The organism is Rhodococcus sp. JS3073, assembly GCF_026810085.1.
Lineage (GTDB): Bacteria > Actinomycetota > Actinomycetes > Mycobacteriales > Mycobacteriaceae > Rhodococcus_F > Rhodococcus_F wratislaviensis.
In genome coordinates, this window is record NZ_CP113952.1 from 461,371 (window position 1) to 576,713 (window position 115,343).

The following is a 115,343-nucleotide window of genomic DNA, read 5'->3' on the forward strand; positions in this document are numbered from 1 at the left end:
CCGTCGATCTTCGAGAACGCCCTGCGGTCGGGTGAGGCCGCCTACGGTGAGCAGATCGTCGACCTGGCGGTCGCGGGGGCGAATGCCGCCGAGGCCGTACGAGCGTTGACCACCACCGACGTTCGCTGGGCCTGCGAGATTCTGCAGGAGACATACGAACGATCCGGCGGTGCCGACGGATATGTCTCGATCGAGGTGGACCCCTACCTGTCGCGCAACGTGCCGGGCACCGTCGCCGAGGCCCGCGACCTCTTTCGATCGATCGGCCGCCGCAACGTCCTGATCAAGATTCCGGCGACGGCCGAGTGCCTTCCCGCCATCACACAGACGCTCGCGGCCGGCATCGGCGTCAACGTGACGCTGATCTTCTCTCTCGAACGTTACGAAGGCGTCCAGGACGCGTTCATGGCCGGTCTCGAGCAGGCCCGCGCGAACGGCCACGACCTGTCCCACATCCAGTCGGTGGCATCATTTTTCATCTCCCGCGTAGACACTGAAGTAGACCGCCGCCTCGGCGAGGACACTCGCGACTACCTGCGCGGGGCAGCAGCGATAGCAAACGCCAGGCTCGCCTACGAGAAGTTCGAGACGATGCTGCGCACTCCTCGATGGCGCGCGCTCGAGGCCGACGGCGCCCACCCGCAGCGCCTCCTGTGGGCATCCACCGGTGTCAAGAACCCCGCGTACTTCGACACCCGGTACGTCACCGAGTTGATCGCCGCCCGAACAGTGAACACGATGCCGGAGGAGACGCTGCACGCGGTGGCCGAGCACGGGGTCGTGGACGGCGACAGCATCTCCGGAGCATACGACACCTCACGCACGGTCCTCGACAAGCTCACGCTCGCCGGAGTCGATTACGACGACGTCGTCCGTGCACTCGAAGCGGAGGGACTGCAGAAGTTCGAGGTCGCCTGGAACGAACTCACCTCGACCGTCGCGTTGCTTCTCGACGACGCCCGCGCGCAGATCGACCGGTCCCGTAACACAGCACAGAAACCACCGCCGTTCCCTGTCACGGCGGTCCAGGCTCGAGAAGTGTGAGGCGATGATGGAATTCCTTCAGACCCCGGTCGATCAGCGGCCGCAGTGGGCCGCGCTCGAGAAACAACGAGCACGCCTCAACGGAGTATCGCTTCGCCGACTCTTCACCGAAAATCCCGGTCGCGCTGCCGAGTTCACCCTCTGTGTCGACGGACTGCTACTCGATTACTCGAAGAACCTCGTCGACGACGAGGTGATCGGCGCGTTGGTCGACCTCGCCTACGCCGCCGGGGTGGACCGGCGGATCGAGGCGATGTTCGCGGGGAAACGAATCAATACGACCGAAGATCGCGCCGTGGCACACGTGGCATTGCGCTCCGCACGCGGTGAGCGAATGGTGATCGACGGAGGTGACGTCGTCCCGGGGGTGCACCAGGTACTCGACGACATGGCGGCCTTCGCGACCCGGATCCGGTCGGGAGCGTGGCTGGGATACACGGGTAAGGCCATCAAGAACGTGGTGAACATCGGGATCGGCGGGTCGGATCTCGGCCCCGTGATGGCCGCCGAGGCGTTGTCGGCCTACTCGGATCCAGGACTGAACGTCCGTTTCGTCTCCAATGTCGACGGCTCGGACATCGTGTCGGCGGTCCAGGATCTCGACCAGAGCGAAACCCTGTACGTCGTCGTGTCCAAGACGTTCACCACTGTCGAGACACTGACCAATGCGCGCACCGCGCGCCGGCTCCTGGTGGACGCGCTCGGCAACGAGGATGCGGTCCGCAGGCACTTCGTCGCCGTCTCCACCAACGCGGAACAGGTGCGTCGCTTCGGGATCGATACCGAGAACATGTTCGGCTTCTGGGACTGGGTCGGCGGTAGGTACTCCGTCGAGTCGGCGGTCGGACTGTCGTTGATGATCGCGATCGGGCCGGAGAACTTCGCCTTGATGACCGACGGCTTCCGTGCGATGGACACTCATTTCCGCGAGGCGCCGTTCGCCCGCAACATGCCGGTGCTCCTCGCACTGATCGGACTCTGGTACAACAATTTTCACGACGCTCAGACTCATGCCGTCCTGCCGTACAGCAAGTACCTCGCACGCTTTCCGGCGTACTTGCAGCAGCTCGACATGGAGAGCAACGGCAAATCGGTGGACACCGAGGGACGGCCGGTCCGGGTCCGTACCGGCCCGGTCGTGTGGGGCGAACCCGGCACGAACGGCCAGCATGCCTTTTATCAGCTGCTGCACCAGGGCACCCATCTCGTCCCCTGCGACTTCATCGGCTTTCTTCGTCCCGTCGACGGTCCTGACGAACACCACGATCTATTGATGGCGAACTTCTTCGCTCAGACCGAGGCGCTCGCCTTCGGTCGCAGCGCGGAGGAAGTGGCGGCTGGCGGGGTGCGGGCCGACCTCGTCGCGCACCGAAGTTTCGCGGGGAACAGACCGACGAACACGCTGCTGGCGGGCAGGCTGGACCCGTTCGTGCTCGGTCAGCTGGTGGCTCTGTACGAGCACAAGGTGTTCACCCAGGGGGTTCTGTGGGGGATCAACTCGTTCGATCAATGGGGTGTGGAGCTGGGCAAAGTACTCGCCCACCGCATCGTCGACGAGCTCTCTCAGGACGAGCCGCCCACGCTCGGTCACGATGAATCGACCAACTCCCTGGTCTCGCTGTACCGGAAGGCCGCGGCCCGGCGAGTGTAGTCACGGACCGGTGGAGACCGAAAGGTTGCCGCCGTGCGCCGAGGGAACAGGGCTGTCCACGGTGCGGTATGTGCAGGTCCCGGGCCTGACGATGGCGTCCGCGACAGGCACGCGAGAATCCTCCAGAACACTTGACGCTCCATAACCGCTCTTGTAGATTAGAAACGAATCCAGTCGGCATTGCAACAGGTAAAATGCCAGATTAGATCTCCAAAGTGGAAACGTTTCACACCGGCGAGCAATCCCGGTGGTCGTCGCGGGAATCACCCGAAGATCCAGCACGAGCCAACCGCGCTCAGTCTGCCCGGCCACCATTGTGGATGCCGTCGGAAACCGACTCGAAATGAAGGGAAGACCCGGATGGCCGACTTCGATCCGTCAGCGCCGAACGCGCGACGTTACCCGCGGGTGATCACCGAAGACGAGATCAGCAGCATGCCGCGCCTACAGTTCAACACCGGCATCGACACCGCGATCTTCCTGTCACGGGAGCGCGACGACGCACGCTACTTCCGCCAGGGCTACTGCTACCAGGAGCCCGACCACGCCCCCTACAACTGGGAGCAGCCGAACTTCGACGAGACGCACTACTGCCTCGAGGGGCACATCAAGCTGCGGGTCAAGGATGCGAACGACCGAGAGGTCGTGCTCGAAGCCGGTCCGGGAGAGCACATCTACCTGCCGGCCGGATACACCTACACCCTCGAGAACACCGGTGTGCGGACCGTCTTCTTCTGGACCAGCGGACCGTCTCCCCGCGTGGGACTCGTCGAGGTGCCGGATTACCACAAGACCCTCCAAGAACTGAGGAAGTGAGAGAGCAATGGCCGTGACCGCAAGCCAGACCGCCCCGCTGCGGGGCGACAAGAGGTGGGGTTACCTCGACAGGGCCAAGAGCATCCGTGTGGCGAGCGTGAATGCCGACGGGAGCATCTACCTGACTCCCCTGTGGTTCGTCGTCGACGAGAAGCGGATCTTCCTCCCGATCGACGCCGGTAGCCGCCACGGTGCGAACTCGCAGGCGGGCCGGAAGATTGCCGCGCTGGTCGATTCGGGCGACGAGTACGCCACCGTCAGCGGTGTACGCATCCTGGGAACGCTGGTCGAAGCCACCGACGAGGTTCTCGTGAAGAAGCTCCAGGACAAGGTGTTCGAGAAGTACTTCGGCACGGGTCACCCCTACGCCGAGCAGTACTTCGAGTTCGGTGAATTCGCCGACCGCCGCTACCTGGAATTGGTGCCGGACAAGATGATCGGCTGGGATTCACGCGAGACGACGATGCCGCAGGTTCCGGAAGCTCGCGTGCTGCCGGACTTTGTAGGAGACCGGCCGCTCCCCAAGAGCTGACCGATCCTTTCATCGCCGCAGATCACGGCGGACCGGCATCGCCTCGTTCACTGACGGGGACGCCGGTCCGCCGCTTCCGACAACGACGACCGCGGGCGACGGCTCGAGTTGCACACACACATTCTTTGAAATTTGGAGTAGGTATGACTTCGACTAAGGACGGCGCCACCCGGGTGCTTGTGGTCGGCGAATCGTGGATCAAGCACACGGTGCACATCAAGGGCTTCGACGAGTTCCGCACAGTCGAGTACGAGGAAGGCGGCGGCGTCTTCCTGGACTCGCTGGAGGCTTCCGGGCTCGACGTGACGTACATGCGCGCCCACGAGATCTCGGGGCGGTTCCCGAAGACGCTGGAACAGTTGCAGCAGTTCGACGTCGTGGTCCTCAGCGACATCGGAGCGAACTCCTTCCTGCTGGCCGACGAGACGTTCCTGCGATCCGAACGCAGCGTCAACCGCTTGTCGCTGCTCGCGGACTTCACCGAAGCCGGCGGAGGCCTGATCATGGTGGGCGGCTACATGTCGTTCACCGGGATCGACGGCAAGGCCCGCTACGGGATGAGCCCGCTGGCACCGGTGCTTCCGGTCACTATGCTCGACTACGACGACCGCATCGAAGTCCCCGAAGGCCTCGACGCCACGTTCGACGCGCCGAATCACGAGATCCTCGGCGGGACCCCCGCGGAATGGCCGATGCTTCTCGGCTACAACCGGGTCATCGCCAAGTCCGACGCGACGGTTGTCGCGCGCTTCGGCGAAGACCCGCTGCTGGTCGTCGGTACCGCCGGCGTCGGCCGCACGGTGGCCTTCGCGTCCGATCTGGCCCCACATTGGGCGCCGCCGGAATTCGTGCAGTGGCAGCACTATCAGGCGCTGTGGACTTCGATCGTGAACTGGGCTGCGGGCGTCGACACGAGCCTTCCGTCGCCGGTGCACGCAGTTGCTGCGGTAGATTGAGAATTTTATGAGCAATGGTCAGCCCCCGACGATGAAAGACGTGGCCCGGCACGCGGGCGTGTCCGTGAGCACGGTCAGCTACGTCTTGAACGACAGCGGACCGGTTGCGCCCGCACGTCGAGCCCGTGTGCTCGACGCTGTGCGGGTCCTCAACTACGCACCCAACGAGGCTGCGCGGGGGTTGAAGAGACGTTCGGCGCCCACGATCGGACTCGTGGTCCCCGAACTGTCGAACCAGTTCTTCGCGCTCCTCGTGGAAGGCGTCGAACAGGCCGCAGCTGCTCGTGGAGTGCTCGTCGTGTTGTGTGCCCCTGAAGCCACCGACGGAGGAGAGTCGCTCAACGGGCGTCTACTCCGAAGTCAGAGGCTGAACGGGATCATCTATCTGTCGGGGGCGTCGACGTCACCGACGTCGCTTCTCGAACTCACGCGGCTCGGTCCGATCGTTCTGGTGGACGAGCAGGTCCCCGGATTCGACCTGCCGGCGATCGTGTCGGACAACCGCCGCGGCGCCCGGGAAGTCGCTCAACATGTACTCGGAGCAGGCCATCGCAAGATCGCCGTCATCGGCGGTCCCGAGGGTCTGTGGACGGCCCAACAGCGACTCGCCGGTTATCGGGAAGCGTTGGCAGCCGCCGGAATCGAACCCGATACCGTTCCGGTCTTCGGTGGAAGCTACCGGCAGGAGTCGGGTACGGAACTCGCGGCGAAGGCATTGGCCGGGCCGCCGTCGGAGCGCCCGACAGCGTTGTTGTGCGCGAACGACCTGATGGCCATCGGCGTGCTCGAGTACTGCCGATCCGAGGGCATCCGAGTGCCCGAAGAACTCAGCGTCGTCGGCTTCGACGACCTACCTCTGGTCTCGCTCCTCACGCCGAGATTGACCACAGTCCGCCAACCGGCTCGGGACATGGGCGAGCGAGCCGCGAACCTGCTGTTCGAACTCATCGACGACAAGGTTGACGTTCCCGCGCCCGAGCCGTTCCCGACCTTGCTACAGATAAGAGATTCCGTGGCCACACCCTTAGGTAGTTCATGAGTACGTCGCTGGACGCGGGCACCACCCGGGGGCGAGTGTTCGTCGTCGGAGCGATCAACGTCGACCTGGTCGTCGCCGCTGAGAGACTGCCCGGTCCGGGCGAGACCGTCGTGGGAACCCGCGTCGAACGGTACGGCGGCGGCAAAGGCGCCAACGCCGCGGTGGCGGCCGCGCGGGCAGGCGCGGAAGTGCATCTCGTCGGAGCGGTAGGCGCGGACGCCAACGGCACCGAAGCGCTGGACGAACTCACCGCCGAGGGCATCTGGGTGGACGGTGTCACCGTCCTCGAGCACGAAGCCACCGGGGTCGCGTTGATCGTCGTCGACCCGGGCGCCGAGAACCAGATCGCCGTCGGCGCGGGCGCCAATGCCGCACTGAGCGCCGAACACGTGACCCGGGCCCTCACCTCCGACCTGAGACCCTCGGATTCAGTGCTGGTCAGCACGGAAATACCCGACGCCGCGGTGGAGGCTGCGGTGGTAGCGGCCGCCTCGGCGGGTGCACGCTGTGTCCTGAATCCGGCCCCTCCCATCCCCGGGGTTGCCGCTCTCCTCGGGTACGGGCCGATCCTGACGCCCAATGCCGGTGAGTGTCTCGAACTCGCCAAGATGCTGGGTGACGAGCACACTCACGCCCGCAAGGCCGCCGCCGCGATCATGGCACGCACCAGAGCCCCGGTCGTCGTCACCCTGGGAGGTGACGGTGCCCTGGTACTCACGCCCGACGGGAACGTCGACCACGTTCGGCCACGGCCGACCGTGGCGCGCGATACCACCGGCGCAGGCGATACCTTCAATGGCGTTCTGATCACCCGGCTAGCGGCGGGAGACGACCTCGACGGCGCCGTCCGTGCCGCGAATGTTGCTGCCGCGCTGTCTGTTGTCCGCGTCGGGGCCCGCGCAGGGATGCCTCGCGCCACGGAGATCGAGGTCGGCAGTCGGGCGTAACCACCCCTCGAGGCCCCTGTGCGGCGATCATCAGCGCACCCGGAGGCTTCCCGAACCGGAGCATATGGAGCAACCATGACTATTGACGACCGTGCAACGTTGATCGACCAGTTCGTCTACGCCTGGAACATCAAGGACGTCGATGCACTGATGAACCTGATGACCGACAATTGCACCTTCCACTCTTCGGTCGGCCCTGATCCGGGAGTCCGGTTCGAAGGTCATGCCGATGTTCGTCGCGGATTCGAGATGTACCTTCGGCCAAGCGGTTCGGCGACTGAAACCGTGATGGAGAAGCCGCTTGTAAGTATGAATTTTGCTGTGACCCGGTGGACTACATTCCAGAGGCAAGGGGACGGCACCGTTCTGGAAACACTTGCGTGCGACGTGTTCGAGTTCGAAGGCGACCGTATCAGGCGTAAGGACACCTACCGCAAGATTTCCACTCCCGTTGCTGCTTCCTAGAAGTAACAACGCAGAGGAATAACTGAATGTTGTGGGGTGGGGTTACGGTCGGATCGCAACACGATCACTCTGACGCCACTGACAAGTCTCGGAGTGTAGACCCGCCCGGGGTTAAGGTAGACAGGGCGACCGTCCCGCAATGAGCGGGAGAACGGCATGGTCGCTTCGTCGAGTCGGTACCGACCGGTCGCCTCGCCGTCCCGGCGCCTGGCCACGGCGGCCTCGACTCCGGCTGCGAGAATACGGTCATTCACTCGTGTGGATGGCCGTATTCGTCTGTCCAGGTGACTGTTTCATTGCCGGTCCCAGTCCGTCACGCGGCCGGTCGGCGGGGTGTCCGCGAGTAGCTCGGGCCTCGGCGACCAGAGTAGAACCCTTTCTAGTTTCTGGTCGTTCTACCGGGTTTCCGGGTTCGGCAGCGCCGGGAGACGGAGCGCGGAAGCGAGATGCGGCCGGCTGATCGTTCACGGAGGATTGTCCAGGCCAGCCGTGGCGCGAGCCGGTTTCCTGAGCAATGTGCGCGAGCTGAGAATTGATCTCCGCGAACCTCTTGACTGCGGGACTATAAACGTTAATAGTAAGTGTGATGCAGCGCACTGAGAGAGCGAACCTGCTGTATGTCGCCCGCGTGACGGGTACCTGCTCGCTAGACGTAATGGACCGAAACATGATGGTAACCAACGTCATACAGGATCGAGTGCCAGATCGAACGCAGCACCTCGGAGAAGAAGGTTCGGGCCGCATTCGCGGCAACTCTCCTGGACTTGGAAAAATCCAGACAGCAGAGAAGTAGCAACGAGCACACCACGAGAAAAGGCGAAATTGCGATGGCTTTGAGTCGGAGTTACGACAACATCATCATCAACACCGATAGCTACAAGCATTGTCACTACCCGTTGTATCCGGCGGGGACGGAGTATGTGTCCAGTTACATCGAGTCGCGGGGTGGGGAGTTCCCGGTGACGATGTTCGTGGGGTTGCAGGCCTTCATTCGGGAGTATCTGCTGCATCCGATCACGCTCGAGGACATCGATCAGGCGGAGAGCATCACCCGTGAACAGGGGATGCACTTCAATCGGGAGAATTGGCTGGGGATCCTCAACGATCACGGTGGGTTCTTGCCGGTGGAGATCGAGGCGGTGCCCGAGGGCCTGGTGATGCCGACCCGCAACGTGCTGGTGCAGATCATCAACACCGACCCGAAGTACTTCTGGGTGACGAGCTTCTTCGAGACCGCCCTGCTGCGTGGGGTGTGGTACCCGACCACGGTCGGCACCATCAGCTGGCTGGCCAAGCAGGTCATCAGGGAGGCGTTGGCCCGGACCTCCGATCACCCCGAAATTCTGCGGCACTGTCTGCACGACTACGGCGCCCGCGGGGTGAGCTCGCAGCAGTCGGCCGCGCTCGGTGGGTTGGCGCACCTGGTCAACTTTAACCAGAGTGACACCGTGCCAGGCATCTTGGCGGCGAAGGAGTACTACAACGCGGTGGCGCCGTCGAATTCCGGCCCGAACTCCGAGCACGCCAGTTTCTGCGCGTGGGGTCGGGAGAACGAGGCCGCGGCGATGCGGAACATGCTCGAGGTGCACGCACCGAGCGGGGTGGTGTTGCTGCTGACCGACACCTATGACCACGAGAATGCGGTCAAGAACATCATCGGCCGCGAGCTTGCCGACGTTGTCCGTAACTTCCCCGGACTGGTCGGGGTGCGCCCGGACTCGGGTGATGTGGTGCAGGTGACCGCGGAGACGACCGAGTGGTTGATGGATAGCTTCGGGTTCACCACCAACAGCAAGGGTTTCAAGGTGCTGCCCGACTATGTGCGGGTGGTGCAGGGGGACGGGGTCAACCGTGACAGTCTCCCGCGGGTGTACGCCGAGCTCGAACGCCGCGGTTTCTCGGCGGAGAACGCGATCTTCGGGATGGGGGGCGGGCTGTTGCAGCACTGCAATCGGGACACGATGAACTTTGGGCAGAAGGCGTCCGCGGTGTGTGTCAATGGTGAGTGGCGGGGCATCGCGAAGGCGCCGACCGGGGATGCGATGAAGGCGTCTAAGCGTGGCCGCCTCGGGTTGCGACTGTCGCAGGGTGGGTATCAGACGGTGCCGCGGGAGTCGATCTCGCCGGAGGAGAACATTCTGCAGCCGGTGTTCCGTAACGGCAAGTTGCTGCGGAAGTGGGATTTCTCCGAGCTGATCGAGCGTAGTGAGCGGGAGGTGCCGGAGAGCTATTACGCCGACGCCATCGCACCCCTGCACAACGACGCTGAACTCGCACTCTCCTGAGAGCTGCCGGCGACTGGGCGCAACCTTCACAATGCCCTGGTCGTCGGCCCCCGAGCAGGCTTGTTACTCGTTCCACACACAGTTAGGTTCACAGCACGATGACTAAGCTGCACGTCTTCGACATGGACGGCACCCTCCTGCAGTCCACTGCTTCGATCGAAATCTCGAGAGCGGTCGGAGAACTCGCTGCGGGCGAGCTGATCGAGCAATCCTGGTTCAAGGGCGAGATCAGCGATGTGCGTTTCTGGGAACTCTGCCTTCCACTGTGGGAAGGGCTCAGCGAGGCGGACATCGATGACGCGTTCGCCGCCTCCCCGTGGATCGGCGGCGTGGTCGAAGTCTTCGCCGATATCCGCAACCGTGGCGAATACAGCACCGTCATCTCTCAGTCACCCCAGTTCTTCGTGGAACGTCTGACCGGTTGGGGCGCCGATTCGGCGTTCGGCGCGCAGGTGGCCTTGAGGAGCGAGGTCGGCCCTGAGAGTCTCCTCAGCGCCGAGGACAAGGTCTCGATCGTCAGCAAGCTACTCGCGGAGTATGGGCTCGCCGAAGGGGACTGCGTCGTGTACGGCGACTCCACGTCCGACATCCCGCTGTTCGGAAAGCTTCCGAACACGGTGGCCGTCAATGCGAGCGCCCGGGTCCGTGAGCTTGCGACGATCGAGTACGAGGGGTCCGATCTCCGCGGTGCATACGTCCTCGGCCGAGGACTGCTCTGACCGGCGCCGCCGCACGTCGAAGACCAGGCACGCCAGTACTACCTTCCACCAATAAGACAGTGAGGTCCTTGAACGGTGGCCGCCTTGAGAAGCATCCCGACAAGTAGTGGTGCGGACAGCGCTACGTCCGTGGGTTCCGCAACGAGCATGCCGATGAATTACGGCAAGCGGTTGAAACTGTTTTCCGGTCGAGCCAACCCCGACATCGCGAAAGCGATCGGTGCCGAGCTGGGCGTGGGGCTGAGTCCGGTTGTGCTGAAGACCTTCTCGAACGGGGAGGTGTACTGCCGGTTCGAGGAGTCGATCCGCGACGCCGACGTCTTCATCGTTCAGCCGACATGTACCAATGCTGATACCGAGGTCACCACCAATGACGCACTGATGGAGCTGATGGTGATGATCGACGCCGCGGTGGCTGCCAGTGCACACCGCGTCATCGCCGTCACGCCGTGGTACGGGTACTCGCGGCAGGACAAGCAGAGCGCCCCGCGTGAGCCGATTTCCGCGCGTATGGTCGCCCGGATGCTCGAATCGGCGGGAGCAGACCGACTCCTGGCGATGGATCTGCATGCCGGACAGCTCCAGGGCATGTTCAAGATCCCGGTGGACCACATGACGGCGATGAGGTTGCTCGCTCAGTATTTCATCGACCTCGAGATGGAGGACCTCGTGGTGGTGGCACCCGACGCCGGCCGGGTGAAGCTGAACAAGAGTTTCGCCAAGTGCGTCGGCGCCGATCTCGCGATTCTCGACAAGGAACGCCCAAGGCATCAGGTTGCCGAGATAGGTCACGTGATCGGAGATGTTCGGGGCAAGACCGCGATCATCGTCGACGACATGATCGATACCGCCGGCACGCTCCGTGCTGCGGGGGAGATGGTGATGAGGGCAGGAGCGTCGAGGGTGTTTGCCGCAGCCACCCACCCGGTGTTCAGCGGCCAGGCCTACGACAACCTCGCCGCATCACCGTTCGAAGAGATCGTCGTGACCGACACGATCGCGCTGTCGCCCCGGGCACCGGCCAACGTGCGCGTACTGTCCTGCGCCGGCGTCCTCGCCGACTCGATCAGCCAGGTCTTCCGAGGCGGATCCGTCAGCGAAGTGTTCGGCAGTGAGTACCAGTTGTTCTGATCTATAGAAGTGGGAGCCGCCGAGCCGCGCTCGGAGGTTTTCATCACACCGGTAGAGGCGTAGAGAGCATCCCACCATGAGTCTCGATATAGGTACGAAGTCAACAATCCACCGGCTCGGCACCACGAACGTACCGTCGGTCGATGACGCGACCGTCCTCACCCTTCCTCTTCCGGAGCTGATGGAACGGGCAGCCGCACTACGCGATGCGCTCTTCGGCACGAGGGTGACGTACTCGCCGAAGGTCTTCATCCCGTTGACCACACTGTGCCGCGACGGGTGTGGCTACTGCACATTCTCCCGCTCACCCGCACGCGCGGAGGCGCCCTACCTCACGCCCGATCAGGTGCTCGCGATCGCCATGCGGGGAGCGCAGGCGGGATGTCACGAGGCGCTGTTCACGCTGGGGGAACAGCCCGAAGACCGATACGACGTCGCGGCCAAATGGCTGGCCGATCACGGCTACGGCTCCACCGTCGAGTACCTAGCCGCAATGTGCCGGCTAGTGACCACGGAGACGGGTTTGCTGGCGCACTCCAACGCCGGAGCCCTTGCACCGGATGCTCTGTCGCTGCTGCGGACTGTCAGCCCCGGCCAGGGCATGATGATCGAGTCGTTGAACCCGACGCTGATGGCCCACCGCGGTGCGCCCGACAAGACACCGGAACGACGGCTGGCCACGCTGGAAGCCGCGGGTGAACTCGCGATTCCCTTCACGACCGGGATCCTCGTCGGCATCGGAGAGTCTGCGCAGGACCGTGTCACGGCGCTGCGGGCCATCGCTGACCTGCACAGACGTTACGGGCACGTTCAAGAAGTGATCGTGCAGAACTTCATGCCCAAACCGGACACCGTGATGCGCAACGAACCAGCCTGCCCGCAGGACGAGTTCCTCCGGACGATCGCGATAGCGCGGTTGATCTTGCCGCTGGATGTGCACCTGCAGGCCCCCCCGAATCTGTCGGAAGACTTCGGTCCGCTGCTCGACGCGGGGATCGACGACTTCGGTGGTGTGTCCCCGGTGACGGTCGACCACGTCAACCCGGAACGGCCCTGGCCCTCGCTCGACCGGCTCCGGGAGGTGACCGAAGGTCACGGCAAATTCCTCACACCCCGCCTCACCGTGTACCCCGAGTTCGCGCGCCGCCCTGACCAATGGATCGACCCCGGTCTGCGCTTCGCGATCATGGACCGGTCGGACGCCGAGTCGCTCGGCCGCGACGACCCGGGTGCGATGTTCCCCGAGAGCCACACCGATGCGAAGAACGTCGGCACCGGGGCGGAAGTCGTCCAGATCGGTCGACGCTCGACAGTGTGGAGCTCCGGGTCGGAGTTCGCGCCCACCGATCTGGTGCCGAGCCGCAAGCGAGGGTTCGGCGGGCCCGTCACGGACGTCCTCGAAGGTATCGCCTCGGGGCAGGAACCGGGAGTGGACGAGATCGTCACCCTGTTCGGAGCTCGTGGGGGAGAGGTCGCCGAGGTCGCCGAGTTCGCCGATCACCTCCGCTCCAGGGCGGTCGGTGACGACGTGACATTCGTGCGGAACCGAAACATCAACTACACCAATGTCTGCACCTTCAAGTGCACCTTCTGCGGGTTCTCCAAGGGACCGTTGTCGCTGAACCTGCGAGGCAAGCCGTACCTGCTGACCCTTCAGGAAGTCGCCGCCCGTGTCCGGGAGGCGTGGGATCTCGGGTGCACCGAGGTCTGCCTGCAGGGCGGCATCCATCCGTCCTTCGACGGCGACTACTACATCGACGTCTGCCGCGCGGCTAAGGAAGCAGCGCCCGATATCCACGTGCACGGCTTCACAGCCCTCGAGGTCACCGAAGGAGCCAAGCGGCTCGGGGAGCCGCTCGAGAAGTACCTACAGCGATTGGTCGACGCAGGACTGAAGTCGCTCCCGGGCACCGCCGCGGAAATCCTCGACGACGACGTCCGGGCGATCCTCTGCCCGGACAAGATCGACACCGAGGAGTGGCTCGAATGTCACCGCGTCGCCCACTCGATGGGCCTGACGTCGAACGTGACGATGATGTTCGGAACCGTCGAGGAGCCCGTGCACTGGGCGCGCCACTTCCTCCGCACCCGAGAACTTCAGCGTGAGACCGGCGGGTTCACCGAGTTCGTCGGTCTTCCGTTCGTACACATGGCGGCTCCGATCTACCTCAAGCGAGGTGCGCGCCGTGGTCCGACCTGGCGAGAAGTAGTGCTGGTCCACGCGATTGCGCGAATCGTCTACGACGGGCTGATCGACAACGTGCAGGCGTCGTGGGTCAAGCTCGGACTCGACGGGGTTCGTCAACTGCTCCAAGCGGGTGTGAACGACGTCGGCGGGACGTTGATGGACGAGAACATCAGCCGCGCCGCCGGCGCCGCCCACGGCCAGCAACTCGACGAGACAGACCTGGACGCGGTGGTGCAGGGAATCGGCCGGCGCCTGCGACGGCGCACGACGAACTACCTGACGCCTCCCACCCACCAGCTCGATCTGCGCGGTGGACCGACACATTCACCAGAGGTGATCCTCAGATGACAACAACAAGAACCACTTCCGCTCCCTCGAAGCCGATCCCCTATATCTACGACGACGGCGAACAGCTAGCCGGTGAGGTCGCGTCGAGGTTGCTTTCGACTCTTGCCCAGGCGCAGAAAGAGCGCGCCTACGCGTCATTGGTGCTCACCGGAGGACGAACCGGGACAGCGGTGCTCGAGCGACTACGCACCGCCCCGAATCGTGACATCGTGAACTGGCATCGAGTGAACTTCTTCTGGGGCGACGAGCGCTTCGTGGCCCGACACCACCCCGACCGTAACGAGAAGCAGGCGCGCGAGGCCCTGCTGGACCACCTGCCCGTGGACCCGAGCCGTGTGCACGTCATGGCGCCCTCCGACGGCGGCTTCGGCAACGACGCCACCGCAGTGGCAAACGCCTACCAGGCGCTACTGTGCGCGTACGGTCGCCTGGACAGGACGCCTCTGTTCGACATCTGCCTCCTCGGGATGGGCGAGGAAGGTCACGTCGCCTCGATCTTCCCGGACTCACCGGCAGTGCTGGAGAAGCAACGTGAAGTGGTGGCGGTGTACAACTGCCCGAAGCCGCCGAGCACCCGGATTTCGCTGACCCTCTCGGCGATAACGCGCTCCCGCGAAGTATGGCTGATGACCACCGGCGACGCCAAGGCGTCTGCAGTCGCGATGCTGATGGAGCAGGGGCTGACCCCCCAGCAGCTACCAGCAGCGGGGGCGCTGGGTTCGCACGCGACCCGAGTGTTCCTGGACGCGGCCGCAGCGAGCCTGCTCTCCAGCTGCGAAGACCTCCCCGCCTCGGCGCGGTAACCGACGATGTGAAAGACCCACCCGAGAATCCGAGTCTTGTAATGACGAATCCGAATCCTATCGACCTGATCATTCCGGTCAAGTCACTCTCCGAGTCGAAAACACGACTCCGGGGTGCGGCTGACGGCGGTACCGGAAAGATGAACGCGCACAAGAGGCTGGTCCTGGCGATCGTGCTCGACACGGTTTGCGCTGCGCTGCGGGCACGAGCGGTCGACTCGGTGCTCGTCGTCACGCCGGACCCGGTCGTGGCGCGCAGCGTCGAACGGCTCGGTGCACGCGTACTGGGAAACGAGCCAGCCGGCGGGGTGAATGCGGCATTGAACCACGGCGCGGCCCTGTTGGAGCGGGAACGCCCGGGCCGAGTGGTGGGGGCGTTGCCCGCCGATCTTCCAGCGCTTCGGCATCGCGAATTGTCTGCATTCATCTCGGCTGCCGATGGCAGGCGTGCGTTCTGCGCCGACCGGGATGGGAAGGGCACCACGTTGCTGCTATCGGCGGCGGGCGAAGGACTGTTCCCGGCCTTCGGCATCGGTTCGGCGCTCGCCCATCAGGCGTCGGGAGCCATAGCTCTCGAGGGTGAATGGCCTTCGCTGAGGTCAGATGTGGACACCGCCTCCGACTTGCGCACGGTCCGGGGGTTGGGGTTCGGCTCCCGCATGGCTGCTCTGGGGTCGGCGCGCGAGTTCGCGTTCTTGGACAAACACGAGGCTGCGATGATTGACTTTGCTCGCCGCTGGCAGCCCTTCGGTGGCGGAAGCGCGGATGACATATTCACTACCTTCGGGGTGCCTCCGCGTCCGTATTTCAAGAAATTGACCGCACTGTTGTCGTCGAACGTGACTCCTGAACTCGCGGAGAGCCAGCGGGAAAAACTGCTGCGACAGGCGAAGTTGCGATTTGTAGAAGAGGATCGGACTATCCGACCTCGATTGCAGAACCAGCGATGAAGTCGGCCGCTCAGACTTCGGGTGCCCCGAACGTCCCCGACCACGGCTCTGTCAGTGGACTCCATGTGTTTCCGGTGACAGGTCTTCCGGAGTTCCGGCCGGGAGACGATGTGGCCGAACAGATCGCTCAACAGGCGCCTTGGTTGGTTGACGACGACATCGTCGTGATCACGAGCAAGATTGTGTCCAAGGCGGAGGGACGAATCGTCGATGCGCCGACAGGAGCTCAGGATCGTGAGGCGTTCCGGGCGCTTCTGGTCGAGCAGGAGGCCGTTCGTGTCGTTGCCCGCAGGGGGTCAACCGTCATCACCGAGAACCGTCTGGGGATCGTGCAGGCAGCTTCGGGGATCGATGGGTCTAACGTCTTCTCGCACGAATTGGCACTATTACCAGAGAACCCCGATGAGAGCGCGCAGTCGATTCGGTCAGGGTTGAAGCATCTGCTCGGTGTCAGCGTGGCGGTGATCATCACGGACACGATGGGCCGCGCGTGGCGACGGGGGCAAACCGACGCGGCGATCGGCAGCGCAGGTATCGCGGTTCTCCATGGCTACGCCGGAACCAGGGACGCGCAGGGCAACGTGCTGGAGGTAACTGAGGTGGCGATAGCCGACGAGCTCGCGGCCGCCGCCGATCTGGTGAAAGGCAAGGTGGCGGGAATCCCTGTCGCTGTAGTTCGGGGACTGAATGCATACGACGACGGGTCAGGTGCGTCCGATCTGCTGCGTTCCGGCCAAGAGGACTTGTTCTGGCTCGGCACCGCTGAGGCGCTGGCACAGGGCCGCCGTGAGGCTCAGTTGCTGCGGCATTCGGTTCGCGCTTTCAGCGACAGGCCGGTTGACCCAGAGCTCATCATGCAGGCGGTTGCCGAATCCCTGACCGCACCAGCCCCGCACCACACACATCCTGTGCGATTTGTATGGTTGCGGTCGCACGAGGTACGCGCGCGACTCCTCGCCGCCATGCGCGAGCAGTGGCGGATCGATCTGACCGCTGACGGCTTGCCCCAGGGGCGGGTGGAGCGGCGGATCGCCCGCGGCGGCATTCTGTTCGATGCTCCGGAAGTTATCGTCCCGTTCTGTGTGCCGGACGGCGCCCACGACTACCCGGACGCGCACCGTCGGCGCGCCGAGTCGACGATGTTCACTGTGGCGGTCGGCGCGGCGGTACAAGGACTCCTGGTTTCCCTCGCCGCAAGGGAAGTGGGCAGTTGTTGGGTCGGATCCACCATCTTTGCGCCGGAGATCGTGCGCACGGAGTTGGGTGTGCCGTCGGACTGGAAGCCGCTCGGCGCCGTGGCGATCGGTTACCCCACACGACCTCGGCACGTCCGTCTGCCCGCCGATGTGGCGGGGGCGCTCGTAGAAGTGTGAGTTCGCACGAACGCCTGGCCCAACGGCAGCCTTGTGCAGTGTCCGCTACGCGCCGTCGTTCGGCCTCTTCATGCCGGTGCCACAGCGAGACCGGCGACGCGGGTGAGCACGAGGGCACGGAATCGGTCGACATCCAGATCGACCGCCAAACGGGTACCCGGGGTCGCACTCCCTCCGGAGGTGGTGAAGGAGCCCGACAGCGTGCACACCGTCTGTCCGCGACCGACACCGACACCGGTCTCGACTTCGACTGTCGCGGTCTGCAATCGAACGATCGCAGGGTCGACAATCGCTGCGATCACCAACGCGTCATGCATGGGCCAGCCGTCCGCCTGAATGTCGCCGTAGCCTCGGATCATCGTTGCGAGGAGTGACCCGGTATGTGACCGCGCCTCGAGCATTGCGAGCGCTGTCTCGTCCAGGGTCGAACGTCGCGTGACATCGAGTCCCAGGAGCCAGGTTTCGAGATGCGAACATGCGAAGACACGTTGCGCCGCCTCAGGGTCGGACCAGATGTTGAACTCTGCAACCGGCGTGATGTTGCCCCGGCCGGTGCTCCCTCCCATGATCACCAGCTTGTCGATCCGGTCGATCAACTCGGGGTGCATGGCGACGAGCAGGGCGATGTTGGTCAACGGACCGATCGCCGCGATCGTCACGGACCGCGGTGCGGCCTCACGGAGCACCGACGCGAGGAGTCCGACGGCGTGTTCCTCGGACAACGAACGGGTCGGCGCAGGAAGTTCGACGCCGCCCAGCCCGTTCTCGCCGTGCGGTGAGGGCTGGTTGTGCATTCCGATGCGGACGAGCGCGCGGTTTGCGCCCGCCGCGACCGGAACGTCGTCCCGCCCGAGTGCACGCAAAAGCCGCAGTGCGTTGTCGGTCGCGTCCTCGACCGGAGCGTTTCCAGCGACCGTGGTGACGGCAAGCAGATCGACCTCTGGGCTCGCCACCGCCAGAGCCAGCGCCAACGCATCGTCAATTCCTGGATCTGTATCGATGATCAATCGCGCAGGCGCAGCCACTGTCGGTTCTCCTTAGGCTTCTCGGGGTCGGCAGAATGCGACCTTGTAGAAACGATACAAGGTTGCCCGGCGATCTGCCGCAGAATCCAAATCACCACCTATGCGCTAGATCTGATTGTCGGTTCTCCCAAAGTTGCGCATTGTTCTTCACTCGACATAAGCGTTTCCACTGAAAGAGTGCCGCAGAGTATCCGAGAAGCTCAGACTGCTGGAGTCCGGAATGTGATCGTTCCGGTTGTCGCGCAGATGGGGATTCGTGATCGTTCAAGACGGGCCGACAAATATTCTGGGGTTCGGCTGCGGGGGTTGTTCTTGTGTCGAGATTCCAGGTCTGTCGGGGGAATTGATTCGGGAGTTTCTACCGGTGCTCGGATCGCTAAGTAAGGTTTGCTGCTTGCCACACCATCATTCCTTGCACGCCCTCGGAACCGCCTCGTCTGTTTTTCCCGGCTTCCTCCGGCACCGCAACGACTACGACAAATACCCATCGCCTGGGATTAACGACCTACCCCAGCTTCGTGACAAGCTACGGCACGGGGATGGCGAACTGCACGCATTTCTTACTTGTGGTTCGTGGAGTTTGCTCTCGGGTCTGGTCCCGGCGCGGCGGGCCCCACGCCCCCGAGAGCGGTTATCACGCTTGCGACACTCAGCCTCGGGGTGACCACAGATTCCCGACCGGACCCGACCCACGGAGAAGTCGCCAAATGAGGTGCACGGGTGGCGAAGCCGTCTACGTGGAAGTCGGTGACAATTGCTCCTGGCCCGCGGCTTCGTCGTTGTCGGACAGATCTTGCCGGTACGTCTCCCGCATGGCGATCACACAGACGACGGAGATGGCGCACATTGCGACCATGAACAGCGCGACGGCGACGTAGGAGCCGGTGCGATCCAGCAGGTACGTGGCGACGATCGGCGCGGGAGCGCTCGAGGCAAGGGTGCCGATCGTGTACCCGAAGGAGATTCCGGTGTAGCGGATGCGGGTGTCGAAAGCTTCGGCGAAGAAGGCTGCGAGCGGGCCGTAGGAGGTCGAGAAGGCGAGACAGAACGCCACGAACCCGACCATCGCCAGCAGGAAGGATCCGCTGTTCACCAGCCAGAACCACGGAAAGGTGAACAGCAGCATTGCGACGACTCCTGCCAGGAACACCGGCTTCCTGCCGTAGGAGTCCGACAGTTTGCCGAAGAACGGCAGCGCGACGAACGTGACCGCCATGGCGACGAGGACGAGTGTCAGCATCTGGTTCCGCGTGTAGCCGACCTGCGCGACGCCGTAGCTGAGACCGAATACCGTGGTGCCGTAGAAGGTGACCCCGATGGCGAAGTAAGCACCACAGGTCAGGAGGACCTGCTTGGGGTAGTGGCGAAGGACCACCCCGATGGGCAGCTTCTCCAACTTTGCGTTCTTCTTGACGCGATCGAAGTTCGGGCTTTCGCCGAGGTGCAGTCGGACGAAGAGGCCGATCGCGACGAACGCACCCCCGATCAGGAAGGGAATTCGCCAACCCCAGGATTCGAACGCTTCGGGAGAAAGCCCGGCCATCAACAGGAAGACCGTGTTGCCCAACATCAATCCCGCCGGCACCCCCATCTGCACCCAGCTGCCGTAGTAGCCGCGTTTGCCAGCAGGCGCGTGTTCGACGGCCATGAGAATCGCCCCGCCGATCTCGCCACCGAGCGCGAGGCCCTGCACGAAGCGCAGGGTCACGAGAAGGATCGGCGCGGCGACGCCGATGGACTCGTAGCTCGGGAGCAGCCCGACTCCGAGGGTGGTGAAGCCCATGATGGTCAGGGTGATGACGAGCATCGACTTCCGTCCGATCCGGTCACCGAAGTGGCCGAACACCACTCCGCCGATCGGACGCGCAACGAAGGCGGCGGAGAACGTGGCGAAGGCGAGCAAAGTGCCGATCAGGGAGTCGAACTCGGGGAAGAAGATCTTGTTGAACACGAGTCCTGCCGCGGTGCCGTAGATGAAGAAGTCGTACCATTCGACTGTCGTACCGACACCGCTGGCAAATCCGACTTTCGAGGTTTGGGACATTGTGAACATGTATGGCCTCCGTTGCCACGATTGCGGAATTATTCCTGTGGCTCGAATGTATGGGTGATCCAGGACACACAACATCTCCAGGTGGAGAGGTGGAGATTGTTGCCTGGTGAACGGATTGTGTTCAGAGCAAGCGAAGTTCGTGGGCACGCGCAATGGCTTCGACGCGATTGCGCGCGTTCAGTTTCTGCATGGCGCTCTGCAAATAGGTTTTTACGGTGTTCCGCGCAAGGGAAAGTTCCTGAGCGATTTCGGGGTTGCTGTTACCCATTGCCGCGAAACGCAGCACCTCGTACTCGCGCCGAGTCAGGCCGGCACGGTACAGAGCCTCGGATGTCACGACTCTTCGCGATCCGGCCAGTCTCGGGTCGACAACCCGGATTCCGCCGGACACGCGGTGAATGGCCGTGGCGAAGTCCTGTCCGCTGATGTCCTTGACGAGGCATCCGTCCGCACCCGCCTCCATCAACAGATCGATGGCGCCGTGATCGGCGAACGCGGTGAACAGCAGTATCCGTGCGTGGGGCGCGACCCGCCGTAGTCGCGGAATGAGTTCGGGTGCAGGGATATCGGGAAGTCGAAGATCGAGGAGGATGACGTCGACGGGGAGGGTGCGGGCCAGCTCGACCGCCGCGGCGCCGGTCAGTGCACCTCCTACGACTTCGAGGTTCACGTCCTCCCGCGCGAGAAGTTCCACCCCCCCGCGCACGATCGGATGATCGTCGACGACGAGGATGCGGATCATCTTCGACGGCTCGGTCATGCACCCGACCCGTCGATTGTGTCTACCCAGCCGCGCACGGTGGTGCCGTTTTCGTCGTCGCTGACTACGGACATGCCGCCACCGAGCCGCTCGAGCCGTCCTGCGGCCAGCCCGAGCCCCAATTGGCTTCCTCGCACCGGGTCGTCTGCCCCGTCCACGCCCCGGCCGTCGTCACTGATGACGACCGTCACTCTGCCCGACCGAACCGACAAGCTGACCACCACTGTGGATGCGTCGGCGTGCTTTTCGACGTTGACGAGCGCCTCCCGAACCAGTCGCTGGAGGGCCTCGATGCGGCTCACATCGAGATCCGGAGATTCGGTCAGCGGTACGAAACGGGCGGGGATACCGGTCCGAAGCGCGAACGACTGGCAGTCCTCCTCGATGCCGACTGGGAGTTCCCGCTCGGGGGGTCGCGCGCTGAGGTCAGTCAGCGACCTGCGAATAGACGCATTGACGGCGTGTACCTGATCAGTGATCTCCTGCAGCCGATCGTGGATCGCCTGAGCGTCGCCCAGTGCACGCAGACTCTGCAGTTCGGCACCGATCCGGAAGAGGACCGGGCTCACGGAATCGTGCAGGGATTCGGCAAGCCGATTCCGTTCGGCCTCGATCGCGAGCTCCGTCTGAGCTGCGGCCCTCTGTGCGCTGACGAGAGTGACGGCGGCTGTCGCGGCGGTCGATTGAATCTCCGCGATGACTCGATCACCGAATGACGAATACTCGCGGGTGCCGACGTACACGGCACCGAGGACACGACCTTCGTACACCATGGGCACTGCGAGCATTCCTCGCAGTGACTCCTGCGCCACGAGCGCGTCGAAGTCGTGAGTGATCCCGGCGTCGGACAGGTAGTCCCGGACCCAGACAGGTTTCTGCAGCATGATGCTCTTTCCGCCGAGTCCGACCCCCTCCGGCACCACCAGTCGGTGCAGAGCGTTGCTCTTCGTCCCCTGCCAACTGCGGTGAACCATCGCGCCGTCGACCTCGATGCGCCCGACGAGCGACATGTCGAAGTCGCCGATTTCCCGGATGCGCTGACCTGCCGTGGTCATAGCCGACGCTTCGTCGGTCAGGACGAGCAGTTCGGCACGCGAGAGCGCGAGGTCGTCGAGGATGGACGTCCTGACGTCCGAGTGCTTGAACTCGTGAGCTGCGGTATGCGTACTTTCCGACACCGGCTTTCCTCGATCTTTCTTCCCCCCGGCATTGGGCAACCCGTTCATGTCGGCTGGGTCACAGTGTCAGAGTATCGGACCGGCCGTCCAGGCTGATCAGGCACTCGAGCAGGAAGTAATCGCCCCAGATCAGCTCGTTCCGGGTAGCGAAGTCCCGGCGCTTGTCGAAGCAACCGTCCAAGAGGATCCCTGCCGGTCTGCCGTCGTGCGGTCCGGTCGGGGTGAGGTGGTCGAGGAGCGCATCCACATGGGCGACGGCCCTGTCCCGGAAGTCGGTCCGGTCGGGAACCAGTCGGGCGAGCTTGAGCAGCGCGGCAGCGGCGATCGCAGTGGCGGACGTGTCGATCGGAACGTGCGGCCCGGTGCCGGCGTCGAAGTCCCATGACACGATTCCGGCAGTCGGCGTGCGGTCCAGCCACCAGTCGGCCAGCCGGACGGCGGTCGGCAGGAAGGACGGCGACGCCCACTGCGCGGCCTGGGCGTACGCCACCATCGCCCACGCCTGCGCCCGACCCCAGGTGCTGTCGTCGTTCATACCCTTGTGGGTGTAGCGGTCCAGAAGCGCACCGTTGGACGTGTCGAACAGCGCCGACTGACAGACCGAACCATCCGCCCGGATGCAGAGCTCGATGTGCCGCTCCGCGTGACGGATCGCGGCGTCGAGGAACCGCGGGTCGCCGGTCTGCGCCGACGCCCACGACAGCAGCGCGACGGTGCCCGGGACGGCGTCGATGTTCGCGGCGCCCTCGCCGACCGCTTCCGCTTCTTCCGCTTCCGCGCCGAGCGGGATCACGCCCGCTCGATCGTTGAAGCTGGCGAACAGCCCGCGGGCACCCGCCAGTGCGATCTCGGATGCGCTCGCGCTTCCGGTGACGAGGTGGTTGACCGCCGCGCCGTACCAGAAGAGGAAGCCGCGGAAGGCGGTATCGGAGCTCTCCCTGGGCAGGACCTGCTCGGTGATCTCGTCGGCGAGTCGCGACAGGCGGTCCTCACCGGACGCCACGAAGCCGAGTGCGGCCAGTCCGCCCCAGAATCCGCCCGTCCAGTTTCCGTCGGCGGTGGTGGTCCATTCGCCGGATTCAGGGTCACCGTAATGCGGGAAGTTGCCGCTGGTCTGCTTGGCTGTCGAGTCGATACGGTCGAGCATCGAGTCGATGGCGGCGGTGTACCGGGAGCCGGTCACGACTGACCTCCGGTCACCAGAACCGACTTGAGCGTGCGCCCGTCCCGCATGTCGCCCATGGCCTCATCCGCCTTTCCGAGTGGGTACTCGGTGACCATCGAGGCGAGGTCGAACCGTGCTGCCAGCCGAGGTAGCGATTCGACGTATTCGAGGTGGTTGTGCGGGGAGAACGCCCAGCTTCCCAGCACCTGCAGCTGCTTCTTCGTGATGTAGTGGGGGTTGATCGGAGTGGTGCCGTGGTCCGTGTACTGGCCGACGACGAGGTACTTGCCGCCGCGCCGGGCGATGTCGATGCCCTCGGACACCGCCGTCGGTACACCGGCGGCCTCGATGACGACGTCGGCACCGCGCCCGCCCGTCGTTTCCGCGAGAATTCGGTCCAAGCGGGCCGCTCGATCCGTCTCAGCGAAGATGTCGATGTGGACGTCGCCAATGCCGGCCGTCCGCGCGACCTCCAGACGGTTGGCCGGTCCGCCGACGATGATCACCTTCGCCGCCCCGGCGAGCGTGGCGTACATGGCGCACGCCAGTCCGACCGGTCCGCTGCCCTGTACCACGACGACATCGCCTGCGTCAGGCTTGGCGATACCGTTCACCGCGTGGACGGCAGTCGGTCCGGCGCAACCGAGCGCGATCACCTGCTGCGGTGTCACCGAGGACGGGATGCGGACGATCGTCGAGCCGGGCTGGAGGTAGATCTGCTCGGACCACCCACCCGACAGGTGGGGCCAGTCGGCCGAAGACTGATTGATGCCGTACACCTTGCGGGTCTCGCACAGTGACGGTTCCTGCTGATCCTCGCAGTAGTAGCAGTGCCCGCACGGGATGTTGGATGCCCACGACACCGCATCCCCGACGCGAAGCTCCTCGCCGCGCGCGTCCGTTGTGACACCCTCGCCGAGGGCGTGCACTCGACCGACCGCTTCGTGCCCCAGGATGACCGGCACCGGTATGGGCAGGCGACCCTGCTGCAGGTGAATGTCCGTTCCACAGATTCCCGCGTGCGTCACGTCGACGACGACCGCGCCGGAGTCGGGATCCACGCGTGGGAACGTCCTCGGCGCCATGGCCTGCCCGAACTCTTCGAGCACCATCGCTGTGGCCGTGCTGGTGGCCGTGCCGGTGGTCGGGCTCGCCGGGTCCGTCTGCATCGCATTACTCATCGGATCACTTCCTTGCTGCGCAATGTCTGGACACGTGACTCGGATACTCCGAGCTCGTGCAGGATTTCGTCGGAATGTTCACCCACCGCGGGCACCCCTCGGCGTACTTGTGCGGGCGTACGGGACAAAGTGACGGGACTGCCGATCAGACGGGTCGTCCGCACACCCTCGACATCGACGTCGACGAGTGTGCCGTTGTGGCGGGCCTGGGGATGATCGAGCGCCTCCTGCAGGGTGAGCAGCGGTGCGCACAGCAGGTCGACCCCGTCGAACAGTTCCGCCGCCTCGGTGGTGCTCAGCCGTGCGATCAGTGGACGCAGGACAGCGTTGGCGGCCTCCTTGTTCTCGGCCTGGAGCTGTGGCGACGTGAAGGATGGCTGGACGGACAGATCGTCGATGCCGAGTGCTTTGCACGCCAGCTGCAGGGGGTTGTCGCGGAACAGGCCGAGCACCAGCAGCAGACCGTCCGTCGTCTCGAAGATGCCGCTGTACCAATCCGTCACCCAGTTGGTCTCACGCTGGTCCATGAGCAGCGTGGCACTTTCGAGGGTCTGCAGCGACAGTGCCGTATCGAAGAGGTTGACGCTGACCTTCTGGCCACGGCCGGAACGCTCGCGTTCGAACAGTGCGGCCAGAATCCCCTGCGCCAGGGCCATGCCCGATGCATAGTCGACCGTCGGCACCGGGTGCACGTACGCCGAGATCGACGGGTCGCCGCACGACCTCGCCATCCCGCTGAGCGCCTGCGCGAGCATGTCCTGGCCGGCCTTGTGGGCATACGGCCCGGTTTCCCCGAATCCGGTCGCGGTACCGTAGACAAGCCTGGGGTAACGCTCCTGCAGGTCGTCGTATGTCAACCCGAGCCGTTCGACCGCCGCGGTCCGGTAGCTGTGGATGAGAACATCCGTCGTCGCGAGCAGCTGATGCAGAATGTCCTTTCCCTCAGCAGATTTCAGATTGAGTGCGATGCTGCGCTTGTTACGGTTGACCGCGGCGAAGTAGGCGCCGGGGCGACCTGCCTCAAGTGAATCGCGATCCAGGCCCCGCAGCATGTCTCCATTGACACCTCGCTCGACCTTGATCACTTCGGCGCCGAGGTCGCCGAGGACCTGCGCCGCAACGGGGGCCTGCATGATCTCGCCGAGATCGAGTACCCGGATGCCGCTCAGCGCTTGCTGTTGAATGTGTTGCACGACGCCCTACTTTCCGTAAACCGATTTGGCGATGAGAAGTCGCTGAATCTGATTGGTGCCCTCATAGATCTGAGTGATCTTGGCGTCGCGCATCATCCGCTCCACCGGATAGTCACGCACATAGCCGTAACCGCCATGCAGTTGTAGCGCATCGGTGGTCACCGACATGGCATTGTCGCTGCACAGCAGCTTCGCCATGGCCACCTTTGCACGCGCCGCCGGATCCCCGTCCTGAATGAGTTGGACCGCGTCGTAAAGCAGCGAACGAGCCGACTCGATCTTGACGGCCATATCGGCGACCATGCCCCGCAGAAGCTGGAAGCGCGAAATGGGCTGGCCGAACTGGTCGCGGTTCGTCGTGTACGAGACGGCGGCGTCGAAAGCGCCCTGCGCAATTCCGAGGGCCTGCGCCGCGATGAGTGCGCGGCTGACGTTCAGTTCCGAGGAGATGTATTGGAACCCCTTATTGGGATCATTGACGACACGAACAGCGGGAAGCCGACAGCCGTCGAGGACGATATCGGCCGTCGGACTGCCGCGCATTCCCATCTTCTTCTCGGGCGCACCGAAGCTGACGCCGGCGTCGTCCTTGTGCACGATGAAGACACCGAGTGACTTGTCGCCGGTCTTCGCCAGGACCGCGTACCAGTCGGCCCACGGCGCATTACTGATAAATCGCTTCTGCCCATTCAGAATCCAGTCGGATCCATCCTGTATTGCGGTCGTCGCGATGGCCGACAGGTCCGATCCCACGCGCGGCTCGGTCATGCACCACGCAGCGCCTGCGGAGCCCGACGCGACACCTGGTACTACCAGTTGCTTCAACTCGTCGGAGCCCTGACTCAGCACTGTGGACGTGCCCGCCCAGTTGACCAGCATCACCAGCGCCGAGCTTGCGCAGGATGCTGCGACTTCCTCCACTGCGATGATCTGGGAGAGGAGATCGGCTCCACTCCCACCGAGGCTCTCGGGATGCGCAAGTCCGGGCAGGTCGTTGCTGCACAGGGCCGCCCACGATTCGGACGGGAATCGCTCCTTGTCATCCACGTCGGCGGCATGCGGTGCGATCTTGGTCTGCGCGAGTTTGCGGACGCTCGCGCGGAACTCGAGGTGTTCGATACTCATGAATTGCTCCTGGTGTCTGCGGGGAATGTGATGATTCGGGAGTCGACGGTCACAGCGGTGGCCAGGTCAGACCCGTCACGGAGGGTGGGACGCCGTCCGCGGCGGCACGGCCGGCGACATCTTCGGGAAGTCCGGCGCGGCGCAGGACTTCATCGGTCTTGACGCGGGTGTCGGTGACGCGCCGTTTCGGTCCGCCGGAGAACATGGGGACCACCGGGACCGAATCCAGTGCAAATTCCGGATCCCTGGCCACGATCTGGTCGAACGTGGACAGCTCGTGCGGTTCGAGCACCGGTGTCACGCACGCATCCACGTCGGCGAACACCGCGGTCCACTCCACCATCGTCTTCTTCTCGAACTCGGTGGTCAGCGATTTCTCGATGAGGTCCCAGGTGGACTCGTCGAAATGATTCGGTACGGCTCCGAGGTCGAGGGTGGTCCACATCCGCTCGAAAAATGCCACCTCCAGGGCACCCACCGCGACGTATCGACCGTCGGAACAGCGATAGCACCGATAGAACGGCATCGACCCGACCAGTACGCCACATCCGCGGCCGGGCAGCGTCGGCGTCTGCCAATCGACGAAGTTCATTCCCATCATCGACAGGACGCCGTCGACCATGGCGGAGTCGATATACCGGCCCCTTCCTGTTCGAGTCCTGTCGTACAACGCGCCCAGAATGCCGAAGGCCGACAGCAACCCACCTCCCGCGAAGTCGGCGACCAGGTTCAAAGGCGGGACCGGCGGCTGATCCGATGGGCCGAAGGCCCCGAGGGCACCCCCGATCGCGAGGTAGTTGATGTCGTGACCGGCGCGTTGCGCCATCGGTCCGTCCTGGCCGTAGCCCGTCACGCTGCAGTAGACGAGTCCCGGATTGAGGGCAGACAATTCCGCGTAGCCGGCGCCCAGCCTGGCCGCGACACCGGGCCGGAATCCCTCCATGAAAACGTCAGCTTCCGAGACGAGCGTTCGCAGGGCCTGGCGGCCGTCCTCGGTCTTGAGATCCAGCGATATGAATTCCTTGCCTCGAGACAGTGCCGGCACCGGAAGCCCGGAACGACCACCACCGATCGCGATCACGTCTGCACCGAGATCCGCGAGCAGCATGCTCGCGTATGGTCCGGGTGCCAGACGTGTCATGTCCAGTACCCGAACCCCCGCAAGTGGGCCCGTCGTTGCGGTCATCGTCGTCCTCCAGAGTCAGTCGGTACCTCGTGTGATGCCAATCCTGGCGTGGTGACTGCACTCACACCATCTCCATGTGGAGGTATGGCGTCACACCCGTTCTCCCTCACACTGAGGCGCACATCCTCAGCACGGGACGCTCCGAACTCGACAGGAATAGCAATGGAAACCACTGCGATAGAGACCCTTCCAGACACCACCACAGGGGATTACGAGCGGATTCTCTCTGCCGCGGAGACCGCCGCGACGTCACTCGCCCGAACGGACCCGAGCCGACGGGCACAGATTCTGCGGTCGATGGCCGAAGCACTCGACGCAAACGGAGCGGAATTGGTGCCGCTGGCGGCCGCCGACAGTTCGCTCCCCGAGGCGCGCCTCCGCGGCGAAGTCTCGCGAACCACGATGCAGCTTCGAATGTTCGCCGATGTCGTCGAAGAGGGCTCCTGGCTGGAGGCCATCATCGACACAGCAGATCCGGACGCGCATCCCGCTCCGCGCCCCGACCTGCGGCGGATGCTTGTACCCACCGGACCCGCCGCGGTGTTCGGTGCGAGTAACTTTCCGTTCGCGTTCGGGCTCGGCGGCGGAGATACCGCTTCCGCATTGGCCGCCGGCTGTCCCGTCGTCGCCAAAGCACATCCCGCTCAGCCGCGATTGACCGCCGCCTACGCGCGGGCGATCGACGAGGGACTTCGTGCGGGCGGCGCCCCGGACGGCACGTTCGGGGTGGTGCAGGGCGCCGACGTCGGACGTCTGCTCGTTCAGGATCCCCGCATCACGGCCGTCGGATTCACCGGTTCGACATCGGGTGGCCGGGCTCTTGCAGATTTGGTAGCCAGTCGGCCGTACCCCATCCCGTTCTACGGCGAGCTCGGCAGTATCAACCCGGTGTTCGTGACACCTGCCGCGGCTGCGGAACGGTCGGGAAAGATTGCGGGCCAATTCCTCGAATCATTACTCCTCGGCGCCGGTCAGTTCTGTACCAAACCGGGGATTCTGTTCGTCCCCGACCAGAGTTCGATCGAGTGGCTCGTCCGAACCGCGGTCGCGGACGATTCTTTCCGTCTGCTGCACAGCGGAATTCGCCAATCGTTCCTCGACGTGTCCCGGGAGATCCTCGAGCACCCGGACGTCCGGCCGGTGTCATCGCCCGAGCAGAGCGATCTGGACGATCTGTCGGTCCGCCCGGTGATCGGCGTGACCGACGCTCGGGCGTTGCATCGAAACTCACATGCCCTGATCAAAGAGTGCTTCGGTCCATTCGGATTGATCGTGACCTACACATCGGTCGCGGAACTTTACGCGACGGTGGCTGTCCTGCCGGGCACGCTGACGGCGACCGTCCACGGCACCGACGATGACCACGATGCCGCAGCACTGCTCGACGCACTTGCGCGCTACGCGGGGCGCGTCATCTGGAATGGATGGCCCACCGGTGTCGCCGTCAGTTGGGCCCAGCACCACGGTGGTCCGTACCCGGCCACCAACTCCGTTCACACGTCAGTCGGCGCTACCGCGATTCGGAGGTTCCTGCGGCCGGTCGCATACCAATCGGTGCACGAAGCGCATCTGCCTCCCGCACTCGTCGACGCGAACCCGTGGGGTATCCCACGCCGGGTGAACGGCCACCTGTCGTAGGGCCCACGGCCCGCGCACTTTCTGGGTGCACCAAGCTGCCCCCAGAAGAGAGCTCTGCCGGTTCACCGCTGCCATCTGACGGCCCGGCCACGGCGAGGAAGCCCCTTGCGGAATGCGAGGATGCGGCGGCGGGCGGTCAGGTCCGGGCGCGATGTCGGTGAGCCGCTGCTGGGGGACATGTCGTTCCCACTGCTCAACACGGGTAATGGTTGCAGTAGTTCAGAGATTCCAGAGTTGGAGCAGTGCGGCGCGCAGCTGGCGGAGACGATTTCGTGATCGTGGTCAGTCGGGGATTGGGGTGCCCGAGGCCGGCGAGCTGGTGCTCGGCGTCCGCAACGAAATCGGCTGTACGTCTGTTCGAGTCAGCCGGAGGTGGCCGGAACTCCGAAGACAGCGGTCGTCCGGGACAAGGGGAGTCATGGTCCGCAACAACGCCGACGAGGGATATGACTACCGGGTCCGCACCCTGGATTTCGCGAGCTTGGACACACCGTTGCGACGAGTCCCGGGAACTTGCCGCCGCGCCGGCTAACGACGATCACGCCCGAGTGCGCTGCAACCAACGACACGACGGACTCCCTCGGGAGTCCGTCGTGTCGTTGGGAAGTGGGTATCAGTGTGTGGTGGTGTCGGGAGGTTCCGGTGCCGGGTCGGCGACCGTGATCATTCCGCCGTCCTCGTCGACGAAGTACAGGACGACTGCGCCGATCATCGGTCCGACGGCGAGGGTGGAGAACGCCGCTAGGAACGAGCCGGTGGCGGAGAAGACCGCGCCGATCGCGAGAGGGACGAGAGTGCTGGCGATCTGCCAGAAGGCGTTGGAGGCGCCGGCGGCGGTACCGGTGACCTCGCTCGAAACCAGACGCGGAATCATCGCGACGATCAGTGGCAGGTATCCGTATCCGACCAGGCCGAGGACGGGTGCCGCAATCAGGAGCGCCGGGACGTTGTCCAGGGTGCCGAAGAAGATCAGGATGGCGGCGAACAGTGCGAGGATGACGATCGCGGGCTTTCGGGCGCTGCCGACTTTGTCGCCGAGCATTCCGATGAGGGGCTTGCTGAACACCGCCACGCCCGCGAAGATGGCCACGATGAATCCGGCGGTGGTGCTGGAGACTCCATGTCCTTTGATGAGGAGGGCGTTAGACCAGGTGACGAATCCGTATGTGCCCCAGAAGCCGCCGAACCCGGCGAGTGAGAGCAGCATCAGGTCGCGGTTGGTGGTCAGTGTCTTCCAGGCGGAAGGGCGTTTGCCGTCACGGTTCGTGGCGCGCTGGTTGACGACCGGTCCCGGCCGAATGATTACGTAGCAGGCGACTGCGGTCACGACCGAGATGGCACCGAAAAGATGGTAGGAGGCGTGCCAGCTGTAGTGGTTGATCATCCATGGGACGACGGTGTTGGCGATGACGGTGCCGAGTGAGGTGGCGGAGGTGAACAGTCCCATGACTTTGCCGAGTTCTTTGGGCTTGAACCAGCTTGCAAGGAGTTTGACGCCTGCGGCGTAATCCGCGCCGGCGAAGAAACCGACGACTGCCTGCACACCGATGCCGATCGCCGCAGAGGTGGTTGATCCGAAGACCATCATGAAGACACCTGCGCCAACAAGCGACGCGGTGACCACCTCGCGGCCACCGAATCGGTCGGACAGCACCCCCGTGAGGGCGTTGGAGCAGACGTATCCGATGTAGTACGCGGTGGCGAACACGCCGAGGCTGGCGAGTGGCACGCCGAGATCCTCGCCGACGAAGACCGATGCCGGACCCCAAGTGGAGCGATCGACGGAGGTCATGGTGAAGGCGAGCCAGCAGAGTACGAGTACTACCCACCGATAGCGGTTGCGTACCTGCTGATCAGGGGATGCTGAAATTGTCTGCACGAGGTAGTTCCTGTCTGGTCTCGGCGCGATTGCTCAGGGTCTCGGGTTGGGCTGCAACCCGGATCTCATCGGAGAAGATCGTTGCCGTTTAGTGGAATAGCGTTGGCGCAGTCGAGGTGTGGAAGTGGGCGGTGAACGTCACGAGTAGGCACGTCGCTGTAAAGCTGAGGTTGAATCACCTTGGACCGGTCGAGCGCTACACCTGTTCTATCAAGGTGATCGTGTTCACACAATAGGTGCGTCCGTTTATGGATCAATTGCACGCTATGCGGACGTAATCTGCCTGTATCGGCTCAGCCATCGGATGCCACGCGGACCGGCCTGGTAGTCGCCACGCGATACTTCAGTCGCGCGGCGTGCAGCTCGCCGTTCCAGAACGGCGCGACTGCCGACAAGGCTTCAGATTTCCGCCAGCTCCTTGCGGATCTGCTCGGCGGCTTTCTGGAGTGCGGTGAGGATTGATCCCCTCATGTGGTCGAGTGAGACACGCGATGACTGGGCGGAGACGTTGAGGGCTGCGACTGCGTGGCCTTCAGCGTCGCGGACGGGCACGGCGATCGAACGAACCCCCTCGGTGAGTTCTTGGTCCGCCAGCGACCACCCCTCGTCGCGGGCGTCGATGATCTTCGCGCGCAATTCGGTGGCGTCGATCGTGGTGGCCTCGGTGTAACTGTGGGTGTTCACGGTCGCTAGATAGGCGTCGAGTTCGGTATCCGTGCGGTCCGACAGGAGCACCCGACCGGTGGCGACGGCGTAGGCCGGCAGACTCGTCCCGACCACGATTTCGACCGTGAGGACCCGGTCGGCCTGGACCCGGTCGACGTAGAAGATCTTGTCGTGGTGCAGCACGGTGAGGGACGCCGTCTCCTGTGTCTGCTCGGCGAGGCGCTCGAGGTAGGGCCGGACGATATCGGGAAGGCCGCTGCTCAGGACGTAGGCATCACCGATCTCGAGTACCGCGGGGCGGACGGTGTAGGCGGTGCCGTCGTAGGACAGGTAGCCCATGTACTCCAGTGTCAGCACGAAACGCCGGGCGGCGGTGCGGGTGATGCCGGCGAGGGTCGCGACCTCGGTGACCGACAGGGGGCGGCGTTCTCGCCCGAACAGTTTGAGTACCTCGAGCCCCCGGCCGAGAGCTTGAACGTGGTCGCGGTTCTGTTCCTGGGGCATCGTGGTCGCTTCGTTCTCGCTCACAGGCTCAACCTATCTACTTCGCGGGGTGCTGCCGACTGGGTGTGTGCATCGGTACCGCGGATCCCCCAGAGGCTGAGGACGATGCATACCGTGTACAGCGCCACAGCGGCTGACCAGCCGGTCGCGAATCCGCCGGTGTGGTCGGTCAGCAGGCCCATCAGCGCGGGCCCGCAGGCGAATCCGAGGTACATCCCGACCGCGATGGCGCTCGAGGCGCGGCCCACGGTGCTGGTCTGAACCACGCGGAGCGCGCCGGCCATCAAGACCACGTTGGCCGCGAGCGCGGTCGCGCCGTGGATGCCGACGCCGAGCCACAGTAGGGGAAGCCATCCCAGAAGTTGGGCGCCGAGTAGGGCGAGTGCGCCGAGCGTGGAGCCCGATGCGAGGATCAGCAGCAGGACGAAGGGGCCGGTTTTCCCGGCAAGCGCCCGGCCCCAGCCGATCCGCGCGGTGACACCGATCAGGCCGGCAGCCGCTGCGGTGAGCCCGGCCACGGTCAGGTTCAAACCCATCTCGTCGTGCGCGAACAGCGGAAGATAGACGTTGGTGGCTTGAAGGGCGGCGCCGGAGAACAAGGCGTAGGCGGCGAATAGCCAGATTGCCGGGGGCAGCGATCGGTGCTCGGTACGGCCGGAGGAAGGTGGACCGACCCCGAGCGCGCTCGCCGACCGACGCGACCGAGCGCGAGACGGTGCGAAACGCCAGGCCAGGATGGCCGAGATGCCCGCGACGGCGGCGCCGACCCACAGCGGGCCTCGCCATCCCCAGGCAAGCGCCAGTGTGGGGCATCCGATGCCGGCGGCGAGTTGACTGGCCTGCACCCCCGACTGCTTCACTCCGATCCAGGGTGACCGCTTGGCCGGTGGGGCGTGGTCGCTGATCACGCGATTGGTGACCGGGTTCGACAGAGCCTGCGCTGCCCCGGACAAAGCCATGGCTGCCAGCAACCACAGGTAGTTCGTCGACAGCGCCGCGACGACGAACGAGAGTGCGGCGCCCGCGAATACCGTGACGAGCAGGGCGCGAGCGGGGAAGCGATCACTGAACCGGCTGAAGGCCAGGGACAGGGCAGCCGCTGTCAGGAAGGTGAGCGTGGCAAGCATCCCGAACTGCACCGCGGTGATACCGAGCGAGTCGATGACCAGCGCACTCGTCGAACTCAGCCCGTAGGTCAGCAGCGGCCCGATAGCCATGGCAGCAGTCAACAGCGGCAGCAGTCCTCGGAAATCGCGGTTGTTCACTGCAGGTACTCCATCGACAGTCCTATTGCCGCGCGACGATGCGCACGGTCGCCTCATCAGGCGTCCGCATAGCGTTCAAGCATTCTATCTTCGGACGCCAGTGTCGCAGTCTCTGGGGGGGTGTTGCCTACTGTTGCCGCCCTAGGATGCTTCGTGCGCCGCCAAAGTGTCGCAACGGATAGCGGGGATGCCGATGGAACAAACCGTGATCACTCGGCGACTGGGCGGACGTTCGCGTGCCCCCGCAGCAGGCCGTGCAATCAGATTTCGATTCCGGCGCGCAGTTCCAGGGAGATCCGGCCGGCGGTTTCGAGGAGCGGGGGAAGGTACCGCGGAATTAGGGTGCGCGCAGGTTCGTGTGTTTGGTACATCGACACCGTGAGCGCGCCGACGTCGCGGCCGGTTCGGGAGCGAAGCGGCACGGCCAACGCTTGCACGCCGACGTCGAGAACCTGGTCGGCGAAGGCCCAGCCCTGACGGCGGATGATGTCCAACTCGCGCTCGAGTCGATTGCGCTCGTCCTTTGCGAGCGCGGGGCGAGAGTCCTGGGTAGCCGTGACATCGAGATGCCGATCCAGCTCGGACTCGGGAAGTGCGGCCAGCAGCACCTGTCCAGCCGCGGTCCGGCGGGCAGGCATCCGGCTACCCGCCTTCAAGGACACCGACATGCCGGACGCGACGTCCACCCTGCTGACATACCGGATGTCCGGGCCTTCGAGCACGGTCACGGACGCGGAGGTTCCCAGGTTTTGCGCAAGTGCCGCGAGGTGCGGCTGGCACACGTCGGCCAGGGTGAACCTCGACAGATTGGCATAGCCCAGCTCGAGTACCTGCGGCGTCAGGGTGAACTTGCGGCCGGAGACCTCGACGAATCCGAGTTCGACGAGCGTGTGCAGGAATCGCCGCGCCGCGGAGCGGGGAAGTCGGCACCGATCTGCTACCTCGGTCAGCGTGAGGTCGCGATGCTCGCGGTCGAAGGTGGTCAGCACCGCGATGGCGCGTTCGAGTGATTGGACCGCGTCCTTCGGCCGGGCTGGCCGCACGGGCGTCGACGACGGTATGCCGTCGGCCGCGCTCCTGGCTCGCGTCATCTGCTCCCTCTCCGGTGGCTGCACTCGCTGAGCGGCTCCATTGGATCCCACTACCAAGAGTCTAGTGAAGTTCGCTCTGCGCGCATATGCGCGTGCTGTCCGGTGGCCTCGTCGTTGGGGTTGCGCGCGATGAGGTCGGCAGGGTTCGACGCATCCGGTGCCTGAAATGGCGAGGACCTGGGGCCTTGGGTCCGAGAGGTAAGGCCGTCCATGGTTGACGCTACGAAGCGGTTTGTGTCAAAGTTCTCGCACCGGTCAAATTTCGCGCAACTGCGCGCTATGCGGATGTCAATACCGCGGAAGATCGAAAGGACTCCCATGCTGACGCAAGACCAAAACACCCTGCTGGTACAGACGGACCCCGATACGCCGATGGGCCGGCTCTTTCGCCGATACTGGATCCCGGCGTTGCTGGCGGAGGAGTTGCCTGAGCCGGATTGCGCTCCGGTCCGGGTCAAGTTGCTCGGCGAGCAACTGATCGCATTCCGCGACACCCAGGGCCGGCTCGGTCTGCTCGACGAGTTCTGCAGTCACCGCACCGCCTCGCTGTACTTCGGCCGCAATGAGGACTGCGGACTGCGCTGCGCGTACCACGGCTGGAAGTACGACGTCGAAGGCAACTGCATCGACATGCCATCCGAGCCGGAGGACTCGAAGTTCAAGTCCCGGATCAAGCAGAAGGCGTACCCGTGTGTCGAGCGCGGCGGCGTGATCTGGACCTACATGGGCCCACCCGAGCTGAAACCCGAACTGCCCGAACTCGAGTGGGCGATGCTCGGCGAGGGCCACCGATTTATCTCGAAGCGCCTGCAGGAGACGAACTACCTGCAGGCGATGGAGGGCGGGATCGACTCGAGTCACGTCTCGTTCGCCCACCGGTTCAACCTCGACGACGATCCGATGCACTCGGGAACCGAGGGCAACAAGTACCTCAAGGCCGACACCCGACCGAAGTTCGAGGTCGCCGAGAGCGACGGCGGTCTGGTCATCGGGGCCCGCCGCAACGCCAACGACGAGGAGTACTACTGGCGGATCACGCAGTGGATCATGCCCTGGTACACCATCATTCCGCCGTTCGGAACGCACAACCCGCTCGGCGGGCACGCGTGGGTGCCGATCGACGACGAGACGTGCTGGGCGTGGAGCATCAACTACCACCCCACCCGGGAACTGCGCGACGACGAACTCGCGTCGATGCGCAACGGCGACGGAATCCACGCCAAGTACATCCCCGGGACCTACCGGACGCTGGCCAACAAGGACAACGACTACCTGATGGACCGTGAGGCCCAGCGGCGGAAGAAGACGTTCTCAGGCATCGAGGGCATTGCCGCGCAGGACTTCTCCCTGCAGGAGTCGATGGGTGAGATCTGCGATCGCACGAAGGAACGGCTCGGTACCTCGGACGCGGGCATCATCTTGGCTCGGCGTCGGCTGCTGGCCGCGCTCGAAGAGCTCGAGGCGGGGGCCCTGCCCGGGATGAAGCCCGAACATCAGCGTGTGCGGTCGACCTCGGTCCTGCTGCCGAAGGCGACGCCCTTCAAGGAGGGTGCCGAGGATGCGCTCCGCATGGTCGAGGGCGAAGACTTCGTCTCCATCTGACCACCCAGGCAACGAGAACAAGGAGTCCGTCGTGACCAACAGCGCCGACATCGACATCGCACCGACGCGCTCGGTAGCCGGCCCGCCGAGGCTGGTCCGCGCCGCGGTGTCGATGCCCGACATGACGACGACCGTCCGTCAACTCGACACCGACGCGGCGGTCGGTGCGGTGGGCTGGCTCGAAGTCGAATCCTCCGCGGTGTGCGGAACCGATGTCGGACTGTATCGGGCCGGACTGGACTCGCCCACCGTGCTCGGCCATCACGTCGTTGGGACCGTCGTCTCACTCGACGAGACACAGTCGACCGCGTGGCGCGTGCGGCCCGGCGACCGGGTCGCATTGGAGGAATACCTGCCGTGCCTGCGGGCGGACTGCCCGGCGTGCCGCATCGGGGACTACCGCATGTGCCCACACACCGATCTGTTCGCGGGAAAACAGCGAGTGGGCCTTCTCTCGGCGGACGACGGGGCGGGCCTGCACGGCGGCAACGCCGAATACATGCAGCTCAGCGCGAACAGTCTCGTGTACCGGCTACCGGCGGATCTCGATGCGGATCTCGCGGCATGGACGCAGCCCTTCGCCAACGCGCTCGACTGGACGGTCGACGCCGGCGGGGCCAAGGAAGGCTCCACCGTCGTCGTGATCGGCCCCGGCTACCACGGCATCGCCGCGGTAGCCGCTGCCCGAGCCGTCGGCGCCGCCCGCATCGTCGTCATCGGGGTGCCGCAGTCGGCTGGCCGCCTCGAGATCGCCGAATCGCTCGGTGCGGTACCGGTGATCAACAACAACCACAGCCTCCCCGAGCTGATCCTGCGAGCAACCGGCGCCGAGGGAGCCGATGTACTACTCGACACCGTCGGACTCGGGGGAGAGGCCGTTGCCGCCGCCGCCCGCGTGCTGCGCAAGCGGGGTCGGCTCGTCATCGGCGGACTGGGCTCGACCCCGGTCTGCGAACTCGATCTCAAATCCCTGGTACGCGGCGCCAACACCATCGTCGGTGTCCGCGGCCGCTCCCCCGATGCGGTCGCACGCAGCATCGAACTCCTCGCCGACGGGCGATCAGGCTTGGAGATCGTGCCCTCCGTCGACGTCGATCTGGATCAGGTCGACGACATGCTGGGACGGATGGCCACCGGACTGGGGCCGGTGAGTCCGCACGTCGTCATCCGCCCGCAGCTGCGCCGCCCGACCGATCAGAAACGAGGAACGTTGTCATGAGCGAGATGACACCACGCCGACTGTCCTATGTGGCACGAATTGTACTGGTGCCTTTAGGGGAATCGGGTCACAGAGTCGTCGAGCAGATGGCTGCGGCCGGGCTGACCGAGGTGCAGGTGGTCACCGAGCGCGCGCCGAACGAGGCAGCCGTGCGCGACATCAGCGCCGACACCACCACCATGCGCCGTATCGACGAGTTGGTTACCGAATCGGACATGGTCATTCTCATCGGCTCGGTGCTGCCCCAAGTCCCCGTCGGTTTCGCCACCGCGATGGCCGAAGCGGCCCGCCAGTCGGGCAACCTGCTCGCCGGTGTCCTGGTCGATCAGCAGGACTGGGACAGCCCGCAAGGCGCCGAAGCGATGGCAGTACTGAGGATGGAACTCGACATGCTGGTGTCCATCACCCAGGTCTCTCTCGCCACCGCCTTCGTCGATGTCCTCAAGGGGGGATACCGCACCGCGGGTGCATACGCGCCAGTTCTCTCGACCCCAAGGATCTGAAAATGACACAAGAGACCAACCACCTCCTGGTCCGGCAACAACGACTCGAATCCGATGGCGTGTTGTCGCTGACCCTGGAACGACCGGACGGCGCCGCCCTGGCTGAGTGGGAGCCCGGAGCACACATCGACATCGTGCTGCCCTCCGGGACCGTTCGGCAGTACAGCCTGTGTGGTGACCCCACCTACAAGGCCGCCTACCGGATCGCCGTCCTGAAAGAAGACGAGGGACGTGGTGGGTCGAAGGAAATCCATGACAGTGTCCGGGTGGGGGATCTCCTGGCGGTGCGTGGCCCCCGCAACCACTTCGCCCTCGAGCCCGCACCCCACTACCTCCTGATCGCCGGAGGAATCGGGGTCACTCCCATTCTTCCGATGGCACGACAGCTGTCGCGGGAGAACGCCAGCTGGTCCGCACTCTACGGTGGCCGAAGCCGCGCGACGATGGCATTCGTGGAGGAGTTTCGCGGTCTCGGTGAGGTGAACGTCTCTCCCTCGGACGAATCCGGAAACCTCGACCTGGCAGCCGCCCTGGCCGACGTTCCGGCCGGTACCGCGGTGTACTGCTGCGGCCCCGAAGGCCTACTGCAGGCGGTGAAGTCGGTGTGCGGTCCGGTGCTCGGTGACGAGGCGATTCATTTCGAGCGGTTCGGCGCTCCCGTCGTGGGGGCGGACCCTGCCGCGGCAGCGGGAGCCTCGGACGGGCAGTCGCCCACCGAATTCGACGTCGAACTGCGTCGTACCGGCTGCACGTTGAAGGTGCCCGCCGACCGCACTCTGCTCGAAGTCGTCCTCGAAGCGAACCCGGACATCCTGTACTCCTGCGAGGATGGCTTCTGCGGGTCCTGCGAAACCCGCGTGCTCGACGGAGTTCCCGAACATCACGATTCGATCCTCTCTCAGGCAGATCGTGAGAAGGGCGAGACGATGATGATCTGCGTCGGACGTTCCCGCACACCCACTCTGGTACTCGACGCTTGACGTCAAAGGAAGCTGTGGGGAGCCGGGCGTCATTGTTCCGACGGTAGAAGCGGCCACGCCTCATCCCTGAAGCCGGGTGAACCACGCCGCCTGGGCATCTGGTGATGGTCACTGTCCGCGAACCGCGATGAGATGAGTCACGCCGCAAATAGGGCGCGGAGCCCGTGAGTTCCTAACTGTGCGGCCCTCATACCTCAACCACCAACTAGCCAGACGGACGGGCGGTGAGGCCACGACTGCGAGTCGACCGCCGTTTCCGGTATGGCGATCTGGGACTGTCCAAATCAGCCGATCAATCCCGCCACGGAAAAGCACCGGGCCCGAGTCTGGAAGCCTTCGCCAGGTGGAAGTCGATGCCAGTATTCGCACACCCCCTTTCGACACTGGGCCTACGCACATGATCGATGGTCGTACCCTTCCGATACGTGGGAGGGAGTGCTGCGCGACATCGTGCAGTCAGGTGGGCGAGTCTCCCGTCGTGGTCTGCGCGCACGCTCACTCCAAGGCGGTAGCACGCACTGTTGCGGTTCAGGTGGGGGAGAGGATGGCGCTGTGGTCGGCGATGATGTGGGCGGCGAGGTCGCGGCCGGGGCCGTGGTCGAGTGGCAGGGGTGGGGTCGAGGGTCAGGTCGGGGTGGGGTGTGATGGCGGGGCTGGTGGAGAGGATCCAGGCGAGGGTGTCCTCGTTGTGCCGGGGCCGGTAGGCGAGGCCGTCGATGTCGGGGTCGGCGTCGGCGGCGCGGACGGCGTGGGCCCAGCGGCGGGTGGTGACGTAGTGCCGGGCTTCGTATTTGGTGAGCCAGAGGTCTTGTCCCTGAGGTTGCGCCGACCTACGACGAGGTGGCGATTTGTATCCGGATCCGGATACGGCTCGACGCCGACTTGGCGTTTTGTGTCTCATTCGCCATAGCGCCTGCTCGCGGGGTGTGAGTGGTTTGCTCATGGTTTCAGGGTGCGTCCGGTACGCATGTTGGGGGTAGGGCGAGTGATGCATGGTGCATCACCTCGGGCGTTCTTGCGGACCCAACCGCGGGAACTGGCGGCGGGCCACACCGGACGTCGAGTCCGTCGCCAGGATTGCGAGACCAGTGCGCTGCGCGGTGGGCGAGGGAATCGGTCAGGCGAGTGTTACGCGGTGATTCGTTCTTGTAAACAACGGGCGTTTCGGCTCTGCAGGGCTGGACGGCGCTGCTGGATCCAGTGTATACAGTGAATATGTCGCCTACATCACAAGAGTTCGGGTCTCCAGAAGGGGACCTGACGTCCCGGCTCCGGACCTCGATCGTCGAGGGCATTTACCCCCCTGGGCATCGACTGGTGCAGGAGGAACTGGCCGATCGGTTCGGAGTGTCCCGGATCCCGCTGCGCGAGGCTATCCGAACCCTCGCGGGGGAGGGTCTGCTGCGGTCGGTCCCCGGCCGCGGCACGTTCGTCACCGCGCTCGATCTCGATGAGATCGACGAAATCTACGACCTTCGCCGGCTCGTCGAGCCGAGCTTCGCCGAGCACGTCACCGAGCGGGTGTCACGGAGAGACATCAGCCGATTCGAGGCGATGGCCGAACAGATGGATCAGGTGGCCGAGACCGGGGCCGATGTGTGGTCGCGCACGAATCTGGTGTTCCACCTTGACATGTACCGGCTGTCGCGCCTGCCGATGCGCTACGAGATCATCGCGCAGATGTATCACCGGCTCGAGCCGTATTCCCGCTACTACGTTCACGGGACGTGTGCCTACGACCGGGTGCAGGACGAGCACAAGGCCATGGTGCAAGCCCTCGCCGACGGCAATTCCGAAGAACTGGCGCGCCAGATCGTCTTGCACATCGACGGCGGGCAGACCGGTCTGCACCGCGCGTGGGAAAACTCGGCCGAGGACATGCGTACCTACTGGGCGGAGCGCACCTGATGAGACGTCGGACGGTCTCGATCAATACCGATATCGGCGAGGGATTCGGGGTGTGGGGGGTCGGCGACGAGGCGCCACTGATGGACCAGGTCACCGCCGCGAACATCGCGTGCGGGTTCCACGCGGGCGATCCTGACATCCTGCGCCGGACCTGTGAAATGGCTGCTGCACGCGGCGTTTCGGTGGGTGCGCAGGTGTCGTATCGAGATCTGGTCGGTTTCGGTCGTCGCTTCATCGATGTCCCCACACCCACCCTGGTCAACGACATCGTCTACCAGATCGGTGCCCTGCAGGCTTTCGCCCGGATCGCCGGGACATTCGTGTCTTACGTCAAGGCGCACGGCGCGCTCTACAACACCGCTGCACGGCATCAGGGACAGGCAAGCGCGATCGTGGAAGCGATCGGCCTGCTCGATGCGGGACTTCCCGTTCTCTGCCAGTACGACACGGTGCTGTGGAAAACCGCCCTCGATGCCGGATTAACGCCTCATGCCGAGGTTTTCATCGATCGGTCGTACACCGATGACGGTCTGCTCGTGTCGCGGTCGCATCCGGATGCGCTCATCGTCGACCCCTCGGAGGCTGCGACACGTGCCGTGCACATGGTCGAGACCGGGTCGGTGGGCTCGGTAGCTGCCCGGTCCGTCACGGTGGTTCCAGACGATGCCGCGACGATTGCGATGTGTATCCACAGTGACACCCCGGGTGCGGTCGACATCGCTCGGCAGACCCGGTCGATGCTCGAGCAGAATGGCCAGACGCTGGTTCCGATCGGTGGTGGGCGTCATGGTTGAGGCCAGCAACCTTCTCCGGGCCGGCGATCGCGCCTGGATCGTCGACATCGCCCCAGACCGCATCGCCGCACTCGTCGCCGCCGCGCGGGCGCAGACGTGGTCGGCACTGGTGGAGGACGTCGTTCCCGCCGCACGCTCCATCATGTTCCGCGCCCACACATCGTCCGATATGGGACTTCTCGCCGACAACGTTCGCGATCTGCTTGCAACGACCGATACCGAAGCATCGGCTGCATCCCCCGAGCGGGCACCGCTGGTCATTCCGGTGCGATACGACGGGGACGACCTCGCGGAGGTGGCTCGCACGCTGGGGATGACCGTGGAGGCAGTCGTCGAGGCGCACACCTCCGCCGTGCATCGCGTCGGCTTTTTCGGCTTCGCACCGGGTTTCGCGTACATCGACGGCCTGCCCGAGTTGCTCAAGTTGGCCCGGCGAACCTCGCCGCGCCCTCGCGTCGGGGCCGGCCTCGTCGCGATCGCGGGCACGCAGACCGTCGTCTATCCGGGTGGAACCCCGGGCGGGTGGCACCTGATCGGATCGACATCCGAGGTGCTGTGGGACATCAACGCGGCAACTCCCAGCCGACTGTCCGTGGGGGACCGGGTGCGCTTCGAGGCGGTGGAATAGATGACGATCACGCTCGTCGACCCTGTCCGTCTCCTCTCAGACACAGTGGATCCCGCACGGGTGACCGTTCTCGACGCGGGTCTGAGCACGACGCTTCAGGATCTGGGCCGGCCCGGATTCGCCCACCTCGGGGTCACCGTGTCCGGTGCCGTTGACCGCACGAGCCTTACGCTGGCGAACCGCCTCGTCGGCAATGCGGACGGCGCAACCGCGTTCGAGAACACGTTCGGTGGGCTCGCAATCACGGTGTCCACCGATCGGTATGTGGCTGTCACCGGCGCCACCGTCGACATCCACATCGACGGCCGCGCCCCGACCGAAGGGCGGCGGACACTGCTGCGGGCAGGGCAGGTTCTGACCCTGGGCCGGCCTGTCACAGGGCTGCGTGCGTACCTTGCGGTCGAAGGTGGAATCGAGACCGAGAAAGTGTTCGGCTCCGCGGCAACCGACTGCCTGTCCGGACTCGGCCCCGTGAGAGTACGAACCGGGTCTGAATTCGCGCTTGGAACAGCAATTCACATACCGCCCCATAATGTTCCGCTCGAACTGACGCCGCCGCGCCTTCCCGTCGGAGCAGTCGAAGTATCCTTCCGCTGGGGTCCACGCGAAACCATCTTCACCGCGCGAGATCGGGCAGCACTGACCGCCACACCCTGGACCGTGAGCGCGGACTGCGACCGCGTCGGCGCGCGGCTGACAGGTCCACCCCTGAGCATCGGGTCGGTGGATCTCCCGTCCGAGGGTATGGCCCTCGGAGCAATCCAGATCCCACCCTCCGGTGAACCGATCGTGTTCCTCGCCGACCATCCCGTGACCGGCGGATACCCGGTCATCGGGGTGGTCACCGAACGCGATGTCGACCTCCTGGCTCAGGCAGCGCCCGGCATCCGGATCCGATTCACACCGCTCCGAAACGAAGATCACTGACCCACACCGGCAAGTCCGACCCCCGTCCCGAGTTCACAAATAGAAAGAAGGAAGACACCCATGACCGCCCAGCTGACCACCCTCGTTCCGTTCCACCTCGCCATCCCCGTCGACGACATCGACGCCGCCCGCAACTTCTACGGCGGCGTGCTCGGTTTCAGCGAAGGACGGTCCGACACCAAATGGATCGACTGGAACTTCCGGGGGCACCAGGTCGTCACCCATCAGGTCGGCGACGGACCCAGCACGAAACCCCGCGACGGGGTCGCAGGGACCAACCCGGTCGACGGCCACGACGTCCCGGTGCCCCACTTCGGCCTGGTTCTACCGGTCGACGAGTTCAAGGTCCTCGCCGACAAGCTCACCTCCGTCGGCACCAAGTTCGTGATCGAACCCTACGTCCGATTCGAGGGCGAACCGGGCGAACAGTGGACCATGTTCTTCCTCGACCCCGCGGGAAACGCGCTCGAGTTCAAGGCATTCGCTGATTTGAACCAGCTGTTCGCGGTCTGAACCCGCGAACACGGTCATCGGCAGGACGGCCATCCTGCCGATGACCACTTCGGCACCCCAGCGCCGCGGTGCCACGTTCTCCGACCCTCGATCGAGGGTCCTCCTCGCAGCACCTCAGTCACCTCTTCGTTGGAGTCGCCATGACCACCGTACCTGCCTCCATGCCCCACACGGGCGATCACGTACCCGCGCCACCTCGTATGCAACCTCGCCGGGCGGCCGTCGCCGCCGCGGCCGGCACTGCCGTCGAGTACTACGAGTTCGGCGTGTACGGCTATCTCGCCGTCATCATCGGCCCGCTGTTCTTCCCCAACGACAACCCGACGGCCTCACTCCTCGCCACCCTGGCAGTTTTCGGTAGCGCCTTCATCATGCGACCGCTCGGTGGCATCGTCCTCGGACGCCTCGGTGACCGGATCGGACGCAAACCGGTACTCGTCACCACCATCGTCGGCATGGGAACGGCGACCGCGGCGGTCGGCCTCCTACCCACCGCCGGTTCGATCGGCATCGCCGCCCCCATCGCACTGCTTCTCGTACGACTGGCGCAGGGCTTCTTCGCCGGCGGTGAAGTCACAGGATCGGCGACCTACCTGTCAGAGTCCGCCCCGGTCGGCCGCCGCGGCTTCTTCGGCGCCTTCACCCCGGTCGGTGTCGCCCTCGGAGGAGGAACCGCTGCTCTGGTAGCAGGCATCACCACCACAGCACTTACCGACGATCAACTCCGCGACTTCGGTTGGCGCATACCGTTTCTTCTGGCACTGCCCCTGATCGCCGTCACGTTGATTGCGCGCAGCAAACTCGAGGACTCGCACGCCTTCGTCGCCGCAACCCAGCAGCACGCTCCCGCGAAGTCCCCGCTCGTCGAGGTTCTCACCGAACACACCGCCGCAGTATTCAAGGTCATCTTCCTCTCGATCGGATCCAACGCCGGTTACTGGGTCGGCCTGATTTTCATGAACATCTACCTGACCACCTACCTCGGGTACCCGAAGTCGAACACCTTCTGGATCATGGGCGCCATCAGCTTCTTTGTCGCCACCCTGATGCCCTTCTTCGGTGGACTCTCCGACCGGGTCGGCCGCAAGAAGGTCATCACGATCGGATTCCTCGGCTACGCGATCTTGGTGCTACCCACCATGATCGTGATGGACAAGGGCAGCTTCGCCCTCGCGGTCGGTGCGATGGTGGTGCTCGCACTGCCGATGCCGATCGTGCAATCGGTGACCTACCCGACCTACGCCGAACTGTTCCCCACCCGAGTCCGCTACACCGGGCTGTCGATCGCCTTCAACATCGGAACCATCATCGGCGGTGGTCTCACCCCATACCTGGCCACCTACCTCATCTCCCGCACCGACAACCTCCTGGCTCCCGGATTCCTGCTGATGGGCGCCGCCGTCCTCGCACTGGTCACACTTCGCACCGTGCGCGAATCGTCGAAGGAGACACTGCAATGACGGTGCCGGCACCAGCTCATCCGAGGGACCTGCGCCGACTCGTCGCAGCGGGGGAGTGGACCGCACCGACGGCCGGCGTCCTCGACGATTACCAGCAGGCCAATCTCCTCGTCGTACCGTCCGCCGCCGCCGACGACTTCGCGGAATACTGCCGCCGCAACCCCGACGTCTGCCCCCTCCTCGCACGGACGGATCCGGGCAACCCGGAACTGACCTACGACAACTGCACAGTCGACATCCGCACCATGCTCCCGCGGTACCGCGTCTGGCAGCACGACACACTCGTGGCCGAACCCACCGACCTGATCGCATATTGGCGGGACGACGCGGTCGCGTTTGCGTTGGGCTGCAGCCACACCTTCGACGCACCGCTCCGCCGAGCCGGAATCCCGGTCAGTCATGCTCCACCGCCCGTCTACGTCACCGATCGAGGTACCCTGCCCGCAGGAGTCTTTGCGGGTCCCCTCGCAGTCAGCATGCGCCCGGTCCCCACTTCACTGGTCGACACGGCAATCGAGGTCACCGGCCGCTATCCGACCGGACACGGCGTACCCATTCATGTCGGCGATCCCGCCGCGCTGGGTATCACCGACCTCACGCGCCCCGAATTCGGGAGCTACCCCGGGGTGCCTGCTGGTTCCACTCCGGTGTTCTGGGCATGTGGCGTGACACCACAGATGGCCATACCCGCAGCACACCTGGATTATGCGATAACCCATCTCGCCGGTCACATGCTCGTTTTCGACACGCTGCTCGACGCCGTCACCCCCTCCGTCAGGACTTCCCGATGACAACCGTCCAGACCGCGAACTCCCACGGAATCCACCAACCGCATCGAACGCGACCTACTCGGCGATCTCGAGGTCCTCGCCGACGCCAACTACGGAATCCATCCCCAACCCGCGGTGCACAATTTCCCGATCAGCGGCACTCTCACCGCCCGCCACGTTGAACGTGTGGGATCGATGGCATCCGTCAAAGCGGCAGCACTCAGGAGTGGTCCACCCAGCCCGCCATGACCTGACCGCACGCGAGAATGCGTGGTGAGAGAATGGCCAGCGCCGAGCTCCGTGTCTAGGTGTGGGCGGGCAGGGCCCCGATGCCGCTGACGAACGCGGACAGCAGCAGCTCGGGCTCGCCGACCGCGCAGATGCCGGGGTGCGCGGTGAGCAGTTCTTCGAGCATCACCCGCAGTTCCGCGCGTGCGAGATTGACCCCGAGGCAGTGGTGGATGTCCTTGGCTCCGAACCCGAGGTGTTTGCCGGCGTTCGGGCGGGTGATGTCGAACCGGCCCGGATCGGCGAAAACACTCTCGTCGTGGTTGGCGGACAGGTACCACATCACCACCTTGTCCCCTGTCCTGATGTGGGCGCCGCCGAGGTCGGTGTCGACGGTGGCGGTGCGGCGCATGTAGGGCACCGGGGAGGCGTACCGGATGACCTCGTCGATCGTGCCCTCGATGTGGCCGGCGAAATCGGTTTGCAGCAGCTGCATCTGGTCGGGGTGTGCACTGAGCAGGTGCAGCGCCCACGCCAAAGCCTGCCTCGTGGTTTCGAATCCTGCGGTGATCAGCAGGATGACGAACGAGCCGAACTCGGCCGGGGTGAGCGACCGGCCGTCCACGGTGGCCGTCAGCCGCGACGTGAGGTCGTCGCCCGGGTCGGCCTTGCGCCTTTCTCCTAGTTCCATGGCATATCCGTAGATCTGCCCCAGCCCGGCCGCGCCCCCGGGAGCGGTGGCGAACTCCTGCCCGCCGCCGGAGATCACATCGCCCGCCAAGTGCACGATCGTCGACCGGTCGGATTCCGGGATCCCGAGCAGCTCGCAGATCACCTGCACCGGCAGCCGGTTCGCGACCTGGGAGACGAAGTCGAACACCGCGTTCTGCGGGACGTCGGCGGCGATCTGCGCGGCGTCCCGGCGTATCCGGTCGGTAACACCGCGGACCGAGGCCGCGGTGAACGCCGACTGCACCAGCGAGCGCAGCTCCCGGTGGCGGGGGTTGTCCATCGCGATCATCGACATGGCGAACTCGAGAATTTCGACCGGGACGTCGTCGATGGTGAAGCCCTTTGCCGAGGAAAACACCTCGGGGTTGCGACTGACCGCCACCACGTGGTCGTAGCCAACCACAGACCAGAAACCCGGGCCCGCGGCTTCGGTGTGGAACACGATCGCCGGCCGCGCCCGCAGCCCCTCGAACAGGGCCAGTCGGCCAATGTGACTGCGTTCCCAGAAGGCGCGTGTTCCAGGCGAGATCATCGCGGAATTCGACACCGGACCCCCTTGTTTCGGTTCACTCTTGACCCTACTGCGGCAACATGCGGCAAGCCTGGCGCCGCTCGGGGGCCGGCTCCTCGAATGATGCGGGGCCGCGGTCGCGGTCGCGGAACACTTTCTCGCGCCTCGCCGCGTTATGATACAACGATCCGCGCCGTTGCGGCGGTGATGCTTTGGGAGGGATGTGTTCGGGAGACCATGCGCGACAACGCCAACGTGCGCGGAATCCTCGACCACACCGGGCGCGCGTTCCCCGACTTACCTTCGATTCAGTCGCCGGCCCTGCGCGTGGTGAGCGGCGGTCCACGAGCCGCCAACCGGTGGAAGGCGACCGCCCAAACAGGGCCCGATCGACCCGCGCTGCAACCCGGCCACCGCCAAACGGGTCGGATGCGTACCAACTCACGTAGAGGGCCACAAGCCGCCTGACTCTGTCAACGGTGCGAGGTCCACCCCGGGACATCACGGAGCGAGACTATGCCGATGGCACCGTTCGACCCCATCACCGCGATCTACACGCCGGCGCACGCCTGGATGTACGAGACCATCGTGGCACCGGCCGTCTACCGCTCACGCCACGTCATCGACGAGTACTTTCTGCCGCATCTCCCACCGAACGCCCGCATTCTGGACGTCGGATCGGGCGGGGCGCTGTTCACGAACTACATCGCCGACCAGCGCCCGGACGTGCACATTCTCAGTCTCGATCTGTCGGAGGCCCAGATCAAGCGCGCCACCAAACGCATGCGTCACTACGGCGACCGGGTCCGGTTCGACGTCGGCGACGCCACGCGGCTCGATTTCGCCGACCAGTCCTTCGACGGCGTGATCAGCTACGGCTCCATCAAGCACTGGTCGTCGCGCGAGGCAGGGCTCGCCGAGTGCGTGCGCGTCCTCAAACCGGGCGGCCCGCTGCTGATCACCGATGCGGACCGCAGCACGAGTTTCGAGGACGCCGAAAAGTTCGTCGAGAACTACAAGGCGCCGCGGCTTCTCGGCAGCATCAACCTCGCGATCTTCCACACCTGGATCGCCGGTCGCTCCATCAGGGACACGAGACATTGCTGAATCACCGTCGTGGGCCTGTCTCCCGCGATCCTCCAATGGCTGTGCGGTATCCGATCAGATATGTGATAGTCGGACCTTTGTCAGCGTGGAGTTGGCCGGTCTCCCAGACGTAGTCCGGCGAGCGGTAGTCGTGGACGAGCTCGTCCAGCTCCTCCGGCTGGTATGTACGCAGGTTCGAGACGATTCCATCCCAAATCACCGCGCAGGGTACAACGGGTAGGAGGTACGTAAGGAGAAACCGGCTAAGGTGGCGCGGCCGTAGCGAGGGGGTCGTAAATGCAAGAAATAGCAGCGCGAGCGGAGGTAGAGACAGCACGGTCTTCCATCGTCGCTCCGTGAACTCAAAGATGCAGATCGCGGACCGCTGACGGAAGGCGTCACCGAGTATTCGCTTCGCCGGCAGCGGCGAGAAGTGATGGAAGCTGGTGAACAGGGTGCGCACGCCGTCCAACTCGTCCGGCACTTCTGTGGCGTCAACGGACTCTGAGAGGAAATGAACTGTTGTCCCGAGCCGATCGCACAGGCCCTGAAACGCCGGGAAATTGGGGTGCTTGTCAGTCAATGTCAGATCCGTTGATCCAAGGGCCTCATCCAGGGCGGGTTTCAGCTCGGCCCAGGGTCCTGTTGCGCCCGAGCACAGATCAACGATCTTGTTGGTCTCCTGCGCCTGAAGCACCTTTGTGATCAGCGGCAATGTTGGGCGATAGACGCTCATGCGAAGCATGAGACTCTGTTGAAGAAAGTCGGTCGTCATGTTGCGAAGCGGGGACGGAAACCATCGCTGATCTTCGAATTCGAATAGATGACGGCGTCTCATCGCGAAGGTGACCTCCCGAATTGGCATCATCTCAATCACGTTGCCAGGGGGTTCCCTGCGAGTCGCGCGAGGGTCCGCATGGCTCCCGCAGCATACCCGCAAACAGCCAGGCAAGGGCAGTGTTTCGCTCAGAGGGTTGATGCCCCACAGGGTCCGACGATGATCGCAATAGAATTGGCTACCAGCATGGCGTTGAAGCGTGCCCAGGCCAACTCGCCAGTCGCCGCGATACTCAGCGCTGAAGAATGCGAGTCGAACTGAGTCCTGATCTGGATTCGGGGAATTACCGGGCGGGGCTCTGGTCAACGTTTCAACTACACCGCCCCGGCTACCACGCTCAACGACGAGAACATCATCGTGCTCGGGGATTTGGAGGAAACCGATCCGGAGGCCGAGGAGGGGCAGCGGCGGATCGCCGGTTATGCCCTGCAGGAGATCGACCGCATCATTGCCGACTTGGCGGAGCCGATCCCGCCGTCGCCGCCTCCACCATGACCGCACGCCGGATCTGCGAGTGAAGCGCAATCCTGGTCGGGATTCGGACGGCCCGTGCGGAATGGCACTGGTACTCACTCCTGCAGGGCGCTGGAGATCGGTACCGCGATGTCGGGATCGGCGAGATAGTCCTCGATGGCGTGTGGACCGGTGGGGTTGTGGGTCCGCTCGTCGATTAGCTGTCCAGGAACAGACTCCTCGAACATTCCCGCCAACGGATGCACGAGGGCCACGATGTCGAGGACGTCGTAGGCGTTCAGCCAGGCGGCCGGCCTGGTCGGCACTTTCGCTGGTACTGCCGGTTTGCGCCCTGGCTGCTTGCCCAGAAGGTTCTTCTGCACGATCGGGAACCCCAAGGGGCTGCCGGCGGTGACGAGCATCCGGACTTTCTGTGATGGGGGAAGCCGGGTGAGCAGGTCGTAGGCGACGATGCTGCCCAGGCTGTGTCCGACGACGACGATGTCGCCCCCGGTCGGCAACGTCTCTCGCAGATCGCGCTCGACGACGCTGAGGACCTTATCGCGCATGTCCTCCAGTTCCAGGTAGTAGGCCACGTCGTCGAGGAATCGTTCGATGATCAACGCCGGCGTTCCCGTCTTGCGGCTCAGGAACTGCAACGCACCACGCACGATTGGCAGCTTGAGGGCATCTCCGAAGCCGATCTCCTGTTCTACATCGCGCGGGGTGAGCCCGACGCCGGGATCGGTGTAGCTGAGTTCCTTGACGGGGTCGTAGCCGATGGCATCCGCGGCGTCGAGCAGCGCCGCGACCTTCGTTCGGACCAGTTTGGCTTCCTCCGCCTCAGCATCGGTGCTGAGCATTTCCAACTCTGGGCGCCGGCCTCCGTTGGCTTCGAAGTCCTTGATCGCGTCGGCGAAGGTGTTCCCATAGAACGGGAACACCACCTGTGATTCATCCAGGGCGGAGCGGCCGGCGGCGATCAGTCCTTTGGAAAGGCCGGCGAGCCATTTCCGCTTCTTCGCCAGGACGTAGGCCGCGAGCCGCTCGGGGTCGCGCGCGATCTCGTCGTCGCTCGCCTGGCTACGACCATGAACGAACAGCACGGCAGTCGGCATGGAACTTCTCCCTACTCCGGTGGTAGAACGGCGGCGAGCAAGGTCGCTTGTTCCTGGGCCAAGTCCAGGGTCTGCAGGTGCGCGACGATCTTGGAGACGCGGATGCCGGAATTGGCGATCCAGTGCCGCAAATGATCAGGGGTCCGGTCGGTGACGGGGTTGCCGTTGAGATCGATCCGCCGACCCTGCGAATCTTGGGCTTGTTCGGCCCGGTGGTGCAGCGCCACCAGTTCCCACTCATCGTTGAAGACCGGCGATCCGGACGACCCGGGCATTGTGTCGGTTTGGTAGATCAGGCGGGTGGGGTCATCCACGCTGACCAGTAGATTGTTGCGGAAAGCCAATTTGCGGGGATTCCCGCCCGGGTGCTGGACGATGTTCAGAGGTTGCCCGAGGAGCACCTTTCCGATTGCCGGGTTCAATCGGATTCGACCGAACTTGGTTCCGGCGGGCCTGCCGCTGGGCAACGGGGCGACGGCCACCAACGCGAAGTCCAGTTCCCTGTTGCCGGTGATGAAGAACCGGCCCGCATCCGCTCTCAGACTCACCGATGAGCGGATCTGACCGTTCTCGTTCTCTTCGAACCGGAATACGATCCTCACTCGTGGGTCCTGCGCCGACTCCAATGTCTTGAATACGTGCCAATTGGTCATCAGAAGATCGTCCGAGACGAGGAATCCGGTCGCCGGCCCGGCTGGTGTTTTGATCAACGCCACCGTGTCGGCGGCGGCGGTCGCCAGCTTGAGCCAAAGGCCGGGGACCATGTCGTCGGCGTCCATCAGCTGTTCGAGCTGGGCGTCGACCATCTCGTCGTCGGACTCGTCGGAGATTGCGAGGCCACGCAAACTCGCCGCCGCCACCTTGCGGGCAGCGGGCTCCGTCCGCCAAGCACTGGGCGGGTCGGACAACACCGAGTAAATCTGGCCGACGTTGCTCGAGTTCAGAATCGGACCGTTATCGGTCGGCCTCAACGGATCGATCAGGTCGAGCGAACTGACCTCGATACCGTCGGCCGCGACGCGTGCGTTTCCCATCTCATGCCCCCCGACTGTTGGCAGCTATGACATACACCGGCATGTCGAGCCGCGTTCCGCGGTAACAGGATCCGACACCCACGGTACGTCGGTGCGGGCTGGAAATGATCCGAACACGGATTCCTTGTGGAGCTGGTCGGTGTCATCGTCGGTTCCTCCACCGTATCGCGGAAGGGGAGAACTTTCCTCGACGGTATCCGGCCGTGTCGGTGCCGACACGAGTAGTCGGCTACTCGTTTCGGCACAGCGATCCCGCACGGGTTTACGCGGCGCGGCGTCGGTACGGTCAGGGTACATGTTGAGGGTGACTTCGACGGCGGGCCCGGACTCCAGTTTTGTGACCCCGGTGGTGCGGATAGCGGAGTCGATTACACGGCGATACTTGCGTAAACCGCTCACCAGCGCGGCTTCCGGCAGGCGTATGCGCCAGATCAACGGCTGTCGCGGGTGGTGGTGGTGGTGGGGATCGGGTCCATGTCCGAATCCAACGCGAACTCGAGATGAGCGGTGACCTTCGAAGGGGGGTGTCAGCTGCTGGTTTCGGTAGAACGTGTGCAGCGCCCGTCCCAGTTCTCCCTGTTTAGCGAGTCATGGGACCATGCATAGAATTGGTTTCAATCTGTATTCAGGAAGCGGTATTACGCCCCGCCTGTATGGCCTCCGGCATGCTCTGGTCTAGTCGGGCCACAGGCCATCAGTGTAGAGATGTGGTCGCGGTCGTCGAAGGGGGTTTAGTGGTGTCGTCCGGAACCGTCCGCTCCGGGGGTCGTGGGTCTGCTGGGAGGTAGACCAGGCGGCTGTTCGCAGCCTCCGCGGATTCTCATGCGGGGTGTTTTCCGGGTCGACAGGGCTCGGGAATAGTGCCGGCCTCGGTGATTACGGCACCAGCCTGCCCGGATGGTGTGCTGAGCGAGTCCGGATGAGTATCGGTGAGGAAACGAGTAGGGCGGTACTCGCAAGATATTTTGCTTCGAGGGTCACACTGAGGTTCGGGAGCAGTCGGCGGGACGTGCGTGTGTCAGTGGGTCGTCGTATGGTCCGGGACGTATCACGCAAGTCCGCGGCTCCGGACGTGGCGGTCACGCCACGGGGCGGTGACGAACGAGGGTGAGAGCGCTATGGGATTTCGAAGCTATAAGGGGAACACAATCTCCGAGAACGGCTGGCGCATTTGCGATACCGGCGAGATCGTCAAGCCGCTCGTGCCCGGCACGGACAACGTGCGGCCGGAGGTGCGCCGGGGCGCAGCGGCGACGATCCTGGTTGCCTGGGCGGCGGTCTGGCATCGGCGGATCTGGCGGATCGACAGTTACCGGCCCCGCGACTACTGGGGATTCAGCTGGGACAACGATATTGCCAACAGTAACCATCTGAGCGGAACGGCCGTGGATCTCAATGCCACCCGTTTGCCCTGGAAGGTGCGGGCGTCGGTGAACATGCCGGCCGACAAGATCGCGGCGGTCCGCCAGATGCTCACCGAGTTCGAGGGCACGGTGTTTTGGGGTGAGGACTGGGCCACCAAGGACCCGATGCACACCCAGATCAACCTCCCCGAGGGTGACACCCGCCTGGACGCCTTCGCCACCCGGCTCGAAAACGGCTACCTCTGGGTGTACGGGCCGCCCGATCCTGACGCGTTCCCCCTCCCGGCGGGGTATTACTACGGTCCGCTCGACGGACCCGCCGAGTCGATCAGCGGCTTGTTCCCCACGGACCCGCAATCCTGGAAGGACGGCCTGGGGCGCTGGCAGAAGACCTGCGGGATACCGGAAACCGGGATCTGGGACACGGACACCGCCCGCGCAGCGACCGCGCTGCAGATCGCGAACGGATGGCCGGTGACCGGCTACGTGTTCGAGGGCGAATGGAATGTCGTGATCCGCCACGGGCAACGCCCTGACCTCGGGGGTCCGGTCACCCCGCCGACGCCGCCGGTGGCGGTCGGGAAGACCTGGGCGGATGTGTCGCAGTACCAGATCACCCCGGCCACCGATGCATACCCGTACGACATCTTCTGTTTCCGATCCAACAGTGGGAACATGCGGGATACGAAGTTCGCGGCGAACCACGACTGGGCGGTGCGTGCCTGTGACGACGGCCGGCTGCGGTTCTTCATCGTGTACTGGTTCTTCCGGCCCGGTCAGGCGAACATCGACTTACTGATGCAGATGGTCACCGAGCAAGGCGGGCCGCATCCGCGGATGGTCGTCATGGCCGACGTCGAGGACGCAGCCGGGGCGATCACCGGGGACCAGTCGGCGGAGGTCAACGACGAGATCCGGCGGGCACGCGAATGGCTCGGCGAGCGGCGGGTGATCGGCTACTGGAACCCGGTGTCGAACGCGGACCTGTGGCGCACCCGCCCACCCGGTCTGCGATTGGTCACCCCCAGCTACGGCCGGGAGCCCGGATCGCCGAAGATCAAGCCGGACGGCTATTTCGCCCACCAATACACCGACAACGGCCCGTGCCCGCCGTTCGGACGCTGCGACCTCAACTACACCCACCTGAGTACCGACGAACTCGAAGCGATGCTCGGCCTGGGGCAAAGCCCCCCGCCCCCGGGTCCGGAACCGTTCCCGGTCGACGACGCGGCGCTGTGGGACTACATCGCCGGGGAGGTCCTCGGCCGATGACACTGGTGCGGTCATGAAGATCAGAGATCTCACTCCGGTACCGCAGTTCGGTGTGGGCGGGACCGACCTGGGCATCCCGGTGCGGATGCCCACGGGGGAGATCGGATTCTTCTTCGGTGACACCTTCGCCGAGAACCGGGTCGGCGGCCCCGGCTGGCGCAGCCCGGTCCTGCTCTACAGCCACACCCACGACCTCGATGACGGGGTGCGATTTCACCGCGCCGCAGGGGGCAACCCGGCCAAACAGTTGTGGGACTACCCGCACAACAACCCGGAGTTCAGCACAGTGCTCCCCACCGACGCGATCGTGATCGGCAGCCGGATCTACCTGCACGTCCTCGTGGTTCGCGGCCTGCCGGACACGCGGTGGACCGAGATCCAATACTCCGACGACAACGGCGAGACCTGGACCCACGGTGGACCCAAGGCCCGGTGGGAAGGGTGGGAATTCGGCGGCCATCGCCGGATGCTGACCTGGGAACACGGCGGTGACGGCTTCGTCTACGTGATGACCACCGGCGGCCTCGAACGTGACAAGAACGTGCTGCTATTCCGCTGCCCCGAGGACCAGCTGCTGAACCGGGACTTCTACGAGCCCTGGGGATTCAGCCACGGCGCCTGGGCATGGGGCAATCCACCAACCCCGATCCTGCCGGTCGGGTCCAAGGTCGGGGAACTGTGCCTGCGCCGAATGCAGAACAACTGGGTGCTCAGCTACTTCAACGAAGCCGAATACAACATCACCATCCGCGTCGTCGGACAGATCACCGACAACTGGCACACCGCTCCAACATTCCGGCCAGTATGCGGCCCGTCAGGAAACGGTGGCCCCGACGTCGTGACCCGCCTGTACGGCGGATACGTGCACCCGGACAGCACATTCGACAACTTTCACATCATCGTGTCCGAATGGGCAGAATCCGGATGGCCCTACCGGGCCATGCAATTTCGGGTACAGGTTCAACCCGCAGTACCGATCGAGGAGGACGAACAAATGAGTGCACGCGAAGTCGCCGCCGCGTTCCGGGACGACCACCCGGTCGCCCTCTACGACGGGTCCGGCCGCAAACTTGATCTGCGAGAGGCTATCGCCGAGATCTTATGGAAGGAGGTCACCAACCTAGGTCTCGAGGGCCGCCCGGTGCCCGCGGACCGCCGGGACGATCAGTTCGGTCACATCCTGTCCAGCCACGCGCTGGCCGAGCAGAACAACAAATTGCTCCGGGCGCTGTGTGAGAAGGCGGGTATCGACGTCGATCAGGTGTTGGGGTAACGCAAGACCTGCGCGGGTGGGTGGCACGGCACCAAGATTGATCGTGCCGCGTTGCCGGTCTGGCGGTGGCCCGCCCGGCTGACGCAGAGTCGGTACCGAATTAGTTCGGGCAAAGACATTCTCACTCCCATCATCCAGTGCTACTCCGGTTTCGTCGACTTCATGGGGGCCCTTCGGTCGGCTGCTGCCGACGTGGCGATGCCTTTGTCGAAACCAAGCGGAACGTTCCGGCCCCACCGCACGGAAGATTGTCAGGTGCGACACCTGGCGCCAACAATGTCGTGCAGGGCCGCCAAATTGCGGCACGAAGTCGAGCGTGGCGCACAGCGCAACGAGTTCGCCCGTGGGCAGCCGGACCCGTTCCGAATCCGTGGACTTGGGCTTTGCTTGGTCTTGACCTGTTGACGCGCGAGATCGACCGGCGCGACGATGGTTCTTGGGCGCCTGCAGGCAGGCCCAACACCCCGCGGCGGAGCGTCGCGCCCACGGATTATTCAAAGCAGCGGGCCGCATGCGCGGCTCGGGCGGGGTCGTCGGTGATGACCGCGGCCTCGCTGGCGATGGTGGGGCTGTGGAACCCCGTGCGGAGCCGATGGCCGCCCGCCTGTTGGTGACGATCACGTTTATATGCGGGTTCGGGATGACAGGACACGGCCACCGTGTCTACGCAATACGCGGAGGATTGGGAGGTGGCCTGCTCGCACCGCGGCCAGCGAGGCATTGACCCTTGTAGTACTTGGCACCGGGCGCGGATGGCCGATAAGGGACATCGAGGATCCAGATCTGCTCCCCGTGCCCCGGGGTGGGTATCAGCGGCGCGGCGCTGGCTCGTCTGGGACTGGAGCGTCGCCGGGTGGTCTTCCGTGCGGCCATGATCGTCGGCTAATCCCAGGGCGAATCGCCGGGGCCGACGATGTCGACTGCGGCCGGTGTGGCGGCGACCGTTGCGTCGGCTTGCGTCGAGGAAACGCGGGCTGTCGCAGCGGGCGCGGGGGCCGACGCAACGGCAGGTCGAGTATCGACGTCGATAGTTTCCACAACCTCAGCTTCGGCGGACGGCTCCACTGCTCTCGACGCGGCGGTGCGCGCGGTGGCGTGGAATCCGGCGGCGTGCGATGGAGGCGCGCGACGTGGCGGATGAACGGACGGACGGGCCGCTCAGGGTGTTCACCTATGGCGAGCAACAGTGCGGGCCTTGGTAGCTCCCACGAACTGACGGGCCGGTAATCACGCGGTGTCCGTGTCGGGGGTCTGCACACCTCCGGCTAACGGGGCGCTTGTATGTCTCTGTCGGTCTGCCGAGGCTGGATGAAGCAATGCAGTTCCTGCAGCGTCTCCCGGCGAAGCCACTGTTCAAACCACTTTTCGGTCCGCAGGTGCTATCGGAGTGCTTTCTCACGGTTTCGTGCTGGTGGGGCCCGAAAAGACCGTGGTGAGATGCCGCCGGGCGGCGATCGGACGCGATCTGCGGTAACAGCCACAGCCGGATGATCGCGAAGTGATCCCACTCGGCAACAGATTCTGATTGTTGACAATCAGACGTTGATCTTGCACTGTGTATAACAGTCATACACTGATGGTGTGATGGAACGCATGGTTCATCGATACGCGGTTCTCCGCCCCAAGCTTGAAAGGCGACGGCCTTGACCACGACAACTGACGTCATTTTGACCGACGCGGGTCCGCTCGACGACGCGTTGGCGCAGCTGGCGGGCGCAGTCGAGAAACTCGGCTACGGCTCCGGAATGCATCAACTTCTTGCCAAGCCTCGGCGTGAGATGTCGGTGAGCATCCCGCTGCGCCGAGACAACGGTGACGTCGAGGTGCTGTCCGGATACCGGGTTCAGCACAATTTCTCTAGAGGACCGGCCAAGGGTGGCTTGCGATTCAGCCCTCACGTGTCCCTCGACGAAGTTCGTGCGCTGGCGATGTGGATGACGTGGAAGTGCGCGTTGCTCGACGTCCCGTATGGCGGCGCCAAAGGCGGCATCACGATCGACCCGACGCAGTACTCGACGGGGGAACTCAGCCGGGTCACCCGCCGCTACACCAGCGAGATCTTGCCGATCATAGGTCCGGAGAAGGACATTCCGGCGCCGGACATCGGGACGGACGAACAGACGATGGCGTGGATGATGGACACTTTCTCGGCGAACGTGGGTTACACCGTCCCGTCCGTGGTCACTGGTAAGCCAGTCAGCCTCGGTGGTTCACTGGGCCGTTCGTCGGCCACCTCGAAGGGCGTCGTCCACGTCGCACTCGCCGCGCTCGAATACCGCGGGCTCACTCCGTCATTCGCAACCGCTGCCGTGCAGGGCTTCGGTAAGGTTGGGGCCGGCAGCGCCCAATTCCTCGCCGAGGCTGGCGTCAAAGTTGTTGCGGTCGGTGACCAGTACGGATCGATCCACAACAGCAACGGCCTTGACATTCCCGCGCTGCAGGCCCATGTCGCCGCAACGGGGACGGTACGCGGATTCGGCGACTCCGAGCCGATCGACGCAGCGGCACTCCTCGGACTCGAGGTCGACCTCCTGGTGCCCGCGGCCGTCGAAGGTGTCATCAACGCCGACAATGCGGCAAACATCCGGGCACTGATCGTCGTGGAAGGCGCAAACGGGCCGACCACCGCTGCGGCGGACAAGATCCTGGCCGCAAATAGCGTCCTCGTCGTCCCCGACATCCTCGCCAACGCAGGCGGTGTCATCGTCTCCTACTTCGAGTGGGTACAGGGGAATCAGGCCTACTGGTGGACCGCCAACGAGGTCGACGAGCGCCTCGAGACCCGAATGATCCAAGGCTGGCGCTGTGTCCTGGAGACCTCCATTCGCCGGGAACTGTCGTTGCGTGAGGCCGCCACCGTGACCGCTGTCGAGCGGGTGGCCGACGCCCACCTCACCCGGGGCCTGTACCCCTAACCGCCCGCGCAGACGTATACCCGAGCAACCCGAACGACAGAACCGAAGGAGTACCCATGGCGAACCTCAGCCCCGCACTTAAGCAGGCCACCCCGGTGGTCGTCGACCACGCTCTCGGCAGCTGGATTTACGGCACCGACGGCGTCGACTACCTCGACTTCACCACCGGCATCGGTGTGACCAGCACCGGGCACTGCCACCCCAAGGTGGTGGAAGCCGCCCGTGAGCAGGTCGGCAAGATCATCCACGCCCAGTACACCACCGTCATGCACAAGCCCCTGCTCGCGCTGACCGACAAGCTTGGCGAGGTGCTGCCCGCAGGACTCGACTCCGTCTTCTACGCCAACTCCGGGTCCGAGGCCGTCGAGGCCGCGATCCGCCTGGCCCGCATGGCTACCGGACGACCGAACATCGTGGTCTTCCAGGGCGGCTTCCACGGCCGCACCGTCGCCGCGGCCTCCCTGACCACCGCGGGAACGAAGTTCTCGGCGGGGTTCTCCCCGTTGATGTCCGGCGTGCACATGGCTCCCTTTCCCTACGCCTATCGGTATGGCCTCGACGAGGCAGCGGCCGTCGAGTTCGCGCTGCGTGAGCTGGACTACCTGTTCAAGACCCGTACCGCACCCAACGACACCGCGGCCTTCCTGATCGAGCCAGCACTTGGTGACGGCGGGTACCTGCCGACGCCGCCGGCGTTCATGGAAGGCCTGCGTGAGCGCGCCGACCAGTTCGGCATCAAGCTGATCTTCGACGAGGTCCAGGCGGGTGTCGGGCGCACCGGCAAGTTCTGGGGTCACCAGCACTCCACCGCAACCCCGGACATCCTCATCACGGCCAAGGGCATCGCCTCCGGCTTCCCGATCTCGGCGATCGCAGCGTCGACGGCGACGATGTCCAAGGCCTGGCCGGGATCGCAGGGCGGCACCTATGGCGGCAACGCCGTTGCCGCCGCGGCCGGTGTCGCGACGTTGCAGGTCGTCGAGGAGGAAGGTCTTGTCGAGAACGCGCGTGTCCGGGGTGAACAGCTCCAGGCCGGCCTAAGGTCCGTGCAGGAACGGTTCCCGATCATTGGGGACGTCCGCGGACTCGGCCTGATGCAGGGCATCGAGTTCACCGCGGCGGACGGTACGCCGGACGTTGACACCGCGGCAGCCGTGCAGCAGGAGACGACTCGGCAGCAGTTGCTGACACTGACCTGCGGGCCTGCCGGTAACGTCGTCCGCCTGATCCCCGCCCTGGTGGTGACCGAGGACGAGATCACGCTCGGTGTGGAGCGTTTCGAGGCCGCTGTGGCGGCCGTGATCGGTGCCGTGGCGGTCGGCGCTTCCTGATCCGGCAGAGGTTTCGGTCCGACGTCTGCGCGGCCTGATGCAGGGCCCCGTCGAGGCTGTTCGTCCCTCGGCGGGGTGTTTGCGTGCTGCCGGTCGTGTGGCAACAGCGGACATCAGGTGGGGCCGCCGGATGCGGAGATTGCCGCGAAAACCTCGCTCGAGGCGTCGATTCCCGTTCGGACCGTCGGCCGGTCGTTGTCCTTACGCCGCAACGCGAAGATCTCGCGTCGCAGAACCGGGTGCACCGCGACTATCGCTACGTCGTCAGGTACCCAGATCCGGGCCAGCCGCGGGATCAGGGCGGCGGCGAGCCCGTGCGCGACGAACTTGAGTTGGGCGGCGAATTCCGGTATCTCGTACCGGATCAGCGGCTCGACACCGCGCATCCGCAGGGTCTGCACCAGCCACGTATGGAAGGACTCACCCTTGCGCCAGGTCGTCCACGGCATGTCCGCGACCTCGTCGAGCTCGATCTGCGCGGCTGCGGCCAGGCGGTGGTCCGCTGGCAGTGCGACGTCGGCGGTGTCCTCGGGCAGGTGCAGCGGCATTGTCACCCAGCTGTCGACCACCGCGAGATCGAGCTCGCGACCCACCACGGCAGGCAGCAGGTCGTCGGTGTCGCCGGCGACGAAACTGACCTCCAGGCCGGGATGGAGCTTCCTCATCCGGGCGATCGCCCGTGGCACGACGACCCGGCTGGCCGAGGAGAAGGATCCGATTCGGAGCTCGCCGGCCACATCACTGTCGAGCGAGGCCAACTCGGATTTCGCTAGTGCCAGAAGGGAAATGATGTGCTGGCAACGCTGGGCGAGCAACCGCCCGGATTGCGTGAGCTGCACTGCACCAGCAGTGCGGCGCGGGAGTGGCGGCGGCACGGCGGGATCCCCGCCCGGGCGATGTGGATTCAGATCGTCGGCGGCGTGCTGCTGGCGATCGACTTCTCGTTGTGGTCGCAGTCGATCACCCTGATCGGGGCGGGTATCTGGACGGTGGTGGTCAATACTCAGGTGGTGATCGTGTCAGCGCTGGCGTGGGTCGTCTTCCGGGCGTGGGTGCCGGTGCGGATAGTGATCGCGGTGCCGTTTCTCTTCGTGGGAATCGCCTTGGTCAGCAGGATTTTCGGAGGCGTCGGGGGCAGCGGTGACGCGGTCGCCGGGGCGGTGTTGGCGCTGACCTCGGGCGTCGCGTACGCCGGGTAGATCTTCTTGACCGGTCGAGCGGGCGGGGCCGGGCGGCCGGCGACGCATGTGCTGGTGACCGCTGTTCGGCCGGTGTGTCGGGCAGTGTGGTCGGGTCCATCTGGGGCGGAGTGGATCTCACTCCCGGCTGGGACGCGATGGGGTGGCTGGTGGCGCTGGCATTGAGCGGTCAGGTGATCGAATGGATGCTGATCGGCTTCGGTCTGCCGAAGTTTCCCGCGGAGGTGGGGGCGACGTTGCTGCTGATTCAGCCGGTGCTCGCGGTGGTAGCCGGCATGATGTTCCTGCAGGTACGGCCCACCCTGATCCAGTGCCTCGGATGTGCCGTGTCGTGGCCGCGGTGTGGATGGTATCCGTCCCACCGCGGGCTCGCGTGGTGACCACGGTTCCGATGGAATGGTTAATGCGGTGAAGGCCGTTGTCCTTGAATAGTTTTTGGGGACAACGGCCGTCGTCGCCGGCGCCGGTGTCTCGGCGGAAGTCCCCGGATCCGAAGGCCGACCGCAGTGTCGCCGGCGAGTGCGCGATCGCCCGAGCGTCCTTGAGGCCTGCCGCGCTCTCGGTCATCGCAACGATCGGAATCCGTTCACCGAGCCTGGCTGTGGTCGCCGCAACCTGCTCCGCACTCTCGGCCGTGGTCAGCATCACTCCCGCCAGCGTGTCCACGCCGGGCAGCGCCTCGAGGTCGCGGTTCCAGTGCTCGGTCGTAGCATCGTTGACCCGCACCCAGGCGCGCTGGCCTGCAGTCGGGCTCGCGCGATCGCGCGCGCGGTGTCCTTGTCCGATTCACGCACCCCGTCCCCGAGGTCGAGGACGACGATGGCGGCGGCGCTCGTCTCGGCCGCGGCAACTGCCGCTGAGGTGGCAGCAGGCACGAGCAGCCAGGACCTGGCTACGGATGCGCCTGCCGGATGGGGGCAGCGGGGATGATGTCATGTTCGGTGCCTTCGAGCGGAGATGGGCCAGCGCACAGACACGGCCAGTCAGGCACGGTGACTGCGCCAGGCGTCGACGAGGAGATGCACGATGCGGGCCGCTATTGGCGGACGGTGAAGCCCTCGGTCGACACACAGGTCTCCGGGTCGGTGATAGGCCGGCGGAACACAATCTGCCGCCTCGGCATTCGCAAACCCCGAGGCGGAGTGGGGATCAGGTGGTCTCGTAGTTCTCCACCGCGCGCGCGAGATGTCTGCGCATCTCACTCTGCGCGCGGTCGAGATCGGCGGATTGAATCTCGTCGAGCAACTTTCGGTGCTCTCGCGCGAGATCCTGCGGGTTCGGGTAAGACTGCTGAATCTGGGCCAAGCACAACTGCATCTCGTCCTGCAGCGTCGAATAGATTCGGCTGAGCCGCTGGCTACCTACGGCATCGACGATGGCGACGTGGAAGGCTGTGTGCACTTCGACCCGATCCGCCCAACTGGCGTCATCCGGCATCTGCTCCATCTTCTCGAGATACTGTTCGGCCTCGTCGAGAGCGATGCCGTTCTCGACGACGACCCGGACACCCTCGAGTTCGAGCGGAACTCGCACGAAATACAGATCACGCACATCCTCGTGATCGAGTACCGGAACCACCAGCGACCGCCCCTGGGACTGCTGAGCCAGGTGGCGGCTGGTCAGCACCTGCAATGCCGAACGCACCGTCGGGCGCGCCACATCGAACATGGCCGCCAGCCCGGTTTCGGTCAATGGTGTGCCGGGCTTGAGGGCGCCGCCGAGGATCTGGGCACGAATCTCCGCCACCAGCGCATCGCGGGTGGTCGTGGTTTGCAGTGCCGGACTCATGCCGTCCTCCATCGTTATGGGCATTCAGCATAGCTGATATACCGTCATCCCGACCCAACGATGGCTGACTTCGCGGTGCGCGGGCGCCTGCAGGTGTTCCTCGTGCTCCTACTGTGCAATGCGATAGGCAATTGGGCTCAGGTGCAGAGTGCATCGCGTCATGCTGGGGCGTCCCGCTTTAGAACGGGCTATTGGCGTCGACCCGGCTCGGATAACGAAGGCGGAGATGGAAAGCCAGTTCTGACGGTGGTACGCCGCAGCGCGCTCGCTGGAGGTCGAAGGCGTCAGTCGGTGGTGAGCAGACCGTAACTCTGACGAAGCGTGGGTAACCGAACTGCAATATCAAAAACTGTACAACAGTTGTACATGCTGATACGGTCGTGTGGCGTCGATCACAGAAGGTGTTCCTGGTCCGGCCATTTTTTTTGTGGAGGGACTCCGAAGCCGTCGTTCCACCGAATGGCGACGCTCGTCTTCGGCGCATCAGCCAATGCTTGTGCGTGTCCCTACGCCATCTCGACGACGGGAGAATTAGTGAAGAGCCCAAAGGTTGCAGTCATCGGACTGGGCACCATGGGTGCGCAGTGTCTGTGGCAGCTGAGTAGACGAGGCATAGACGTAACTGGTTACGAGACATACGCGCCCGGGCATGCTCGTGCAGGTGCGGGAGGTGACAGTCGGCTGTTTCGGACGGTTGAGCTCGAAGATGCGCGTTACAGCCCGGTGGTGGCGAGGGCTGACGAACTCTGGGACGAACTGCAGAAGGAGTCCCGGCGTGAGCTGCGCACCATCACCGGGGTGCTTTTGACCGGTGCACCGGAGGACCCGGAGATGCAGCGTGCGGTGCAGAATGCGGCGGCTACCGGCACTCCTCACATGATCTGGAACGAGCGGACTTTGGTGCGGAGAATTCCGCAGTTTCGTCCCGATCCGGGGGACATCGCGATCTGGGATGCGCGCGGAGGCTTCATCCGTCCAGAACTGAGCGTAGCGACCGCGGCAGGAGTCGCTGAGCGTCTCGGGGCGCGCATTTGCCGCAATCGACAGGTCCTGGAAGTCTCGCAGTCCTCGGATCGGGTGCACATTCGAACCGATGCGGGAACGGATATCTACGATCAGGCGATCGTCGCGGTCGGCGTCTGGACTCCGAAACTGCTGCCGCGCTTCCGGGACCTCATCATGCCGCGGCGACTGATCTCGGCCTGGTTTTTTGCGCGCGACGCCGAGTACCTCGCCGGGTTACCGCCGTTTATTCGACCCTTGTCGACGTATGCCTACGGTGTGCCCACGGTGGACGGAAACGCGGTCAAGATTGGACTCGGATTCGCGCATCACATGCGTGCAGATGACCCCGATCAGGTCGAACGCACCGTGCAACCGGATGAACTCGCACCCTTTCAAGAGGTGGTGCAGCGCTATCTTCCCGGACTGGATCCCCACCCGATGAGAACGGAAACCTACCTCGAGGGGTATACGCCGACGCGGCGCGAATGGATTGGTGAGCACCCCGACATGCCGGGCGTGCTGGTGCTCGCGGGATTCTCCGGACACGGCTTCAAGGAATGCCCGGCGATCGGAGAAGCGGCCGTCGATCGGTTGCTGGGGTCGACCCCCACGGTCGACCTCGACTTCCTCGAGGACGGTCGAGCCCCCTTCTGACTGCAGCACACTGGCCTATGACCGACCCCATGGATGGAGCACCATGATTGCGCTACTTACCCGGCCGCACTGCCGGCCCGGCCGCAACCGAAGACGACCGGCGGTGCCCTCGGTAGGGGGGCTTTAGTGAACCGACGGGACCTTCTGAAGATGGTCGGACTTACCGCAGTTTCCGGCGCAGGAATATCGCTCACCAGCGGATGTGGCTCCCTTCTGGGGAAGCAGCGAACCAACGCGCTGGTCTTCGTCTCCGATGGGGGTGAATATCAAGCAGCGCAACGAGACTCATGGATCACCCCGTTCAGTCGGTCACGGCCGGACCTGAACGTCGTCGAAGATGTGCCCAAGAGTTACGCCCGACTCCAGGCGATGGTTTCCTCGGAAAATGTTATGTGGGACCTGATGACCGCAACCGGTGACTTCGGGTACGGCGTGGATCGGGACTACCTGGTCGATTTCGCCGGACGTGACCTTCCCCTCGGCCAACTCCACCCCGAGTACGTCGGAGAATCCCGCGTGGGACATGCCGTCTTTTCCAATGTCCTTGCCTACCGAACCGATTTACTCGGAGGTAAGACCCCGCAGGGCTGGGCGGACTTCTTCGACCTCGACCGTTTCCCAGGTCGTCGGGGACTGCGCAATTTCTCGGCTGGCGCTGTCATGGAAATCGCCCTGATCGCCGACGGCGTGGACCCGCACGACCTTTACCCCCTCGACTACAAGCGAGCCTTCGCCAAACTCGACACCATCAAAGACCACACAGTCTTCTGGACATCGGGTGCGCAATCGGCGCAGCTCATCTCGGACGGTGAGGTGTCGATGACTCAAATCTGGAACGGACGTGTGTACAACCTGCAGAAACAGGGTGCGCCCATCGCTATCCAATGGAACCAGCAATTCCCGCAGGCAGACGCCCTCGTTGTTCCCCGAGGCGCCAACGTCGACTACGCCATGGACCTGGCGCGCTACATTCTCGCCCCTGAGAACAACGCGAAGCTCAGCCAGTACATCCCGTACGGTCCGACAAACCGGGAGTCCCTTAGCCTTGTCGAACCCGCCATGCGTGATCATCTGCCAACAAGCTACATGGATTTGTCAATCGCATTCGATAACATCTGGCTCAACCAGAACCGGGACGAAGTCGATTCGCGATGGCAGAGCTGGGTGAGGGCGGCATGACTACCGTGACAGACGTCCCCGAAACTCCCCCAACGAGTAGTCCGAAGTCCATCAAACCCACGCGGCGGCAGCGGCATTGGACAGCTATCTTGATTTGGCCCCCTCTGCTCTTCCTCGCCTTGGTGTTCATGTGGCCGTTGCTGCGCACGGCTGCGATTTCCGTGACTGATCCGGGGCCGGAGAACTATCTCAGTTTCTTCACTGACCCGGTCTACTTGCGTTCGCTCGGGGTGACCTTTCTGACCGCGGCCATCGTCACTGTCGCCGCACTGCTTATCGCGTACCCGTACGCGTACCTGATGTATATGTCGAGGACGGCAGTTCGCGGCGTGCTCACCGTGCTGGTGATCTTGCCCTTCTTCACCAGCCTGCTCGTGCGGACCTACGCGTGGACGATCTGGCTGCAGCGGACCGGTATCATCAACACCGTCCTGCTACGGGTTGGGTTGATCGATGAACCACTCGAACTGGTGGGCAATACAATCGGTGTCGTCATCGGCATGACTCACGCACTCCTGCCATTTATGGTGTTTCCGATCTTCGCGTCGATGGTGCGAATCCCGGTAAATCTGGTGCCGGCGGCGCAAACACTCGGAGCGACCACGAGGACGGCGTTCAGGACCATCTTCCTGCCGCTGACGATGCCGGGGATCGTCTCCGGCAGCCTCATGGTGTTCGTGATGGCACTCGGTTACTACGTCACACCTGCCCTGCTCGGATCACCCTCGAACGCAATGCTCTCGGAGTTCATCGTCAACGAAGTCGAGCAAAAGTTGAGCTACGGCAGCGGCGCAGCCATCGGCATCGTGCTGCTCGTCGTGACTCTGGCTGCGCTAGTGGTCGGAGCGCGGCTCGTCGGATTCAAGAACTTCGTCACCGGAGGACGCTGATGCAGCTCACACCCTCGATCCCACTGAAGGCGTTCGGCATTGTCATCGGAGCGCTTCTGGTTCTCCCGACGCTGGTGGTAGTGCCGATGTCCTTCTCGCCCGGGGACATTCTTTCCTTCCCACCACAGGGATTCAGCCTCCGCTGGTATCGCTTCGTATTCACCGAATCGACGTGGACAACCGCCATCATCCAAAGCCTCAAAATTGCAATCTTGACCACGATCCTGTCCCTGGTGCTCGGCATCGCGACAGCTTTAGCCATGGTCCGGGGACGCCTCCGCCTGACCGGCCCCCTTCAGATTCTCGTACTCAGCCCCATGATCATGCCTCTCGTCGTCCTGGCCGTTGGAATGTTCTTCGTTTTCAGTGACTGGCGTCTACTCGGATCGGTCGGCGGGCTGGTGCTCGCGCACACGGTGCTCGCCTACCCTCTGGTGTACCTGTCAGTGTCGACAAGTCTGCAGGGATCAGACGAATCCCTCGAGCTCGCTTCGGCCAGCCTCGGCGGAGGGCGCCTCTACACACTGCGGCGGGTGACCCTTCCCCTGATCGCCCCCGGCGTGCTCACGGGTGCCCTGTTCGCCTTCACCATGAGTTGGGACGAGTTGATCTTGTCGATCTTCCTCTCCGGACCGACTGTCAAGACGTTGCCCGTGCGGATGTGGGAGCAGATCCAGACCGAATTGACACCGGCATTGGCGGCGGCTGCCACGCTGGTCATGGCCCTGACTATCACCCTGATCCTCGTCGCGGCGTGGATTGCATCTACCCGCAGGAAGGCATTGAAGTCGTGAGCGAAAAATTGGGTGGCGCCTTGCGCATCACAGATGTCCGCAAGTCGTATGGAGGAGCGCGCGGGGTCGACTCGGTTTCCATCGATGTCGCGCCCGGTGAGTTCTTCACCATGTTGGGACCCTCCGGTTCGGGGAAGACGACGACGCTCAACCTCGTTGCAGGTTTTCTGCAGCCCGACGCGGGCTCGATCGAGCTCGACGGCCGTGAGCTCTCCGGGGTGCCTCCCCACAAACGTGGACTCGGCATGGTCTTTCAGCAGTACGCGCTGTTCCCGCACATGACGATCGCCGAGAACGTCGCGTATCCCCTTCAGGTGCGGAAGATGCCGAAGATGCAGGTGCGCAGTCTCGTCGACGATGCCCTGGCCATGGTCAAACTCACCGAGATGGCGTCGAGGAAGCCCGCTCAACTCTCCGGCGGCCAGCAGCAACGCGTCGCCCTGGCACGCGCCTTCGTGTTCAAGCCGCGGCTGCTCCTGATGGACGAACCGCTCGGTGCCCTGGACAAGAAACTCCGCGCCCACCTGCAAGTCGAGATATCTCGAATTTGCCGGGAGCTCGGGGCGACGGTCGTATATGTCACCCACGATCAGGAGGAAGCACTGGCATTGAGTGACCGTATCGCGATCTACAATGAGGGACGCATAGAACAACTCGGAACACCGGAAGACCTCTACCAACGACCACGATCGGTCTTCGTCGCCGACTTCGTCGGCGAATCCACCATCATTCGCGGCAACTTCAACAGCGGTTTCCTCATACACGACGGACAGAAGTTTCATATCGGGCCGGCGATGGCCCCAGTCGGCGAGCACGCCCCCGCAGCCCTCGTCGTGCGCCCCGAGCGCTTCACGGTCGCCGCATCCACCAACCGCCCGGCGCCCACCCATGAGAGCGAAAATTGCCTCGAGGGAACCGTCCTCGAATGGACCTACCTCGGCGTCGCACGTCAATGCCTGATCCGGACTTCGACAGGGCTCATTATCTGCGCCCGTGTCAATCCCGAGCACGACATCTCCGGTCTTGCGGTCGGTGCCGGCGCCGTTGTTTCTTGGTGCCCAGGTGATTCCGTCCTCGTTCCCGACACCCAGTCCACATGAACCGACTGACCTGATCGACCAGTTCATCACACCGAAGGAGAACACAGCACCATGCCCGTCAAACCTGTCGTCAGCTTCGACTGCTATCGAACACTCGTCGATTTCGATCTCAACCGGCCGACACTCGACATCGTTCGTGACCGGCTCGACATGGTCGGCGTCGACCACGACGAGTTCTTGGACAATCTGCGAGTCATGCGTTTCCAGGGTGTGGCCAACCCTTACCAGCGTTACGCCGATATCGTCCGTCAGACGCTCGAGACTTGCATGCTGCTGCACGGGGTGCCCTACGAGGACTCCGACTACGAACGATTGATGGAGGAAGCGAAGAAGTTCCCCGTATTCCCCGATGTACCACCAGCGCTGCGGGCGCTCAAGGCTGGAGGATATGAAATCGCGATCCTCACCAACAGCGACAACGATCTGATTCCGTACCACCTCGACACCATCGGCGTCGAGTTCGACTACGTCGTGACCGCCGAGCAGGCCGGCGCCTACAAACCGCGTCCGCAGGCATGGGAGAAACTGTTCGAGGTTCTGCCGCAGAGTCGTGACCAGATCACTCACGCGGCGCAGGGCTGGGAGTACGACATCATGCCGGCCAAGAAGTACGACATCCGGCGGGTGTGGATCAACCGCTACAACCGGAAGGGGAGCGACTTCTACCAGCCCTATGACGAGCTGCCCGACTTGTCCGGCCTGCCGGGCCTCCTCGGGGTGTAATCCCGCACCAGAGAATTCCGCAACTGTGGCCGAGGAATCCGCTTGCGGCACGCAGCGCAGCGTGCCGCGAGACGGACCCCGCAGCAGCCCCACACCATTCGATTGTGGAACGCAGCCGCCGCTCCGCGTTGTCGCCGATACCTCAAGAGAAGGATTCACACTCGATGTCCGGTCGACTTCGCGTCGTAATCGCCTCCTATCTCGGTGAAAAGCATTGCGCACGGATCGAACAGATCGAGCCGCGCGTTCAGGTGATCTGCGATCAGTCACTGTTGCGGCCCCCACGGTTTCCGGGAGACCACCGTGGTGATCCGACGTTCGCACGGTCCGCGCAACAACAGGCGCGCTTCCTCGACCTCGTCGATTCGGCAGACGCGCTCTACGGACTGCCCGACGAGTCGCCTGCGGGGCTGCGGCGAACGGTGGATGCAAACCCCCGCCTACGATGGGTACACACGACCCGGGCTGGGGGAGGCGAACAGGTCAAGGCGGCCGAACTCGACGACAACTCACTTCAGCGCGTGGCGTTCACGACCTCAGCCGGTGTACATGCGGATCCGTTGGCAGAGTTTGCAGTCCTCGGAGTCCTTGCCGGGGCTAAAAATCTCGACAGACTTCAGGCCCTGCAACGGCGGCACGAATGGGCGCTTCCGTGGGCGATGGGACGCGTAAGCCGGCAGCGTGCGGTGGTTATCGGGCTCGGCGCCATCGGCCGCGCGGTTGCCGCAAAGCTCGACGCGCTCGGAGCAGACGTCATCGGCGTCCATCGCCGCCCCATCGTTTCGCCCGGACTCAGGCGAGTCGTTCCCGTGTCCGGACTCGCGACGGTGCTCCCGACCGCGGATTCGGTGATCATGGCGTTGCCTGCCACCGCATCGACCTTCCAGTTGTTCGACCGGCAGATGTTCTCGGTACTGAAGGCGGGAGCGACCTTCGTCAACGTCGGGCGAGGTACGACCGTGGACGAAGATGAACTGATTAACGCACTCTGCAGAGGCCAGGTCGGCTTCGCCGCACTCGACGTGTTCTCCTGCGAGCCACTGCCCATATCGAGTCGGTTGTGGGAGCTACCCAATGTAATCATCAGTCCCCATAGCGCCTCGAGCACCACCGAGGAGGATGGGTTGATTGCAGAGCTGTTCGCAGACAACGCCTCCCGTCTCCTCGATGATGCCCCGATGCGCAACATCGTCAACACCGACGAATTCTATTGACCAACCGCTGCCCGGACCGCACGATGGGGTCGGCGTGACACGGCGACCAATTTCACGAAGGGAAGGATATGGGGACTGTTGGAACTGCGAATTCGCCCACGCTCGGCGCGATATCTCACCTAGTTGGGCGCCAAGAACTTCAGTACAAACAACAAGTGTCAACTGTACTGCAGTTCACGGTAGTATAGCGGCATGTCCGCGCTGGAGGGGTTGGTCATTCATCGCGTCACCGCGGCGCAGCAGGTAGCCGATGGGCTCGCTGAGCGAATTCAATCGGGCCAGATCAGTCCTGGAAGCCGACTGCGGGAAAGCGCGATCGCAACGGAGCTCGGAGTCGCCCGCAACACGATCCGCGAGGCTGTGCGGCAGCTCGAGCTGCGTGGTCTCGTACGCTACGAAACCAACAAGGGAGCGGTGGTCATCGCCCCGACGATCGAGGCTCTCGATGCGCTGTATGCGGCCCGGGGAGCACTCGAGGTAGCCGCCGTGTCCGCGGTTCCCGACGAAACTGAGCTCGAGACGCTGCGAGCGGCATACGAAAAGCTCCGCGACGCCACCGGCACGCACGATGTGAACCAGATTGTCAAGGTCGACCTTGAATTTCATTGCGCCATTGTCGCGCTGCTGAAGAGCTCCCGAATCGACGACTTCTATCGGGAACTGACTCGGGAGCTCAATTACTACCTTGTTGTTCTCTCTATGGAGGATCGCGAGTACGACCGCCCTGAGGTCGTCATTGCCTCCCACGCCGCTGTCTTGTCCGCCATCGAATCTGGCGACCCGCAACGTGCCGCGAAGGAAGTCAAGGCCCACATCGAGAGGAATGCGGCACGAGTGCGCGAGATCCTGACCAATCGCATCCGCAAATAGCCACGGCCGCCCGGCGGTGGCAAACAACACCCCCTGCCGCCGCCCGGACCATACTGGTTCGGGCGGCGGCAGGGGCGGGATGGTGCTACGCGCTGGCTCCGCGACGGCGAGGCACCGCCAGGTACTTGTACTCGAGGAATTCGTCGATGCCGAGCTTGCCGCCTTCGCGGCCGAGGCCGGACTGCTTGACGCCACCGAATGGGGCTGCGGGGTTGGACACGATGCCGGTGTTGACGCCGACCATGCCGACTTCGAGGCGTTCGCTCAGGTCGAAGGCGCGGTCGATGTCCTGGGAGAACACGTAACCGACCAGGCCCCAGTCGGTGTCGTTGGCGATCCGGATCACCTCGTCCTCGTCGTCGAAGGGGACCACCGGGGCGACCGGGCCGAAGATCTCGGTGGTCATCAGGTCCGAGTCGGTGGAGACATCGGTGAGCACGGTCGGCGGGTAGAAGTAGCCGGCGCCAGCGGGGACGGTGCCGCCGGTCAGCGCGTTGGCGCCGCGGCTGAGTGCGTCATCGACCAGGCGCTGGACCTTGTCGCGCCCGGCAGCGTCGATCAGAGGCCCGACCTGGACACCCTCGTCCAGGCCGTTGCCGACCTGCATGTCCGCCATCCGGGCGGCCAGGCGCTCGGAGAAGTCGTCCGCGATGCTGCGGTGCACGTACAGGCGGTTCGCCGCGGTGCAGGCCTCACCCATGTTGCGCATCTTGGCTGTGATGGCACCGTCGACGGCGGTGTCGATGTCGGCGTCGGCGCAGACGATGAACGGGGCGTTGCCACCGAGCTCCATCGAGGACCGCATCACCGCGTCAGCGGCCTGCTTGAGCAGGAGCTTGCCGACCGCGGTGGAGCCGGTGAAGCTGATCTTGCGGGCCTTGCCGCTCGACATCCACGGCTCGACGACTGCGCCGGCGTTGGTGGTGTTGACGACGTTGAGGACACCGTCCGGAAGGCCGGCCTCCTGCATGATCGCCGCGAGCGCGAGCGAGGTCAGCGGCGTCTGCGCGGCGGGCTTGAGGACCATCGTGCAGCCGGCGGCGACCGCGGGGGCGATCTTGCGGGTGCCCATGGCCAGCGGGAAGTTCCATGGGGTGATGAGCACGCAGGGGCCGACCGGTTCGCGGGTGACGATGATCCGGTTGGTGCCGTCGCCGGTGGTGGTGTGGTCACCTCCGATGCGGACGGCTTCCTCGGAGAACCAGCGCAGGAATTCGGCGGCGTAGGCGACCTCACCCTTGGCCTCAGCGAGCGGCTTGCCCATCTCGGAGGTCATGATCTCGGCGAGCCAGTCCTGCCGTGCCATGACCAGGTCGTAGGCGCGGCGCAGGATTTCGCTTCGGGTGCGGGGAGCGGTGCGGGCCCACGACTGCTGTGCGGCCACGGCGGCAGCGAGGGCGGCATCGGCGTCGGCGGGTCCGCCGTCGGCGATCACGGAGAGGACCTCGCCGGTGGCGGGGTTTTCGACCTCGAAGGTTCTGCCGTCGGCGGCGTCGCGCCAGGTTCCGTCGATGAGTAGTCCGGTGGGTACGGACTGGGTCCCGGTGGTGGGGGCGAACGCGGTGGCGGTCGTCATGGTGTGGTGTCTCCTTGCTGGGTGTGGGGGTCGAGGATCTGTGCGAGATGGACGGATGCGCCGGGGGTGTGGTTGTCGGTTAGCTGCCGGACCTGCATGTGGCAGCTGAATCCGTCGGTGAGCACCGTGGTCTGCGGGAAGGTGCGCAGGGCGGGGGCCAAAGCCTGTTCGGCGACGGCCATACTGGTCTCGTAGTGGTTGCGTTCGAAACCGAAATTGCCTGCCACACCGCAGCATCCGGTGGCCTCGCGCACGGTGGTAACACCGACGGCGTTGAGGGCGCGGCGTTGGGTTTCGGCACCGAAGACCGCGTACTCGTGGCAATGGGTCTGCACGGTCACCTCGCCGGGAACGCGATGCCGCGGCACCCAGCCTTCGGATGCCTGCACAGTGACCTGTTCGGCGAAGCTGCGCACACGTGAAGCCACCCGGCGGGCGGCGTCGGTGTTCACGAGTTCGGGTAGGTCCTTGCGCAGCGCCGCCGCGCAGCTGGGTTCGGTGACCACGATCGGCCGGTCGGTGCCGTCGTCGAGGGCGGCGGCGGTGCGTGCCATCCGTTTCTGGGCTTGTGTGAGTTGTCCGGTCGAGATCCAGGTCAGCCCGCAGCACAGGTCGGTGCGCACCTCGGTGGTGTGGTCGGCGGCGTCGATGACGCGGCGGGCTGCCGCGGCCACCTCGGGCCGGAACCCTTGGGTGAACGAATCGACGAAGAGCACCACGTCACTGTCGGCGGGCCGGGTCTCGCCGAGCATTTTCGTCAGCTGGCGGCGGGATGCGAACGGCGGCAGCGCGCGTTCGGTGGTCAGCCCACCCATTCCCAGGGCTAGTGACTTGAGCGGGGTGCCGAGGGCGGCGTTGACCACCGGCGCCATCCGCGAGGTCAGTTTCAGCCACCGGGGTAGCCAACCGAGCGAGTAGTGCGCCATGGGGCGGATCCGGCCGGAGTAGTAGTGGTCGAAGAATTCCGACTTGTAGGTGGCCATGTCCACCCCGGTAGGGCAGTCCGTCGAGCACGCCTTGCACGACAGGCAGAGATCCAGTGCCTCGCGCACGTCCTCCGACGCCCAGCCCTCGTCCACGGTGCGGGCGCCGCGGACCATGTCCTGCAGCACCCGGGAGCGGCCGCGGGTGGAGTCCTTCTCGTCCCCGGTCGCCCGGTAGCTCGGACACATCACCCCACCGGAGTGCGAGCGGCAGCGTCCCACACCGATACACCGCTGCACGGCGTCGGCGAAACCACCGGTTCCGTCCCCGTTTCCGGTCTCGTGGAGGGTGAAGCTGGTCCGCCACGGCAGGGCGGGGACACCGGCGAGGGCGAGGTCGTCGGTGACCGGAGGCGGGTTGACGATGATGCCGGGATTGAGCATGCCGCCGGGGTCGAAGATCTCTTTGAACCGCGCAAACGAGGCCATGATCGCGGGGGAGTACATCTCCGGGAGCAGCTCGGAGCGGGCCCGGCCGTCGCCGTGCTCACCGGAGAGGGTTCCGCCGTGCTTGACGACCAGGCGGGCGGCGGCGCGCAGGAACCGGGCCATCACGTCCCGGCCTCGTTCGGTGCGTTGATCGAAGGTGATCCGGATGTGCATGCAGCCGGCGCCGAAGTGCCCGTACATCACCCCGATCAGGTCGAATTCGGTGAGCAGCAGCCGGAAATCGGCGAGGTAGTCGGCGAGGTGCTCCGGTGCGACGGCCGAGTCCTCCCAGCCGGGCCAGGAGGTGACGCTCGAGCCGTCGGGGTTGTCGAGCCGGGACGACAGGCCGGCGCCGTCTTCGCGGACGCGCCAGAGTTTCTTGCGGGCGCCCGGGTCGCGGACCTCGCGGCCGTCGAGGACCCGCCCGTTCTCCCGCAGTTCGGTGAGCAGTTGTTGCGCCTGGGCGGAGACGGTGTCGATGTCGTCGCCGTCGAGGTCGACATACAGCCAGGCGTGACCGGCGGGGAGGTCGGCGACCGAGTCGGCGCCGCGGCGGGCCCGCATCGTCTCCACGATCTGCTCGTCGATGCCTTCGACGGCGGCGGGGGAGTAGCGCAGGATGGTTTCGATGTCGCGGGCGGCGTCGACGACGTCGTCGTAGCCGAGGATCAGCAACAGCGCCGACGCGGGGACGTCGACCAACCCGACGGTGGCACCGACGACGATCGCGCAGGCGCCTTCGCTGCCGACCAGAGCGCGGGCGACGTCGAACCCGTTCTCGGGCAGCAGGTGTGAGAGGTGGAAGCCGGAGACCTGCCGGGGGATCTGCCCGAGTTCGAGCCGGAACTGCGACAGGTAGTCGCGGGTGAGTTCTTTCAGCTGTGCGGTGATCTGCTCGGCGCGGTCGGCGGCGTGGGTGTCGTCGGGGTCGGTGGCGTCGATCCCGGACCGGGTGGCGGTCAGCCGGGTGCCGTCGGCGAGAACCAGGTCGAGGGACACTACGTGATCGGCGGTGCGTCCGTATCGGACCGAGTGATTGCCGCAGGCGTCGTTGGCCACCGAGCCGCCGACGGTGGCGCGGGTCTTGCTCGACGGGTCCGGTGCGAAGGTCAACGTCCCGCCGGTGTGGGCTTCGACCGCCTGCGAGAGTTCGGACAGGATGATGCCGGGTTCGACCACGGCTGTCCGGGTGTGCGGGTCGATCGAGACCACCTGGTCCATGTATCGGGAGAAGTCGAGCACCAGACCGCCGCCGATGGCGTTGCCCGCCATCGAGGTGCCGCCGCCGCGCGCGATCACGGCCAGTCCGGCCTGCTGGCACACCGCCACAACTTCGCTGACCTCGGTCGCGGACCGGGGAAATGCGACACCGGCGGGGATGAGCCGGTAATTCGATGCGTCGTAGCTGTATTCAGCCAGCCGCCGGGTCGTGGTGTCGATCTCGACGGAGCAGGACTGCAGCAGGTCGGTGATGGCAATGTCCGCGGCTTCGACTGTCACGGTGTCCTCGATTCTGGCGGGCGGGTTCGCGTTCGCGGTGCTGGTTCGGCTGCCCGATGAGCAGCCATGGGTGGGGTCAGGGGGAGGGAGGGCAGAAGATGCGGTCCGCGTGGAGGCACGCGGGTCGGTTCCCGCATCTTCTGCCCTGGTCAGGTGGTCAGTGCATGCCGCTCAACTCGACCTGTTCGCCGGCGTCGGTGAGCACCTCGCGTAGGGCGTCGACGATCTCGTCGAGTTCGGATCGGGTCGATATCAGCGGCGGCGCGATCTGCATCAGCGGCTCGCCACGGTCGTCGGCGCGCGCGATTAGGCCCGCCTCCCGCATGCGTCGTGGCAGGTACTCTCGCACCAGGAACTCGCGTCGAACCGAGTCGACCTTCCCGTCGTCTTCGGAGCCGACCAGTTCGGCGGCGTAGAAGAACCCGTCACCGCGGACGTCGCCCACGATCGGCAGAGAGCGTAGCGATTCCATCTGCGCCGCCAGATATGGTGACAGTTCGCGCACGTGGGCAAGGACGTTGTCGCGTTCGAATATCTCGATGTTGTGCAGAGCGATCGCCGCGGACACGGGATGCCCGGCGAAGGTGATGCCGTGCAGCAACGTCTGCCCCGGCCGGAAGAACGGTTCGGCGACACGGTCGGAAACCAGCACCGCCCCCATAGCAGCGTACGAGGATGTCAGCCCCTTCGCGATGGTGATCATGTCCGGCACCGCGCCCAGGGTGGAGACCGCGAAGAATTCGCCGAGCCGGCCGAATCCGGAGATGACCTCATCGGCCACCAGCAAGAACCCGTACTTGTCGGCGAGGGCCCGCAGTCCGGCCCAATACCCGCGCGGCGCGGTGAAACACCCACCGGCATTCTGGATCGGCTCGGCGATGAGCATGCCGACCGTCTGCGGATCCGCTGCGATGATCACGGCCTCGGTCTCGGCCAGAATCCGGGCGGTGAAAGCGTCGACGTCGGAGCCGTCGTCGGCGCGGAAGCGGTTGGTGTTCGGCGCGTGATGCACCTCCACGGCCGGGGGCCCGAACGGCTCCTTCAACGCAGGAATTCCGTTGAAGGACAGCGCCCCCAGTGACAGACCGTGGTAGGCGGTGCGACGAGCGATCGCCTTCGTGCGACCCGGTTCACCGTTGGCGAGGTGGTACTGGCGGGCGATCTTCCACGCCGACTCCACCGATTCCGAGCCACCGGAGGTGAAGAACGCCCGGTTGATTTCCGTCGGGGCGAGCTCGGCCAGCTTTTCGGCAAGTTCGATTGCGGCGGGATGCGCGGTGTTCCATGTCGTGTTGAACGGCAGTGTTGTGAGCTGTTTGGTTGCGACGGCAGAGAATTCGGCGCCGTAGGAATATCCGAGCTGCGCGCAGAACAGGCAGGAGAGACCGTCGATGTACCGCCGTCCGGTGGTGTCGAAGACGTAGATGCCCTCGGCGCGGTCGGTGATCAGGATTTCCTCACCGTCCCGCAGCCTGGCGTGTTGACCGAAATGCAGCAACAGGTGATCGCGGACACCCGACTGGTAGCGCCGATTCCGTCTCTGCGTGGCGTCGTTCATCGGGTTCTCCTCACCTACTTGCGATCAATGTCATACTGTATAACAGTATGTCCGTGATGTCATCTATGAATCGAGTCTCGGGGTGACCCGGGGAGCCGCGACTGTTTCGGCCGCCTCCGGGGCACTGCTGTGGGGAACACTCGGACCGGTCGTGAGCGCCTGGTCCACCCTCGGCGGCGCCGAGACCGCATTCGCGCGGTCGCTGGCCGCCGCGCTTACCCTCGGCGTCGTCGCCCGAGGGGCCGTCGCCGCGCGAGCGCAGGTGCGGGAGTATTTTCGGTCGCTGCTCGTGGGCGGTGCCGGGCTCGCCGGCTTCCAGTTCGCGTACTTCGCGGCGGTCGCCGAATCAGGCGTCGCGGTCAGCACGGTGATCGGGATCGGTTTGGCGCCTGCGATTACCGGGGCATGGTCGTGGATCACCTCGTCCCGGCCCTCCGCCACCTGGATGGTGGGGACCGGCCTGGCGTCTGTCGGTTTGGTCCTGCTGGTTCTCGGCTCGGCTCTCGGTGCCACGGTGTCGCCCGCGGGCATCGGTTGGTCGGTCTTGGCGGCCGTCTTCTTCAGCGCCCAGGCGCTGGCGATCGAGTCGGTGGGGGCCCGGTGGTCGAACCCCGCTGTGCTGACATCGATGTTCCTGATCGCCGCGATCGTGATGGTGCCGATCGGCGGGCCCGTGCTGTGGCGCAGCGGCGCCCTCGGCGCCGAGGACGTGTTGGTGATCGCGTACGTCGGTGTGGTGACCGCGGGTCTTGCGTACTGGCTGTTCGCGGCGGGGGTCGCGGTCCTCGGTGCCGCTGTCGCGGTCACCATCAGCCTGCTCGAACCAGTCGGTGCCATCATGTTGGCGGTGCTGTTCCTGAGGGAAGGGCAGTCCCTGGTGCAGTGGCTCGGGATTGTGCTGCTCATCGCATGTATACCCGTTACGGCCTACACGCCGAAGAAGGTCGCGAGCATTCCGGCAATGCCGGAACCGGCGCATCGGTAGCAATACCTCCCGCCACCGCCGGGCGGAACGAGGGGAGTGATCGTGTCGGGTGGCGGTCCCGTTCTGCCCGAAATCGTCGGTGGCGCCGAATCGTGGCCGGGATTCATGGCCACATCCTCTCTGGCATATGGCAGGATTGTCAACAATCAGAGAATCTGGCGTATCGAATGGGTCATGGCAGAGTGCATGGCCCACCCGCTTTGCCGGGTTGGTGCCAGATTCGATCAGTACTGCTGAGCCGCAGATGATTTTGTAATGAGTGGCTACGGGGAGTCGAGTTGAGGTCTTCGTCACGGTGTGACGTCCCCGCCTCGTTGCTGCGGTGCCTGATTGTTGACAATATCCAAACGTAGCTTGGAGGTTCGATGGCGTTCAGCCGCAATTCAGGTGTCAGTCCACCCGCGGGGGATGGGGCGCCGCCGGGGAGGTCCGCCCGCGACGACGGTGAGAAGAACCCTCAGGACACCACAGCGGGCCGGCCGGGCGGCCGTACCCTCCACAAGGGCGGGCTACGGCAACGGCACCTGACGATGATCGCCCTCGGCGGCATTATCGGAGCCAGCCTGTTCGTCGGTAGCGGATCGGTCATTCACACTGCCGGACCGGCGGCCGTGCTGTCCTATGCCCTCGGTGGGGTGCTCGTCATCTTCGTCATGCGCATGCTCGGTGAAATGGCCACCGCCAAACCCACTCTCGGTTCGTTCATGGAGTACGCGCGAGAGGCGCTCGGTGAACGTGCCGGCTTCGTTGTCGGGTGGTTGTACTGGTATTTCTGGGTTGGTGTGGTCGCCTTCGAGGCCGTCGTCGGCGGCAAACTTCTTGGCGGATGGTTCCACGCACCGGACTGGGTATTCGCGCTGGTGCTCATGTTCATCCTGACGGCCACCAACTTGCTGTCGGCGCGCTCGTTCGGAGAGACCGAGTTCTGGTTGGCCTCGATCAAGGTCGCCACCATCATCGTCTTTCTCTCCGTCGGTGCGCTTTTCGTCCTCGGTCTCTGGCCGGGATCGCAGCTGTCGGTCGCCAACATTGGCCAACACGGCTTCATCGTCAACGGTGGGTTCTCGATCCTGCAGGGTGTCGTGGTGGTGATCTTCTCCTACTTCGGTGCCGAGATCGTGACGATGGCGGCCGCCGAGTCGAAACACCCCGCCAGAGCGGTAGCCAAGGCCACCAATACCGTGCTGTGGCGGATCCTGCTCTTCTACGTCGGTTCCGTGGCTCTGTTGCTGATGATCACCCCGTGGGCCGAGATCCCCAGCAACTCCAGCCCGTTCGCGGCAGCCTTCGACAGGATCGGTCTTCCCGCGGCCGAGCAGATAATGAATGTTGTCGTGCTCACCGCAGCGTTGTCCGTCCTCAACTCCGGCCTCTACACCGCATCTCGGATGCTCTTCGCACTCGCGAATCGTGGATGGGCACCGAGCTGGGCCAAGGATTGCAACTCACGTGGCGTTCCCTGGAAGGCAATTCTGCTGAGCACGGTCGTCGGGTATGTGGCAGTCGCGATGAACTATGTCTCACCCGATCGGGTGTTCTCGTTCATCATGAACTCCGCGGGCGCGGTGGCCCTGTTCGTCTACGTCATCATCGCCCTGTCCCAGCTGAGCCTGCGCTCTCGTATGACCGACGACGAGAAAGCCGCACTGGGCCTGAAGATGTGGCTCCATCCGTGGCTCGGGATTGTCACCGTGGTCGGGATCGGTGTCATCATCTTCTCGATGAGCCTGATCGAGAGCACACGGACCCAGCTGTGGCTGAGCCTGATCAGCCTCGCGGTGCTCCTGGTGGCCTACTCGATCACCCAGCACGCGCACCGCCGCCGCGCCCGCAAGTAGGACTTCCTGGACGGTTCCGGCCACGGTGCCGGTGGTCGCGCACTGCGCCCACCGGCACGGGTCAGTCGACCGGAAACATCGCCGACCGGATCTGGAGGGCGGCGGTCTCCATGTGCAGGGTGATCAGGCGGCTGAATGTCGACCCATCGGCGCGCCTGATGGCGTCGGCGAGGGTGTGATGATCGGTGATCCGATCTCGGGTTGCGTATTCGGTGCCTTCGAGGATCGACAGGCACATGCGGGTTTCGACCACCAAGGTCCGGTGCGCCCGCGACAAACGGGGGCTGTGGGCGAGTGCTACGAGCTGCTCGTGGAATTCGATGTCGATCTCGGCGACCTCAGCGTCGTCGTGCCGGGCGATTGCTTCGGCCATCCGGTCCACGATGGCGTCCAACGAGTCTCCGGCGGCTGCATGTGTGTTCGATCGGATGATTTCGAGTCCGGCGGCTCGCTCGATCGCCGCGCGCGTCCGGCAGATGTCGTCTATGTCCCCCGCGCTCAGGGTGGTGACGAACAGCCCCCGATTGCGGATGTTGACGAGGAGTTCTTCTTGGGTGAGGCGTTGGACGGCTTCGCGTAGCGGCCCGCGGCTGACGTCAAATTCGGCGGCCAGGTCTTGTTCGAACAGCTGCTGTCCGGGCCGCAGACGTCCTTCGGCGATCGCCGCGCGGAGACGCTCCGCCAGCATGGCCGGCATCGATTGCTTGGGCAGCGGGGCGGAGGTTAACGCCGATATGTCACCCATAGTGTCCGCCCTGCTCGCAAATTGCTGTTTCCACAGCGAAACTAGCAGAGCCGGCCCGAGCGGAGCGCTTACGCATCACTGTGCCCGCACCTCGGGTGAGGTGCGGGCACAGTGCAGAGCTGTCACTCGGGTACGGCGTGCCCGGGTCGCCCCGTCTGCGGGTCAGGAGGGAGGGTAGGTTGCGCGGAGTGTCGCGGCGACGTCCGGTGCGCACTCCTCGGTTTTCAGGGCCTCGAGCAACTGCCCGGCGAACCGTTCCGGTGTCATTCCGAACTTCTCGAAGACCTCGTCGTCCGGTGCTCGGCCGTACGGGGTCCAGCGGCAGGCGAACTGGATCAGCTCGGCACCCAGCCGTGGTGTGGTCTCGTCCGGACGTTGCCGCAAGAGGTGCAGCCGTTGGCGGCGCCGGACACGATAGGCGTCGAGTTGTGCACGGGTGACGCCGTTGTCCGGGTCGCCGGTGCAGGCACGGTGGCGGTCGATGGGCATGGCGGGTTGCATCTCGTTGTCCTGCGGGGTCCGACTAGTGCGGGCCCATGTCCTCGGTCGACACCCCGGCGCCTCCACTGGAGGTGCTGAGAACGGACTTGCGGCGCCCGTACGCCAGATACACCACCAGTCCTACCGCGAACCAGCCCACGAACCGCAGCCACGTCTCCGGCTGCAGGAAGGAGATCAACCAGATCGAAAACGCGATTCCCACGAGAGGGATCACGGGCATCGCCGGGCACTTGAAGGGGCGCGGGATGTCGGGTCGACGGTAGCGCAGCACGATGACTGAGGCGCAGACGACGATGAAGGCAAGCAGGATGCCGATGTTGGTCAGTTCGGCGGCTTCTCCGATCGGCATGAAACCGGCGACCAGGGCGGAACCGACACCGACCACCCACGTGATGCGGGTCGGCACACGCCGAACCGGGTGAGTCTTGGAGAACCACTTCGGCAGCAGGCCGTCCCGGCTCATCGAGAACCAGACACGGGTGACGCCGAGCATGAAGGTGAACATGACCGTCAGCACGCCGATGATGCCGCCCACGGCAATGACACTGGCCACTCCGCCGAGCCCGACGGACGCGAAGGCGGTGGAGAATCCGCTGGTCGGGTTGATGTCGGTGTAGTTCTGCATGCCGGTCAGGACGAGGCATGCGCCGACATAGAGCACCATCGAGATGGCCAGCGAGTAGATGATCGCCTTCGGCATGTGCCGCTGGGCGTCCTTGCTCTCCTCGGCGGCGGTCGACATCGCGTCGTAGCCGAACACCGCGAAGAACACGGTGGCCGCCCCGGTCATGACGCTGCCCATCCCTGAGGGAGCGAACGGCACGTAGTTGCTGCTGTCGACGAAGAACGCGCCGACGATGATGACGAGGAGGACGACGGCGACCTTCAAAGCCACCACGACCATCTCGAACTTGGCCGCGGCCTTCATGCCGCGGGTGAGAAGGAACGCGATCAGCAGGCACAAGATCATCGCGAACAGGTCGACGCGGTGCCCCTCGCCGGTGCCGGGTGCTCCCATCATCCAGGCGGGCAGGTCGAGGCCGAATTGTTGGACGAGGAAGTTGAAGTATCCGGAAATGCCGATGGCGACCACGGCGACGATGGCCGTGTACTCGAGCAGGAGATCCCAGCCGATGAACCAGCCCACGATTTCGCCGAGTACGACGTAGCCGTAGGTGTAGGCGGAGCCCGCTTTGGGGACCATTCCGGCAAACTCCGCGTAGGAGAAGGCCGCGGCGGCGCTGGCAATGCCGGCGAGGATGAAGGAGAGCAGGACTGCCGGGCCGACAGCGGGTATTCCGTTTGCTTCGTCGCCGTGAGCGACACTGCCGGCCAGCGAGAAGATGCCAGCTCCGATGATGCCGCCAACGCCGATGGCAGTGAGTTGCCACAATCCCAGAACGCGCTGCAGCCCTCCACCTTCGGAGTTTTCGTCGGTTACCAAGTCGATGGGTTTGCGCCGGAATATGCCGGTGGATGGTCGCGCAGCAGCAGTGGCGGGACCGGGTTTGGTTGAGGTCATAGGGGGCTTCCTCTAGCAGTGACATGTACCACAGTTAGACGGATAGTCTGCAATACGGTTATACAAATGACAAGTCGCGAGGTTCAGGCACGTGGCCGAAAGGTGGCGGGAGGTCGGTCCCGGCCTACGACGAGTCCGGGCTAGCCGATGCACATGTAGATGTGACAGTGCCGGTGAAGGGGTGATCCGGCCGCCACCGGCGGTCGGTGAGTCGGTGAGAGTGTCGCCCCCGAGCGACCGACCCATCGGCAGTGCGGCGTGGGGTTGTCGATAGTGCTGGGCGCGGCCACGGACGCCATACAGACGCGACGAGCGGAACGCCGGTACACAGATGGCCCTGTGTGCCGGCGCCCCGCTCGGTCGTTGCTATCCGGTGGGTCAGAGGGAACGTCGGATCATCGATCCGCCGGCCATCACCATGTGGACGGAGTCGGTAAGGGCGGTGATGTCCTCCAAGGGATTTCCGTCGACGACCAGGAGATCGGCGTGAGCGCCCGGTGCCACGATGCCCAGCCGCCCGTCCGCCTGGAGCAGACGCGCGCCCACCACCGTGGCGGAGCGGATCACGTCCACCGGCTTCTGCACCTGAGTGCGCAGGGTGAACTCGTCGAGCTGGCGATCCTGCAGGGAGCCGAGCAGATCGGAGCCGAACGCGATGTTGATGCCGTTGCGGTGAGCGGTCTCGAGGCCTCGGAAGCTCGCCTCGAGAACCTCGGACACCTTCGCCTGCAGCGCGTCCGACAGCCCGGCGGCCGCGCCCTCCTTCGACAGGGCGTGATAGGTCACCAACGTCGGGACGATGAACGCGTCGTGCTCACGGAACAGGGCGGCGGTCGCGTCGTCGATGAAGTTGCCGTGCTCGATCGAGCGGACACCGTTGGTGACACCGCGGGCGATGGCCTGCGGTGTGTACGCGTGACCGGCGGCGTAGCGGTTCGCCGCGCGCGCTTCCTCGACGATTGCGCGGATTTCCTCGACCGAGAACTGGGTGCTGTCGATGCGGTCGGTCGGTGACGTCGCGCCGCCGCTGAGCATGATCTTCAGGTGTGTGGCGCCCTTGCGCAGTTCGTCGCGGGCGGCGCGTCGGCATTCGGAGAGCCCGTCGCAGATCCGGCCGAAATCGGGGCAGCAGTAGTGGCTGCCCGGGGTGTCGTCGCCCGGGTGGCGGACATCGCCGTGACCGCCGGTCTGCGAGAGCGCCTTTCCGGCGTAGTGCAGCCGCGGTCCCTGAATCAACCCGGTCCGGATCCCGGCGGCGAGTCCGTGGTCGGCGCCGCCACAGTCGCGGACGGAGGTGAACCCGCGGCACAGCATCCGGTTCAGTTCGGCGGCGGCGTGCAAGGTGGTGTACGACGGGGCCATCCGGGGGAGGGCGGACAGGTCCGCGGTGGCCGCGGTGACGTGTACATGCGCATCGATCAGACCGGGCATGAGGATGCGTCCGTGCAGGTCGATCGTCTCGGCCCCTCGGTACCTGACTTCGCCACCGCCGACTTCGGTGATGACACCGTCGGTGACGAGGACCCGACGGTCCGGGTGGAGGGTTCCCGCGTCCGGGTCGAGCACGGACGCGTTGGTGAACAGCCAGGTGCGGTTGGTATCCGCGGTGGTAGCCATGAGCTAAGTCTCGCTTTCGAATGCGTTGTGGCAGTTACCGGTCGACGGTGAGAGCGGGATCGAAGTCGGTGTTTCCGTTGTCTGCTAATGAGGACTTGGAGGGCAGGTGGACCGATCCAGAGATGTCCTCGAGAGTGCGGCCCTTGGTGGAAGTGCCGAAGATTGTGATCGCGAGGCCGCCGAAGAGCAGTGCTCCCGCGGTCATCAGGAAAACACCGGTGAAGCCGATGATCGGGTAGGTCGCCCCGATGATCAGCGGGGCGCTGATGCCGCCGATGCGGCCGAACCCGGACGCCACGCCCATGCCGCTGGCGCGGATCTCAGTCGGGTACACCTCCGGGGTGTAGGCGTAGATCGACGAGTAGACGCCGTTCATGAAGAACGAGAGCAACGCTCCCCACAGCATGACCAGCGCCGAGACACCGGACTGGGACATCATGTAGGCGGCCATCGCGCCGCCGGTCAGGTAGATGGCGATCGTCCACTTGCGGTCGAGTTTGTCATTCAGATAGGCGGCTGAGTAGTAGCCGGGGATCTGGGCCAGGTAGATGACGATCGAGTAGCTGAAGCTCTTCGTGATCGTCAGGCCGCCGGCGACGAGCAGGGTCGGAATGAAGGTGAAGAATCCGTAGAACGCGAATGTGATGACCAGCCAAAGCATCCACAGCGTCGAGGTGCGGTGCGCAAGGCCGGGCCGCCACAGCGCCTTCAACCCTTGCAGGGCCGTCAACCGTTGTAGTGCAGAGGTATTGGTCGAAGTCTCGGCGACGGTGGACGCCTCGACGGGGGGAAGTTCACGGCCCAGATGCTTGACCGCCCGGCGTTCGATGTCCTCGACGACCAGACGTGCTTCGTCGACCTTGCCTACCGACAGCAGGTACCGCGGGGACTCGGGGACCGAGCGCCTCCACCACAGCAGCATGACCAGCGGAACGGCGCAGAGCAGGTGTGCGATGCGCCAGCCATCCTCGCTGATCGGGATGATGAATCGTCCCAGCAGCGCTGCCCCGACGTATCCGAAGGAGAAGAAGCCGGCGAGGGCTCCGACGAATCGACCGCGGAGCCGGCCCGGGGCGAATTCGGAGAGGAAGGCGGGGATGATCGACGATTCCGCGCCGGTCCCGATGCCCGCGATCAGTCGGGCGATGAAGAAGAATTGCCAGGTCGGGGAGAAGGCGGCGAGCAGGGTGGCTAGGCCGTAGATGCCGAGCGCCCACATCATGACCTTGCGTCGTCCGAAGCGGTCGCCGAGCATGCCTGCCGATACCGCACCGAACAGATATCCGATCAGGGTCGAGCTGCCGATCAATCCGGCCTGGAATCCGGTCAGGTGCCATTGCTCTTTGATAGCGGGGAGGACGAACGCCAGGATCGCGACGTCGAGTCCGTCGAATGCGAGTCCGAGGCCGCCCATCGCGAGAAGGCGCTGATGTGGGCGTGAGAACGGAACGCGTTCCATTCGAGCGAGTAGGTCTGACATGGCAGTTTCCTCTGCGTAAAGGGTGGAGGCCGAAGTCGTGTTCGGTTCGAAAAGCTATGGGCGAGCGAGATTCGCGGCTCGATGTTGCGGAGACCACACGAACCTATCTGCAATGTATAGTTCACAGAGTAGTTCAATGCAATACTCATTGCATAGGGTTTTCTGGGAACGAAACAAGGCAGACGTGGACGCGGATCGGAGGACCCGGTGCAGCGGACCTGCGTGGCAAAGTCGCCCGATGGCGGTGGTCGGTGGGAGGGTGGGGGACATGAGTGAGGTCAGAGAATGGCTGGCGGTCCTGCGCGAGGGGACTCAGGCGACGCCGAAGATCGGCCAGGTCTTGGATCTGATCGCCAAACAGCCCCGGATGGCCTCGTACGCGTCGGCATCCGCCATTGCTGAGACGGCCCACGTCAACACCGCGACAGTGGTTCGAGCGGCGCAGGCGCTCGGATTCGAAGGCTGGCTGGCGCTGCGGGCAGAGGTGCGCTCGAGATATCTCGCGTCGCTCTCGGCTACCGAGGTCTCCGCCGAACATGCCGAACTCGGGGTGCATCCAGCGTCCTCCGCCGTCCGGCAGGACGTCGCGAACCTGGGACTGTTCGCCCGCGGCCTCGATCTTGATGTCATCGAGCACTTCGCCACCGCCATCTCCGGAGCGGATCGGACCGCGGTGGTGACGACAGGTAGCTACGCGGCGGTCGCCGCCCCGCTAGCCCACCTCGGTGCGGTGATGGGATATCCGATCGCGATGGAAACTCGCGGCGGCACCCATCTGGCCAACGTCATGAGTTCGATGAAATCCGAAAGCTGCTTCGTGGCAATCAGTTTCTGGCGACTGCACGCCGAGATCCTCAAGGCGGCGCGCTCGGCAGCCCGGCGCGGTGCGACAGTCTGCGTGATCACCGACAGCGTGTCCACGCCGCTGACCGAGGTCGCCGATCACGTCATCGTGGTGTCCTCGGAAGGCGGTAGCTGGTTCCCCTCCATGGCAGCCGGCGTCTGTGCAGTCAACGCTGTATTGACCTCGCTCGAACAGCAGGGCGGCCAAAAGGTTCAGGACGCGATCGCCGACATGGAACACACCTGGGCCGAACTCGGGCTCTACGACATCTAGCCCCTGACCTGAGCGTCGAGGGGCCCGCGATGGGCGTTGTGGCGCCAGAGGCGCCCGAAGGCTAAACCCAGTGTGGCGCTGCGGTCCTTTCTCTACCCGCCCGTCGCGCACGTCGATCTCTCCGCGTGCGTCGGAATGAGAACCTCCAGCGAATCGGGGAAACCTCTGGTCAATACTTACGCTTTGTTGTACTGTATAACCGTAATACCGACAAGGTTGCTGGGATCCCGCTAGGCGCACCGTCGACACAGATCGACGGGCCCACCCCGCCATCGGCGACGGCCGCATTAACGGACTCGGCGCGTCGGTCCATGGCGTGGACTGATCGGAATATCAACGGCGCTATTCCGATCAGTTCATTCCTCCACGGCGCGGGCCAACAACCCGCCCCTTGACCTCGAACACTGCGACACCCATCCCAAGGAGAACTGCCATGAATCTGGCCGACTACGACGCCCTGAGCTTCGACTGCTACGGCACCCTGATCGACTGGGAAGCCGGCATCGCCGCCGTCCTCGCTCCGTGGGCGAAGGAAGTCGGACTGGTGCTGACCGACGAGGAACTGCTCCTCGCCTACGCAGAGAACGAGGCCCAGGCCGAACGCGACACGCCTGATGCGCTCTACTCGGCGATCCTCGCCGACGCCTTCCGCCGCACCGGCGAGAAGCTGGGCAAGGAAGTGACCGACGAATGGGCGGCCATGCTCGGCGCATCGGTTCCCGACTGGCCGGCCTTCCCCGACTCCACCGAGGCTCTCGCTTCCCTCGCGAAGGACTACAAACTGATCATCCTGTCCAACGTGCACCGCGAGGGCTTCGCCGGCAGCAACGCCCGTCTGGGAGTCGAGTTCGACACGATCATCACCGCCCAGGACGTCAAGGCTTACAAGCCCGCACCGAACCACTTCGAGGCCCTCGACGACGCACTCGAGGAACTGGGAGTTCCCCGCGAGCGTCTCCTGCACGTGGCTCAGAGCCTCTTCCACGACCACGTGCCCGCCAAGCGCCACGGACTGCCATCGGTATGGATCAACCGTCGCCACGACCGCCCGGGCTGGGGCGCCACCCCCGAGCCTTCCGACGAGTACACCTACGATCTCGAATTCCCGACCATGGAAGGGTTCGCCGCCGCCGCACGTGCGGCTAAGAACGGATAGAACTACCCGATCGAACTGGGGCAGCGAACACTTGCTCCCTCGTCGACCGAACTCAGTCGAGGCTCGAGTCGGCGAGGGAGCCGAGCGGAAGCTCCGTGAAGCCGACGGCCCGCGAACGCAACGGGGACCAGGAATGCGTAGTCGAGCCATTCACCCGGCCTAGCCGAAGCTGCCCCGAGTTTGTGAATTCTCCACCGACACAACGACTCCTCCGCTCCTTCGATAAGTCAAATGGAGTGTCCACCCGATGGCGCGCAAAACCCCCCACGCGGATATCACCCATCGCATCACCGTCATCCCCGGTGACGGCATTGGACGAGAGGTAGTGCCAGCGGCCACGACTGTCCTGGACGCAGTTTCTGCCCAGTACGGATTCGGCCTCTCGTGGGACGAGAAGAACTGGGGAAGCGGCTTCTTCAAGAGATATTGCAGAATGATGCCGATCGATGCCATCGATCAGATGGCCAGAACAGATGCGGTGCTGCTCGGAGCCGTCGGCGATCCCGAGATCAGCGACGTCGAGACGTTGTGGGGGATGCTCATCCCGATCAGACGGCAGTTCGATCAGTACGTCAACCTCCGCCCGATCCGATCGCTGCCCGGAGCCCGATCACCGTTGCGCAGCGGCGCCGATATCGATCTCGTGGTCGTTCGGGAGAACGTGGAAGGGGAGTACTCCGAGGTCGGAGGTCGCAGCTACCGCGGAACCGACCACGAATCGGCGTACCAGCAGGCGATCTTCACCCGGCACGGAATCAGCCGTCTAACGCACTATGCGTGCCGGCTTGCGAGCCAACGGCGTGGAAGAGTTACCTCCGCCACGAAATCTGATGGGCGCATCCACACGATGACCTTCTGGGACGAGATTGTCCAGGAAGTCGCCGAGCAGCGTCCTGAGCTGCAATTGAACAGTGCGCATCTCGATGCCCTGGTGGCGGCGATCCTGACGGAGCCCGAGCAATTCGATGTCATCATCGCCTCGAATCTTTTTGGTGACATTCTCAGTGGCATCGCAGCAGCAGTCGTCGGATCGGTCGGTGTCGCCCCCAGCGCAAATCTGAACCCAGAACGTCGATACCCCTCGATGTTCGAACCAGTGCACGGGTCGGCGCCCGATCTGGCCGGAAGGGGAATCGCCAATCCCACCGGAGCGATATGGGCGGGTTCAATGATGCTCGAACACCTGGGTCACCGTCAGGCCGCCGAAACAGTGGTCGACGCGCTGACAGCTGTGATCGCGGCTGGGACCTGTACACCCGATCTCGGCGGTACCACCACCACAAGCGAATTCACTGCCGCCGTTGTAGCTGAAATACACGTCGGCGGTCAGAGCCCAATACTCGCGCTCGAAGAGGTCGACGGAGTTCGGGAGGGTATATCCGAGAGGGATCGCCGACACGTAAGTATCCAGTCGCATGGAAGACGGATGGGCTAGCGGCTGTGTTCGGAGATCGACAATCTGCTGCAATACGGGCGACATAGTTGAAGTACCTCGACTATCGGGATTTCTGGACAGCGCATTTGGCACATGGTCGGGATTGTCCGCTGAGTGTCCTATCACCGCAGCGTCGGCGTCGAGCGTCAAGTTCGTTTTTTGGTTCTGGCATATGGAGCATGTAGTTGTAAGGAGGAGGAAGGAAGGAAATGGTGGTGGGTGGAGGGGTGTTTACCTATGGCGAGCAATGATGCGGGCCTGGGGACCTCCATGAACTGACTGTCCGGTAATCACGCGTAAGACGGGTCTCTAATCACACCTGATTCCGCCTGCTGGGCCACGTTCGTGCACAACTGGCGGAACACGGGTAATCACTGCAGATCGTTCTTGTGTGCGCGCGGCGGTCACGAGTCGCGTTCATGCGGGGTTCTCAATCCGAGCGCTGGGGACCGCGTCATCAAGTGCTGCTGCCGGGAGGCTGTGGCTGTTCGAACGACCTTCTTTACAGGAGCCCTCCCTACCTCACCTCCAAGCGCGGGCGCAGTCCGACCTCCGATCGTTGTCGCCGCCGCCCTGCCGGCCTTCATCCCGCATAGTTCCCAGTTGACTCTCATGAGCGGCTGATGAGGCCTGCGCTGGCGGGGAGTGGACTGCCCCATCGTAAGGCGTGCTCTTCCGCATCGGTGCACGTCCTGAAACGTTACGGTTCAGGGGGTCGAGAATCGCTGTCCCGGCCCACGGCTGGACGCCGCATTGTCAATGGGCGGGGGCGTCCGGGAACCTCGGGGGCTTACTCGTCCGGGTCCGCTTGAGCGCGGCAGCCATCTCCCGCAGCGCGTTCCGCTCCGGCATCGATAGCGCGGATATGTTCGTGGCCAGAAACTCGTCGATCTTTATGGCAAAGGTTGACACGCCGAATCCGAACTGCACGAAGATGTCATCAGGTTCGGGGCCGCCGTAGGGCAACCAACGGAGGGCGAGATCGACCACGGCATTGACACGGGTGTGGCCGGGGATGGTGGATTGGTCGGTGGCCCATTTGCCGGGGAGGCCGCGGGCGGTGTGCGCGTTTTTGTTCTGTGGCATCGATGTGTTTCTTTCGTCGTCCTACCCGCCGGGGGATGCGACCGAGGAGTTCCTTACTGGTCGGCGGGGAGTCGGAAGCGGCGGATCTTGCCGACACTGGTGCGGGGGAGTTCGTCGATCAGGTTCCACTGTCGGGGCCGCGCGGCGGGCGAGAGATTGTGTGATGCCCACTCGGTCAGGTCATCGGCATGCGGCGGGTTATGGGGATCACGAGCGACGACGTAGGCAACGGGGACGACATCCCGCATCGGGTCGGGTTGAGCGACCACGGCGACCTCGAGAACACCCGGTGCTTGCGCGACCGCGGCTTCGACCTCGGTCAGGCTGACGTTCTCCCCGGACACCTTGATGACGTCGTCGACGCGACCGACGAACCGCAGCACCCCGTCGATGTTGGCGGACACGAGGTCACCAGTGGCGAACCATGTGCCTTCCTCGGTATGCCGGAATGCCTCGGCTGTGGTCTGTTCGTCGTCGAGGTAACCCGAGAACAGGTCGACACCGGGAGTCCCCAGCACGCGCAATTCGCCCGGTTCATCCGGTGCGGCGATTCCACTTCCGCCGGGGGCGCAGACGAGCGCGCGTCGGCCCGGCAGCGGTGTGCCGATCACGTCGTGCCCAAGCGGGTCGCTGGTGTCCGCGCAGACGATCGCGACCGTTTCCGTCATCCCGTACAACTGGCGCGGTCGCGTTCCGGCTAGTTGAGCGAATTGCTCGTAGTGTTCGGCACCCAAACTTTGTGCGAACCAGATGTGTTCGAGGTTGAGCGGCTGTTCGTCCGGTGCGCAACGTGCGAGGATCATGCGGATCGGTGCGGCGAACAGGCTGGCATGGGTGACGCCGAGCTCGCGGGCGTGCGAGACCCAGCCCGAGGCGCTGAAGGCGGCGCTGAGTGCGACGCTCGCGCCGACAGCGATTGCGGGGGCGAAGCAGTAGTACTGGGCGTTGGCGTGAAAGAGCGGCAGGGTCACGTGCCAGCGGTGCTGAGACTGCAGGCGTGTCACTTTGGCCATGGTCTCGGCGACATGCGCGTAGTTCGCCTGGGTCAGGACGACGCCTTTGGGCTCCGACGTGGTGCCGGAGGTGAACATGACGGCCGCCCGGTCGAATGGTTTTACCGGGTTGGGTTTCTCGACTGGGGTACCCGCGGCAAGAGGACCTTCGGCAGAGATGTCGGAGGCGTCTTCGGCGAGCTCGATCACGACAGTAGCGGTCTCGGCCGCTCCTTCCTTGTACGCCGCGGCGCGATCGGCGGCGCATACTCCGAGGACCGGGCGCACTCGGCGGATCTGGCTGGCCACGTCTCGGGCCGCCGATGCCGGGTCGACCGGGACCAGCCAGGCGCCCAGGCGGGCCGCGGCGAGCCACAGAGCGACGAATGCCGGACAGTTCCGCAGTGCCACATGAACCGGCGATCCGGGACCGACTCCGGCCTCCCTCAGGGCGCCGGCGGTGCGCGCGACTACCGTGTCGAATTCCCCATAGGTCCAGTCGCTGACCGAACCGGACTCGGATCGGAAGACGAGGAACGAATTGTCGGTGTGTTCGCGAACGGTCGAGTCCCAGATGCTCTGGAATGTCTCGGTCGTCATGGGTGAGCATCTCCTTGGTTGCGGAGTCGAGTCGGGTGTCGTCGGTTATAAGGCGAAGCCTGCGGCGCGCTTCCGCCCGCAGTGACCGGTTCGAGAATCTGCGCGGCGGGCGCCGTAGCGGGGTGGCTTCGGCAGGGCCGCCGCATCACAATGCGCATGGCGATCAGTGCGGTGCCGTTGCCGATCGAGGTGATCTCGTCATTCGGGCAAGGTGCGGAGTTCCGTCACCATGCAGTGGTCTGGACGACCGGAGCCGAATTGCGCCAGAGGTGCAGCTGGATCCGAGTCTGCACTGGGGCGCGAAACAGGTGCCGCGGGATCCGATCTCAGCGAACGGTCGCGCCGCGGTCGGTGACTGATACTTCGATCGTCGAGGAGTGCGACGCTGCTCCGGCATCCACGGGCAGGACTGTTCCCGTTACCCACTTCGCAGCTGGGCTGGCCAGATAGAGAACTGCCTCGGCCACGTCCCATGCGGTGCCTTCCGTGCCGAGCACGTTGAGGGAGGCGCGGAGGGCACGAACATCGTCGTCGATACCCGGCTTCGTCGACACCATCGGTGTGTAGACGAGGCCTGGTGCAACTGCGTTGACGCGGATGCCTTGGCGTCCGTGCTGGCTGGCCATGGCCTGAGTCATGCTCACGACCGCACCTTTGGTGGTGGCATAGCCGATTGCCGCATGTCCGCCGCGCAGGCCGGCCAGGGATGACATGTTGATGATCGAGCCGCCGCCCACCCTTTCCATGGACGGGATCACAAATCGGGAAATCACGACCATGGAGGTCAGATTGACCTCCAGGCAGCGTGTCCAGTCGTCGAGATCGACGTCGACCACCGTGCCGGGCGGCCCTGCGATGCCCACGTTGTTGAACAAGATCTCAATAGCACCCCACCGCCGTTCGATCTCACTGACGACTTCGCTGACGCGAACGGGGTCGGTGACGTCGCATCGGAATGCTGCGCATATGCCGCCCCGTTCCTCGATCATCTGGCGGGTGCGCTCACCGGAGTCGTTCACGTCCAACAGCGCAACCCGTGCGCCTTCGTCTGCCAGGCGGATTGCCGCTGCACGGCCGTTGCCGATGCCGTCCCCGACAGCGCCGGCGCCCGTCACAATTGCGGTTTTGCCTCTGAGAAGTTCCCTAGTCACGCGCATTGTCTCCATCAAGGAATATCGTTGGGATCGAAAAGCGGCGCTTGCGTGGCGCCCATCACTCCCATCCAGGATCGCAACCCTGGTGGCGATCGTCTACGTCCCTCACCCCAACATTGCGTTCACCCTGTTGGATTTTCTTACAACGACGGCCATGCTCTGACGTTTACGATGGTGCGGTGAGCCCAATACCTGACGATCTGATTGTGTCAGTCACCAATTGCCTGGATCGGGAATGGGCCGTGCTCGGCAGCCGCGCAGCCGACGCGATCTTCGCGGAACTGCCCAGCTATGCCGGAGTCAACCGGGATGACGTCCAAGAGTCCGTGGGCCGAAACATCCGTCGGGCGATTAAGACGCTGCGCTCCCGACAGGCTCCCAGCGCCCGGATACGTGACGAGGCAGCCGTGACCACACGGGACCGCGCCCAGGAAGGGGTGCCGATCGAGGACATCATCCGCGGCTACAGACTCTCGTTGCGGGTTATCCACGACCGTTTTCTCGAACTGGCAGCCGAGGTTGGGATGCCGGCTGACGAGATCTTGGAATCATCGAACCTTTTATGGGAAGTCGGGGACTGGTTCACCGCCATCGCGGCGGTGGAGTATCGACACCATGCTGTTCGCGACGCAGTCAGAGAGACGATGCGCCGTGCCGAACTGTTGCGCGAACTTCTCGGTGGGTCCCTCAGCAGCCAGCGAATCCATTCCGCTGCGACGGCATTGAACATCGATCCCGTCGGGCGATACTCGGTGTTCTGCCTGCTTCCGCACGGCACTGCGGAAGGAGACACCGTGCGGGCGGCGTTGGAACATCTCCCGGATCCTCCGCCGGTGATGGCCGAGTTCGAGGGCCGTTGGGTAGGACTGACCGTCGACCCGCCCAACATGCGCACCCCCAAACATGTCGTGGCTGTCGGCCCACGTGTAGGGCTGGCCGATCTCCCTGAGTCGGCCCGAATCGCAGATCTGATTCTGAGAATCGCCCAGAATCAGCCGTCAGGCACCTACAGCCTGGCCGACGCAAGTTGGCGTATCGCCACTGTGGCCGAACCCGCCGTGACGAGCCTTCTTCACACGAAGTATGTGCAGCCTGCGCTCGATCTCGGTGAGTTTGGTGAGCTGCTGGTAGACAGCGTGAAGGCTTTGCTGCAAGAGGACCTCAATATCGTGCGCGCGGCGCAGAAATTGGTCGTTCATCCCAACACCCTTCGCTATCGCCTCGGCAAATACGAGGAACTGGTCGGTGTCTCTCTCGCCAGCACCAGCACGATCGTGGAAGCAGCGTGGGTGCTCGGTCTTCCTTTGGCAAGCACGTAAACCGGTTCAAATAGATGCAACATTGGCACTGCCACTCGGTTGTTTTGCGGCACAAAGAAATCAGCGAATTGCGTATCGGCACTCCGTTGTTCCTAGATTCTTACGTCACGGTATGTACCCGCGAAACGGTTCGAATGCTCTGGTCCGGAAGGGGTTTCCCGGCGGCCGCTGCGTTAGGCGATGGTCAGGTGAGGACGCTTCCGCCGTCGACGTGCAGGCAGGTGCCGGTGGTGTAGTCGGCGTCGGGGGTGAGCAGGTAGGACACTGCGCCGGCGACTTCAGTCGGTTTGCCGAACCGGGGGATCGGCAGCGACTCGACGCCGTAGTCGGCGCCGGCGGCCATCGGCGAGGCAATCGGACCGGGGGCGACGGCGTTGCAAGTGATGCCCCAGGGGCCGACCTGGCGGGCAATCCAGCGAGTCAGGTTGATCGCCCCGGCTTTGGCTGAGGCGTAGGCGGCGCCGGAGCGCCCCCCGGTTCCGTCTCGGTCCACGGGGCCGATACCACCGACCTTGCCGGACACGGAGACCACGTTGACCAAGCGTCCCCAACCCTGCTCACGCATGTGTGGGAAAACCGCTGCCTGGCAGGCGAATGCGGTCGCGGTCAGGTTGGTGTCGAGGTCTCGGTGCCAGATCTGCGGACTCAGTGTTTCGAACGATTCGCGGCCACAGGTCCCAGCGCAGTTGACAAGAATGTCCAGGCGGCCCTGCTCCCGGGCGACGGAGTGGATTCCTGCCTGCAGCGATTCCACGTCACGGACGTCGATCTGCAGGGCGCCCACGGCCTTGATTTCTTCCGCCGTCTGGTCGACGTGGTCGGCGAGATCGAGCAGTATCACGTCGCTTCCGTCGGCGATCAGCCGTTCGGCGATGGCTCGGCCGATGCCGCGAGCTGACCCGGTGACGACTGCGATACGTGACTCGGGGTTAATCATGCTGATGTCCTTCGTGTGTTGTTCGGGGCCCTGGGTGTGTGAGAAACGGGAAGCGACGGGTGAGGTTCATCGACCCGGGACTACCTTTCGCACGACCGGGAGTGTGGTGATGGACGACGACGGCATTCCACTCTTTCGGCTCCGTGACTGGTTTCGGAACGGCGTACGAGCGGGCATACGATCGAGTCTGACTAGACACAAAGGTCCAGGCAATGGCCGAACTCGAACAGCAAATCTGCAAAAAGGTGAAGATGGCATCATCGCGGCCGAGCGCCGATGACTTGCTGGTCCTGCTGGAGGTAGCCCGCAGCGGCCGATTCAACCGAGCAGCTGAGACACTCGGGATCAATCACGTCACCATCTCGCGACGGATCAGTGCTCTCGAACGCACCATGGGCGGCAAGCTGCTCGCCCGATCGAACGGGGGATGGGAACTGACCCCGCTCGGCAAGCGCGCCCTGACCGCCGCGGAGAGGCTGGAGGGCGTCCTGCAGGAGCTCGAGTCGAGCCCGGAAACCGAACCCGTCATCGAGGATGTCGTCCGACTGTCCGCCACCGATGCGTTCAGCACCTTCGTCGCCGCACCGGCGGCGGCGCGCCTCCACCAGCGTCACCCCGGCATCAGCGTGGAGATCGTCTCCACGACCCGGCGGGCAGTGCAACACCGGTCCGGTTTGGAGATCGAGATTGTCGTCGGCGAGCCGCAGGTGGTCCGGGCCGAGGCATTCCGACTTGGCAGCTACGTGCTCGGCCTGTTCGCCTCGACCGACTACCTCCGCCGTCACGACCCCCCGACCACCGTCGACGACCTCACCCTGCACCGCCTGGTCTACTTCATATCTTCGATGCTGCAAGTCGACGACCTCGACGTCGGGCGACGCTATCTGCCCGACATGCGCGACTCGGTAACCTCCACCAACGTCTTCGCGCACGTCGAGGCCACGAGGGCCGGCGCGGGACTCGGGTTGCTTCCGACTTTCATGGCAGCGCGCCGCCACGATCTCATCAGGATCCTTCCCAACGAGATTGCCGTGCAGATGGACTACTGGCTGGTTGCTCGATCTGACACTCTGCGCAGACCGGCCGTGGCGGCCGTCGTCCGCGAACTCAGAATCACGATGCGCCAGATGGAAGATGTACTACTCGGGTCCGATGGTCCACCACCATCGAGCGAAGAACCGTGAGCGTCGACGCATGCTCACCCGAGATGACCTCGCGCGGTCTCCTCCGGAAGGGCGCGCCGCTTTTTCAGGCCAGGCCGCGTGGTAGGCCCAGGGTCTGAACAGATCCGCCCGCAGGCCGACGGGAATGATGCGGTAGTCGGTTCGCAGACGATTGGGATTTACGAGTTAGGCGAAGCTCAGCGCCGGTTGTGCCGTGCGGTGGACGGGACGGGGAACCAGGCGAACAGATCGGTATGGACGAGACCGGTCTTGTCGTGAAGGCCGTCGGAAACCTCTTCTGTTTCTGCTGCTGATCGGACCAGTTTGAATTCGGTGTCGAGCCGGTAGCGGTCTCGATCGAGGGACGAACTCTGTCCTGTCGGAATGTACGAACCCCGCACACTTAGCGGCGCGTGGGTCGCCGACCATGGATTCATCGGTCATCCGGAGACGCGGCTGACCTGCGCGTAGTTCCACCTCGCCACAGTGGGTCATGAGGGAGATTGGCATGAGTTCTGCAGACGCCGTCCCGCAATCTGTCGGCGGACGCGCAACGGGCCCGGATGCCGATGCTGTCGTACCCGTCGGCGACCGAAACCAGCAGATGCAATCCGGTGATTCGTATCACAACTTGGTAGAATCGAGGTCAATGACGCAAACCCCCGGATTGGCTGGTGGCGATGCGACCGCAGGCCCCCAACTCCTGCGACCCGCGATCGCGATGTCGTGGCGTCGATCCGAAAGTTTCGGTCTGGAACCGGCCAACCCTATAGTCGGGCCTGCCAAGTTGGAGTTCGATGCTTCCAGCAGACTGCTCCAGGCGGCTACACCGGTTCTCGACAGCGTTCGCGAGTCACTGAGCGGTGTTCGCGCGGGCGGGTTGCTTGCTGATTCCAGCGGCACCATCGTCGGCCGATTCTTCGGAGATGCAGACCTCGCTGCCAGCACCGACCGGTTCGGAGGATGCCTGGGAATGCCGTTCGACGAGTCCCGCACGGGGACCAACGCAATCGCGACATGCGTTGAAACACGTGAACCTGTGACCGTCGTCGGTGAGGAGCACTTTCTGGAATGCCTCAAGAGCTTCGACTGCTACGGGCTTCCGATCATCAATCCGGTGACTCGACGTCTCGAAGGCGTCATCGACCTGATGGTCGATACAGGATTTGAGCATCGGCAGCGTCGAGCACTCGAAGTTGTCCTCGACCGGATGGTGCGCGAGATCTCCATGCGATTTCTCGCCGACTACGACCCTGATGTCCAACATTCCCTGATCGCCTTCCATGCTCTGGTGCGGCGTACCGACGATCCGGTGGTCCTCTTCGGTCGCGACTTCGTCTTGCACAATCGCCGCGCGCTCGATGAATTGTCGACGTCCGACCTGTCAGAACTCGAGCAGCACGCGATGGCCGGCGGACATTCCACCGAGGTGCGTTTAATTCTCGAGTCGGGCCGTGAGGTGGCTGTCCAGGTGGCCAGCCCGAGCCATGGCCAACCAGCATTGCTACGTGTCCGCAGCAACGTACGTGAGCGCTCACCGGTGCCACGTACGCTCGGCCGAACCAAATCGGTAACAGATCGAATCGACGAACGCCTCGACGCGCTCGCCGCCCGTCGTACCCCGGTGCTCGTGATCGGTGAGCGCGGCACCGGACGTTCGCGGGCCGCGCACCGGATTGCTGGTAAAGGCGCGGTCGTGTTCTCTGCGGCCGATTTTGCGCACGAGCCCGTGACGGACTCGACAGCTGCTCTTGTGATCGAAGAGGCTGACTGCCTGAGTTCCCGTGCGGTCGCGGAGGTGGCCGAGACGATTCGCGCCGGAAACAGACGCGTAGTGATGACCACGGTGCGCGATGCCGGCCACAAGGACATCGACTATCTCGGTGGCTTGTGCACGGAATGGGTCGAGTTGCCGCCGCTTCGGGAGAGGACGGAGGACGTAGCGCAGATCGCCAACTCGATTTTGCGCGAGCTCCATGCGGGCAGGGCGCCCCAGGTACGCCTCTCTACTCCGGTAATCGATCTGTTGCGCCGCCATCGCTGGCCGGGAAATCTGGCGGAACTAGCCGCAGTGCTGGCCGAGATCAGCAGCCGGCGAAGCGCAGGCGACATCTCCATAACTGACCTACCCACTCGATATCAGCGTCTGAGTGCGGTGCGATCGAAACTGACGCCCTTCGAACAGGCCGAGTGGGAGCTGATCGAGAGAACGCTCGTCGCCTGCGACGGCAACAAAGTACATACAGCCAAACGCCTCGGCATAAGCCGGTCCAAGCTGTATGCCCGGCTGCGGTACTTCCAGATCACCTGAGCGTAGGACACGACCCAATAGGCGCCTACGACAGCGGGATTCGAATGCAATCGGCGCAATCCCAACCTCCGTATCAGGCAGCACCGGAGTGCCCGGAGCGTCGGCGTCAGAAGGATGTGGCTTCGTCCGATGGCGTCCGAAGCGGCCCGGTCTCACCAACCACTGTCGTGAGTTCCGGCGAGGAAGTTTCGTTTCAGGCTGCCCCATACCGCAATCTGCGGTGACTGTGCATTCGTCTACCGCCGGTGATCGTCTCGATAATCAGTCGCGGTCGATCGGTGTGGGTGAATCGCTGGTCTTCGGGAGGGTGCGCTTTGACGTGTCAGCATTTGCCGACGCGGTGCCGGCGAGGTGTATGTATTCGTCTAGTTCGAAGTGCACGATGCGTTTGTCATTCCATTCCACCCACGCACGGCCGGTGAGCTGCAGTGTTTGTCCGCGTTTCCAGTCGACGAACAGCAATCCTGCAGCTGGGTTGAGTTCGAGGTTGCCCAGTGTCATGAACATCGAGTTGCCCGGATAGTCCTCGAACTGCAGCGTGCGCGGACCGGTCACACTGACGAACCCGGGGTTGCCGCCTCGGTGGGACGCATCCGCACCGTAACCCGCGACGGATGTGGCGATGAAGAAGGTGTCCGCCTGGGTAATCCACTCACAGTGCCGTTGTGACAGGGCGGTGCCCCGTGCGAGATCCTGTCGCGGTACGGGTGGGGAGGTATAGGGATGGGTCTGGATGTGCTTGGGGCAGTTGGAGTAGACCTGCTCAGCGATCACCGTCAGTATCTCGTCGGCCCTCACTGCTATGCCGTTCACGCGCATTCTGCGCCGAGTCTGTGGCTCGATGGCCAGCAGACCAACGTCTCGGTTCTGTTCGAACAGCCCGTGAAGGGGGTCCTCAAAGTGGGGTAAGCCGCTGAGGTCTATCGTTCGATCGTCGCGGGGTGCGGCGAAGCCGATGGGGCCGGCCAGCATCCCGGCCCAGACCCGCCCGTCATCGTCGGCGGCGCCGATGACGAGCGTGTGCTGGTTCCGAAGAAACTCTGCGGCCACGTCGGGGATCCGCGAACCGACTCGTGAGCTCCCGTGGTCGACCAGCCGCACTCCCGTCCGTTGCTGGACTGCGACCTCTCCTGGATGCCTGATCAGAAGAACCCACAACTCGGGGCCCCCGCGGTGGGGGCGCGAAGGTCGGCAGCGCCTTCGGGAGCGAAGATCTCCAGCCGGATGCCGTCGGGGTCCTCGAAGAAAATTCCACCCGACGGGGTGCCCTCTGCGTGTGGCACGACGCCGTCGTAGTAGAGAACCGCTCCGACCTCTTTGATCACCGCTTCTGCCTCGCGGACGGCGTCGAGGTCTGCCACCTGGAAAGAAAGGTGGTGGAGTCCCGGACCGGCGACGTCGAAGCGGCCGCTGCTCTGCTGCCAGAGTGTCAGCACGATGGCTCCGTCCTGGGCAAGGAAGGCCGACCGGCGATCGCCGTCGTGCGACTCGGCCACCACTGTGAAGCCGAAGATGCGAGTGTAGAACTCTGTGGACTTGTTCAGGTCGGTGACGTTGAGCCCGACATGATCGGTGTGGAAGGACATGACTCACTCTCCTTTGATTGATCTCATGGTCGATTTGCATCAACGGGGGTGCAGATGCCCCGGGGCGGATGGTCTCGTCATGTTCGCGAAAATTTCTGTGACACTGCGTGTCGAGACAAATAGCTCGGACCACGTCCGGTCGGACTTGGCCGGGAGAGGACCGTGCAGTCGTTGTTCTGGTCTTCGACGTCGAACGGGCCACCATGCCAGACCAGACTGCTCTCCGTGTCTGCAACGAGCCACGAGGATGGCTCGGTCGCTCGTATGACGTGCTCTAGTGGGGAACTCGATCAAGCGCTGTGATAGCGGACAGACCATAGATGTGCTCGGGGGATGTGAGGCCCTGCTGAAGTCTGGCCAGCTGGAACCTCGCAGCAGCGTCGAGCCGGCGGTTGTAATCACTGATGTCGATTCCGAAGGCGGCTGCAACGTTTTCCGGAGCGGGTCCCCCGAGTGGTCCCCAGAGAAGTGCAAAGTCGAGGATGTCATTGTCGCTATGGCTCTGCCACATTTCTTTCCAGCCTGAGTTGCTTACTCTGAATTCTTGTGCAGGTTCTCGGGATCTGTCGGACCGCCAGCCACCCGGGCCGTCCACGTAACCGGACGCCGAGCGACTACGAAGCGGGTGAGGAACCGTTCGTTCGCCGGTATTGCGGATATGCGTTCGCTAAACTGTGTATCTCTTCTTGGGCACAATTCGATTCAGGAATGATCTGCCACAAACGCTCAATGAACCGGCGCGTCGTCATTCCGAAGTGCACAAGGATCTCCTCCTCGGTAGCGCCCCCGTATGGTGCCCATATGCTGGCAAAGTCGAGGAGGCGCTCCGACTCGGTGTCAGGATGTTTGGGTTTGCGGTTCACTTCGATCCACGCGGCGCGCCGCCTCCGGCGCCATTGGCGATACTCGCGAGAGTTCATGTTACTTAACACATCTTTGGGTCCTGCGGATGCCTTCGGAATTGTTGGTGTGCCCGCGGCAGCGGGGTGTACATGGGGAGTGCTAGTCGTTCTCGCGCTGAATGGCAAATTGCTTTTCAACGCCGTACTGGCCGGGGAACGAGGTTTGTACAGCACGTGGGCGGGCGAGTGCTGGCATGAATGGCCCGGCGCTCACCCGCCGCTGCGGATACGGGTCAGTCTCGATGCCTGCACTGTTGCAGCGACTGATTCGACACTGAGATCCGTTCGTGTTGAGGCGTTCTAGACGAACTGGGCGGTATCCATTTACGTTCTGTAAGCGGATGCCTTACCATCACGAAGCGCGAGCGGATCGTAGCCCTCTTGCTTCATCAACTCATGCAGCTGCCGGCGGCGAACACCCATGTTCCCGCCGTCGTAGATGGGGAAGCACAACGCATCGGCCATGATTTCCGAGAGTGCATTGTCGGTTCCGCCGTAGGACTCGACGCCGACCAGACGCATCGCGTCATAGACTGCCTGCACGCACAGCTCGGAGTTGTAGACCTTGGCGATGTTGGCTATCTCCCTATCGGCGCCGCCAGTCTTGTCGTAGTGGTCCGCGGCCTTCAAGGCGAGGTAGCGTCCCGCTTCGATCTTCATCTTCAGGTCGGCGAGCATGTAGCCGGCGTTTTGATACTCGATGACCGGCGTGGGCCCACCGCGCTGCTGAGTTTTCGCGAACTTGTAGGCCACATCGAATGCTGCACGCATCCGACCGACACACGCGATGGCGATCGGTGCGGAGGTCCAGGTAAAGGAGGACTGTGCAATCTTCACGCCGTCTCCGGGACTGCCCAGGATATTGCTGGCCGGTACCCGGACGTCGGTGAAGTTGACCATCGGCGATGGGGTTGCGACGTGCCCCATCGTGTCAATCATTCCGACGACCTCGATGCCCGGCGTCGACCCGGGTACAACGATCATGGCGGCGGCCTCGGAGATCGGACTGAGCGGATCGGTCGTACAGAGGACAGTGAATAGATCGGGATGGGCTCCGTCCCAGCCAGTTCCGTTAGTCGTGTACTGCTTGTGCCCATTGATTACCCATTCATCGCCGTCCAGGCGCGCAGTGGTCCGAACCCCGGTGCCAACGACATTGGAGTCGAAGTTCGCCGATCCACCCACCTCGGAGAATGCGATACCGGCGAGCCTGGGTGTGCTGTCGGTGAACTGCGGTAGGAACTCTGTCTTCTGTTCTTCGCTGCCGAAGTTGATGATGGCGTCGAGGCCAAGTCCTGTCGAGAGGATGGCGCTCGGGACGTTGATGTCCACGCGAGCCAATTCTTCAGCGGAGAGGCAGAACTCGAGCGACGTAAATGCGGTTCCCCCGTATTCCTTGGGGATCAAGGCGGTGATGAAACCGGCATCGGCCATCTGCTCGTAGAATGGCTTGATCGCGTTGAATCGCGACTCCGGATCGTGGTACGGGCGCATCGCGTCGGCGACCTGGGTCAGCACAGTATCTGCGAACTCGGCAGCGTCTGCCTGGATCTGCTTCTGTTCCGCACTGAGACTGAAATCGAGTGTCATGGTTTTCCAATCGTGTGACCGGGAGTTTGTCGGGATCGTTTGTCAGCGGCCTGAACGGACCGAGACCGTGTCGGTACTACTGTCGAGCGATGTGAATAACGTGGGCATCGGTGTATTCCTCGATGCCCTCGCGGCCGAATTCGACTCCCAGTCCGGACTGTTTGCGCCCACCGAATGGCACGTCGGGCGCGAGCGCAAAGTGGGTGTTGACCCACACGGTGCCGCTTTCGAGCCGGTCTGCGATTTGCTCTGCCGCGTCGAGATCCTCACCCCAGACCGAGTTCCCGAGCCCGTACGGGGTGTTGTTGGCCCGAGCGATCGCGTCATCGACATCGTCATAGCGCATCACCGAGCGGATCGGTCCGAAGGTTTCCGCGGACACCAACGGAGATGATTCATCCACATCGCGAACCACTGTCGGCCGAACGAAATAGCCACCGCCGTCGAGTACCTCGCCACCGGCGATCACTGTCCCCTGCGCGTGAGCGAGTTTGAGTGACTCTTTCACAGTTTCGAACTGACGGGCGTTCTGGATCGGTCCGAGTTCGGTTTCGGGGTCGAGACCGTGTCCCACGACCGCGTTGTTCGCTCGCTCCGCGAGTTCATCGCAGAAGCTGTCGTACAGCGATGAGTGAACGTAGATGCGCTTGATGCTGATGCAGACCTGGCCGGAGTTGGCGAAGGCCCAGGTGTAGATGCCGGCGGCGGTCTTCTTCACTTCGGCGTCGGGCATGACGATCGCTGAGTCGTTGCCGCCGAGTTCGAGGACTATGCGCTTGAGGGTTTCCGCACCGCTGGCCATGACGCGTTTGCCGGCTGCCGTGGACCCGGTGAACGACACCTTCCCGACATCGGGGTGACTGGTGAGCATGGGTCCGACCTCGCCAGCGTCTCCCACGATGTTCACCACACCAGCGGGCACGAGGCTACGCAGTGCCTCGCCGACAAGCAGTGCGCTGAGGGGCGTCGTCGGAGACGGTTTGACCACCACGGTGTTGCCGGTGAGCAGTGCGGGAGCCAGCTTGTACACGAACTGGAAGAACGGGAAGTTCCAGGGAAGAATCGCCGCGACCACGCCAATCGGCTTGCGCCGGACCTCGACGTAGGCTTCGTCGTCGTCGCGGATGACCGTGCCGTCCAACGACATGTCCGCGATATGACGGGCCCAGGTGATCGAGTACTCGACGTCGGCGGTGGCGTCAGCCAGCGGCTTTCCATTTTCGAGGACAATCACCCGCGCGATCTCGTCGCGGCGTTCTTCGATGATGTTCGCGAGTTGCCGGATGATGTCGGCACGGTCTGCAACAGGTGCATCGCGCCAGGCAGGGAACGCGGCTTTCGCGGCTGCGACGGCATCGTCGACTTGTTGCCGATCGGCCACAGGGGCGTGTGCGATGACCCGCCCCGTGGCCGGGTCGATCACGGGCTGGGAAGCAGCGCCGTCCACCAGCTTGCCGTTGAGCAATTGCTGGAACTTGTGTTGCAGGAGATCTCGCGAAGATGCGAGCGTGGAGACGGCAGTCATACTAAATCCTCGTATCAGTCGATGCTTGTGACTGAACTCATAATGGAATACCTCCAGGCGGGTAAGTGTGTGACTTTCACACATTCGCGAAAACGGTGGGCGATGCGGGCGTAGCCGTGGCGCGGACCGTTAGTTTCTTGCGGTTAAGCGCGTATTTGGTGCATTTCAGCAGTGGCGCGCGCGATGGATGGGCCGCGCGCGCTGCTGGACTAGAGCGATGGAGCGCGCGGCGATGATCGCGCGCGTGGACCGACCGCCGGTGGTGATGGGTCGGCGCGTGGCGCGGTTTCTCTCACGGTCACTCGCTCTATGGATGGAGTCATGGATGGATGGATGGGGTGGTGTGGTGGTGTGGTGGTGGGTGGTGGTGGCGCGCGTGGGGCACAGGGTGGAGAACGTGCGTGATCCCATTCCGCGCATGAACCTCCGCAGCCAGCCCCCGGCCACAGGGCGTGCCCGCGTCGCAGGAACCGAGCCAGTGCCAGCGCGATCATCGCGCTACCCGGCGAACCCCGCTGCCCGCACGCGCAGGGCCTCCGGGTCGGTACGATCAGGCTGGCCGGGTGTGCCCGTCCACGACGGCGCTGCCCCCGGAGTGCTTGTGTCGTCGGAGGAACTTGCCCCGGGCACGCGCGCCCGGGAGCGGCGCCGTGAGGTGATGAGTCGGTGGGGATTCGATGCGAGTTAAGCCCACGGTCGGCGAACCAGACGTTGTCGGATTCCGGGTTGGCGTTGGTGTGCGTACGTGGGCCGCAGTGCCGGTGGGCGGATCTGATCTTGCTCGGGGATGAGGCGGTGGGGGAGTGGACCTGGCTGGCACGGGATGATAACGAGATCGCCGAACAGTACTGCCGCGACCACCCCGGGAGCGGCACGCCGGTGTCGTGACGTGGTTCAGACCTGTCCGGCGAAGAACTCATCCGGGTCATCCCGAAGCAGGCGGACGAATTCACTTGCACCAGTTAATTCCTCGTCCACCACCGCATCTGCCTCGCCAGCGGTACCCAGCTGATCTGCGGGACTGCGCCTGAGAACACCGAACATCCGAGGGCCGCATCTTCGAGCCCGCGAAACATATCCTGAGGTCACCTACTGACCGGAGTCATCACCACCGTAGTGGCACCGCACACACCCCAAGCACCCGAACACCCTCCGAGGGCACGGGACCTGAGCACGTTCTTCGACGGGCCGTAGACAGTCAGCTCCTTCGGCGGTGTCGGTGTCCTCGACGTCCACGATGGGGGACTGGGTGTCCTTCGGCTGGCGGTGAGCTGTTCGAGGGAGGTGTCCGTCTCGTCGGAGTCGGTGACTTTCGGTGCGTCGTGGTCGGTGGCCGTGCCTGTTGGTTTCTCATGTTATGGGTGTTCGGATCCGCCGGGCCGTTACCGCACCTATGGGTGCTCGCCCCGGCTGGTGTGCGAGGTCAGTTCTGCGGGTGTCCATGCGGGCCAGGTGGCTTCGCCGACGAGGTGTCCGTCGGTGAACTGGGCGACGATGCGCGGGCCGGTGCTCGCGCTGTTGTCGTACACGCTCACGTGATCGCACCGTGGGAACGCCTGAGCGAGCAGACCCCACAATCTGTGGTATCGCTGGCGGATCTTGTCTTCGGGCACATCGTGTCCGCCGGCGCGCACCCGGTAGCGCACACGCTGGACCGCTAGCTCCTCGGGAATCATCAGCACATGCAAGATGACGGTGTAGTCGTGTGTGCGTGCTTCGTCGATCAGCTCCAGCTTCGACCGATGGGAGAACACCGTCTCGGCGATGAACGATTTCCCCAGGGTCAGCAGGTGTGCCCGGGTCTTCGCGGCGATCTCCGCGGCCTCATAGGAGTGTGCAGCCGGATTCGCCGGCCATCGTTGTTTGGCGATCTCGTCGGCATTGACGAACGGGCTGGCCGGAAGCAGTGGAGCGAGAGTGAAGGCCACGAAGGTGGACTTGCCGGCGCCGTTGCAACCGACCACCAGGTCGAGTCGTTTCACTCGGGCAGGACTGTGCGCGTGCCGTCGGGACGGTACTCGATGATCTGACCGTCCTCGGACAGCGCGACCGTGGTGACTCCCTGGGCCGCGAGCGCGGCACCGTAATCGGTGGTGGCCAGTTGTTCCTCGATCGCCGCGTTGATCTCGGCGTTGAACACTGTGCCTTCTTCGGGTCCGAGTTCACCGATCGGCAACCGGCCGGCTAGAGCGTCTTCTACTCGGCGCCGGGCTGCGGTCTGCCGGCTCGAGACCGCACGTCCCACCCGGGCCCAGTGTTCGAGTTGCTGGCGTCCGGTGCGGTGTTGCCGTTCTCCCTCGGCCATGGCGCTGGCCACCAGGTCCGCTGCCAGGCGAGTGACCTTGTCTCCAGTGCTGTGCATCACTTCACTCCCGGGTGTTGTAGCTAGTTGCTACAAGTGTAGCTGATAGCTACAGGCGCTGTCGGGTTCCTGTTGTCGGAAGGTCCGCCCGAATCCCGCCGACGATCGTCGGTTCTTCCTTCGAGGCCACGCCGCCGGGTGCGGTGAAGGTCCCCTAAACGACAAAAAGCCGCCCCCAACTGGCCGTTGAGGTCAGTCCGGAGGCGGTTTAACGTGGAGTGTGCGGGCCGTATCCCGTCGGGTCGAGACTTGGCATTCCGGGATACGACCCGCCGAGTTTTTGCTGACTCCTGCCTCCGCTGCGAGCCGCGTAGCTGAGCCGCTCTCGAACCAACCCTGAGCGCGGCGCTCCACGCTGACGATCGGCGAACGTCGCATGTCGGTACCAATCTGCGGGCCTGGCGGGAACGCCGCCGGGGGGTTGGGTGATGCACCGTGCATCACGGTGGGCGGCGACTTGGCGGACGATTCTTCTGGTTCGGGCGCTGTTCTGCTGACTGATCAGAGGGGCGGGTCGGTCCGCTCGATCGCCGGTTCCGGTGGAGCGAGACGGGGAGGCTTGCGATGGGACTGAGGGTGCGAGAAGTCGGGGTCTGGGATCGCCGTCATGCGTCTCGGTCCGGCGGTTCCACTAGGGGTGGCGTGCGGTCAGGATGCGTGACCTGATTTGCGGGGTGGTGGCGCAGACGACGCTGAAGGCGGCTTCCCGGATCAGCCTCTCGGTGGGCTCACCGCGTGTGACCGATCGGCTTCCCGCGGCGGTGGCGACGTACGTGGCGGCGGTGACGGCGAATTGGCTGGCATGGGCACGGGCGTCGTATACGTCACCGTAGCCGGTGGCCGCGTTGTTGAGGGCGTCGCGGATGGTGGTGTGTGTTTCCCACAACTATGCGGTCGGGTGTCCGATGCGGTCGGCTTCGGTCAGGCACGCTCGTGCCACGCCGAGGGCGAGGGAGCCGTCGAGCCGGAGATTCAACCGGTGGGCCGTGCTGAGTCCGCCCGGATGTGGATAACTGCGGTGGGGAGACGTGGTGGCCGTTGAGGTCAGTTCGGTGGTGTTGGATGCGTCGGCCTCGGACAGTGGGATTCGGTATCGACCGGTCGGTGTCTGCCGACGGGGCGCGGCTCTCATTGTTGCCGTGCGTCCTCGCGGGCACACCTGGTTGAGTGGGGGAATTACCTGGGCGACCGGCGGGTACCTAAACGCGCCTTGTCGGAGTCGTGGGTCTGACTCGGAGAGTTTGACGAGAGCGGGTTGAGTGCTGATGACAGGCTCGCCATCCTCAGTGATGTCCGGCCATGCTGAAGGCAGATGATCAGTCATCGAATCCCAGTAGGCGGTGTCGCGGGTACGGGCTGTATATCGTCTCGCTCCGCCATACTTGCGCCATCCGATCGGGGATCCGAGCTCGCAGCAGATCCGATGGCGTTTCGCGTGTTTCGCCCGAGTAGCTGCTGCGCTCCGAGGCTGATGAGCGCTAGGAGTATGGTTCCGGCGCTATACCAGACGACGGTTGGCACCAGGCCGTGTGCGTCTGCTAGTTCTCCGGCGATGATAATGGGCACGCCGAACGCGATGTAGGAGACGACGTAGATTGCGGCGACGACCCCCGCACGCTGATGCTCTACCGCGAGCGGGAGGATGAGGCGCAGTGATGCGGTGAAGGATGCACCGAATCCGACGCCGGCAATGGCCTGTCCGCTGATCATGATTGCCAGGCTTCCGGTAAGTGCGCCATCTATAATGCCGATGGCCCCGATGAGGGACGCGTAGATGCCAAGGGTCATTGCGCGGCGGGGGTCGAGTCTGGCGAACACCAGTCCTATGACAGCCGATGTTGCCGGCGAGACGAATCCGGATAGGCCGTTGAACAGCCCGCTGTCCAAATGGAAGACGCTGCGAACCATGCTCGGGGCGAGCCCGCCTGAGAGGCCTGCCAGCATCCAGATTGAGGCGATCACAGGCGCTGCCGCGGCGAACTCCCTTCGGGCAGCGAACGGGATCGCGACGCTGGGGATTAGTGAGCGGAGTGCGCCGGGGGTGCGGGACACGCTCTCCGGTGACAGGACGATGACGACGATCCCGAGGATCGTGATGATGGCGAGGGCGATGAAGATGATCGAGTTCGCCGTTGTCGTGAGCTGGATCGCGAGGCCAGCAAGCAAGGATCCGAGACCGAGACCGCCGGTTAGACCGACGCTTCCGAGGATCGTGCCCAGTCGCTTCCGGTTCGGAGGGGCGAGTTCGATGAGCGCCGCGGTGAAAGCAGTCGTTGCCGCGCCGGTGGCAACGCCCTGGACGATTCGGCCGGTGACCACCCATCCGATATCGGGGGCGAGTAAGAACATGCCGTTCGACACGAGCTGAAGGATGAGGGCTCCGACCAGAACGGGGCGTCGGCCGACATGGTCCGAGAGGGACCCCAGCGTGAGGATGGCGGCGAGGAAGCCAATCGCGTAGACAGCGAACGCCAATGTCAGAAGCGCTGCGGGAAAGTTCCATTGCTCTTTGTAGAGCACCAGTAGCGGGGTCAATGCGCCGGCCGCTAGATACAAGCTTGTGAACGTGATCGCGCAACCCGTCAACGCAAAGCCGGCGGGTAGAATGTGGCGAGGCAGATGTGAAGGCGTCGTCTCAATAGATGCTTGGAATGGTGACATTGAGGACCTTCCGGAGCGGGCCAGCCGCGAAGGCGTGGTCGTCGAAGAGTGATTGCTGCATGAAAGGGCGTATGAGACGTCGGCAGTTCTGCTGGTCACCGCTTTGTCGCGAAAGCGCATGTTCGAGGTCCCGTATTTCCGACCCGATGTGCGGTGCGATGACGACCGGCCCGGCGGCACCTTTTTCCGTTAGGTGCAGCAGACCGCACTCTTCGGCTTGTAAGGATTGTTCCCCTATTGCATGAGTGCGGATACGGCGGGCGGCAGATATCTGATCTTGTCGGTCAGAAGGTTGTCGTCGGGATTCTGCTTGCTGGGTCCGTATCTAAATGATTGATGAGCAAGCAGATTTCGGTGAGCGACTCGAGTCATGCACACGGCTAGGATGGGTTTGGGCAATTGTTGACAGAGGAATCCAATCTCTTTGGGCTAGAGGAGGATTGACTTCTTGTCGATCTTGAACAACTGGGGTCGACGAAATCCCTGCCATTGCGGTGAAGCAGTTTTCCAGTCGCCATGGAGATCGCTCGGCCAGAGCATATTTCGTATCTGTTCGCGCTGCGTCTCCTTGTCAGCCGGATTCTCGACGACCCAAACGGCTTCCGAAGCGCGGTCGCACTCAGTCTGTGATTACGACGATGCCTGTAGGTTCGCTCAGTGCATCCACTGTTCGATCGGCAGCGCAGTCAATGTGAATCCGAGGTTCCTCGGGTTGTTGTTGCTCGTTATAGGTGCCGGGCCCGTAGAATTGTCCATAGCGCAACACCACGCCGCCCTGGTCGAGCACCGAACGCTCGAGGTCTGCGACAGCTAGGGCATCAGGTCCGTCGGGTAGTTGCCAGGCGACGCTTTGAGCCAGGATTTTCGGTGATCCGCTCCGCCGCGAGGCCTCTATCAGGTTGCGCGTTCCCTCGGTTCGGATGCGCGCGTTCAGGTCTGTGAGCTCGCTGATCTGCGTCGCGTCGTCCGGTAGATCGGTCAGTTCGCTCAGTATTACGTCTGGTGCGAAGTGATGAACAGCCTGGAAGAGTTCCTCCCGGTCGAAGACGTCACACAGTATCGGTTCGGCGCCCAGGCGTTCGAGCACCTCGGTTTTGCTCGGCGAGCGGGTCATGCCGCCGACTGTGTGTCCGGCCTGAATTAAACGCGGTATCAGACGCTGCCCGATAACGCCGGATGCGCCTGCAAGAAAAATCTTCATGATTACACCTGACTGTATTTCCTGGAAGTCAAGGTATGACTTGACTATTCGGTGGAACGAGCACTCCGCCTGAGGCTCCTTCATTCAATTCTCCAGGGTGTGTGGATCCAACCCTGTCAGTAATGAAGACCGAATAGGGGCCGGGTCTGTGACACAGACGCGCGAGCGTCGAGCCCAGCGCATGCTCCCTCGGATCTTCGACTCGCCGCCGTCGACAAACAACTCTCTGCCAGTGATGAACGCCGCCTACTCACAGGCGAGGAACAACACCGCATCGGCGAGTTCGGAGGGTCTGCCCGGTCGGCCAAGGGGAACATGACTCGCCTCCTGCGCAAGCAGAGCCGAAACCTCTCGCGATGAGTAACTGGAGGCGGCCTGCCAGCCCGGCGAGGCCAGGAGAATCGGTGGCCCTGGAACAGACATGTTGACTCGTATGCCCAGTGCGGCAAGTTCGATCGCCCACATGCGGGTGAGCGGGCGACGTGCAGGTTCGAGAGGAACCTCGACCACGTGCTTAGTGGCCTGGGACCATTCGGGTGGACACGCCGAAGCGGTTCCATGTGTTGATCGTCGCGATGGCGACGATGAGTCGGGCGAGTTCGGTCTCGTCGAATTCGTCTGCGGCCTTTGCATACACCTCGTCTGGAACGAATCCGTCTGTGAGGACGGTGATTGCCTCGGTCAGTTCGATCGCCGCGATTTCCTTTGCTGTGTAGTAGTGCTTCGACTCGGTCCATGCGTTGAGCTGGATTATCCGCTCCGCCGACTCGCCGGCAGCCAGCGCATCCTTACTGTGCATGTCCAGGCAGAAGGCGCAGTGGTTGATCTGGGAGGCGCGGATCTTGACCAGGTTGAGCAATGTCGGATCGACGCCCTGCCTGGCGGCCGTGTCGAGACGGAGCATGGCTTTGTACGCCTCGGGGGCGAGCTGTGCCCAGTCCAGGCGTGGTGCGTGCTCTGGGAGGAGTTTCTTGCTTTGTTCGGTGTGGTTCGTTGTCATACGCGCAACGCTACGCGCCGAGTGGTACCGGAGTAGGGTCCACTTCTATGTCAAAATCTCGTACCAATTGTGGGGCCGGAGTGCAGGTCGGATTCGGTGCTGACCTGCATCTGGACTTGAAGGGATCCGGGCTGCGCGTTGGGTTGACGGACGCCCTGCGGGAGGCTGTGCGCGAGGGACGTCTGGTGCCTGGTACTCGGCTGCCGGCGTCCCGTTCGCTCGCTGCCGATCTTGGTATCTCACGAAATACCGTGACCGAGTCTTACGCCGAGCTGGTAGCCGAGGGTTGGCTCACCGCGCAGCAGGGTTCCGGGACATGGGTGGCGATGCGGGCCGCGCCGCGCACGGCCCGACCCGTAGTCCCGCGTACGAAGCCGACGCAGCGTCGTGCGGCCTACGGGCTGCTACCGGGCTCCCCGGACCTTACGGACTTTCCGCGCGTGCAGTGGCTCACCGCGGCCCGCCGCGCACTGACAGTGGCACCGCACGACGCATTCGGCTATGGAGATGCCCTCGGCCGGGTCGAGCTGCGCGTCGCCTTGGCGGAGTACCTGGCGCGGGCCCGTGGGGTGTACGCCGAGCCGGAGCGGATCGTCATCTGTTCCGGTTTCCACCACGGTCTGACACTGATGGCACAGACACTCAGAGCGAGGCGAGTGCAGGTAGTGGCCGTCGAGTCGTACGGCCTCGACCTTTATCGAGACCTACTCACTAGTGCAGGTCTGCGTACCCCGCCCCTCTCTGTCGATGAATATGGGGCCCGCACAGACGAGTTAGCACGATTGCGTGGAGTTGGTGCGGTTCTGCTGACACCGGCGCATCAGTATCCGACGGGGGTCGCGCTGAGCCCGGGCCGACGCACGGCGGCTATCGACTGGGCGCGCACCACCGGCGCACTGATCCTGGAGGACGACTACGACGGGGAGTTCCGATACGACCGTCAGCCGGTCGGTGCCCTGCAAGGCCTCGACCCCGAGCGGGTCGTGTACTTCAGCTCGGTGAGTAAGTCGCTGGCGCCGGGGCTGCGGCTCGGGTGGATGGTGTTGCCGAGGGATGTCGTTCCGGAGATCAGGACAGCCAAGGGGCACGGAGACTACATGTCGAGTGCGCTCGAGCAGTTGACGCTCGCCGAGTTCATCGCGTCGGGCGCGTATGACCGTCATGTTCGAGCGATGCGGGTGCGCTACCGGCGCCGCCGTGACCAACTCGTCGAGGCCTTGGCTACTCGGGCACCCGATGTTCGTGTGACCGGCATGGCCGCAGGCCTGCAGGCGGTCCTCGAACTCCCGCGCGGGACCGAGCACTCAGTCGTCCAGGCGGCGGCCGAGCAGGGCCTGGCGATCAGCGGCATCGCGCAGTTCCGCTACGAAGCGGAGGATTCCGGCTGGCAGCTACCCGGGCAGGATGCGCTGGTGGTCAATTACGCGGCTCCCTCGGACAGTGCATGGGCGGGCGCGCTGGACGCACTGTGCAAGGTGATGCCCGAGACAGAATCCCCGTAGGCCTGATGTTGGTCGGAAGCTGCGCACAGATGGGTTCGCGCCATTCGGGGTGATGTCCAGATATGTCTGAGTAGGGGCGCTCTCCCTTTCGGCGTTGTCCTTGTCGTGGTCCTGGATGGCGCGAAGCGCCCTAGACCACGGTCAGGCTGGCAGGTTGTCTTTACCGGGTCTCGCCGTACTCCGCCAGGTGGGCGAGTGCGTCTGCGCCGTCGTTGGCTCGGAAGATCAGGGTCGCTAGGGGGACCGGCAGGAACCCTTCCTCCTCCATCCGTTGGAGTTGGAGTATCAGCCCATCGTAGAAGCCCGCCGTGTTCAGTAGCACCACTGGTTTGTCGAGCAGTCCGTGCTTCCTCAACTCCAGGAGTTCAGTGGCCTCGTCCAGCGTGCCCATGCCACCGACCATCACCACGAACGCATCCGCTCTGGCGAGCAACAGTGCCTTGCGTTCGGCGAGATCCTTGGCGATCACCATCTCGTCGGCGTCCTGCCGGGCGAACTGCCGGAGAAAGTCGACCGAGACCCCGACGAGTCGGCCTCCTGACTGTTGTACTCCGTCCGCGACAACCTTCATCAGGCCGGTATCGGATCCTCCCCATACGAGGGTGTGGCCGCCCTTGCCGATGAGTTCTGCGAATTCCGCGGCCGGCTGTATGTAGCGCTCGTCGAGGTCGGCGGAGGACAGGAAAACGCAAATGTTCATGATCGAACTATAGATTCAGACAAGAGCTTGATGCTGAAGCCGTAAGCGCGGCAATGGCGGAGGAAACGATCGGAACCGCGACCGAGGCGATACCAGGCGGTTCGGTTTGGTATGAGGGTCGCTACCGCATCACTGCAGAACTCTTGGGGCGGTAGACGTGACGGAACGACCGAGCCTGAGGTGCTTGCGCACCCACATTTGGCGCAGGTGACTTGACGCGCCTTCCAATCGCTCTTGCACCCGCGGGTGATGACGTGCACTACAGCAGACCCTGGAGGT

The 115,343-nt window shown here is 64.2% G+C and carries 95 protein-coding genes and 4 pseudogenes (1 of these 99 running past the window's edge); 54 read left to right on the plus strand and 45 right to left on the minus strand.

Features of this window, described 5'->3' with window-relative positions:
* The 15 genes from tal to OYT95_RS40145 form a co-directional block, all read left to right on the plus strand.
* Positions 1 to 1,044: the 3' portion of a transaldolase gene (tal, locus tag OYT95_RS40075; RefSeq protein ID WP_128642695.1), read on the plus strand. 234 nt of this gene lie to the left of the window's left edge; only the last 1,044 of its 1,278 coding nucleotides appear in the window; its start codon lies beyond the left edge, outside the window; it ends in the stop codon at positions 1,042 to 1,044.
* A gap of 4 nt (positions 1,045 to 1,048) precedes the next feature.
* Positions 1,049 to 2,695, plus strand: coding sequence for a glucose-6-phosphate isomerase (gene pgi, locus OYT95_RS40080; protein WP_128642694.1), 1,647 nt, complete (start codon positions 1,049 to 1,051; stop codon positions 2,693 to 2,695).
* Between the two features lie 360 nt (positions 2,696 to 3,055).
* Positions 3,056 to 3,511: a hypothetical protein gene (locus tag OYT95_RS40085; protein ID WP_009479929.1), complete on the plus strand. Its 456-nt coding sequence runs from the start codon at positions 3,056 to 3,058 to the stop codon at positions 3,509 to 3,511.
* Between the two features lie 7 nt (positions 3,512 to 3,518).
* The gene (locus tag OYT95_RS40090; protein ID WP_005561315.1) at positions 3,519 to 4,043 is read left to right on the plus strand and encodes a pyridoxamine 5'-phosphate oxidase family protein; all 525 of its coding nucleotides are present in this window, start codon (positions 3,519 to 3,521) and stop codon (positions 4,041 to 4,043) included.
* A gap of 143 nt (positions 4,044 to 4,186) precedes the next feature.
* Positions 4,187 to 4,999, plus strand: a complete 813-nt coding sequence (locus OYT95_RS40095) for a glutamine amidotransferase (protein ID WP_128642693.1) — start codon at positions 4,187 to 4,189, stop codon at positions 4,997 to 4,999.
* 7 nt (positions 5,000 to 5,006) lie between these two features.
* Entirely contained in the window at positions 5,007 to 6,038 is a 1,032-nt protein-coding gene (locus tag OYT95_RS40100) for a LacI family DNA-binding transcriptional regulator (protein WP_268793092.1), read from the plus strand.
* Complete coding sequence (locus OYT95_RS40105) at positions 6,035 to 6,985, plus strand: PfkB family carbohydrate kinase (protein WP_268793093.1); 951 nt, start codon at positions 6,035 to 6,037, stop codon at positions 6,983 to 6,985. Before OYT95_RS40100 ends, OYT95_RS40105 begins: the two co-directional genes overlap by 4 nt.
* A gap of 75 nt (positions 6,986 to 7,060) precedes the next feature.
* Entirely contained in the window at positions 7,061 to 7,450 is a 390-nt protein-coding gene (locus OYT95_RS40110) for a nuclear transport factor 2 family protein (protein WP_268793094.1), read from the plus strand.
* A gap of 827 nt (positions 7,451 to 8,277) precedes the next feature.
* Positions 8,278 to 9,735: a nicotinate phosphoribosyltransferase gene (locus OYT95_RS40115; RefSeq protein WP_128642689.1), complete on the plus strand. Its 1,458-nt coding sequence runs from the start codon at positions 8,278 to 8,280 to the stop codon at positions 9,733 to 9,735.
* 98 nt (positions 9,736 to 9,833) lie between these two features.
* Positions 9,834 to 10,454, plus strand: a complete 621-nt coding sequence (locus OYT95_RS40120) for an HAD family hydrolase (protein WP_268793095.1) — start codon at positions 9,834 to 9,836, stop codon at positions 10,452 to 10,454.
* 153 nt (positions 10,455 to 10,607) lie between these two features.
* Entirely contained in the window at positions 10,608 to 11,585 is a 978-nt protein-coding gene (locus tag OYT95_RS40125) for a ribose-phosphate diphosphokinase (protein ID WP_007296690.1), read from the plus strand.
* Positions 11,586 to 11,661: 76 nt separating this feature from the next.
* Complete coding sequence (gene cofH, locus OYT95_RS40130; RefSeq protein ID WP_268793096.1) at positions 11,662 to 14,121, plus strand: 5-amino-6-(D-ribitylamino)uracil--L-tyrosine 4-hydroxyphenyl transferase CofH; 2,460 nt, start codon at positions 11,662 to 11,664, stop codon at positions 14,119 to 14,121.
* A complete protein-coding gene (gene pgl, locus OYT95_RS40135; RefSeq protein WP_268793097.1) occupies positions 14,118 to 14,924 on the plus strand; it encodes a 6-phosphogluconolactonase in 807 nt (268 codons plus the stop codon). Before cofH ends, pgl begins: the two co-directional genes overlap by 4 nt.
* Before the next feature lie 41 nt (positions 14,925 to 14,965).
* Complete coding sequence (cofC, locus tag OYT95_RS40140; protein ID WP_128642685.1) at positions 14,966 to 15,874, plus strand: 2-phospho-L-lactate guanylyltransferase; 909 nt, start codon at positions 14,966 to 14,968, stop codon at positions 15,872 to 15,874.
* Complete coding sequence (locus OYT95_RS40145; RefSeq protein ID WP_328286589.1) at positions 15,871 to 17,247, plus strand: coenzyme F420-0:L-glutamate ligase; 1,377 nt, start codon at positions 15,871 to 15,873, stop codon at positions 17,245 to 17,247. The genes cofC and OYT95_RS40145 overlap by 4 nt, the downstream gene beginning before the upstream one ends.
* Positions 17,248 to 17,315: 68 nt before the next feature.
* Here the strand turns inward: OYT95_RS40145 and OYT95_RS40150 are convergent, their stop codons facing one another.
* The 9 genes from OYT95_RS40150 to OYT95_RS40190 all read right to left on the minus strand — a co-directional run bounded on the left by OYT95_RS40150 (position 17,316) and on the right by OYT95_RS40190 (position 28,113).
* The gene (locus tag OYT95_RS40150; RefSeq protein ID WP_128642683.1) at positions 17,316 to 18,272 is read right to left on the minus strand and encodes a nucleoside hydrolase; all 957 of its coding nucleotides are present in this window, start codon (positions 18,270 to 18,272) and stop codon (positions 17,316 to 17,318) included.
* Positions 18,273 to 19,005: 733 nt separating this feature from the next.
* Positions 19,006 to 20,325, minus strand: coding sequence for an MFS transporter (locus OYT95_RS40155; protein WP_268793099.1), 1,320 nt, complete (start codon positions 20,323 to 20,325; stop codon positions 19,006 to 19,008).
* A 121-nt stretch (positions 20,326 to 20,446) separates the two neighbouring features.
* On the minus strand, positions 20,447 to 21,085 hold the full coding sequence (locus tag OYT95_RS40160; protein ID WP_128642682.1) for a response regulator: 639 nt from the start codon (positions 21,083 to 21,085) through the stop codon (positions 20,447 to 20,449).
* A complete protein-coding gene (locus OYT95_RS40165; protein WP_128642681.1) occupies positions 21,082 to 22,263 on the minus strand; it encodes a GAF domain-containing sensor histidine kinase in 1,182 nt (393 codons plus the stop codon). The genes OYT95_RS40160 and OYT95_RS40165 overlap by 4 nt, the downstream gene beginning before the upstream one ends.
* A gap of 58 nt (positions 22,264 to 22,321) precedes the next feature.
* Positions 22,322 to 23,446: a glycoside hydrolase family 88 protein gene (locus tag OYT95_RS40170; RefSeq protein WP_128642680.1), complete on the minus strand. Its 1,125-nt coding sequence runs from the start codon at positions 23,444 to 23,446 to the stop codon at positions 22,322 to 22,324.
* Positions 23,443 to 24,609, minus strand: a complete 1,167-nt coding sequence (locus OYT95_RS40175; RefSeq protein WP_268793100.1) for a zinc-binding dehydrogenase — start codon at positions 24,607 to 24,609, stop codon at positions 23,443 to 23,445. The genes OYT95_RS40170 and OYT95_RS40175 overlap by 4 nt, the downstream gene beginning before the upstream one ends.
* Complete coding sequence (locus tag OYT95_RS40180; RefSeq protein WP_128642678.1) at positions 24,606 to 25,802, minus strand: CaiB/BaiF CoA transferase family protein; 1,197 nt, start codon at positions 25,800 to 25,802, stop codon at positions 24,606 to 24,608. The genes OYT95_RS40175 and OYT95_RS40180 overlap by 4 nt, the downstream gene beginning before the upstream one ends.
* 6 nt (positions 25,803 to 25,808) lie before the next feature.
* Positions 25,809 to 26,927, minus strand: coding sequence for an acyl-CoA dehydrogenase family protein (locus tag OYT95_RS40185; protein ID WP_268793101.1), 1,119 nt, complete (start codon positions 26,925 to 26,927; stop codon positions 25,809 to 25,811).
* Between the two features lie 49 nt (positions 26,928 to 26,976).
* On the minus strand, positions 26,977 to 28,113 hold the full coding sequence (locus tag OYT95_RS40190; protein ID WP_268793102.1) for a CaiB/BaiF CoA transferase family protein: 1,137 nt from the start codon (positions 28,111 to 28,113) through the stop codon (positions 26,977 to 26,979).
* 162 nt (positions 28,114 to 28,275) lie between these two features.
* Here OYT95_RS40190 and OYT95_RS40195 point away from each other — a divergent pair, with 162 nt between their 5' ends.
* Complete coding sequence (locus OYT95_RS40195; RefSeq protein WP_128642675.1) at positions 28,276 to 29,751, plus strand: aldehyde dehydrogenase (NADP(+)); 1,476 nt, start codon at positions 28,276 to 28,278, stop codon at positions 29,749 to 29,751.
* 309 nt (positions 29,752 to 30,060) lie between these two features.
* A pseudogene (locus OYT95_RS44560) lies at positions 30,061 to 30,302 on the plus strand (hypothetical protein); the annotation flags it as partial.
* 62 nt (positions 30,303 to 30,364) lie between these two features.
* On the opposite strand, the gene OYT95_RS40200 reads toward OYT95_RS44560, so the two are convergent.
* From OYT95_RS40200 to OYT95_RS40215, 4 genes are all read right to left on the minus strand, one after another.
* Positions 30,365 to 31,630: an MFS transporter gene (locus tag OYT95_RS40200; protein WP_235214828.1), complete on the minus strand. Its 1,266-nt coding sequence runs from the start codon at positions 31,628 to 31,630 to the stop codon at positions 30,365 to 30,367.
* A 399-nt stretch (positions 31,631 to 32,029) separates the two neighbouring features.
* The gene (locus tag OYT95_RS40205) at positions 32,030 to 32,824 is read right to left on the minus strand and encodes an IclR family transcriptional regulator domain-containing protein (protein WP_128642673.1); all 795 of its coding nucleotides are present in this window, start codon (positions 32,822 to 32,824) and stop codon (positions 32,030 to 32,032) included.
* Positions 32,821 to 34,065, minus strand: coding sequence for an MFS transporter (locus tag OYT95_RS40210; RefSeq protein WP_268793103.1), 1,245 nt, complete (start codon positions 34,063 to 34,065; stop codon positions 32,821 to 32,823). The genes OYT95_RS40205 and OYT95_RS40210 overlap by 4 nt, the downstream gene beginning before the upstream one ends.
* A gap of 260 nt (positions 34,066 to 34,325) precedes the next feature.
* Positions 34,326 to 35,207 (minus strand): IclR family transcriptional regulator domain-containing protein, encoded by an 882-nt coding sequence (locus OYT95_RS40215; RefSeq protein WP_268793104.1) that lies wholly within the window; start codon positions 35,205 to 35,207, stop codon positions 34,326 to 34,328.
* A 267-nt stretch (positions 35,208 to 35,474) separates the two neighbouring features.
* Between OYT95_RS40215 and OYT95_RS40220 the strand changes: the two genes are divergently transcribed.
* The 11 genes from OYT95_RS40220 to OYT95_RS40270 all read left to right on the plus strand — a co-directional run bounded on the left by OYT95_RS40220 (position 35,475) and on the right by OYT95_RS40270 (position 46,481).
* The gene (locus OYT95_RS40220) at positions 35,475 to 36,758 is read left to right on the plus strand and encodes an aromatic ring-hydroxylating dioxygenase subunit alpha (protein ID WP_268793105.1); all 1,284 of its coding nucleotides are present in this window, start codon (positions 35,475 to 35,477) and stop codon (positions 36,756 to 36,758) included.
* A gap of 31 nt (positions 36,759 to 36,789) precedes the next feature.
* Entirely contained in the window at positions 36,790 to 37,977 is a 1,188-nt protein-coding gene (locus OYT95_RS40225) for a zinc-dependent alcohol dehydrogenase (RefSeq protein ID WP_268793106.1), read from the plus strand.
* Positions 37,974 to 38,480 (plus strand): hypothetical protein, encoded by a 507-nt coding sequence (locus tag OYT95_RS40230; protein WP_200887865.1) that lies wholly within the window; start codon positions 37,974 to 37,976, stop codon positions 38,478 to 38,480. Before OYT95_RS40225 ends, OYT95_RS40230 begins: the two co-directional genes overlap by 4 nt.
* A 2-nt stretch (positions 38,481 to 38,482) precedes the next feature.
* Positions 38,483 to 39,460: a PDR/VanB family oxidoreductase gene (locus tag OYT95_RS40235; protein ID WP_268793107.1), complete on the plus strand. Its 978-nt coding sequence runs from the start codon at positions 38,483 to 38,485 to the stop codon at positions 39,458 to 39,460.
* A 1,215-nt stretch (positions 39,461 to 40,675) separates the two neighbouring features.
* Positions 40,676 to 41,368 (plus strand): GntR family transcriptional regulator, encoded by a 693-nt coding sequence (locus OYT95_RS40240; protein WP_112298536.1) that lies wholly within the window; start codon positions 40,676 to 40,678, stop codon positions 41,366 to 41,368.
* Positions 41,368 to 42,162 (plus strand): LamB/YcsF family protein, encoded by a 795-nt coding sequence (locus OYT95_RS40245; protein ID WP_268793108.1) that lies wholly within the window; start codon positions 41,368 to 41,370, stop codon positions 42,160 to 42,162. The genes OYT95_RS40240 and OYT95_RS40245 overlap by 1 nt, the downstream gene beginning before the upstream one ends.
* Positions 42,155 to 42,790 carry a 5-oxoprolinase subunit B family protein gene (locus OYT95_RS40250; RefSeq protein ID WP_268793109.1) on the plus strand — a complete coding sequence of 212 codons (636 nt, stop codon included), beginning with the start codon at positions 42,155 to 42,157 and terminating at the stop codon, positions 42,788 to 42,790. The genes OYT95_RS40245 and OYT95_RS40250 overlap by 8 nt, the downstream gene beginning before the upstream one ends.
* Entirely contained in the window at positions 42,791 to 43,717 is a 927-nt protein-coding gene (locus tag OYT95_RS40255; RefSeq protein ID WP_268793110.1) for a biotin-dependent carboxyltransferase family protein, read from the plus strand.
* A gap of 60 nt (positions 43,718 to 43,777) precedes the next feature.
* Positions 43,778 to 44,230, plus strand: a complete 453-nt coding sequence (locus OYT95_RS40260; protein ID WP_128642663.1) for a VOC family protein — start codon at positions 43,778 to 43,780, stop codon at positions 44,228 to 44,230.
* Between the two features lie 140 nt (positions 44,231 to 44,370).
* The gene (locus tag OYT95_RS40265; protein WP_268793111.1) at positions 44,371 to 45,690 is read left to right on the plus strand and encodes an MFS transporter; all 1,320 of its coding nucleotides are present in this window, start codon (positions 44,371 to 44,373) and stop codon (positions 45,688 to 45,690) included.
* The gene (locus OYT95_RS40270) at positions 45,687 to 46,481 is read left to right on the plus strand and encodes a D-glutamate cyclase family protein (RefSeq protein WP_268793112.1); all 795 of its coding nucleotides are present in this window, start codon (positions 45,687 to 45,689) and stop codon (positions 46,479 to 46,481) included. Before OYT95_RS40265 ends, OYT95_RS40270 begins: the two co-directional genes overlap by 4 nt.
* A gap of 283 nt (positions 46,482 to 46,764) precedes the next feature.
* Here the strand turns inward: OYT95_RS40270 and OYT95_RS40275 are convergent, their stop codons facing one another.
* Positions 46,765 to 47,952, minus strand: coding sequence for a cytochrome P450 (locus OYT95_RS40275; RefSeq protein ID WP_419179535.1), 1,188 nt, complete (start codon positions 47,950 to 47,952; stop codon positions 46,765 to 46,767).
* A 495-nt stretch (positions 47,953 to 48,447) separates the two neighbouring features.
* On the opposite strand from OYT95_RS40275, the gene OYT95_RS40280 reads away from it, so the two are divergent.
* Positions 48,448 to 49,038 (plus strand): class I SAM-dependent methyltransferase, encoded by a 591-nt coding sequence (locus OYT95_RS40280; RefSeq protein ID WP_327205332.1) that lies wholly within the window; start codon positions 48,448 to 48,450, stop codon positions 49,036 to 49,038.
* A gap of 1 nt (position 49,039) precedes the next feature.
* Here the strand turns inward: OYT95_RS40280 and OYT95_RS40285 are convergent, their stop codons facing one another.
* Positions 49,040 to 49,753, minus strand: a complete 714-nt coding sequence (locus tag OYT95_RS40285; RefSeq protein ID WP_235214824.1) for a class I SAM-dependent methyltransferase — start codon at positions 49,751 to 49,753, stop codon at positions 49,040 to 49,042.
* Positions 49,754 to 50,212: 459 nt separating this feature from the next.
* Between OYT95_RS40285 and OYT95_RS40290 the strand changes: the two genes are divergently transcribed.
* On the plus strand, positions 50,213 to 50,350 hold the full coding sequence (locus OYT95_RS40290) for a hypothetical protein (RefSeq protein ID WP_158461385.1): 138 nt from the start codon (positions 50,213 to 50,215) through the stop codon (positions 50,348 to 50,350).
* A gap of 74 nt (positions 50,351 to 50,424) precedes the next feature.
* On the opposite strand, the gene OYT95_RS40295 is transcribed toward OYT95_RS40290, so the two are convergent.
* Together OYT95_RS40295 and OYT95_RS40300 are read right to left on the minus strand one after the other, a co-directional pair.
* A complete protein-coding gene (locus OYT95_RS40295; RefSeq protein ID WP_268793113.1) occupies positions 50,425 to 51,426 on the minus strand; it encodes a hypothetical protein in 1,002 nt (333 codons plus the stop codon).
* Positions 51,427 to 51,437: 11 nt separating this feature from the next.
* The gene (locus tag OYT95_RS40300; RefSeq protein WP_268793114.1) at positions 51,438 to 52,232 is read right to left on the minus strand and encodes a trypsin-like serine peptidase; all 795 of its coding nucleotides are present in this window, start codon (positions 52,230 to 52,232) and stop codon (positions 51,438 to 51,440) included.
* 1,346 nt (positions 52,233 to 53,578) lie between these two features.
* Between OYT95_RS40300 and OYT95_RS40305 the strand changes: the two genes are divergently transcribed.
* The 4 genes from OYT95_RS40305 to OYT95_RS40320 all read left to right on the plus strand — a co-directional run bounded on the left by OYT95_RS40305 (position 53,579) and on the right by OYT95_RS40320 (position 60,615).
* The gene (locus OYT95_RS40305; RefSeq protein WP_268793115.1) at positions 53,579 to 55,096 is read left to right on the plus strand and encodes a M15 family metallopeptidase; all 1,518 of its coding nucleotides are present in this window, start codon (positions 53,579 to 53,581) and stop codon (positions 55,094 to 55,096) included.
* 13 nt (positions 55,097 to 55,109) lie between these two features.
* Positions 55,110 to 56,369, plus strand: a complete 1,260-nt coding sequence (locus tag OYT95_RS40310; RefSeq protein ID WP_268793116.1) for a DUF4185 domain-containing protein — start codon at positions 55,110 to 55,112, stop codon at positions 56,367 to 56,369.
* 1,643 nt (positions 56,370 to 58,012) lie between these two features.
* A complete protein-coding gene (locus tag OYT95_RS40315; protein WP_328286590.1) occupies positions 58,013 to 59,284 on the plus strand; it encodes a Glu/Leu/Phe/Val family dehydrogenase in 1,272 nt (423 codons plus the stop codon).
* Between the two features lie 56 nt (positions 59,285 to 59,340).
* The gene (locus tag OYT95_RS40320) at positions 59,341 to 60,615 is read left to right on the plus strand and encodes an aspartate aminotransferase family protein (RefSeq protein ID WP_268793117.1); all 1,275 of its coding nucleotides are present in this window, start codon (positions 59,341 to 59,343) and stop codon (positions 60,613 to 60,615) included.
* A gap of 113 nt (positions 60,616 to 60,728) precedes the next feature.
* Here the strand turns inward: OYT95_RS40320 and OYT95_RS40325 are convergent, their stop codons facing one another.
* Positions 60,729 to 61,373, minus strand: a complete 645-nt coding sequence (locus OYT95_RS40325) for a LysR substrate-binding domain-containing protein (protein WP_268793118.1) — start codon at positions 61,371 to 61,373, stop codon at positions 60,729 to 60,731.
* 33 nt (positions 61,374 to 61,406) lie between these two features.
* Between OYT95_RS40325 and OYT95_RS40330 the strand changes: the two genes are divergently transcribed.
* Positions 61,407 to 61,814 (plus strand): EamA family transporter, encoded by a 408-nt coding sequence (locus OYT95_RS40330; RefSeq protein ID WP_268793119.1) that lies wholly within the window; start codon positions 61,407 to 61,409, stop codon positions 61,812 to 61,814.
* 86 nt (positions 61,815 to 61,900) lie between these two features.
* Complete coding sequence (locus OYT95_RS40335) at positions 61,901 to 62,194, plus strand: EamA family transporter (protein WP_268793120.1); 294 nt, start codon at positions 61,901 to 61,903, stop codon at positions 62,192 to 62,194.
* A gap of 118 nt (positions 62,195 to 62,312) precedes the next feature.
* On the opposite strand, the pseudogene OYT95_RS44900 reads toward OYT95_RS40335, so the two are convergent.
* Together OYT95_RS44900 and OYT95_RS40340 are read right to left on the minus strand one after the other, a co-directional pair.
* Positions 62,313 to 62,540 (minus strand): annotated as a pseudogene (locus OYT95_RS44900) (CoA ester lyase); the annotation flags it as partial.
* 423 nt (positions 62,541 to 62,963) lie between these two features.
* Positions 62,964 to 63,602 carry a GntR family transcriptional regulator gene (locus OYT95_RS40340; protein ID WP_268793121.1) on the minus strand — a complete coding sequence of 213 codons (639 nt, stop codon included), beginning with the start codon at positions 63,600 to 63,602 and terminating at the stop codon, positions 62,964 to 62,966.
* A gap of 459 nt (positions 63,603 to 64,061) precedes the next feature.
* Between OYT95_RS40340 and solA the strand changes: the two genes are divergently transcribed.
* The 8 genes from solA to OYT95_RS40380 all read left to right on the plus strand — a co-directional run bounded on the left by solA (position 64,062) and on the right by OYT95_RS40380 (position 72,031).
* The gene (gene solA / locus OYT95_RS40345; protein WP_268793122.1) at positions 64,062 to 65,261 is read left to right on the plus strand and encodes an N-methyl-L-tryptophan oxidase; all 1,200 of its coding nucleotides are present in this window, start codon (positions 64,062 to 64,064) and stop codon (positions 65,259 to 65,261) included.
* 150 nt (positions 65,262 to 65,411) lie between these two features.
* Entirely contained in the window at positions 65,412 to 66,440 is a 1,029-nt protein-coding gene (locus tag OYT95_RS40350) for an ABC transporter substrate-binding protein (RefSeq protein ID WP_268793123.1), read from the plus strand.
* A 128-nt stretch (positions 66,441 to 66,568) separates the two neighbouring features.
* Positions 66,569 to 67,330: an ABC transporter permease gene (locus tag OYT95_RS40355; protein WP_268793124.1), complete on the plus strand. Its 762-nt coding sequence runs from the start codon at positions 66,569 to 66,571 to the stop codon at positions 67,328 to 67,330.
* Positions 67,330 to 68,124 (plus strand): ABC transporter permease, encoded by a 795-nt coding sequence (locus OYT95_RS40360; RefSeq protein ID WP_268793125.1) that lies wholly within the window; start codon positions 67,330 to 67,332, stop codon positions 68,122 to 68,124. Before OYT95_RS40355 ends, OYT95_RS40360 begins: the two co-directional genes overlap by 1 nt.
* Positions 68,121 to 69,224: an ABC transporter ATP-binding protein gene (locus tag OYT95_RS40365; RefSeq protein WP_268793280.1), complete on the plus strand. Its 1,104-nt coding sequence runs from the start codon at positions 68,121 to 68,123 to the stop codon at positions 69,222 to 69,224. Before OYT95_RS40360 ends, OYT95_RS40365 begins: the two co-directional genes overlap by 4 nt.
* A gap of 51 nt (positions 69,225 to 69,275) precedes the next feature.
* Complete coding sequence (locus OYT95_RS40370; RefSeq protein WP_268793126.1) at positions 69,276 to 69,947, plus strand: HAD family hydrolase; 672 nt, start codon at positions 69,276 to 69,278, stop codon at positions 69,945 to 69,947.
* Positions 69,948 to 70,111: 164 nt separating this feature from the next.
* Complete coding sequence (locus OYT95_RS40375; protein ID WP_268793127.1) at positions 70,112 to 71,161, plus strand: D-2-hydroxyacid dehydrogenase; 1,050 nt, start codon at positions 70,112 to 70,114, stop codon at positions 71,159 to 71,161.
* Positions 71,162 to 71,353: 192 nt separating this feature from the next.
* A complete protein-coding gene (locus OYT95_RS40380; protein ID WP_268793128.1) occupies positions 71,354 to 72,031 on the plus strand; it encodes a GntR family transcriptional regulator in 678 nt (225 codons plus the stop codon).
* An 85-nt stretch (positions 72,032 to 72,116) separates the two neighbouring features.
* On the opposite strand, the gene OYT95_RS40385 is transcribed toward OYT95_RS40380, so the two are convergent.
* The 3 genes from OYT95_RS40385 to OYT95_RS40395 all read right to left on the minus strand — a co-directional run bounded on the left by OYT95_RS40385 (position 72,117) and on the right by OYT95_RS40395 (position 78,077).
* Positions 72,117 to 73,607: an NAD-dependent succinate-semialdehyde dehydrogenase gene (locus OYT95_RS40385; RefSeq protein ID WP_268793129.1), complete on the minus strand. Its 1,491-nt coding sequence runs from the start codon at positions 73,605 to 73,607 to the stop codon at positions 72,117 to 72,119.
* Positions 73,604 to 76,519 (minus strand): FAD-binding and (Fe-S)-binding domain-containing protein, encoded by a 2,916-nt coding sequence (locus OYT95_RS40390; protein ID WP_268793130.1) that lies wholly within the window; start codon positions 76,517 to 76,519, stop codon positions 73,604 to 73,606. Before OYT95_RS40390 ends, OYT95_RS40385 begins: the two co-directional genes overlap by 4 nt.
* Positions 76,520 to 76,676: 157 nt before the next feature.
* Positions 76,677 to 78,077: an aminotransferase class III-fold pyridoxal phosphate-dependent enzyme gene (locus OYT95_RS40395; RefSeq protein ID WP_268793131.1), complete on the minus strand. Its 1,401-nt coding sequence runs from the start codon at positions 78,075 to 78,077 to the stop codon at positions 76,677 to 76,679.
* Between the two features lie 82 nt (positions 78,078 to 78,159).
* Between OYT95_RS40395 and OYT95_RS40400 the strand changes: the two genes are divergently transcribed.
* Together OYT95_RS40400 and OYT95_RS40405 are read left to right on the plus strand one after the other, a co-directional pair.
* A complete protein-coding gene (locus OYT95_RS40400; protein ID WP_268793132.1) occupies positions 78,160 to 79,062 on the plus strand; it encodes an EamA family transporter in 903 nt (300 codons plus the stop codon).
* A gap of 365 nt (positions 79,063 to 79,427) precedes the next feature.
* Positions 79,428 to 80,900, plus strand: a complete 1,473-nt coding sequence (locus OYT95_RS40405; RefSeq protein ID WP_442972602.1) for an amino acid permease — start codon at positions 79,428 to 79,430, stop codon at positions 80,898 to 80,900.
* A gap of 61 nt (positions 80,901 to 80,961) precedes the next feature.
* Here the strand turns inward: OYT95_RS40405 and OYT95_RS40410 are convergent, their stop codons facing one another.
* From OYT95_RS40410 to OYT95_RS40430, 5 genes are all read right to left on the minus strand, one after another.
* Positions 80,962 to 81,645: a GntR family transcriptional regulator gene (locus tag OYT95_RS40410; protein WP_268793133.1), complete on the minus strand. Its 684-nt coding sequence runs from the start codon at positions 81,643 to 81,645 to the stop codon at positions 80,962 to 80,964.
* A gap of 162 nt (positions 81,646 to 81,807) precedes the next feature.
* The gene (locus OYT95_RS40415; RefSeq protein ID WP_268793134.1) at positions 81,808 to 82,146 is read right to left on the minus strand and encodes a hypothetical protein; all 339 of its coding nucleotides are present in this window, start codon (positions 82,144 to 82,146) and stop codon (positions 81,808 to 81,810) included.
* Positions 82,147 to 82,168: 22 nt separating this feature from the next.
* Complete coding sequence (locus OYT95_RS40420; protein ID WP_268793135.1) at positions 82,169 to 83,668, minus strand: amino acid permease; 1,500 nt, start codon at positions 83,666 to 83,668, stop codon at positions 82,169 to 82,171.
* A 378-nt stretch (positions 83,669 to 84,046) separates the two neighbouring features.
* Positions 84,047 to 85,285, minus strand: coding sequence for a metal-dependent hydrolase family protein (locus OYT95_RS40425; RefSeq protein WP_268793136.1), 1,239 nt, complete (start codon positions 85,283 to 85,285; stop codon positions 84,047 to 84,049).
* A 34-nt stretch (positions 85,286 to 85,319) separates the two neighbouring features.
* Entirely contained in the window at positions 85,320 to 86,765 is a 1,446-nt protein-coding gene (locus OYT95_RS40430; protein ID WP_268793137.1) for an MFS transporter, read from the minus strand.
* Between the two features lie 268 nt (positions 86,766 to 87,033).
* Here OYT95_RS40430 and OYT95_RS40435 point away from each other — a divergent pair, with 268 nt between their 5' ends.
* The 3 genes from OYT95_RS40435 to OYT95_RS40445 all read left to right on the plus strand — a co-directional run bounded on the left by OYT95_RS40435 (position 87,034) and on the right by OYT95_RS40445 (position 90,473).
* Complete coding sequence (locus OYT95_RS40435) at positions 87,034 to 87,882, plus strand: MurR/RpiR family transcriptional regulator (RefSeq protein WP_268793138.1); 849 nt, start codon at positions 87,034 to 87,036, stop codon at positions 87,880 to 87,882.
* Between the two features lie 433 nt (positions 87,883 to 88,315).
* Positions 88,316 to 89,038: a haloacid dehalogenase type II gene (locus OYT95_RS40440; RefSeq protein ID WP_268793139.1), complete on the plus strand. Its 723-nt coding sequence runs from the start codon at positions 88,316 to 88,318 to the stop codon at positions 89,036 to 89,038.
* A gap of 247 nt (positions 89,039 to 89,285) precedes the next feature.
* The gene (locus tag OYT95_RS40445) at positions 89,286 to 90,473 is read left to right on the plus strand and encodes an isocitrate/isopropylmalate dehydrogenase family protein (protein WP_268793140.1); all 1,188 of its coding nucleotides are present in this window, start codon (positions 89,286 to 89,288) and stop codon (positions 90,471 to 90,473) included.
* 756 nt (positions 90,474 to 91,229) lie between these two features.
* Here the strand turns inward: OYT95_RS40445 and OYT95_RS40450 are convergent.
* The 3 genes from OYT95_RS40450 to OYT95_RS40460 form a co-directional block, all read right to left on the minus strand.
* Positions 91,230 to 91,559 (minus strand): hypothetical protein, encoded by a 330-nt coding sequence (locus OYT95_RS40450; protein WP_268793141.1) that lies wholly within the window; start codon positions 91,557 to 91,559, stop codon positions 91,230 to 91,232.
* A 53-nt stretch (positions 91,560 to 91,612) separates the two neighbouring features.
* Positions 91,613 to 93,151, minus strand: a complete 1,539-nt coding sequence (locus OYT95_RS40455) for a class I adenylate-forming enzyme family protein (RefSeq protein WP_268793142.1) — start codon at positions 93,149 to 93,151, stop codon at positions 91,613 to 91,615.
* A gap of 326 nt (positions 93,152 to 93,477) precedes the next feature.
* Positions 93,478 to 94,308, minus strand: a complete 831-nt coding sequence (locus OYT95_RS40460) for an SDR family NAD(P)-dependent oxidoreductase (RefSeq protein WP_442972612.1) — start codon at positions 94,306 to 94,308, stop codon at positions 93,478 to 93,480.
* Between the two features lie 203 nt (positions 94,309 to 94,511).
* On the opposite strand from OYT95_RS40460, the gene OYT95_RS40465 reads away from it, so the two are divergent.
* Positions 94,512 to 95,624, plus strand: a complete 1,113-nt coding sequence (locus OYT95_RS40465) for a PucR family transcriptional regulator (protein ID WP_268793144.1) — start codon at positions 94,512 to 94,514, stop codon at positions 95,622 to 95,624.
* A gap of 184 nt (positions 95,625 to 95,808) precedes the next feature.
* Here OYT95_RS40465 and OYT95_RS40470 read toward each other — a convergent pair whose 3' ends face one another.
* Positions 95,809 to 96,561: an SDR family NAD(P)-dependent oxidoreductase gene (locus tag OYT95_RS40470; RefSeq protein WP_268793145.1), complete on the minus strand. Its 753-nt coding sequence runs from the start codon at positions 96,559 to 96,561 to the stop codon at positions 95,809 to 95,811.
* 212 nt (positions 96,562 to 96,773) lie between these two features.
* Between OYT95_RS40470 and OYT95_RS40475 the strand changes: the two genes are divergently transcribed.
* The gene (locus tag OYT95_RS40475) at positions 96,774 to 97,745 is read left to right on the plus strand and encodes a LysR family transcriptional regulator (RefSeq protein WP_268793146.1); all 972 of its coding nucleotides are present in this window, start codon (positions 96,774 to 96,776) and stop codon (positions 97,743 to 97,745) included.
* Between the two features lie 487 nt (positions 97,746 to 98,232).
* Positions 98,233 to 100,035 carry a sigma-54-dependent Fis family transcriptional regulator gene (locus tag OYT95_RS40480; RefSeq protein ID WP_268793147.1) on the plus strand — a complete coding sequence of 601 codons (1,803 nt, stop codon included), beginning with the start codon at positions 98,233 to 98,235 and terminating at the stop codon, positions 100,033 to 100,035.
* Between the two features lie 261 nt (positions 100,036 to 100,296).
* Here OYT95_RS40480 and OYT95_RS40485 read toward each other — a convergent pair whose 3' ends face one another.
* The 4 genes from OYT95_RS40485 to OYT95_RS40505 all read right to left on the minus strand — a co-directional run bounded on the left by OYT95_RS40485 (position 100,297) and on the right by OYT95_RS40505 (position 105,638).
* Complete coding sequence (locus tag OYT95_RS40485; protein WP_268793148.1) at positions 100,297 to 101,085, minus strand: pyridoxamine 5'-phosphate oxidase family protein; 789 nt, start codon at positions 101,083 to 101,085, stop codon at positions 100,297 to 100,299.
* Positions 101,086 to 101,177: 92 nt separating this feature from the next.
* Positions 101,178 to 101,621, minus strand: coding sequence for a VOC family protein (locus OYT95_RS40490; protein ID WP_037228749.1), 444 nt, complete (start codon positions 101,619 to 101,621; stop codon positions 101,178 to 101,180).
* 1,226 nt (positions 101,622 to 102,847) lie between these two features.
* Positions 102,848 to 104,113, minus strand: coding sequence for an acyl-CoA dehydrogenase family protein (locus tag OYT95_RS40500; protein ID WP_268793150.1), 1,266 nt, complete (start codon positions 104,111 to 104,113; stop codon positions 102,848 to 102,850).
* 76 nt (positions 104,114 to 104,189) lie between these two features.
* Positions 104,190 to 105,638 (minus strand): aldehyde dehydrogenase family protein, encoded by a 1,449-nt coding sequence (locus OYT95_RS40505; protein ID WP_268793151.1) that lies wholly within the window; start codon positions 105,636 to 105,638, stop codon positions 104,190 to 104,192.
* Positions 105,639 to 106,529: 891 nt separating this feature from the next.
* Between OYT95_RS40505 and OYT95_RS44905 the strand changes: the two are divergent.
* A pseudogene (locus OYT95_RS44905) lies at positions 106,530 to 106,669 on the plus strand (DUF4193 family protein); the annotation flags it as partial.
* A gap of 178 nt (positions 106,670 to 106,847) precedes the next feature.
* On the opposite strand, the pseudogene OYT95_RS40515 reads toward OYT95_RS44905, so the two are convergent.
* The 8 genes and pseudogenes from OYT95_RS40515 to OYT95_RS40550 all read right to left on the minus strand — a co-directional run.
* A pseudogene (locus tag OYT95_RS40515) lies at positions 106,848 to 106,972 on the minus strand (dUTPase); the annotation flags it as partial.
* Between the two features lie 57 nt (positions 106,973 to 107,029).
* The gene (locus OYT95_RS40520) at positions 107,030 to 107,620 is read right to left on the minus strand and encodes an AAA family ATPase (RefSeq protein ID WP_268793152.1); all 591 of its coding nucleotides are present in this window, start codon (positions 107,618 to 107,620) and stop codon (positions 107,030 to 107,032) included.
* Positions 107,617 to 108,000 (minus strand): TA system antitoxin ParD family protein, encoded by a 384-nt coding sequence (locus OYT95_RS40525; RefSeq protein ID WP_268793153.1) that lies wholly within the window; start codon positions 107,998 to 108,000, stop codon positions 107,617 to 107,619. Before OYT95_RS40525 ends, OYT95_RS40520 begins: the two co-directional genes overlap by 4 nt.
* Positions 108,001 to 108,631: 631 nt before the next feature.
* Entirely contained in the window at positions 108,632 to 108,886 is a 255-nt protein-coding gene (locus OYT95_RS40530) for a hypothetical protein (protein ID WP_268793154.1), read from the minus strand.
* Between the two features lie 434 nt (positions 108,887 to 109,320).
* A complete protein-coding gene (locus OYT95_RS40535; RefSeq protein ID WP_268793155.1) occupies positions 109,321 to 110,661 on the minus strand; it encodes an MFS transporter in 1,341 nt (446 codons plus the stop codon).
* 619 nt (positions 110,662 to 111,280) lie between these two features.
* A complete protein-coding gene (locus OYT95_RS40540; protein ID WP_268793156.1) occupies positions 111,281 to 111,862 on the minus strand; it encodes an NAD-dependent epimerase/dehydratase family protein in 582 nt (193 codons plus the stop codon).
* A gap of 246 nt (positions 111,863 to 112,108) precedes the next feature.
* On the minus strand, positions 112,109 to 112,495 hold the full coding sequence (locus OYT95_RS44565) for an SDR family oxidoreductase (protein WP_155773123.1): 387 nt from the start codon (positions 112,493 to 112,495) through the stop codon (positions 112,109 to 112,111).
* On the minus strand, positions 112,377 to 112,862 hold the full coding sequence (locus OYT95_RS40550; RefSeq protein WP_268793157.1) for a carboxymuconolactone decarboxylase family protein: 486 nt from the start codon (positions 112,860 to 112,862) through the stop codon (positions 112,377 to 112,379). The genes OYT95_RS44565 and OYT95_RS40550 overlap by 119 nt, the downstream gene beginning before the upstream one ends.
* A gap of 47 nt (positions 112,863 to 112,909) precedes the next feature.
* On the opposite strand from OYT95_RS40550, the gene pdxR reads away from it, so the two are divergent.
* Positions 112,910 to 114,364: a MocR-like pyridoxine biosynthesis transcription factor PdxR gene (gene pdxR / locus OYT95_RS40555; protein WP_268793158.1), complete on the plus strand. Its 1,455-nt coding sequence runs from the start codon at positions 112,910 to 112,912 to the stop codon at positions 114,362 to 114,364.
* Between the two features lie 160 nt (positions 114,365 to 114,524).
* On the opposite strand, the gene OYT95_RS40560 is transcribed toward pdxR, so the two are convergent.
* Positions 114,525 to 115,064, minus strand: coding sequence for a TIGR00730 family Rossman fold protein (locus OYT95_RS40560; protein ID WP_065493798.1), 540 nt, complete (start codon positions 115,062 to 115,064; stop codon positions 114,525 to 114,527).
* Between the last annotated feature and the right edge of the window lie 279 nt (positions 115,065 to 115,343).

Coding starts and splice junctions, on each gene's coding strand:
- OYT95_RS40285 (WP_235214824.1), bottom strand. CDS start 49,753: ATGAGCGTCTATCGCCCAACATTGCCGCTGATCACAAAGGTGCTTCAG.
- OYT95_RS40090 (WP_005561315.1), top strand. CDS start 3,519: ATGGCCGTGACCGCAAGCCAGACCGCCCCGCTGCGGGGCGACAAGAGG.
- OYT95_RS40300 (WP_268793114.1), bottom strand. CDS start 52,232: ATGGTCGACGCCCAGCTCGAACAGCTGATGGACGCCGACGACATGGTC.
- OYT95_RS40490 (WP_037228749.1), bottom strand. CDS start 101,621: ATGTCCTTCCACACCGATCATGTCGGGCTCAACGTCACCGACCTGAAC.
- OYT95_RS40310 (WP_268793116.1), top strand. CDS start 55,110: ATGAAGATCAGAGATCTCACTCCGGTACCGCAGTTCGGTGTGGGCGGG.
- OYT95_RS40370 (WP_268793126.1), top strand. CDS start 69,276: ATGCCCGTCAAACCTGTCGTCAGCTTCGACTGCTATCGAACACTCGTC.
- OYT95_RS40550 (WP_268793157.1), bottom strand. CDS start 112,862: ATGACAACGAACCACACCGAACAAAGCAAGAAACTCCTCCCAGAGCAC.
- OYT95_RS40270 (WP_268793112.1), top strand. CDS start 45,687: ATGACGGTGCCGGCACCAGCTCATCCGAGGGACCTGCGCCGACTCGTC.
- OYT95_RS40350 (WP_268793123.1), top strand. CDS start 65,412: ATGGTCGGACTTACCGCAGTTTCCGGCGCAGGAATATCGCTCACCAGC.
- OYT95_RS40430 (WP_268793137.1), bottom strand. CDS start 86,765: ATGTCAGACCTACTCGCTCGAATGGAACGCGTTCCGTTCTCACGCCCA.
- OYT95_RS40525 (WP_268793153.1), bottom strand. CDS start 108,000: ATGCACAGCACTGGAGACAAGGTCACTCGCCTGGCAGCGGACCTGGTG.
- OYT95_RS40280 (WP_327205332.1), top strand. CDS start 48,448: ATGCCGATGGCACCGTTCGACCCCATCACCGCGATCTACACGCCGGCG.
- OYT95_RS40395 (WP_268793131.1), bottom strand. CDS start 78,077: ATGAACGACGCCACGCAGAGACGGAATCGGCGCTACCAGTCGGGTGTC.
- OYT95_RS40110 (WP_268793094.1), top strand. CDS start 7,061: ATGACTATTGACGACCGTGCAACGTTGATCGACCAGTTCGTCTACGCC.
- OYT95_RS40340 (WP_268793121.1), bottom strand. CDS start 63,602: ATGAGTCCGGCACTGCAAACCACGACCACCCGCGATGCGCTGGTGGCG.
- OYT95_RS40320 (WP_268793117.1), top strand. CDS start 59,341: ATGGCGAACCTCAGCCCCGCACTTAAGCAGGCCACCCCGGTGGTCGTC.
- OYT95_RS40145 (WP_328286589.1), top strand. CDS start 15,871: ATGAAGTCGGCCGCTCAGACTTCGGGTGCCCCGAACGTCCCCGACCAC.
- OYT95_RS40560 (WP_065493798.1), bottom strand. CDS start 115,064: ATGAACATTTGCGTTTTCCTGTCCTCCGCCGACCTCGACGAGCGCTAC.
- pgi (WP_128642694.1), top strand. CDS start 1,049: ATGATGGAATTCCTTCAGACCCCGGTCGATCAGCGGCCGCAGTGGGCC.
- OYT95_RS40460 (WP_442972612.1), bottom strand. CDS start 94,308: ATGCGCGTGACTAGGGAACTTCTCAGAGGCAAAACCGCAATTGTGACG.
- OYT95_RS40440 (WP_268793139.1), top strand. CDS start 88,316: ATGAATCTGGCCGACTACGACGCCCTGAGCTTCGACTGCTACGGCACC.
- OYT95_RS40275 (WP_419179535.1), bottom strand. CDS start 47,952: ATGATCTCGCCTGGAACACGCGCCTTCTGGGAACGCAGTCACATTGGC.
- pdxR (WP_268793158.1), top strand. CDS start 112,910: ATGTCAAAATCTCGTACCAATTGTGGGGCCGGAGTGCAGGTCGGATTC.
- OYT95_RS40405 (WP_442972602.1), top strand. CDS start 79,428: ATGGCGTTCAGCCGCAATTCAGGTGTCAGTCCACCCGCGGGGGATGGG.
- OYT95_RS40425 (WP_268793136.1), bottom strand. CDS start 85,285: ATGGCTACCACCGCGGATACCAACCGCACCTGGCTGTTCACCAACGCG.
- OYT95_RS40500 (WP_268793150.1), bottom strand. CDS start 104,113: ATGACACTCGATTTCAGTCTCAGTGCGGAACAGAAGCAGATCCAGGCA.
- OYT95_RS40195 (WP_128642675.1), top strand. CDS start 28,276: ATGGAAACCACTGCGATAGAGACCCTTCCAGACACCACCACAGGGGAT.
- OYT95_RS40450 (WP_268793141.1), bottom strand. CDS start 91,559: ATGCCACAGAACAAAAACGCGCACACCGCCCGCGGCCTCCCCGGCAAA.
- OYT95_RS40100 (WP_268793092.1), top strand. CDS start 5,007: ATGAGCAATGGTCAGCCCCCGACGATGAAAGACGTGGCCCGGCACGCG.
- OYT95_RS40125 (WP_007296690.1), top strand. CDS start 10,608: ATGAATTACGGCAAGCGGTTGAAACTGTTTTCCGGTCGAGCCAACCCC.
- OYT95_RS40115 (WP_128642689.1), top strand. CDS start 8,278: ATGGCTTTGAGTCGGAGTTACGACAACATCATCATCAACACCGATAGC.
- OYT95_RS40105 (WP_268793093.1), top strand. CDS start 6,035: ATGAGTACGTCGCTGGACGCGGGCACCACCCGGGGGCGAGTGTTCGTC.
- OYT95_RS40265 (WP_268793111.1), top strand. CDS start 44,371: ATGACCACCGTACCTGCCTCCATGCCCCACACGGGCGATCACGTACCC.
- cofH (WP_268793096.1), top strand. CDS start 11,662: ATGAGTCTCGATATAGGTACGAAGTCAACAATCCACCGGCTCGGCACC.
- OYT95_RS40505 (WP_268793151.1), bottom strand. CDS start 105,638: ATGACTGCCGTCTCCACGCTCGCATCTTCGCGAGATCTCCTGCAACAC.
- OYT95_RS40380 (WP_268793128.1), top strand. CDS start 71,354: ATGTCCGCGCTGGAGGGGTTGGTCATTCATCGCGTCACCGCGGCGCAG.
- OYT95_RS40415 (WP_268793134.1), bottom strand. CDS start 82,146: ATGCAACCCGCCATGCCCATCGACCGCCACCGTGCCTGCACCGGCGAC.
- OYT95_RS40375 (WP_268793127.1), top strand. CDS start 70,112: ATGTCCGGTCGACTTCGCGTCGTAATCGCCTCCTATCTCGGTGAAAAG.
- OYT95_RS40260 (WP_128642663.1), top strand. CDS start 43,778: ATGACCGCCCAGCTGACCACCCTCGTTCCGTTCCACCTCGCCATCCCC.
- OYT95_RS40455 (WP_268793142.1), bottom strand. CDS start 93,151: ATGACGACCGAGACATTCCAGAGCATCTGGGACTCGACCGTTCGCGAA.
- OYT95_RS40475 (WP_268793146.1), top strand. CDS start 96,774: ATGGCCGAACTCGAACAGCAAATCTGCAAAAAGGTGAAGATGGCATCA.
- OYT95_RS40435 (WP_268793138.1), top strand. CDS start 87,034: ATGAGTGAGGTCAGAGAATGGCTGGCGGTCCTGCGCGAGGGGACTCAG.
- OYT95_RS40255 (WP_268793110.1), top strand. CDS start 42,791: ATGACGATCACGCTCGTCGACCCTGTCCGTCTCCTCTCAGACACAGTG.
- OYT95_RS40470 (WP_268793145.1), bottom strand. CDS start 96,561: ATGATTAACCCCGAGTCACGTATCGCAGTCGTCACCGGGTCAGCTCGC.
- OYT95_RS40230 (WP_200887865.1), top strand. CDS start 37,974: ATGAGCGAGATGACACCACGCCGACTGTCCTATGTGGCACGAATTGTA.
- OYT95_RS40355 (WP_268793124.1), top strand. CDS start 66,569: ATGTGGCCGTTGCTGCGCACGGCTGCGATTTCCGTGACTGATCCGGGG.
- OYT95_RS40185 (WP_268793101.1), bottom strand. CDS start 26,927: ATGAGTATCGAACACCTCGAGTTCCGCGCGAGCGTCCGCAAACTCGCG.
- OYT95_RS40305 (WP_268793115.1), top strand. CDS start 53,579: ATGGGATTTCGAAGCTATAAGGGGAACACAATCTCCGAGAACGGCTGG.
- OYT95_RS40085 (WP_009479929.1), top strand. CDS start 3,056: ATGGCCGACTTCGATCCGTCAGCGCCGAACGCGCGACGTTACCCGCGG.
- OYT95_RS40245 (WP_268793108.1), top strand. CDS start 41,368: ATGAGACGTCGGACGGTCTCGATCAATACCGATATCGGCGAGGGATTC.
- OYT95_RS40240 (WP_112298536.1), top strand. CDS start 40,676: ATGTCGCCTACATCACAAGAGTTCGGGTCTCCAGAAGGGGACCTGACG.
- OYT95_RS40235 (WP_268793107.1), top strand. CDS start 38,483: ATGACACAAGAGACCAACCACCTCCTGGTCCGGCAACAACGACTCGAA.
- OYT95_RS40385 (WP_268793129.1), bottom strand. CDS start 73,607: ATGACGACCGCCACCGCGTTCGCCCCCACCACCGGGACCCAGTCCGTA.
- OYT95_RS40160 (WP_128642682.1), bottom strand. CDS start 21,085: ATGACCGAGCCGTCGAAGATGATCCGCATCCTCGTCGTCGACGATCAT.
- OYT95_RS40360 (WP_268793125.1), top strand. CDS start 67,330: ATGCAGCTCACACCCTCGATCCCACTGAAGGCGTTCGGCATTGTCATC.
- OYT95_RS40175 (WP_268793100.1), bottom strand. CDS start 24,609: ATGAGTAATGCGATGCAGACGGACCCGGCGAGCCCGACCACCGGCACG.
- OYT95_RS40250 (WP_268793109.1), top strand. CDS start 42,155: ATGGTTGAGGCCAGCAACCTTCTCCGGGCCGGCGATCGCGCCTGGATC.
- cofC (WP_128642685.1), top strand. CDS start 14,966: ATGACGAATCCGAATCCTATCGACCTGATCATTCCGGTCAAGTCACTC.
- OYT95_RS40095 (WP_128642693.1), top strand. CDS start 4,187: ATGACTTCGACTAAGGACGGCGCCACCCGGGTGCTTGTGGTCGGCGAA.
- OYT95_RS40120 (WP_268793095.1), top strand. CDS start 9,834: ATGACTAAGCTGCACGTCTTCGACATGGACGGCACCCTCCTGCAGTCC.
- OYT95_RS40540 (WP_268793156.1), bottom strand. CDS start 111,862: ATGAAGATTTTTCTTGCAGGCGCATCCGGCGTTATCGGGCAGCGTCTG.
- OYT95_RS40220 (WP_268793105.1), top strand. CDS start 35,475: ATGCTGACGCAAGACCAAAACACCCTGCTGGTACAGACGGACCCCGAT.
- OYT95_RS40535 (WP_268793155.1), bottom strand. CDS start 110,661: ATGTCACCATTCCAAGCATCTATTGAGACGACGCCTTCACATCTGCCT.
- OYT95_RS40480 (WP_268793147.1), top strand. CDS start 98,233: ATGAGTTCTGCAGACGCCGTCCCGCAATCTGTCGGCGGACGCGCAACG.
- OYT95_RS40190 (WP_268793102.1), bottom strand. CDS start 28,113: ATGACCGCAACGACGGGCCCACTTGCGGGGGTTCGGGTACTGGACATG.
- OYT95_RS40445 (WP_268793140.1), top strand. CDS start 89,286: ATGGCGCGCAAAACCCCCCACGCGGATATCACCCATCGCATCACCGTC.
- OYT95_RS44565 (WP_155773123.1), bottom strand. CDS start 112,495: ATGCAAAGGCCGCAGACGAATTCGACGAGACCGAACTCGCCCGACTCA.
- pgl (WP_268793097.1), top strand. CDS start 14,118: ATGACAACAACAAGAACCACTTCCGCTCCCTCGAAGCCGATCCCCTAT.
- solA (WP_268793122.1), top strand. CDS start 64,062: ATGGCGACGCTCGTCTTCGGCGCATCAGCCAATGCTTGTGCGTGTCCC.
- OYT95_RS40295 (WP_268793113.1), bottom strand. CDS start 51,426: ATGCCGACTGCCGTGCTGTTCGTTCATGGTCGTAGCCAGGCGAGCGAC.
- OYT95_RS40410 (WP_268793133.1), bottom strand. CDS start 81,645: ATGGGTGACATATCGGCGTTAACCTCCGCCCCGCTGCCCAAGCAATCG.
- OYT95_RS40420 (WP_268793135.1), bottom strand. CDS start 83,668: ATGACCTCAACCAAACCCGGTCCCGCCACTGCTGCTGCGCGACCATCC.
- OYT95_RS40155 (WP_268793099.1), bottom strand. CDS start 20,325: ATGTTCACAATGTCCCAAACCTCGAAAGTCGGATTTGCCAGCGGTGTC.